Here is a 112,290-nt window from a genome sequence, read left to right as displayed (position 1 = left end):
CGGCATCGTCATGCTCAACACCCAGCTGGGGGCCTGCGCCGGCATCCTCGGCTGGATGTTCACCGAGTGGTTCAAGGTCGGTAAACCCAGTGCCCTGGGCCTGGCCAGTGGTGCCTTGGCCGGCCTGGTCGGCATCACCCCGGCCTGTGCCTATGTCGGTGTCGGCGGTGCGTTGGCGATCGGCCTGCTGTGCGGGGTGTTCTGCTACCTGAGCGTCACCGTGCTGAAGAAGCGCCTCGGTTACGACGACAGCCTGGACGTATTCGGCCTGCACGGCATCGGCGGCATGATCGGCGCGGTGCTCACCGGGGTGTTCTGCGTGCCGTCGCTGGGTGGCCTGGTCGAGGGCGTGACCCTCGGCGGGCAGGTGGTCGCGCAGATCAAGGGCGTGCTGTTCACCACGGCGTACTGCTTCGTCGTCAGCTGGGTGATTCTCAAGGGCGTCAAGCTGCTGGTCGGCTTGCGCGCCGACGAGCACGTCGAGGAGATGGGCCTGGACCTGGCCGAGCACAACGAGCGGGCCTACAACCACTGAGGGCGGGCGGCAGGAACACCCTGCCGCCATGGACACCTCAGGCCTTGAAGGTCTGGATCAGGTCCTGTTGCTGCGTGGCCAGGGTGTTGAGTTGCTGGCTGATACCGGCCGCGTGCCCGGCCTGTTCGGACAGCGAGGCGGTGACATCGCGCACGGCCTCGACGTTGCGATTGATCTCGTCGGCGACGCTGCTCTGCTCTTCGGCCGCGCAGGCGATCTGGACGTTCATGTCGGTGATGACGCCGACCGCCTGGCGGATCTGCTCCAGTGCCTGCAACGCCTGCCGGGCCTGCTCGGCGTTGCCTTGCGCCTGCCCGTGGCTGCGCTGCATGGCCTGGGTCACGTCCAGGGTACCCTGGCGCAGGTTGTCGATGACCACGCCGATTTCCTCGACGGAGGCCTGGGTACGTTGCGCCAGGCCCCTGACTTCATCGGCGACCACGGCAAAACCGCGCCCGGCATCACCGGCCCGCGCGGCCTCGATGGCGGCGTTCAGGGCGAGCAGGTTGGTCTGCCGGGCGATCGACAGGATCACGTCCATCACCGAGCCGATCTGGTCGCTGCTGCTGGCCAGTGCCTGCAGCCTGCGCATGCCGTCGCTCATGCCGCCGGCCAGGTCCTCGATACCCTGGCTGGCGCGCTCGATCACCCGCCATCCCTCGGCCGTCGACTGGTCGGCATGCCGCGCTGCCTCCGCCGCCTGGGCCGCGCTCTGCGCCGCGGTCTGCGCGGTGGCGGACATCTCGTGCAGCGCGGTCGCCATCTGTTCGATTTCACGGAGCTGCTGCTGCATGCCGGCGCTGGTCTGGCTGGCGATCTGCGCCGACTGGTCGGCGGTATGGCGGGTGTTGCCGACGGTCTGCTGGACCTGGGCGATCACCGGTTGCAGCTTGTCGAGGAAGCGGTCGAACGCCTGGCTCAGCCGGCCCAATTCATCCCGGCCGGGGTAGGACAGGCGGCGGGTGAGGTCGCCGTCGCCCTGGGCGATGTCCTCCAGCAGACCAGCGACCCGCAGGATCGGACGGACCACGCTGCGGGCGGTCAGCCACATCATCACGATCCCCAGCACGGCGACCACCAGGCCCAGTGAAAGCTCCATCACCAGGCCCCTCAGGCGCTGTACCTGCATGTGCTGCTGCATCACCTGCACCGGCGCGCCCAGCACGTCCCGCGGGACACGCACCAGCACGCCCCAGGGGCGAGCCGTGTCGATGGGTTGGAAGGGCACCAGGACGTTGATCTGCCCGGCGTCCTCGAGGGTCTGGATGCGAGCGCTGCGTTGCGCTTCGAGCAGGGCGGTGGCCTGTTGCGGATAGCCGGCCTGCAACGGCTTGCCCAGCCGATCGGGATGGCCGCTGTCGGCGGACAGCACGCCGGCGGCACTGATGATGGAAAGCGTTCCCTGGCCCTGATACAGCGTCGAACTGGCGGCTTCGGCGTCGTGTTGCAGGGCGTTGAGGCTGGTGTCCAGGCCCAGTACCGCGACCACCCGGCCGTTGTCGATCAGCGGCACGGCGATGGTCGTGACCAGGTGCGACGTGCCGCTGGAGTCGTCGAGGTAGGGATCGAGCACGCAGGGCTTGGCGCTGTCCCGGGCACAGGTCAGGAAGGCATTGAACGGCGCGCCGCTGGGGCCGGGGGAGGTGTCGGCCAGTATCTTTTCCTCCCCTGAAACCAGCTGCAGCTGGCCCGGTTCCGGCTGCAGCCAGTTGAGCGTGAAGCGGCCGCTGTCGTTGCTGCCCAGCGTCTGCTGGCCGACGAAGTCGCGATCATGCCCATCCAGTGCGTTCGGTTCGAAGACCACGAACAGCCCCAGCACCTGCGAACGCCCGGCCGTGGCATCGCCCAGCAGCCGGGTCAGGTCCTGGCGCAAGGCCTGGGGCGACATCAGCCCCGCGCCGGCCTGGGCCCGCAGGTGCATGACCTGGCGGGCCACGCCCTGGACGAACTCGTACTCGCGGCTGAAGCCCTGCTGGATTTTCAGCGCCTGGGCCCGGCCCTCGGCGCGCAGGTTGTCGCGGGCCGTGTCGAGCAGCATGCCGGTGGCGGTGGTGGCGATGGCTGCCTCGCTGGCGCGACGTTGTTCGAGGGACAGCCCGGCGAGCAGGCCAACGACGGTCACCAGGCAGGCACTGGCGAGGAGCGTGATCTTGTTCTTGATATTCAACGCTGGGTTCATCGGTAGTTTCCACGGCGATGTTCTGGACTGCCGCAGGCTACCGGGCCGGGAACGGAAACTGTACGAAAGCGCCTTCGTTGGCAGGCCGGTGCAAGAGTCTGGCAGGCGCGGACAAGGAATGCGCCGGTTCTCGTTCATCGAGGACCGGGATCTGTTTGGCCCAAGGGTGTGACCGGAACCTGCGCTGCGTTCATCACACCCTTGGACCCCGCTGTCCCTGCCCTTGAAACCGTATGGATACCCGCACACCCATGCATCCCTTGCGAATCAAGCTGCACAATGGCCGGATGCACAGGCCCTGGCCGAGGAACTGAAGCGCTTCGAGAAGACGCTCTCGGGGCTGACCGAGCGCACCGCCAGGCTGGAGCGTGGCGAAACGCGCAGCCTGCTGGACGACATTGCCGCCTTGTCGACCCACGTGACGCGCCGGATGGTGGGGCACCAGCGACGCCTGGCGGCCAGTCCGGCACCGGGGCATGAGGTGGGCGGCTTGCCTTGAGCGCCTGCCGATCGCCGCCGGTTTGCGTCCGAACGGCTCTTGCCAACCGTGGCGACTGAACGGCATCATACGCTCCTGTATAGGGTAGGGGGGTATGCTATGGGTCACGTCAGGTCCAACAAGGACGATCTGCTCAAGCGGGTCAAGCGCATCGCCGGCCAGGTCCAGGCCATCGAGCGGGCATTGGAAGGGGAGGCGGACTGCGCCAAGACCCTGCACCTGGTGGCCGCCACCCGTGGCGCCATCAACGGCCTGCTCGACGAGATCGTCGAGGACCACGCGCGCGAGCACGTCGCCAAGGCGGGGCTCTCTGACGAAGCGCGCGCGCAGGGCGTGGAAGAACTGCTCGAAGCCATTCGTCGTTATTCGAAGTGAGGTAGAGATGAGCACCACGAACCCCATGCATAGCCATGACTTCCTCGGCGCCAGCCACGATGACAACGCCAGGCGCACGCTCTGGGTGGTGCTCCTCACCGTCGTGATGATGGTGGGCGAGATTGCCGCCGGGTACATCACCGGCTCCATGGCCCTGCTGGCCGACGGCTTTCACATGGCGACCCATGCCGGGGCGCTGGGCATCGCGGCGGCGGCCTATGCCTTCGCCCGCAAGCATTCCGGCAATGCCGCCTACAGCTTCGGTACCGGCAAGGTGGGTGACCTGGGCGGCTTCGCCTCGGCGCTGATTCTCGGGCTGATCTCGCTGGGCATCGGCATCGAATCGGTCATGCGCCTGTTCGAACCGACCCAGGTCCAGTTCGGCACGGCGACCCTGATCGCGGTCATCGGCCTGGTGGTGAACATCGCCAGCGCGCTGCTGCTGGCCGGTGGCGCGGGCCATGCCCACAGCCATGCCCACAGTCACGGCCAGGGGCACGATCATCATCACCCTGGGCACGCCCACGGAGAGGACAACAACCTGCGCTCGGCCTACGTCCACGTGCTGGCCGATGCGGTCACTTCCGTCCTGGCGATTGTGGCGTTGCTGGCGGGCCAGTACCTCGGCTGGGTCTGGCTGGATCCGTTGATGGGGATCGTCGGCGCCGTGGTCATCGCGCGCTGGGCCTGGACACTGATGCAGGACACCGCCTCGGTGCTGCTGGACAGGACTGACGAGCACGTGGCCGAGGAAATCCGCGAGTTGCTCGACCCGTCCGGCCCGCTGCAAATCACCGACCTGCATGTCTGGCGGGTGGGCCCGGAGGCGCGAGCCGCGATTGTCAGCGTGCAGGGCTCCTCGCAGTGGTCTGCCGACGACGTGCGCGCGGCCTTGCAGCCGGTCCATGAAGTGACCCACCTCACGGTCGAGTACCGGGTGGCCTGATCCCCAGGCCAGCGCCTGGTTGGCAACGATAGAATCGACGGCAAGGGCCGAGTGGTAGAGATGGCAAAGGACATTGAAAATCCCTGCGTTTCGCTGTGTCAGTTGAACAGCGAGATGTGCGTGAGTTGTGGGCGCACCCGGGAGGAAATCCGCAAGTGGCGCGGCATGAAGCGCCCGGAAAAGATGGCGACGGTGCAGAAGGCCAGCGCCCGCATGAAAGCCATCACCAAGAAGAAAAACAAGGGCTAGCCTGCCTGGACCGTGGTGAGGTAGTGGAAGAGGTTGGCCGCCTCCGGTGACAGCCTGGCGGCCTCCACGACACCGACGTTCAGGGTGCGGCTGGCCCAGGCGTCGCGCAGGTGAATCGCCCGCAGTTTGCGTTGCAGCACTTCGGGCCGCACCGAGCCCAGCGGCAGGATGCCAATCCCCAGACCGGCCTCGATCATGCGGCAAATGCCGTCGAAGCTGCTGACCTGGATCCGCACCTTGAGCAGCCCGCCGGCACTGGCGGCCGCCTGGCGGATCCGCTCCAGCAGCGAACTGCCCTGGTTCAGGGCGACGAAGTCGTACTCCAGCGTTTCGACCAGGGAAACACTGCCGTGCCGGACCAGGGGGTGGTCCGCCGGCACGAGGACCACCAGTTGGTCCTGGCGATAGGGGCGTACCTCCAGGCCGTTGGTAGGCACGTTATCGGCAAAGATCCCAATGTCGGCCTTGCCGTCTTTCAGCGCTTGCACCGTCATGTCGCTCAGCGCTTCCTCCAGGCTGATGCGAATATCCGGATGGGTGCCAAGAAAGTCGGCCAGGTCCTGCGGCAGAAACTGGATCACTGCCGAGGTGTTGGCGAACAGACGCAGGTGCCCGCGTACCCCATTGGCGAAGTCGGTTGCGTCATGGGCCAGGCGTTGGGCGTTGTCCAGCATCAGCCTTGCGTGTTGCGCAAGGCCCTGGCCGGCCGGGGTGATCTGCAGGCCTCGGGGCAACCTGATGAACAGGGTACAGCCGGTCACCCGCTCGAGTTCGGCCAGCCGCTTGCTCGCCGCCGATAGCGTCAGGTGCGCCTGTTCCGCCGCCTTGGTGAGGTTTTTGCTGTCCGCCGCCAACACCAGCAGGCGCAACGAAAGCAGGTCGAGTTGCAGGAGATTGTGCACGCAGCGATATCCAGGGTTTCCAGAATGGAAACCATAGTGGAAAAAATTGAAATGTTCACTGGCCGAGATTGGCGCGATGATCGCTTTGCGGCTCAGGCAGTGAGCTGGCAGATGACCCACTGATGAACAAGAGCGTGCGTGATGATCGACCACCTGGACCATCTGGTACTGACCACCTTCGATGTCGAGGTCTGCAAGGACTTCTACCTGCGCGTGCTGGGCATGAACCTGGAAACCTTTGGCCAGGGGCGCCTGGCCTTCCGCTTTGGCAACCAGAAGATCAACGTGCATGTGCGTGGCCGGGAGTTTGAACCCAAGGCCCACCTGCCAGTACCGGGCGCATTGGATTTGTGCTTCATTGCCAGTCAAGGATTGGACGCTGTCATTGCGCACCTTCAGGCACAACGCTGGCCGATCCTCGAGGGCCCGGTGCAGCGCACCGGGGCGACCGGACCGATCCGTTCGGTGTATGTCCGGGACCCGGACCTGAACCTGATCGAAATCTCCGAACCGTTGAGTGCCTGAGAGGCGTTACAAGCGATAAAACCGATCCCGTCCGAATGTATTGACTTGTCGGAAGAGTCTCCCTAGGATCGCCAAACATTACGACCGACCGGTCGGTAGGTAAAATGGAGATCTGAAATGAGCGGTTCCAACGACCCGGCGGTGCCGGTGCGCATCGCCATGGCCTTGGGGTTGATCGGCGCACTGGGGCCGTCAGCCGTCGACATGTACCTGTCCAGCCTGCCGGAGATCGCCAGGGCGTATCAGGCCAGCTTCGCCAGCGTACAACTGACCCTGACGTTCTTCCTGCTGGCGATGGGCGCCGGGCAACTGCTGTTCGGCCCGGTGGTGGACGCCTATGGCCGGCGCAAGCCGCTGCTGGTCGGCCTGGCGATGTTTACCGTGTGCTCGCTCGGGGCCGCCTGGGCTCCCACGCTGGAAATCCTGATCGGCCTGCGCTTCGTCCAGGGGCTCGGCAGCGGGCTGACGCTGGTGGTGATCATGAGCATGGTGCGTGACCTCAGCCACGGGGTCACGGCGACCAAGCTGTTCGCCATGCTGATGACCATCGAGGGGCTGGCGCCGATCCTCGCCCCGGCGGCGGGCGGTTTCATCGATACCCACTTCGGCTGGCGGGCGGTCATGCTGGTGCTGGCGGTGCTTGGCCTGGCGGTGTTCTGCAACAGCTGGCTGGCGCTGCCGGAGACGCTGCCGGTCCACAAGCGCGAACCGCTGCGCCTGCGCGCGGCCTGCTCGACCTACCTGGCGATTGCCGGTGATCGCCGGTTCCTGCTGCCGACCCTGGCAGTTGCCGCCGTGTTCTTTTTCCTCTTCGCCTACATCGGCGGGGCGCCGCTGGTCTACCAGGAGGTCTATGGCCTGAGCGCGCAGGATTTCGGCCTGGTCTTCGGCGCCACCGGTGTGACGATCCTGCTGGGGGCGATGCTGGCGGGTAAAGGGGTCAGCCGCCTGGGGCTGGGACGCTTGTCGATGCTCGGGGTCTGTTGCATGGCGCTCGGTACCCTGATTGTCCTGGCTGCGACCTTGTTGGGCGCCGGGTTGGCCGGCGTCGTTGCCGGGATGGCGGTGGCGCTGTTCGGCCTGGGTATCGCCGAGTCGACGTTGATGTCGCTGGTGATGTCGTCGCAGGAAAAGGCCCTGGGCTCGACTGCGGCCCTGCTGGGGGCTTTCCAGCTGTCGGTTTCCTCCACCGCCACGCCGGTGGCCGGCCTGATCGTGTCGTTCGGTGCCGCGGCGTGGGCGGGCTTGCTGGTGGCCAGCACGTTGCTGGTGTGCGTGCTGACTCGAATCAGCGTGTCCAGCACCCCTGCACCGTCTTACAATCTGGCCGGACATTGAATGGAGGAGTGTATGGCTTCTAACGATCTGAGCCCGGCCGCGCGGCGCATCGCGCAACTGGCTCTCAGTCATTTTGCCGAGCAGGGTTATGACGCGGCGTCCATGAACGACATCGCGGTACTGGCCGGGCTCAAGAAAGCTTCGCTCTATGCCCACTTCACCAGCAAGGATGAGCTGTACCGGGCCGCACTGGAACTGGCACTGGCGGCCGAGGCCGAGCATGTGCGGGCCCAGTTCGCAGCGGGCGAGGGGACGGCAGGAGCATTGGGCGAAGGCTACTGGTTCCAGTTGCGGGACCGGTACACGGCGAATGACTCCCTGCGATTCCTGTTGCGGGCGGCGTTCTATCCGCCGCACTCGCTCAGGGACGCCGTGATGGGAGGCTTCAATGATTACCTGGCGTTCCTGCGCGGGCGCTTCGAAGAGGTCTTCGTGCAGGCCCACCCACGGGTCCCGGCGGATATGCGCCACTGGCTGGTCGAGGCCTACATGGCGGTGATCGACAGCCTCCACGTCGAGTTGATCTACGGCAACGACGAGGGTTATTTCCGGCGCCTGGAGGCCTTTCGCGGCCTGTATGGCGTGTTTGCCGGGCGGTTGTAGGCATTTCATGGCAGGCTAGGCCCGGGACCTTGAGGCGGGCGCGAACATGAATGACCTGAAGCTGGATCGAATGGACACGAAGATTCTCGGCGTCCTGCGCAAGAACGGCCGGATCTCCCACCAGGAGTTGTCCCTGAAAGTGGGCCTTTCACCGTCCCAATGCCTGCGCCGGGTGAAAAGGCTGGAAGCGGAGGGGGTGATCCTCGGCTATTCGGCGGTCATCGATGAAAACAAGCTCGGCAATGACATCAATGCCTGGGTGATCGTCAAATTGCAGCGCAACAGCCCCGGCGCCAGGGAGCGGGTGGCCCTGCTGCTGAAGAACCGCCCGTGGGTGCGCCTGGCTACCGGGGTCACCGGCGACGTGGATTTCATGATCCGCGTGGTGGCTCCACGGATGGCGGACTTCTCGAAGATCCTCATCGATGAGCTGAACAACCACCCGGACATCAGCAGCACGCAATCCTTCCTCTGCCTGGACGACCTGGTGGGCGGGCTGACCAGCATGGCCGGCCCGGCCGCCGTGGTGGACAGCGCCCAGGCCTGAGAGACCGGGGCGGGTCGTCAGAGCGACGCGTCCAGCGCCCTTATCAATTGCTGTATCTCTTCAGGCGCGGTGTAGTGCACGAAGGAGAGGCGCAGGACGCCTTCGTCCGGATCGAGTCCCAGCGCCTCCAGCAGGCGAACCGCGTAGAAGTGCCCGGCACCGGCGATGATGCCTTGCTGCGCCAGCCGCGTGGCAATTTCGCGCGGGTGGGTTTTCAGGGTTTGCAGCGAGACGGTGGCGGCCTTGTTCCGCGTATCGCCCGGGCCAAGCAGGCGCACGCGCGAATCCCCGGTACAGAAGTCCAGCAATGGGGCCAGCAGGGCCGCCTCGGCGTCCCTGAACAACCGGCGCACGTTGGCCGCGCGCTCGTGGCGATCGGCAGTGGGGAAGTGATGGGCATGCACCTGGTCGAAGTAGGCGGTGACCCCGCTGGCGGCGGCGACCTGGGCATGGTCGGGGCCGGCGGGAACGAACCATTTCGCCCGGTAGGCTTCGTTGAAGTAGTGCGCCTGGTTGCCGAGCCAGTCCATCAGCGGACGGCGAATGACCATGGCCCCCAGGTGCGGGCCGAAGGTCTTGTACAGCGAGAAGAGGTAGATGTCGGCGCCGAGTGCGTTGACGTCCGGAAAACCATGGCCGGCATAGGAAACCCCATCGACCACCGCCTTGGCGCCGGCTGCGTGCACGATCTCGCAGATTTCCCGAACCGGGTTGATCTCACCCAGGATGTTCGAGCAGTGCGTGAAGGCGACCACCCGGGTGCGTGGGCCCAGCAGTTTTTGCAGCGTCTGCGGATCGAGGGAACCGGTCGTGACGTCGACCTGCCATTCCCGGATGACCAGGCCGCGCTTGGCCAGGCGGCGCCAGACGCCGCTGTTGGCCTCATGGTCCTGGTTGGTGACGATGATTTCGTCTCCCGCCTCGAGCCGGTTGGCAAAGGCTTCGGCCAGTACATGGGTATTCTGCGAGGTGGAAGGGCCCAGGTGCACCTCTTCCGGCGACACCCCCAGGTAGGCGGCCAGCTCGACGAGCGAACGGTCCATCTGTTCCCCGCCCTGGCGCGAGGCCGGATGGGCACCGTAGGGCTGCATCTTGTGGCGGCGGTAGAAGTCTGCGAGGTGGTCGATCACGGCCTGGCAGGCGTAGGAGCCGCCGGCGTTGTCGAAGAACGCCTGGCCTTGCAGCGAGGGTTCGGAAAAGGCCGGGAACTGGCGGCGGATGAACGAGAGATCCAGGGCGGGCATCGGCAAGACTCCTGTTGTGCACGAGGGATTCGACAGGTCATAGCCTAAAGGCTGATGCCTGCATGAAGTCGGCAAAAGTGAGGAGAGGAACGGGCCCTGTGCAGGAATCCTGCATATTTGATTGTCAGGATGCTTGATTTGAGTCGTGTTTGTTTTCCCGGGTGCATGAGATGCTTGCGGGCGAGGAAAGTGCCTGGCCCAGCCGCTATCGGCCGGATTGGCAGGTTCGATGGCACGGCAGTGTTGGCTGAAGTAAGCTGGATTTCATTGGAAACCCGCCGGGTTGCGGGACCCGGCTCAGGAAACTATTACGTTCTGCACAGGCTTTGCCTCAAGCGACGGCCATGAATCAAGGCTGTCGGCATCAGTGCGATTCGCCACGGGGTAGGGAATGTTGGAACGCAGTGATCAGCGTAGGGTATGGATGCGGCTGCGCCTGGCAGCCTGCATGGTGTTGGGCGTGGGCCTTTCGGTCTGGCTGTCGCAGGTGCTGTGGCTGGCGGCCTCCGAAAGTCGCGTGAGTGCCTATGCCCGGGTGATCCTGCATCACTCGGAAATGGTCGCCGGCAATGTCGTCGCGGCGCTGGAGGCGATCGACCAGGATCAGCGGGTGTTGTGCGACACGGACGACGAGGCCGCCCTGAAGAAAGTGGCCTTCGAGTTTCGCTTCGTCAAGGACGCCGGCCGTCTGGTCGGGCGCGACATCCAATGCTCCGCGCTGTGGGGGCGTGCGAAAAGGTATTCGATCGAGGGCGAGCCTACCCGGGGCAAAACCCGGTCGCTGCTGTGGCGTGCCGTCGTCGAGGGCTCGGGTACCCCCGACAGGGTCGACATCACTTCCCGCGACACGGCGTTCGTGGTGACCTCGCCCGGGGCGTTTTCTCCTTTCGAGTCCCCACCTGAAGAACTGAGTGCGACCGTGACCTCGGTCGACGGCCAGTTGCTGATGCATGCCTTCGGCAAGCCGGGTCGCCTGAGCTACCTGGAGGGCAGGGCGGCGAGGTTCTGCTCGGACCGCTTCAACATCTGCGTGAGCGCCCAGGTACAGAGCAATATCTTTTCCTGGGAGCACGCCGGGCTGCTCGGCTTCGTCATGTCGCTGGGGGCGGTCTTCGGCGTGCTGGCCGGCTATGTGATCAACCAGTTGGTGGCCAACGCGCGATCCTTGCCCGTGCGCCTGAAGGCGGCAATCAGGCACTCGCGTATCGAACTGGTCTACCAGCCGATCGTTCGCGCGCAGGATGGGCGGATCTGCGGCGTGGAAGTGCTGTCGCGCTGGAACGACAGTGAGCATGGCTGGGTGGCGCCGGATGTGTTTTTCGAGCGGGCCGAGGAACTGGGGCTGGCCTTCGAGCTCAACAAGATCGTTTTTCGCAAATCCCTTGCCGAGCTTTCGGCGCTGTTGCGGGCCAATCCCGGTCTCTATGCCAGCATCAACCTGGCGGCCAAGGATGCCCTGGACCCGAGGACTTTCGAGTTCATCAAGCTTGAGGCGGCGCGGGCGAATGTCAGGCTCGAACAACTGGCGATCGAGTTGCTGGAAAGCTCCACGGCGAACATGAAGATGGTCGCGCAGCGAATCGACGAATTCCGCGCCCTGGGCGGCAAGGTCTTCGTCGACGACTTTGGTGCCGGCTATTCGAGCCTGTCCTACCTGGCGAACCTGCGGGTCGACAAGATCAAGATCGACCGCTCCTTCACCAAGGCAGTGGGCGATTGCTCGCCAGCGGCGTTCGCCCTGATCAAGGTCAACGAGATCGCCGGGGCCATGCAGGCCCAGGTGATTTTCGAGGGTGTCGAAACCGAGCAGCAACGCCAGGCGGTGCTGAGCTTCTGCCCCCAGGCCTTTGCCCAGGGCTGGTTGTTCAGCAAGGCGTTGCCGGTTCAGGCGTTGTTGGCAAGGCCCGACCTGATCCGACCGGCCGAGAACCAATAAGTATGAAAATACGCGGATTACGGTGCATCATGCCCCTGCGTCCAAGTGCAACGGGCTTCAGCTCCCGGGTTAATGGCCGCCCAGGGCGGTGATTTCAGTAACCGTCGCTGCTTCATTCCCACACAGGAGCCTATCCCGATGCTCGGCGTAACCGACTATGGCGCATTCGTGATCGCATTCATCATCGTCCTGGCCATTCCCGGGCCCGGTAACTTCGCCCTGATCACCGCCACCGGCAAGGGCGGGATCCGGGCCGGGCTGGCGGCCACGTGCGGGGTGATCCTCGGTGACCAGGTGCTGTTGTGGCTGGCGGTGGCCGGCGTGGCGACCCTGCTTACCGCCTACCCGGCGGCCTTTCACCTGGTGCAGTGGGTGGGGGCGGCCTACCTGGCCTACCTGGGGTTGCGGATGGTGATGAGCAAGCCGGGCGGGGCGCCGCGCCAGAGCCGGATGGATAACGGCCACTACCTGCGCCAGACCATGATGATCACCTTGTTCAACCCCAAGGCGATCATGTTCTACATGGCGTTCTTCCCGCTGTTCGTCGACCCGGTCAGGCACCAGGGGCTGCTGACCTTCGGCTTCCTGGCCGCCACCGTGGCGGTGGTGACCTTTCTCTACGGCCTGATCGCCGTGGTGCTGACACAACTGCTGGCCGAGCGCATGCGCGCCAATCCGCGTGTCAGCAACCTGCTGGAGCGCCTGGCCGGGGTGGCACTGCTGGGCTTTGGCATCAAGCTGGCGGCGATGCGCTAGCTTGATCCTGTTCAGGCCCTGAGCGGTATCGCCAGCGCGGTGCCGGCGGCGAGCGGGCGCAGGGTAGGCGGGTGGGTCAGCAATCGCGGCGGTTCGAACGAGCGGCGGAAATCGCGCGCCGAATGGTGGGCGATCCAGTCGAACTCGGTCAGGTCCACTCCCCGTTTGCCAGCCTGCTCCAGACGGTAGCGGGTGTCGCGTTCCTGCTTGTCGATCTGCTGCTGGATGCTGTGTTCGAAAACACTGATGTCGGGCGGTATCGGTTCTAAGGTGTCGAGCACAGGGCGGGTCGTCTCCGGCAGGCGAGCCTGGATCCCTTCGGGCAGGTAGTGCCCGAGCGCCGGCGAGGCGGCGATGGAAGCTCGCAGTGCCTCCCTGGAGTTGAACTGCTTCAGGCCCAACTTCGGTAGATAAAGCACCAGCAGCTCCGCCCCGTCTTCGCCGTTGGGCTGCACCATGACGAAGGGGCCTTGCAGCGTCAGGGGCGGGTGGCGGTTCGGGCCATCGTCGACAAGCACTGCCAGGCTGTAGAGCTTCGGGCGTGCCTGCTCGTTGGGGTAGGCCCGTGCCAGCTCGGTAGCGCAGGGATGGCTGACGACCGCGCCGACCAATGCCTGGCCCGCCTTGCCGAGGATCCTGTCGTTATCCTGCAGTCGAGCCTCGAGTGCGATCTGATCCTTGCGGATGTTTCCCAGCCTCTGGCGCGCCTGCCAGCCATCCTCACCCCGGCTGAGAAAGTCCCGAGTCTGCCGCGCGGCAAGGTTCCTGGGCTGGTTCGTGGGCAATTGGCTGATGAACTGGAGCACATCCTGCGTGCTGATGAACCCCGGTACCCATGGGCTGTCGTGATCGCTGTCCGCATCGGCGGCACGCTGGCAGGTGTTGCCTGGTTCATAGTACAGCGGGCCGGTCACGAGCGGATAACGTGCGTGCAGGTCGTGGATGTCGTGGCCGCCGTAATGCGCCGCGATCAGCTCGGCCACGCAGGGCGAGGCCACGACTTGTGGCGGCTCGCCCAACTGGCAAACCCTCAGGTGAAGTCGGTTCAGGTCCACTGGCCTGGGTTCGCCCGGGAAGCGCTTTTCAAAGGCTTGCTGCGCGTCCTGCAGCGGGCTGGGGCGTGGCAACCGGGTGAATACCGCGTTGGCCTGTTTCAGCGGCTCGATGAGGGCTTCGATCTTCTGCTCCCGTAGCTGCGCCGAGGCCAGGCTGGCGAGTGCCGGTGTCGTAAGTTGTGCCCGAAATCCTCCAGGCTCTGCCGATCTGGCGGGTGCCTGCTGCCGTTCGGTTTCCACCGGCCCCGGATCGCGTGCCGAGGGTGTCTGGCGGATCTCCTGTTCACTGCGCTGCATCAGCCAGGGGGCCGACGCGATGATGCTTCCTACATTCACATGATTGCCTGCATGAATTGATCTGAAGAACAGGCCGGATCACCTGCATGGAGGTGTCAGCCTGTTGATCGCTAGAGTAGTGATGCAGGGTGGTGCCAGCTATCGGACAGCTCCGACTCGGACTGGAGGACTGTAGGGCCTTGTGCTGTGGGGAAAGGCAGGGCGCCGGGATCAGCGCCCAGGGTTGAAGCCCTGGTAGTTGGGGTCCCTGTAGAGCTCCATGAAATACGAGGTCTGGCTCTCGTTGCTGCCCTTGCCATAGGTGACGTCGGGGTTGGGGCTCAGGTGCCAGCCCGGGCCGTTCTCGTCTCTCTCGATCAGGGTGGGATACAGGGTGCATTTGCCGACGCCGTAGCCCGATTCCATCAGGAACTGGTAGTAACGCCCGGCCTTGGGCGTGAACCGCGCCGAGACGGTGCAGGAGTCGGTGCGATCGCCGATGTAGGACATGTCCACGTGAGTTTCCAGGTCCGGCCGTACCTGTGTCTCGTAGTAATTGAACGTCAGGTCCTGGCCGGCCTTGGGCATGCCCTTGTCCTGGGTGTGGACCAGTACGAACTCGTTGCGGCGGATCAGGCCACCGGTGCGCACGCCGTTCTCGAACTGGAAGAGCTCCGAGTGCTGGGTGTAGTTGACGATCCGTACCCAGGCCGGGTTCGGCTCGTTCTCCGGTGCCTTGAAAAATTCGTGATGGGGCAGGAACTGGCAGCCTCCGAGCAGGGGCACGGCGAACAGCCAAGGTGTGCGAGATAGGCGCATGTCGGGTCGTCCTTGAACGGGGATGCCAGAACAGACCACAAAAGATCCCGGGCATTCCCGCAAGAGCGGATCACGGGTGGCAAACAATGGCAGGCGGGATGCCGCAGGTGCGCGCATCCCACTGCGTTTTAACTTTGACGGCCAGGCTCAGCTCAAGGCCGCTTGCCGAAGTCGGCGACCTGCGCGGTCCAGGCCTGGACCTGTTCGCTCAACGACAGCCCCAGGCCCGGCCGTGTGGGCACCAGCATGCGGCCGTCGCGGGTTTCCAGGCGTTCGTTGAACAGCGGTTCCAGCCATTCGAAGTGTTCGACCCACGGCTCGGTCGGGTAGGTGGCCGCCAGGTGCACGTGCAGTTCCATGGCGAAGTGCGGGGCGATCATCACGCCGGCCTGCTCGGCCATGGCCGCCACCTTCAGGTACGGGGTGATGCCGCCGACCCGTGGCGCATCCGGCATCAGGTAGTCGGCACCGCGCAGGCGGATGAATTCGGCGTGCTCGGCGACGCTGGTGAGCATCTCGCCAGTGGCGATCGGCGTGTCGAACTGCCGGGCCAGGTCCGCGTGGCCCTCGGCGTCGTAGCAGTCCAGAGGCTCCTCGATCCACACCAGGTTGAACTCCTCGAAGCGCCGGCACATGCGCTGGGCGGTCGGACGGTCCCATTGCTGGTTGGCGTCGACCATCAGCGGGAAGCTGTCTCCAAGGTGTTTACGCACGGTGCTGACCCGCTGCAGGTCGATCGCGCAATCGGGCTGGCCGACCTTGAGCTTGATCCCGCCAATGCCTTTTTCGCGGGACAGGTCGGTGTTCTTCAGCAACTGGTCGAGCGGTGTGTGCAGGAAACCGCCCGAAGTGTTGTAGCAGCGCACCGAATCGCGCTGGGCGCCGAGCAGGCGGGCCAGGGACAGGTTGGCACGCTTGGCCTTGAGGTCCCAGAGGGCGACGTCAAAGGCGCCGATCGCCTGGGTCGACAGGCCGCTGCGGCCGACCGAGGCCCCGGCCCAGCACAGCTTGGTCCACAGCTTGGCGATGTCGCTGGGGTTTTCCCCGAGCAGCGCCGGGGCGATTTCCCTGGCGTGGGCGAACTGGCCGGGGCCGCCGGCGCGCTTGGAGTAGCTGAAACCCAGACCCTTGTGACCGTCCTCGGTCTCGATCTCGGCGAACAGGATGGCGATCTCGGTCATCGGCTTCTGCCGGCCGGTCAGCACCTTGGCGTCACTGATCGGGTTGGCCAGCGGCAGGAATACCGAGGACACCTTGACGTAGGCAATGCGGTCGTTGTCGGCGCTGGAGCGTTGTTGTTCTGGAGCGTGCATGTGGCTTTCCTTCTGATAGAGAGGGTACGGATCAGCGAACCGGATGGGAGGTCGCGGACGGGGCGGTTTCGGGGGAGGCGGGCGGTTGTGTCCGGTCATCGACGTCCAGGCGCTTGAGCGGCCCGACGATGACCAGGTAGGCAAAGGCGCCGAGCAGGCCCATGGCCGCGACATAGACCATGGCTGCGTCGAACGAGGCCTGCTTGACCAGCAGGCCGATGGCGATCGGCGTGACGATGCTGGCGATGTTGCCGCAGAAGTTGAACATCGCGCCGCTGATGCCCATGGCGTGCTTGGGCGACACGTCGCCGACGATGCACCAGCCGAGGTTGCCGACGCCCTTGGCGAAGAAGGCGATCGACATGACCAGGATCACCAGCGCGGTCGATTGGGTGTAGTTGGCGATGACGATGCTGCTCGACGCCAGCAGGCCGCAGATGATCGGGGTCTTGCGGGCCGCGGTGAGGCTGAAGCCCTTCTTGAGCATCCAGTCCGACCACACGCCGCCGATCATCCCGCCCAGGCAGCCGGCCACCGGCGGAATCGCCGCGACCAGGCCGACCTTGAGTAGGGTCATGCCCTTGGCTTCGATCAGGTAGGTGGGGAACCAGGTGAGGAAGAACCAGGTGATCGAGGTCAGGCAGAACTGGCCCAGGTAGATGCCGCTCATCATCCGGTTGCCGCCGATGCTGCGCAGCGAGGCCCAGCTGAACGGGGTCTTGATCTCGCCCATGTCGGGCAGGCCGCCGCCGGACTCGATGTAGTCCAGTTCGGCCTGGTTGACCCGCTTGTCGCGCCGCGGTTCATGCACCCAGCGGAACCACAGCAGGCCGATCAGGATGCCGGCGCCACCGGTCCAGAAGAACACGTGCTGCCAGCCGAAGCTGTTGAGCAGCAGCACCATCAGCGGGGTGAACGCCGCCAGGGCGAAGTACTGCGCCGACTGGAAGATCGCCGTGGCCAGGCCCCGTTCATGACGCGGAAACCACATCACGGTCAGGCGGTTGTTGGCCGGGAACGCCGGCGATTCGGCCACGCCCATCAGGAAGCGCAGCACGAACAGTGCCAGGAACGCCGAGCTGAACAGGTCGACGAAGCCCTGCAGGAAGGTGAAGGTCGACCAGATGACCAGGCTCAGGCCCAGCACCAGGCGCGAGCCGAAGCGGTCGAGGATCACCCCGCCCGGCAGTTGCATGCCGGTGTAGGCCCAGCCGAACGCGGAGAAGGCGATGCCCATGGTCACCGCATCGAAACCCAGGTCGGTGCGCAGGATCGGGGCGGCGATCGACAGGGTGGCCCGGTCGACATAGTTGAACACGGTGACGATGAAAATCATCGCCAGGATCAGGTAGCGGACGCGGGTCCTGGCCACCTCGGAGGTTGGACTGATCACTGTTGTTTTCCTTGTCGTGATGTTCGGTACCGAGCCTCGATGCTTGAATGATTGCGCAATCATTTTGGCTCGAAAAAAACAGCCAGCCGCCAACCGGGGCGGTTGGCTGTGCGTCCGATCTTACAATGATTGCGCAATCATTCAAGCGCTCATTCGTCGCCTGCCGGGAAAATCCTCAGGTGCTCTGGCGGTCGATGAGGCTGAAACCGGTGTCGATGCGCACCGGATCGGCGCTGCCGGCGGGGTAGTTGAAGCGCTCGAGCAGGGCCTTGGCGATCTGCTCGCCGATGCGCGTACCGTCCACGCGCACGGTCGACAGGGGTGGGTGGACCTGGGCGGCGCTGCTCAGGTCGCCGAAGCCCATGACCGCCAGATCGGTGGGCACGCGCAAGCCACGGCTGGCGGCTTCGGCCAGCACGCCCTGGGCGATGGTGTCGGAGCTGCAGACCACCACGTCCGGCTGGTGCCCTTCGTCGAGCAGTTGGCACAGGCCGGTGCGGCCGACTTCCAGGGTGGCGGGCGGGGTCAGCAGCCGGGTCGGGACGTCCTGGTGGCCGTGCCGGGCCAGTTCCGCCAGCAGGCTGTCGCAGCGGCGAATACCGCGTGGGTCGCCGATGCCGACCACGGCAAAGTGCTGGTAGCCCTTGCCCAGCAGGTGGCGGGCAATCGCTTCACCCACCGCTTCATGGGAAAAGCCCACCAGCATGTCCAGCGGGTCATCGCTGAGGTCCCACGACTCGACCACCGGGATGCCCGACTGCGCCAGGCGCTGGCGGCTGGCTTCGGTGTGCAGGGTACCGGTCAGCACGATACCGTCGGGGCGCCGTCCGAGCAGGGCCTCGATGAGTTTTTCCTCCTGGTCGGCCGAGTAGCCGGTCAGGCCCAGCAGGGTCTGGTAGCCAGCGGCGGTCAGGCGGTCCATCAGCGCCTGGACGGTGTCGGCGAAGATCGAGTTGGCGATGGTCGGCAGCAGAATCGCCACCAGCCGGCTGCGGTTGCTCGCCAGACTGCCGGCGAGCATGTTCGACACGTAGCCGACCTCACGGACAGCCGCCAGCACCTTCTCGCGCGCAGCCTTGCTGACCACCTCGGGGCGGTGCAGGGCGCGCGACACCGTGATCGGCGAGACGCCAGCAACCTTGGCGACATCGATCAGGGTCGGGCTGGGGGGCCTGGGTGCCGTGCCGGGCTGTGGGGTGGAGGAAGACTCGCCAGATTTTTTCGCCATGCCGGTTCCGCGTACAGGTTTGATCAGCGGCTGTTGCCGCTGCTGGCGCGAATCTACCAAAGCGCCGGGCCCAGCGCACGGCGCAATCGTGGCATGGCCGGTTCGGCAGGGCCTTACGCCGTGGCGTTCGCCGCCAGGGCCGGGCGTGCCGCGCGCCCGGCGAGCCAGGCGAGGACGGCGGCGAGCAACAGGACCAGCGCGCTGAGTTCGAAGGTCGCCCGGTAGCCGCTCAGGTCGAAGGCCAGGCCGCCGATGATCGCGCCAGCGCTGATCGCCAGCTGCACGATCGCCACCAGCAAGCCGCCACCGGCTTCGGCATCGTGGGGCAACGTTCGCGCGAGCCAGGTCCACCAACCCACCGGTGCGGCGGTCGCGACCAGTCCCCAGAGCCCCAGCAGCAGGGCCGTCAGGCTGGGCGAGGCGCCGAACTGCACCAGCGCCACGGCGATCAGCGCCATCAGCAGGGGAATCACGGCCAGCGTACGGTACAGGTCCCGGCCGATGAAGCGCTCGATCAGGAAGGTCCCGATGAAACCGGCCGCGCCCAGGCCCAGCAGCATCAGCGAGAGCAGGGTGGCATCAACGTGAGTGACCGCCTCCAGGAATGGCCGCAGGTAGGTGAACAGCATGAACTGGCCCATGAAGAACACGCTCACCGCCACCATGCCCAGCGCGATCGGCGCCTGTTTCATCAGGCTCAGTGCGCTGCCACGCTGGCTACGCCGTTCGGCCGGCAACGAGGGCAGGCTCAGCAGCAGCCACAGCGCGGCGAGGGCGGCCACCGGCACCACGCAGAAAAACGCCCCGCGCCAACCGATCAGCGAACCGAGGAAACTGCCCAGTGGCGCTGCAATCACCGTCGCCAGGGCGTTGCCGCCGTTGACGATCGCCAGCGCCCGCGGCACCTGGGCGGGTGCCACCAGGCGCATCGCGGTCGCGGCGGACAGCGACCAGAAGCCACCGATCGCGACGCCGATCAGTGCGCGGCCGAGCATGAACGAAGGGTAGCCCGGGGCGAAGGCCACGACGCTGCCGGAAAGGATCATCAGCACGGTCAAGCCCAGCAACAGGCGCTTGCGTTCCACCCGTGCGGCAATCGCCGCGATCACCAGGCTGGTGACCAGGGCGAACGCGCCGGACACGGAAATCCCCTGGCCTGCCTGGCCTTCGCTGATGTGCAGGTCGCTGGCGATGGGCGTCAGTAGGCTGACCGGCATGAATTCGGAGGCGACCAGGGCGAAGGCGGCCAGGGACATCGCCAGCACTGCGCTCCAACGGCTCTTGTCTGTCGATCCGGAGGTCATCGTGTTGCCTGCATCGTGGGGTTGGCGGAGGGGCGAAGAGAGGGGGGAGTAGGGCGGCTGGCACCCGAACGGGCTCCATGGGCAACGGCTTGCATAGGGCTCTCCTGTCTGAGGGCCGCCCATTTTCTGGGCCGACACCTCGCCGTCGTAGCTCAATCCAATGGAATACTTGCCTAATCCTCTGGAGTTGCAGGGCCATGGATAGGAAAGCCCTCGCGCGCGGGCTAGAGTCTGGGACAAGGAGCCCGTGACCATGAATCCATCCCAGATCCAATCCCCCTCGCCCCTGGCCGCTGTCATCGATCGACATGTTGGCGAGCCGGGCGATTGTGCGACCGCCATCCCCGGCCTCGCCCTGTTTCGTCGCGACCAGGTGACGCCGCCCTCGGTGTGCATGGTCGAGCCGAGCCTGATCCTGGTCGCGCGCGGGGAGAAAAGCCTGTGGATCGGCGGCGAGGGCTATCCCTATGACCCCTCGCGCTTTCTGGTCACCTCGCTGGACCTGCCGGCCAACTCCGAAGTGGTGATAGCCAGTGCCGAGCAGCCTTGTATCGGACTGGTGCTCAAGCTCGACGTCTCGATCCTCGCCGAGCTGATTGCCAAGGTCGGCCTGCCGCCGGCCCGTGACCGCATGCAGGGCAAGGGCGCCGGTATCGGTAGCATGACCGAGCCGCTGGAAACGGCCGTCGGGCGCCTGCTGGCGCTGCTCGATGAGCCGGAGGCGATCCCGGTGCTGGCGCCGCTGGTCCTGCGCGAAATCCACTATCGTCTATTGCACAGCGACCAGTCTGCGCGGTTGCGCCAGATCACTGCGGTCGATGGCCAGGGCTACCGGATCGCCAAGGCGATCGACTGGCTCAAGTTGAACTTCAGCACGCCGCTGCGTATCGATGAACTGGCGGCCCGGGTGCAGATGAGCGCGCCGACCTTTCATCACCATTTTCGCCAGCTCACGGCCATGAGCCCGTTGCAGTACCAGAAGTGGCTGCGCCTCAACGAGGCTCGGCGGCTGATGCTCAACGAGCGGCTGGATGTGTCGCGGGCGGCGTTTGCGGTCGGCTATGAGAGTCCGTCGCAGTTCAGCCGTGAATACGGCCGGCTGTTCGGTGCCGCACCCCGGCACGACATTGCGCTATTGCGTGGCCAGGTGCCTGAAACCATGCCTTCGGGCGAGGCGGCCCAGGCCTACTGAACGACCCGGCTCCAGGCCGGGCGTTCCGACCGGTGACGCGTTTTTCGGCGCGTCACCGCCTATAACGAAGAAACATCAACCGATGATGAGCGGGTGAGCCATGGAACTACGAATCAACCAGAAGACCTATCAGGTCGATGCCGACGCCGACACGCCCCTGCTGTGGGTGATCCGCGATGACCTGGGCATGACCGGTACCAAGTACGGCTGTGGCCTGGCCCAGTGCGGCGCCTGTTCGGTGCTGGTGGACGGCAACGTGGTCCGCGCCTGTGTCACGCCGGTGGCCGGCGTGGTCGGCCGCGAGGTGACCACCATCGAGGCGATCGAGGCCGACGACGTGGGCAAGCGCGTGGTCGCCGCCTGGGTCGAGCACCAGGTCGCCCAGTGCGGCTACTGTCAGTCGGGGCAGGTCATGGCCGCCACCGCGCTGCTCAAGCACACCCCCAAACCCAGTGACGCGCAGATCGAGGCGGCGATGGTCAACCTGTGCCGCTGCGGTACCTACAACGCCATCCACGCCGCCGTGCACGAGCTGGCCGCGCAGAAGGGAGAAGCCTGATGAACAGTCGTATCGAGGGTGCTGAACAGATCCTGGCGCAACTGTCGGCCGACCCGGTCAACCTGTCCCGGCGGCGCTTCCTGATTGGCACGGCGGTCGGCTCCCTGGTGCTCGGCTTCGGCCTGCCCATGGGCTCGGCACGGGTGCAGGCCGCTGCGGCGACGGTCGAGCGCGGGACCCAGGTGCCGGCGTTCCTGGAGATTCGTCCGGACAACACCGTGCGCCTGCTGTGCCCGTTCATGGAAGGCGGGCAGGGCACCTACACTGCCATGGCGCAGATCGTTGGTGAGGAACTGGACGCCGACCCGGCCACCTTCGTGGTCGACAGCGCCCCGCCCGGCGAGGCCTATGTGGTCATGGAAAACGGTATGCGGATCACCGGCGGCAGCATGTCGGTGCGCATGAGCTACCCGACCATGCGCCGCCTGGGCGCCCTGGCCCGGGCGATGCTGTTGCAGGCCGGTGCGCAGAAGCTCGGCGTGCCGCTGAGCGAGCTGTCGACCGAACCGGGCAAGGTGGTGCATGCCGCCTCCGGTCGCTCGGTCGCCTATGGCGAACTGGCGGAGCAGGCCATGGACCTGCCCGTGCCGGATCCGAGCAGCGTCAAGCTGCGTGACCCCAGCCAGTTCCGCTGGATCGGCAAGCCGGTCAAGCGCGTCGATGCCTACGACAAGTCCACGGGGCGTGCGCTCTACAGCATCGACCTGAAGGTCGACGACATGCTCCACGCGGCGGTGCAGCACGCGCCACGCCTGGGCATGACCGTCGGCAGCCTGCGCAACGAAGCGCAGGTCAAGGCCATGAAGGGCGTGCATTCTGTGCATCAATTGCCGGGCGCGGTGGCGGTGGTCGCCGAGCGCTGGTGGCACGCCAAGCGTGCGGTGGAGGCGCTCCAGGTCGACTGGCAGGAAGCGGCGGCCGGTTCTGCGCTGCGGGTCATGCCGGCGGACTTTTCCAGCGAGGCCTACCTGCAGCGCCTGGCCGCCGAGTCGGGGCCGGCCCGGGATGCCGAGAACGAAGGTGACGTCGCCAAGGTGCTGGCCGGTGCCAAGAATACGGTCGAGGCCCGCTACCACAACCAGTACCTCAACCACGCCCAGCTGGAGCCGCCCTCGGCCCTGGCGCGGTTCAATGCCGATGGTTCGCTCGAAGTCTGGCTGCCCAACCAGGCACCGGACATGTTCCGTAACGACATCGCCAAGCTGACCGGGCTCGATGCCTCGCGCATCACCCTGCATTCGCCGCTGCTGGGCGGTTTCTTCGGCCGGCATTTCCTCTATGGTTCGGCCAACCCCTATCCGCAGGCGATTGCCCTGGCCAAGGCGGTCGGGCGTCCGGTCAAGCTGATCTGGAGCCGCGAGGAAGAGTTCCTGCGCGATGTGCTGCGGCCCGTGGCGGCAGTCAGGTTCCGTGGCGCGCTGGACGACAACGGCTTCCCTGTCGCCATCGAGGCGATCAGCGCGACCGAAGGGCCGACCGAGGCCCTGGCCGGCCAGCAGGGCGACAAGATCGATCCCACTGCCGTCGAAGGGTTGGCGGGCAAGTCCTATGCGATTGCCAACAAGCGCATTGCGCAGATCTACGTCAAGGGCCCGGCGATGCTTGGCTACTGGCGCTCGGTGGGCAACTCGCTCAACGATTTCTTCTACGAGGCGTTCCTCGACGAGCTGGCGGACAAGGGCGGCAAGGACCCCTTCGAACTGCGCCTGCATCTGCTGCGTGACAACCGGCGGCTGACCACCTTGCTCAACGCGGTGGGCGAGTTGTCCGGCGGCTGGAAGCGTGGTCCTTTCACCGCTGAGGATGGCAGCAAGCGCGCCCGTGGCGTGGCCATGGCCTCGCCGTTCGGTACCCAGACGGCGGTGATCGCCGAGGTCTCGATCGAGAACGGCCAGGTCAGGGTGCACGACATCTGGCAGGCGATCGACCCGGGCAGCATCGTCAACCCGGCGATTGTCGAAGCGCAGGTCAACGGCGCCGTGGCGCTGGGCCTGTCGCAGACATTGGTCGAGGAAGCGGTATGGCTCGAGGGCAAGCCCAAGGCGCGCAACTACGACCTGTATCCGATCCTGCCGCCGTCGCGCATGGCCAGGGTGCACGTCCGGGTGGTCGAGAGCGGGGAAAAGATGGGCGGCATTGGCGAACCGCCACTGCCCGCGGTGGCGCCGGCGGTGGCCAACGCGGTGGCGAGGTTGACGGGGCAGCGTATCCGCAGCCTGCCGTTGAGCCGCTACACCTTCACCTGACCCGCGCGGAGCCTTCATGAACAACAGTCGATTCGCAAGAACCGCTGCCTGGCTGGCTGTGCCGTGCCTGGTCGCGGCGGGCCTGCTGGCCTGGTATGTCACCCGCGAGCCCGTCTCGTCCCTGGAGCTTCAGCCGCTGGCTGTGGCCGACATCGATCCGGCGCTGGTCAGCCGTGGCGAGTATGTCGCCCGGCTCAGCGATTGCGTGGCCTGCCACAGTGTGCCGGGCGGTGCGCCCTTTGCCGGTGGCCTGGAAATGGCCACGCCACTGGGGGTGATCCATGCCACCAACGTTACCCCGGACCCCACCACCGGTATCGGCCGCTACAGCCTGGCGGACTTCGACCGCGCCGTACGCCATGGCGTCGCCCCCGGTGGCCGGCGCCTGTACCCGGCGATGCCGTATCCGTCCTACGCCAAACTCACCGATGACGACGTGCGCGCGCTGTACGCGTTCTTCATGAAAGGCGTGGCGCCGGTCCAGCAGGCCAATGCCGAGAGCACGATTCCCTGGCCGCTGAACCTGCGTTGGCCGATTGCCCTGTGGAACGCGGTGTTCACCGACGCTGATGCCTATGCCGATAAGCCGACGCAGGACCCGCTGTGGAACCGGGGGGCCTACATTGTCCAGGGGCCGGGTCACTGCGGCAGCTGCCACACGCCAAGGGGGCTGGCCTTCAACGAGAAGGCCCTGGACGAATCCGGGGCGCCGTTCCTTTCCGGTGCCTTGCTCGATGGCTGGTATGCGCCGAGCCTGCGTGGCGATCACAACACGGGCCTGGGGCGCTGGAACGAGCAGGAGATCGTCAAGTTCCTCAAGACCGGTCGCAACCAGCACGCGGTGGTCTTCGGCTCGATGACCGAGGCGTTCAACAATTCCACGCAGTTCATGAGCGATGACGACCTGGCGGCGATCGCCCGCTACCTCAAGTCGCTGCCCGGCGACCGCCAGCGCGATGGTGCGCCCTGGCAGTACCAGGCGACTTCGGCGGCGCAGTCCGCGCAGAAGCCGGGGGCCCAGACCTACGCGACCCGCTGCGCGTCCTGCCACGGCCTGGACGGCAAGGGCCAGCCCGAGTCGATGCCGCCATTGGCCGGGGCGACGTCCGCGCTGGCGGCCGAGAGCGCTTCGGCGATCAACATCACGCTCAACGGTTCGCAACGGGTGGTGGCCGCCGGCGTGCCGGACGCCTACCGCATGCCGGCGTTCCGCGAGCAACTGTCGGACCAGCAGATCGCCGATGTCCTGACGTTCGTGCGCAGCACCTGGGGCAACCAGGCCAGCGCGGTGCAGGCCGAGGCGGTCGGCAAGTTGCGCGGGCACACCGACCCGGCCAGCAGCAGCCCGATCATCCTGCAGATGCGCTGAAGGAGGCCCCATGGAAAGCATCGACTTGCTGGTCCTGCGCACCGCGCGTGACTGGCTGGCCGCCGGCGAGCGCGTGCTGCTCGCCACCGTGGCGCGAACCTGGGGTTCGTCGCCACGCCCGGTAGGCTCGATGATGGCGCTGCGCAACGACGGTCGCGTGGTGGGCAGTGTGTCCGGTGGCTGCATCGAGGACGACCTGATCCACCGCTACACCACGGCCCACGGCGGCACTGGCCTGGGCGAGGAACTGGTCGAGGTGGTGCGCTATGGCATCACTGCGGATGAGGCCCATCGTTTTGGCCTGCCCTGTGGCGGCACGCTCGAACTGATCCTCGAGTTCAGGCCGAGCCAACAGGCGCTGGACGAGCTGCTGGTGCAGCTCGATGCCGGTCGGCTGGTGCGCCGTTGCCTCACGCTGGACTCCAACGCGGTGACGCTGGCCGCCACCGCGACACCGGAAGCGTTCAGTTTCGACGGCCAGCGGATGCTCAATACCCTCGGTCCCGGCTATCGACTGCTGATGATCGGCGCCGGCGCGCTGGCCGAGTACCTGGCGACCATGGCGCTGTTCAACGGCTTCAAGGTCTCGGTCTGCGACCCGCGCCCGGAGTACATCGAGACCTGGGCGGTGGCGGGGGTGGAACGCATCGTCGGCATGCCGGACGACGTCGTGCGGGATTTTTCCGTGGACCTGCGCACCTGCATCGTCGCGCTCAGCCATGATCCCAAGCTCGACGACCTGGCGTTGCTTGAAGCGCTGCACAGCCCGGCTTTCTACATCGGTGCCATCGGTTCGCGGCGCAACAGCCAGGCGCGGCGCGAGCGCCTGATCGAGCATTTCGGCGAGACCGAAAGCTCCCTGGCGCGCCTGCACGGGCCGATTGGCCTGTACATCGGCAGCAAGACACCGGCGGAGATCGCGGTGAGCGTGATGGCGGAGATTCTTGCGGCCAAGAATGGCATCGAGCTGCCCGACACGGTCACTGTTGCGCGGGCCAAGCAGGCGGTTGAGCGATTGTCGGTCGTGCAGTCTTCCGCATAGGCTTTCGATGGAGCGGTCAGCGCAGGCGCAACTGCTCCAGCACCACCCGGAACGCCGCCGTCTGCTGGCGGCTCGGGTAGTACAGGTGGTAGCCGGGAAACGGCTCCGACCAGTCCGCCAGCACTTCGACCAGGCTGCCGTTGTCCAGGTAGGGCTGGGCCTGTAGGTCTGTCACCTGGGCCAGGCCGACACCGGTCCGGCAGGCGTCGAGGATCTGCACGGCGCTGTTGAGGATCAGCGGCCCCTTGACCCGTACGCGAAACTCGTTGCCCGCACTGGAGAACTCCCACGGGTAGAGACCGCCGTGGGTCGGCAGGCGCAGGTTGATGCAGCGATGCCCGGTCAGCTCCTCGGGCCGCTGCGGGGTGCCCTGCCGGGCGAGGTAGGCGGGTGCGGCGACCGTCACCATGCGCATCGGCGGGCCGATGGGCACGGCGACCCTGTCGCTGTCGATGATGTCGCCCAACCGTACGCCGGCATCGAAGCGCTCGGCGACGATGTCGGTCAGCCCGTAGTCGGTGACCAGTTCGATTGTCAGCTCCGGGTATTCCTCCAGCAACGGCAGCAGCCTGGGCCACAGCACCAGCTGGATGGCGATTTCATCGGCGGTGATGCGCACCGTGCCGGACGGCCGTTGGCGCAAGTCGGCAATGCGGCCCAGGTGCGTCTCGATCTGGTCGAGCAGCGGGGCGATATCGCGCAGCAACTGCTCGCCGGCTTCGGTGCGGGTCACGCTGCGTGTCGAGCGGGTCAGCAGGCGCACGCCCAGACGTGTTTCCAGGCCACGAATGGTCTGGCTGACCGCCGAGGGCGAGACGCCCAGCCGGGCCGCCGCGCGAGTGAAGTTGCCCTCGCGCGCCACGGCAATGAACACGCTCAGGTCATCCAGGCCATTGATCGACATTGTTAAGCTCTGCTTCATACCGAATTCAGTATTTTGCCTCTACAGCAATCAATCAGCCAGCTTTACAGTGGTTTATCCCTTACTGATCAGGAGCACGGCAATGACTGACACCGATGTGGCCAAGACCGACATGCAAGTCCAACGGGCCGGATCGAGCGCGGCCATCGCGGGACCGGCGGACTGGTTCACCGGACGGGTCCGCATCGACCGGATCTTCACCGCACCGGCGCCGGCGCGCATCGGCATCGCGGTGGTCAACTTCGAGCCCGGCGCCCGGACTCACTGGCACAGCCATCCCCTGGGCCAGGCGTTGCTGGTCACCGATGGCGTGGGCTGGACCCAGTGCGAGGGCGGGGCCAGGACCGAAATCCGTCCGGGCGACCTGATCTGGTGCAACTGCGGCCGTCGTCACTGGCACGGCGCGGCCCCGACCACGGCGATGCAGCATGTGGCGGTCAACGAACTGCTCGATGGCAAGGCCGTCGACTGGCAGGAACCGGTCAGCGACGAGGTGTACCTGGGCGGGCCGCTAGAAACGGCTTGAAGCCTTTGGCAGAGACTGGAGGGAGACCGTGACCGATGAAGCACGCAACGGACCGTGGACGAAACAGGGCCGGCCTGGCCCTCGGCGCCATCACCCTGGCGCTGGGCCTGGGCGAACCTTCACAGACGGCAATGGCCGAGGAGAAACCTTCGATGCGTGGCGCTGAAACAGCCTCCGTAACCTACCCATCACTCAATGCCCGGCAGCAGGCGATCATCCCGATCGCCGCATTCGCCGCCGTCGGCGACCTCGCACGCTTGAACCCGGCGTTGCACCAGGGCCTGGATGCCGGCCTGAGCATGAGCGATGTCCGGGAAATCCTGGTGCAGCTGTATGCCTATGCCGGGTTTCCGCGCAGCCTCAATGCCCTCGGCGAGTTGATGAAGGTGCAGGAGGCTCGCCGGCAGCAGGGCATCCACGACCTGCCCGGTCGCGAGCCGCAGCGGCCCATTCCCCAGGGCGATGCCTTGCTGGCGGCGGGCACCGCCAACCAGACACGGTTGTCAGGTGCGCCGGTGCAGGGCCCGCTGTTCGACTTCGCGCCGGTGGCCAACCAGTACCTGCGTACCCACCTGTTCGGCGACATCTTCGAGCGTGACAACCTCGACTGGCAGAGCCGTGAACTGGCGACGGTGGGCATGCTCTCGGCCCTGGAAGGCGTTGCCCCGCAGTTGCAGGCGCATATGCGCATCAGCCTGAACACCGGGTTGAGTGTCGAGCAGTTGCGTCAGTTGATTGAGGTTCTGGCTGAACGCGTGAACGCCGAGGCCGGTGAGCGCGCCGATGACGCATTGGCGAAGATGAGCCCGAAGCCGGGACGGGCCCCGTCCTGAGGCGGCTGCCTATCAGCGCCTCACACACGGATGGAAAAAGGATCATCCAACAAAAAAGCCGCCCGGAGGGGCGGCTTCCTGCCAACCGGCGCGACTACAGCCAGGCCTTGATCCGGGCGCTGACCGCGTCGGTGGAGATGCCGTAGCGATCATGCAGCGTCGGCAAGGCCCCAGCATCGAGGAAGGCATCCGGCAGGGCGATCTGCCGGAAGGTCGGCGTCACGCCGTTGCGCAGCAGCAGGCCGGCCACGGCTTCGCCCAGGCCACCTATGATCGAGTGGTTCTCTGCGGTTACCACCAGCCGCCCCGGCTTGCGGGCTTCGGCAAGAATGGTTTGCTCGTCGAGTGGTTTGATGGTCGGCACGTGCAATACGGCCACATCGACCCCATCGGCTTGCAGCTGTTGCGCCGCTTCCAGCGAGCGCATGGTCATCAGCCCGGTGGAAATGATCAGCACGTCGTTGCCGGTGCGCAGGGTCTTGGCCTTGCCGATTTCGAACCGGTAGCCGTATTCGTCGAGTACTAGCGGCACATTGCCGCGCAATAGGCGCATGTACACCGGGCCCTGGTGGGCGGCGATGGCCGGCACCGCCTGTTCGATCTCCAGCGCGTCGCAGGGGTCGATGATCATCAGGTTCGGCATGGCCCGGAAAATCGCCAGGTCGTCGGTCGCCTGGTGGCTCGGCCCGTAGCCGGTGGTTAGGCCCGGCAAGCCACAGACGATCTTGACGTTGAGGTTCTCCTCGGCGATCGCCATGCAGATGAAGTCATAGGCCCGGCGCGAGGCGAACACCGCATAGGTGGTCGCGAATGGCACGCAGCCCTCGCGAGCCATGCCGGCGGCGGCGCTCATCAGCAACTGTTCGGCCATGCCCATCTGGTAGAAGCGCTCCGGGTGGGCCTTGGCGAAAATGTGCAGGTCGGTGTACTTGGACAGGTCCGCCGACAGGCCGACGATCTCCGGACGCTGCTCGGCCAGGGCCGCCAGGGCGTGACCGAATGGCGCCGGGCGAGTGGCCTGGCCTTCGGCGGCGATGGAGGCGATCATGGCCGAGGTGGTCAGGCGTTTCTTGCCGGTTTGAGGGGTGTTTGCGGTGCTCATGCGGTTCTCCCGACCTGAAGGTTTTGCAGGGCCAGATCCCATTCGTTTTCGTCGACGCGGATGAAGTGGGTTTTCTCTCGGGATTCGAGGAAGTCCACGCCCTTGCCCATGCGGGTGTCGCAGATGATCACCCGGGGTTGCGCGCCCTCATGGTTGCGCGCGGCGTCGAAGGCGGCGACCAGCGCCTCGATATCGTTGCCGTCGACCCGCTGGGTGAACCAGCCGAAGGCCTGCCAGCGGTCGACGATCGGTTCGAACGCCAGCACTTCGCTGGAGTGTCCGTCGGCCTGCTGGTTGTTGACGTCGATGATCGCGATCAGGTTGTCGAGCTTCCAGTGCGAGGCCGACATCGCCGCTTCCCAGGTCGAGCCTTCGTTCAGTTCGCCATCGGAGAGCAGGTTGTAGACGAATGCCTCGGACGGCTTGCGCTTGAGCCCCAGGCAGGCGCCGACCGCGATGCCCAGGCCGTGGCCGAGGGAACCGCCGGTGATTTCCATGCCTGGCGTGTAGGCCGCCATGCCCGACATCGGCAGGCGACTGTCGTCTGCGCCGTAGGTTTCCAGCTCGTCCAGCGGAATTACCTCGGCCTCGATCAGGGCCGCGTAGAGGGCGATGGCGTAATGACCGATCGACAGATAGAAACGGTCGCGCTGTTCCCACTCCGGATCGTTCGGCCGGTAGCGCAGGGCGTGGAAGTAGGACACGGCCAGCAGGTCGGCGGCGCCGAGCGCCTGGCCGACATAACCCTGGCCCTGGACCTGACCCATGCGCAGGGCATGGCGCCGAATGTTGTAGGCGCGTTCGGCAAGCGAGGACGCCGCGTTAGAGGATGAATACACACTCATGGTGATGACTCCGGGGACTTAACGGTTGACCTGGGCGGCCGGGATGCGCAGGACCAGCGTGGCGCCGAACAGCAGCACGGCGGTGATCAGGTACATGCCAATGGCGCTGGAGCCGGTCGAGGTGGTGACCCAGCCAATCAGGTAGGGCGAGCAGAAGCCGGCGAGGTTGGCGAAGCTGTTGATGCCCGCGATACCGGCGGCCGCCGAGACACCACCCAGCAGCGTGGTGGGCAGCATCCAGAACAGCGAGGAGGCCGACAGCACGCCGGCTGCGGCTAGGCACAGGCTGAGCACCGAGAGCAGCAGGTTGCCGCCCAGTAGGGCCGCCAGGGTCAGCCCGGCGGCGCCGGCGATCATCGGCAGCACCAGGTGCCAGCGGCGCTCCTGATGCTTGTCGCCGCTGCGTCCCACCAGCAGCATCGCGACGATGGCGCACAGGTACGGCAGGCTAGTCAGCAGGCCGATGTGCAGCGGGTCGGATACTCCAGCGTTTCGCACCAGCGTCGGCAGCCAGAAGGTAATCGCGTACTGGCCCATGACCACGCAGAAGTAGATGCCCGCCAGCAGCCACAGGCGAGGATCACGAAGGAACTCGCGGGTCGAGGCGTGGGTGATCTTGCGGCTGTTGTCCTCAGCCAGCTCGCGGTTGACCAGGGCTTTTTCCTCGTCGGTAAGCCAGGTCGCCTGGTGTACGCCATCCTTGAGGTACATCAGCACCAGCAGGCCGACAATCACGGTGGGCACCGCTTCGATGACGAACATCCATTGCCATCCGGCCCAGCCGTGCACGCCGGCGAAGTGGTTCATGATCCAGCCCGACAGCGGGCCACCGATCATGCCCGAGAGGGGAATGGCGACGAACCACAGCACGGTCATCCGGGCGCGACGGTAGGACGGAAACCAGTAGGTCAGGTACAGCAGCAGGCCGGGCGCCAGGCCGGCTTCGGCGACGCCCAGGAGAAAGCGCAGGGTGTAGAACTGCCAGGCGGTTTCGACGAAGGCAAACAAGGCAGAGATGAGGCCCCAGGTGATCATGATCCGGGCGATCCAGCGGCGGGCGCCGACACGGTGCAGGATCAGGTTGCTGGGCACTTCGCAGAGAAAATAGCCGAGGAAGAAGATGCCTGCACCGAGGCCGTAGACCGTTTCGCTCAGGGCCAAGTCGTTCATCATCTGCAGCTTGGCGAAACCGACGTTGACCCGGTCGAGGTAGGCGCACAGGTAGCAGAGCATGAGAAACGGCATGAGCCGCCAGGCGGTCTTGCGATAGGCATTGGAGCGGACGGACACGCCCACTTCCAGGGAGAGGGTACTCATGATGGTCTGATCTCTTGTTGTTATGGGCAGCGCAGGGCTGCTCTCGATTCAGAACAACGCCAGCCCGCAGGCTGGCGTGAGGCTCATCAGTGAATGAGCATGCCGCCGTTCACATCCAGCGTAATACCGGTCAGATAGGACGACAGGTCGCTGACCAGGAAGAGGGCGGCATTGGCCACGTCCCCGGCTTCGCCGAGGCGGCCTAGCGGAATGCCTTCGATGATCGCGTGGCGACGTTCGTCCTGCATCAGGCCGCCGGTGATGTCGGTGTGGATCAGCCCCGGAGCGATCGAGTTGACCCGCACGTTGTGTGGCCCCAGCTCGCGCGCCATGGCCTTGGCCAGGCCCAGTACGCCGGCTTTCGCGGCGCTGTAGTGGGGGCCGCCGAAGATGCCGCCGCCACGCTGCGCCGAGACCGAGGACATGCAGACGATGCTGCCGAAACCCTGTTCGCGCATCAGCGGGATGACCGCTTGGGACATCAGCAAGGTGCCGCGCAGGCTGACATCGAGGACCTTGTCGTAGTCGCCGTGCTTGATGTCCATGATTTTCAGCGGCTGGGTGATGCCGGCGTTGTTGACCAGGCCATCGATGCGGCCGTAGTGCTCGATGACCCGGCCCACGGCCTTGTGCACCTGGACTTCGTCGGCCACGTTGGCGGCCAGGCCGAGATGGTCTTCGCCCAGCTCCGCAGCGGCTTGGCGGGCGGCGGCTTCGTCCAGGTCGAGGATGACGACACGGGCGCCGTGAGCGGCGAAGGTGCTGGCGGTGGCACGGCCGATACCGCGGGCAGAGGCGGCACCGGTGATGATGATGACTTTGTCTTGCAGCAGCATGAGGAAGACCCCTGATTGTTTTTATGGCGTCGATCGTAGGGGATCGATGGGCGCAGCTTGGTCTTCGGTCGAGGCGTGAGCAATAACGCAAAAATCATTAAGTGCTGAAAAAAATTCAGCCCTCGTCAGGTGTGCGACTTAGTGGTTGAATGAAAAACCTCATGAACCAAGCGGACTGATTGGTATGCGCTCACTGGACGATACCGCGCCCACCCTGCCACCCCTGAAGGCGATTCAGGCCTTCGAGCAAGCCGCGCGCTTCGGCAACGTCGCCCGTGCGGCCGAGGTGCTGGACCTGACGCCGTCGGCGGTCAGCCATCAACTGGCCAAGCTGGAGGCCATGATCGGCCGCCAGTTGTTCGTTCGCGGCGCGCGCGGCGTGAGCCTGACGCCGGTCGGCGAGCAGTACCTGAAGGAAGTCTCCGGGCTGCTGCACAGCTTGGCCGTGGCGACCGAGCGCGCCAGCAGCGACGTCAGCCTGGATTGCCTGCGCCTGCATTCCTCGCCGAGTTTCGGCCTGCTGTGGCTGATGCCACGGCTGGAGGCGTTTCGCGATGAGCACCCGGACATCCAGATCAACCTGTCGTGCTCCTACGAGTCCCTGCATTTCAGCCGCGACAAGATCGACGTGGACATTCGCCATGGCGAACCCAACTGGCCCAGCTACGAAGTGCGCACCGTGCGCAACGAGACCTTCGAAGTGCTGGCGGCACCGAAACTGCTGGCGCGCCACCCGGTGAGCCGTGCCATGGATCTGCTGGACCGCGAATTGATCCTCTCCGAGGCCACCTTGCTCCGATGGCCGGCCTGGTTCGCGCAGCACGGGCTCGCCCGCCCGGAGAAACCCTACGCGTTGAGTTTCGACCGCTCCTACATGACCCTGGAGGCGGCCAGCCACGGTTTGGGGTTCGCCCTGGAAAGCGCCTTGTTGGCGCGCAAGTACCTGGACTCCGGCGAGCTGGTGAAGGTGTCGCCCGAATCCCTCAGCGCGCCGGTGGCGGCACATCACCTGGTGTTCCCGAAAGCCCACTCGAGCTTTTCCCGGGTCCGTCGGTTCCTGGTGTGGATGGAGAAAGAGCTGGGGCACGGGTTCGATTTCTGATGTGGACGAGCGGTCGCCGGATGCGTTCAGGCCTCCTCGCGTCGCAGCGAGGCCGGAGACACCCCCAGGGTCCGCACGAACACCTCGCGCAGATGTCGGCGGTCCCGGAAGCCGTTTTCGCGGGCAATGACCTCCAGCGGGTGTCGGCCTCGCTCGATCATGTGGCGGGCCGACTCCACCCGCAGTTGCTCCACGGCCTTGGCTGGCGACAGGCCGGTTTCCGCCTGGAAGATACGCGCGAACTGCCGCGGGCTGAGGTGGACGGTCGTGGCCAGGGCCTCGACGGTCAGGTCTGCGGCCAGGTTGGCACGGGCAAATTCCAAGGCGGCTTGCACGCGGTCGGACTTGGGCGCCAGCGACAGCATGCGTGAGTGTTGCGATTGGCCACCGCTGCGGCGGTGGTACATGACCAGCACCCGCGCCACCTGGGTCGCCAGGTCGGAACCCAGGTCGTTTTCGACGATACCCAGTGCCAGGTCCATGGCCGCAGTCAGCCCCGCGGAGGTCCAGATGCCCTTGTCCTCGATGAAGATCCTGTCGACTTCCACCTGCGCGGCGGGGTAACGCTGGCGCAGCGTATCGGCATAGGCCCAGTGCGTGGTGACCCGCCGGCCATCGAGAAGCCCGGCTTCGGCCAGCACGAACGACCCCGTGCACAGCCCCACGGTCCGCCGGCAGCGGCTGGAGGCTTCGCGCACAAAGTGCAGTTGCGCTTCGCTGGACTCATGCGTCAGGGGGTTGACCACCCCGGACACCATCCACGTATCGGCCGCCTGCTGGTCCGCGCGTTCGGTCTCCACCACCGCACCCACCGAGGAACGCACCTGGCCACCGTCGATCGAGTAGTTGGTCAGCTGGTAGACCTGTTCCTTGGCCACCACGTTGGCGAACTCGAAAACGGTCTGGGTGCCCAGTGCCATGACCTGGAAACCTTCGCTCAGCAGATAGCCTATTCGGTGCATGTCTAAAAACGCCTGATGTCTGGAATCACGACCCTATATGTCATTTGTTTTCGGGTCAACGAACGGCACGATGAGGGCCTACGAATCAGGAGACAGACGTCATGAAGGACTCGTCGTGCAGCCTCGACGCGAACACGCAATTCATCGAAAGCGCCGGGCGCCGGTTGGCCTATCGCACCCTCGGCGAGGGCCGGCCCCTGGTATTGATGGTGCGCTATCGCGGCACCCTGGATGACTGGGACCCGCTGTTTCTCGACAGCCTGGTCAACCTCGGTTTCCAGGTGACCGTGTTCGACTACAGCGGCCTGGGGCAATCGACCGGCGAGCCCAGCTACAACCCGGCGGCGCTGGCCAAGGATGCGATCGACCTGATCCAGGCACTGGGCCTGGGCCCGGTGATACTCGGTGGCTGGTCGTTGGGCGGCATTGCCACGCAGGTGGTGCTGGCCCAGGCGCCACAGCTGGTCAGCCATGCCGTACTGCTGGCGACAACGCCACCGGGGCAGTTGGTGAAGCCGGGTGAGGCGTTGTTCTATGAACTGGCCCGCCGCGAAAACGACTTCGAGGATTTTGTCAGCCTGTTCTTCGAGCCCACCTCGGAACCGAGCCGCCGCAGCGCCGAGCTGGCGTGGAGCCGTCTGGCCGAACGCAGCCAGGAGCGCAGCCCGCAGGTGCCGGTCGCGTGGGCGGCGCAGCAACTGGGCGAAGGGCCGAAGAATCCGGTGTTCCCGGTGGAGGCGGTACTGAACGTGCTCAAGTCCACCCACATCCCGCTGCTGCACCTGGGCGCCGATCACGACATCGTCTTCCCGGTGGAGAACTGGTACGCGCTCAGCGCCCAACTGCCCACGCTGCAACTGGTGACCTTCCCCAGCGCCGGCCACGGCCCGCACATGCAGCATCCTCTGGCTGCCGCCCGGCATATCGCGGCCTTTATCGGCGATTGATTGCGTTTCGACCTTCAACCAAAAACAGGTGATACATGACTGAACAGACGACCTATCAGGCCGTGGTGGCGACCGCGCCTGGGCAACTGGAACTGGTACGCCGCCCTGTGCCGCAGCCGGGTCCCGGACAGGTCCGCATTCGTGTCGAGGCGTGCGGGGTCTGTCATTCCGACAGTGCGACCGTCGAGGGTTTCGCTCCAGGTGTGACGTACCCACGCGTGCCGGGGCATGAAGTGGTGGGACGGATCGAGGCGCTAGGCGAGGGCGTTGCCTCGTTCGAGCTTGGCCAGCGGGTGGGGGTAGGCTTCCTGGCGGGCGAGGATGGCAGTTGTCCCTCTTGCCGTGGAGGCGACCTGGTCAACTGCCACAACCCGGTGATCTCCGGCATCACCGTCGATGGCGGTTACGCCGAGGTCATGCTGGCCGAGGCGCGCGGCCTGGTGCGTATTCCGGACCAACTCGCCGCCGTGGACGCGGCGCCGCTGTTGTGTGCGGGGCTGACCACCTACAACGCCTTGCGCAAGTCCACCGCTCGCGCCGGTGACCTGGTGGCGATCCAGGGGTTGGGTGGCCTGGGTCATCTGGGCGTGCAGTTCGCCCGGCACATGGGCTTCAGGACCGTGGTGATCGCCCGGGGCGCGGAAAAGGCAACGCTGGCCAGGGAGCTGGGCGCTCACCACTACATCGATGCCAGGGGCGAGGATGTCGGTCAGGCCTTGCAGGCACTGGGAGGCGCCAAGGTGGTTCTGGGCACCGCGCCGAGCGGACAGGGCATGGCGCAGACCGTGCCGGGGCTGGCGGCACGCGGCCAACTGGTCGTCGTCGCGGTGCCGGGCGATGCGCTGACTATCAGTGCAACGGACCTGATCTTCGGTTCCCGCTCGGTCGTCGGCGCGCTCACCGGCACGGTGGTGGACAACGAGCAGACGCTGGCTTTTGCCCAGCAGCAACAGATCCGACCGATGATCGAAACCTTCCCGCTGACCGAGGCCCGCCAGGCCTACGACCGAATGATGGCCGCCGACGTGCGTTTTCGCGCGGTGCTGGTCATGAACAGCGAACCGACTGCAGGAGCACATCCATGAAAGCCATCGTCTACGATCAGGCCGGGTTGCCGCTCGACGACCCGCGCGCACTGTATGAAATCGAACTGGAGAAGCCGGTGCCAGGGCCACGGGACCTGCTGGTGAGGATCCAGGCGATTGCCGTCAACCCGGTGGACAGCAAGCTGCGTCTCGGCGTGCCGCCCGCCGCACCACGCATTCTCGGTTGGGACGCGGTGGGCGTGGTGGAAAGCGTGGGGGCCGAAGTCACCGGGTTCGTGCCGGGTGATGCGGTCTGGTATGCGGGGGACATCACCCGCCCAGGTTGCTACGCCGACTATGGGCTGGTCGACGAGCGTATCGCCGCGCGGCGTCCGCAATCGATCAGCGCGACCGAGGCGGCGGCTCTGCCATTGACCGCGATCACGGCCTGGGAACTGCTCTTCGACCGCCTTAGGGTGGCCGAAGGGGGCGGGTTGGGGCAATCCTTGCTCGTCATCGGTGCTGGCGGTGGTGTCGGCTCGATTCTCGTGCAGTTGGCGCGTCGTCTGACCCGGCTCACCGTCATCGGCACGGCATCGCGCCCACAGACCCGCGACTGGGTCAGCGAACTCGGTGCGCATCATGTGATCGACCATGGCCAGCCGTTGCAGGCGCAGTTGGCCGAGCTGGGCGTGCCCCAGGTCGACTACGTGATCAGCCTGACCCACACCGAGCACTACTACCCGCAGCTGGTCGAAGTGCTCAAGCCCCAGGGCAAGCTGGCGCTGATCGATGATCCGGCTTCGCTGGACGTGGTGCCGCTCAAGCGCAAATCGATTTCGCTGCACTGGGAGTTCATGTTCACCCGCTCCATGTACCGCACCGAAGACCAGGCCCTGCAACAGGCGCTGCTGACGCGGGTGGCGCTGCTGGTGGACGACGGCATCCTGCGCACGACGGTGGGGGAACACTTCGGTGCCTTGAACGCCGACAACCTGCGCCGCGCCCATGCGTTGATCGAGAGCGGGCGGGCCCAGGGCAAGATCGTGCTGGAGGTGAATCCGGGCTGAAGGTGAGGCTTGAGCGGGCCGTAGCGTTGCGGCCCGTCGTCGTTCTGCCGGCAGCGCAGTGCGTTGTCGGCAGACTCTGGAAGGAAGGGATTTCGGCCTCAGTGCCCGCCTTTCATCCGGCGCGCCACCAGATAGACGCCCAGGCCGATCAGCGCCGTGGCGGCACCGATGTAGCCGGTGCTGGTCCAGCCCAGGCCGGCGGTGATCGCCATGCCGCCCAGCCACGGGCCCAGCGCGTTGGCCAGGTTGAAGGCGGCGTGGTTCGACGCGGCGGCCAGGCTCGGCGCCTCATGGGCGATGTCCATCAGGCGGATCTGCAACGGCGCGGCCAGGGCGACCATGGTCCCGACCAGACCGATCGCGACCAGGATCGACCACAGCGAACTGGCGGCGAAGGTGAAGAACAGCAGCACCGCGATCGACCATCCCAGAATCAGCCCCACCGCGCGGAACTGCAGGCGATCGAACAGCTTGCCGCCGACGATATTGCCAATGATCCCGCCGACGCCGAAGGCCGCCAGGCCAAACGGAATCCACTGCGGCGAGACCTTGGTCACTTCCAGCATGGTCGGGGCCAGGTAGCTGAACACGCAGAACATCCCGGCAAAGCCGATGGACGCGATCGACAGCGCCATCCACACCTGCGGCAGGCGGAAGGCCTGCAGCTCCTTGCGCGGATCGCTGCGCGCCTCATCGTGCCGCTGCGGCACGAAGCGCCAGACCATCGCGATGGTGCACAGCGCAATCGCCCCCACCAGCACGAACGCCGAGCGCCAGCCGAAGAACTGCCCGAGGAAGGTCGCCACCGGGTTACCCAGCAGCATCGCCAGCGTCAGCCCCATCATCACCCGCGCCACGGCGCCGGCGCGCTGGTTGCTTGCCACCATGCTCGAGGCCACGACCGCGGCGATGCCGAAGTAGGCGCCATGGGGCAGGCCGCTGATGAAGCGGAAGGCCACCAGGCTGCTGAACGAGGGCGCGAACGCGGTCGCCAGGTTGCCCAGCGCATACAGTGCCATCAGCAGGAGCAGCATGTGCTTGCGCAGCAGCTTGGCGCCGAGGATCGCCAGCGTCGGCGCGCCGACCATCACGCCCAGGGCATAGGCGCTGATCGCATGGCCGACCTGGGGCTCGGTCAATTGCAGGTTGTGGGCGATGTCCGGCATCAGCCCCATGATGGCGAATTCGCCGGTGCCGATGGCGAAGCTCCCCAACGCCATGGCGGCCTCCATCTTGGCGACCGTGCTCTTTGAATAGGTGGGCGGTGGTGCTTCGTGAACAGACATCGGGATCCTTACTGAAATACGCTGAAACGTTAAAGGTCCGATCTTAGACAATGGGGGGCGGGGGCGTCGAGGATTGATGTCGGTCAATGAAAGGTGGTTTTTGCTTGGGTAAGGCAGGCGGGGTAGGGGAGGTGATGGGGCTTGTAGCAAAACCCACGCCCTCCGATCGTTCCCACGCTCCGCGTGGGAATGTCTCCCAGGACGCTCAGCGTCTACTTTTGTGACGCAGAGCGTCGCAGGCAACTATTGCACTGAGAGCTTGGGAACGATCAGCAAGCGATAGCGCCTTGCTTGACGGTGCACACCTACCGGCGAGTCGGCTTCGTTGGTTGTATTCCTGGGCTGACTGAAATCTCTCGACTCAAATATACCTTGCCGGTTGCATTGCCGTTTCTGGTGGTGCGGCACCTTTTTTCGTCGCTGCCAATTCAGCGGCCGCGCTTGGAAACTCGATTGGGTATGGGAGAAATCAGACCTCATTTGATAGGGATGTTTATTCATGCACGCTTTCAGTACACACACCAATCCCGCTTTTCTTGATTCGCTACCACTTTCTTCTGCCACGATGCCAAATGCCTTTTGGATCTATTCCCGGGTTATATTATTTTAATTCTGTCTTTTTCTCATTATTCCTGCTGAATTTTAAAAAGTGATGATTTGACATGGCCTAAGGAAGGACTAAAATTATTCCGCAACTCACGCGAATCCTGACGGCTAGTAGTAGCACCTCTCAATTTAGTGGTTTGAAGCGTCTTAGGCGTAAAGATAAGCATCCCTATCGGTTTATTCGGTGGAGCGCTATCATGAGCCAAACACTTATAATTGAAGATTACATTGCACAAACCCAAAAATATCGTGAGCAGTATTTTTCGGTGTATTCGACTGTAAAACCCACTTTGGGTGATTTTCTGGCAATGCCCTATGAACAGCAGATTCTTGCTATCAGTGAAAAACTCGAACAATCTCCTCCCAGCGATGAACTGGTGTCCGACTATTTGGCTTGGGTTCCTCGAGAACAGTTTATCATTGATAACTATAACGCAAAAAGCACGCCCTTCTCCGGTAGCTGGTGGCCGGGCGGTGGCATTCTCCAGTTTGATACGTACACGGTTGCGAGTATTGGCGAAAGCGTGAAAATAATCACGGTGGCCGTGAAAGAGGCTCTCATCAATGGCAGTCAAAGAATTTGTGGCTACATAGAGAGTGTGGATGACCAGAAAAGATGGGGTTATCTTGTAAATTGTGTCGATTACGATGATGCTGGGCAGTCGGTCTCGAACTTTTTGAAGAGTGCCGTTGCAACCATATCGGATTATCAGGTCTACTACGATGGCAAAATAAATGGCACGGCAATTTCTCAAGACTTGTCCGGTGTCTCTTTCCTGAGGCAGGGCACCTGTCGTGCTGTGCTGGTGCGTACGGCTGATTATGTAAATCCGAAGGCTTACAATATTTCGGGTTATCAGCATAACTTCAGTATTAGAGATGGCGCTGATTTCGATATGTCCCATCAGTATTAATGGGGACGGGTTGAACTTTGGCTTTCCTGAATGAGACCTGAGTGTTCAAGGTGCTCTCATGTTGGGTGAGAGCACCTGATGGAAATAGTGTTTTCCAATCGTTCAAGCGTCTCGATCATCATCGGCGTTGCCCTACAGGTACCTGGATTCGGACTCAAGGTAGCGGGCCACGGCGCGCTTCGGGCGAGATTGGCGGTCTCGATCCGTCGCTTGCGCCAAGCGATCGGGTTTCTCCACCCCCTCATCCTCCACGCGCAGTGACCGCACAGGCGGGGCGCTCGCCCGTTCGCTGATGGTGATGATGGGTCTTCATTAAATCTTCTTTTGAGAATATAGTATATGAAGTCATCTCAATAAGAGAATTGAAGTGGACCTAACCTCCCTCGAAATCTTCCAGGCCGTGGCCGCCGAATTGAGCGTGACCCGCGCGGCGGCCGTGCTGGGGCGTGCGCAGTCCAACGTCACCACGCGCATCCAGGCGCTGGAGCAGCAGTTGGGCGTCGATCTGTTCGTCCGCGAAGGCCGGCGCCTGTCGCTGACCGACCAGGGCAAGCTGTTTCTGGATTACAGCCAGCGCCTGCTGGCCTTGGCGGAGGAGGCCGTGCAGGTGCTGCATCCCGGTCAGCCGCAGGGCACCTTGCGCATCGGCAGCATGGAGAGCACGGCGGCGGCGCGTTTGCCGGGGGTGATGATCGGCTTTCAGCAGCGCTGGCCGGGTGTCCGCCTGGCGGTCAGGACCGGGACGACACAGGCGCTCCTGGACCTGCTGGGTGATGGCCTGGTCGACTGCGCCTTCGTCGCGCTGACGGTGGAGGAGGGCAGCACCGTCGAGGAGGAACTGGCCCAGCACGGTCTGGCTGGCGTTGCGGTCTTCGAGGAACAGCTTGTCGCCGTGCTGCCGGCGGGGTATGCCGAGGCGGGTACGCCGCTGACGTTGGCGGCCTTCGCAACCGGCTGCACCTATCGTCGCCTTGGTCAGCAGTGGCTGGCCGAGCAGCGCGATGTGGCGGTGTCCCTCACCCATGAGGTCGCTTCCTACCATGCCATGTTCGCCTGTGTGGTCGCCGGGCAGAGCCTGTGCATTGCGCCCACCAGCCTGTTGGCGTTGCAGCCGGCGTCGCAGGCGATTACCACCCGACCGATCGCCACGGTGGCGACCTGGCTGGTGTACCGAAAAGCCGGCCGGACGGCCGCCGTCGATGCTTTCACGGATCTCGCCCTGGCTTCTCAGAGGTAGGTGACGCCATGCTCGCTTCTCGCTTGGAAACGGCTTCTTCGTCGGATCGCACGGTCACTTCTGCCCTGGCCGCCGCTGCGGTGATCGCGGTGGGGATGGGCTTTGGGCGGTTCGCCTTCACCGGGGTCTATCCGGTCATGGTGCAGGAAGGGGTGCTGTCGGTCAGCAACGGTACGCTGGTCGCTTCGGCCAACTACCTGGGCTATCTGGTCGGGGCCTTGCTGGCGGCCCGGCTGCAGGCGCCGAGTGCCCGGCGCTGGGGGCTGGTCTCGGTGGCCGCGACGGTGGTGTCGCTGGCCTTGCTGAACGTGGTGTCCAATCCCTGGGCAATTATCCTGGTTCGCGGTGCCTCCGGGGTCTTCAGCGCCTTGTCGATGATCGCCGCTTCGCTCTGGCTGCTTCAGCATCGCGATCACCCGGAAGGTGCGCCGATCCTGTATGCCGGCGTGGGCGCCGGCATTGCCCTGTCGGCCGAGCTGTTGGCCGTCGGCGAGCGCTATGGGCTTGACGCCTACCAACTCTGGGGTCTGCTGGCGGTGGCCTGTCTGATCCTGGGCGGGGTCGGCGCGCTCCTGCTCGACAAGCGGCCAGTCGAGGTACGGCCTGGGGCGGCCACGGCGTTTCGGCCCGCCCCCCTGCCGCTGGGCGCCTGGAGCCTGGTCGCGCTCTACGGCCTGGCGGGGTTCGGCTATATCGTCACGGCGACTTACCTGCCGCTGCTGGTGAAGGATGCGCTGGGCTCAATCAACCCGGTTCACCTGTGGGCTGTCTTCGGGATCGGGGCGGCGCCGTCCTGTTATCTCTGGCACCTGGCCCATCTGCGGCTGGGCACGCGCAGGGCCTTGCGCGGCAACCTGGTGTTGCAGGGCATCGGCGTGCTGCTTCCTGCCATCAGCCAGACCCCCGTGGCCTACATCGCCAGTGCGCTGGTGGTCGGGGCGACCTTCATGGGCACGGTGACCATTGCGCTGCCGGCGGCCAAGCGGGTCTCGGCGGCCTTTCGGATGAACATCATGGCGGTGATGACCGCCGCGCATGGCATCGGCCAGATCCTCGGGCCGCTGGTCGCCGGTTTCCTGTATGCACGAACCCACTCGTTTGCCCCGTCGCTGTGGGTCGCGACGGTGGCGCTGTGGTGGGCGGCGCTGCTGACCCTTGGTCCCGTCACGCGCGAGTGAGCCGCATCACGCAGATCGACTGCGTATCAAGAAGGGGACGGCTCCGAGGGGCTGTCCCGAGTGTCCACCCAGGCTGAGGAAGTTGAAGCCATGCCGCTGTTGAAAATCGATGTGATCAAGGGCCGTACCGACGAGGAGATCAGCGTGCTCCTGGATACGGTGCACCGTGCCATGGTCGAGGCCTTCGCCGTGCCGGAGCGGGATCGTTACCAGATCCTCAACGAGCACGCGCCGAGCCGGATGATCGTCCAGGACACCGGGCTGGGCTTTGAGCGAACCGACAAGGTCGTGGTGATCACCGCGATCAGCCGGCCGCGTTCGGTGGAGATGAAGGAGAAGTTCTACGCGCTGCTGGTGGAGGGGCTGGGGCGCGAGTGCGGTATCGAGCCTCGGGATGTGATGGTCTCGATGGTCATCAACGGTGATGAGGACTGGAGCTTCGGTTTCGGCCGGGCCCAGTTCCTGACGGGCGAGCTGTAGGCCGCCGTCTGCTTGCGGCCGTGTCGGGCAGGGCGCCCGGCCACCGGCCTTGCCACTTTTTGCTACGTCGTTCAGGTGCTGCCATGTCAAACGCTCTGCTGTCCTTGCTCAATGTGCAACTTCCGATCATCCAGGCGCCGATGGCGGGTGTCGCCACGCCGCAGTTGGCCGCTGCGGTGTCCAACGCCGGGGGGCTGGGTTCCCTGGGGATCGGCGCCTCCAACGTCGACCAGGCACGGCAGATGATCCGTGACACGGCGGCGCTGACGAGCCTGCCGTTCAACGTCAATGTGTTCTGCCACCAGCCGGCGCTGCCGGATCCGGCTCGGGACCAGGCTTGGCTGGAACTGTTGGGCCCGGTGTTTGCCGAGTTTGGCGCCGAGCCACCAGCGGTGTTGCGCGAGATCTATCGCTCGTTCCTGGACGATGCGCCGATGCTGCAGATGCTGCTGGAGGAGAAGCCGGCGGTGGTCAGCTTTCATTTCGGGTTGCCGCCTCAGTCCACCCTCGCGGCCTTGAAGGACATCGGCGCCAAGCTGCTCTGCTCGGTGACGAGCTTGGCCGAAGCGCGGATGGCCGAGCAGGCGGGCGTCGATGCGCTGGTGGCGCAGGGGTATGAGGCGGGCGGTCATCGCGGGATATTCGATCCTCGCGAGGATACGAAGATGGGCACCGTGGCGCTGACGAGGTTGTTGGTGTCCCGCTGCGCGTTGCCGGTCATCGCGGCTGGCGGGATCATGGACGGTGCCGGTATCCGTGCCGCCCTGACCCTGGGGGCGTCGGCGGCCCAGTTGGGGACGGCCTTCATCCTCTGTCCGGAGTCGTCGGCCAATGCGGCTTATCGGGCGGCCTTGAAAGGGCCGGCGGCTGAACGTACCGAGGTCACCTGTGCGATTTCCGGGCGTCCGGCCCGTGGGCTGGTCAATCGCAACTTCGCGCTGCGGGAGGGCAGGGACGTGGCGATAGCCGCCTATCCCTATGCCTATGACGCGAACAAGCAGTTGAACGCGGCCGCGACGGCGAAAGGCTGCCATGACTTCGCGGCGCAATGGGCGGGGCAGGCGGCACCGCTGGCCCGGGAGCTTCCCGCTGCGGCGCTGGTGGCGTTGCTGGCGGCCGAGCTGGAGTAAAAGTGGCTTGAGCCTGGAGAGGGGCGCCTAGTGAGGTGCCTCTTGTCGTCGGGCAGGCGCCCTACATGGCGGCGATTGAAAGCCTGTCGTTCATGACGCACCTGATTCCCGAGCCGTCCTGATCCCACAGGCTGGAGAAACCGCGCCCTTCCCTGGTGCCTTTGCACCGGGGAGAGCACTCAGGTGCGTTAGAATGACGCACTCGGGACTAGCTCTTGATTGAGTTGTACGATAACGTACCTCGATGCCGAGCCAATAAATCCCCAATAAGTGCTACCGGAGCGTGTGTTTGTGAAAGTCCGCAGTATCGAGATCATCCGCCTGAGTATTCCCTTCACGGCCGGGACCACCGAGCGCCAGTCGCAGGGCCAGGCCAAGGATGATGATGCCTTCAATGCCGCCTCTCCCCGTCATCGCCGCATGGAGTGCCTGGCGATCAAGGTCACGACCGACGATGGCCGGGTAGGCTGGGGCGAGGCCTTCGGCCACGGCTCGAACCCTGCCACCTTCAAGGCGCTGACCGATGTCGTCGCGCCGCAGTTCATCGGCAGTGCGGTGGCCGACCATCGGGCCCAGATGGAAAAGGCCCGTCGTGCTCTGCATGGCTTCGGCAGCACCGGACCGATCTTCTACGCGCTCTCGGGTATCGACATCGCCCTGTGGGACCTGGCCGCCCAGGCGGCGGGCAAGCCGCTTTACGACTACCTCGGCGGCACGCCCCGGGAGCTGGAGCTGTACGCCAGCCTGGTCAGCTACGGTGGCGATCCCGATGAGGTGTACCGCCAGGTTCGCCGTGCCCGCGACCTGGGCTTTCGCAAGATCAAGCTGCACGAGACCACCTACGAGTCGATTGCGGCCGCCCGCGAGGCGCTGCCGGCTGCCGAGGGCGAGTTGATGGTCGACGTCAACTGCCCGTGGACGGTGGAGGAGGCCGGGGCGATGGCCGCCCGCCTGCACGACCTGGACCTGACCTGGCTGGAAGAGCCGGTGTGGCCGCCGGATGACGCCCATGGCCTGGCGACCGTACGCGCCAGGGGCGTGCCGCTGTCGGCGGGCGAGAACGCTGCCGGCGTCAACGGTGTGCGGGCCTTGCTCGACCAGCAGGCGATCGACGTGGTGCAGCCGAGTGTCGCCAAGATCGGCGGCATCAGCGCCATGCTCGAGGTGTTCGAGTTGGCCCGGCAGTACGGCGTGAAGGCTGTACCGCATTGTTTCTACTTCGGGCCCGGTCTGTTGGCGGTGGCCCACCTGTGCACGCTGCTGCCCGAGGACGTGGCGGTGGAAGTGCCCTTCATCGAGTTCGAACGCCTGTTGTTCCCTGCCTTGGCGTTCCAACCGCGCATGCGCCTGGGCTGCGCCGCGGGCCTGGGCTTTAACCCCGACCTCGAGGTCCTGGAGCACTACTGCATCGATAGGGCTGTCATCGACTGAGCCACCGCATCACCCGTTCGAATAACTATAAAAGGCACTACAACAATGATGGGCAATTACCGCTGGAAGATCGCCGGGCTGCTGTTTTTCGCCGGCATCCTCAACTACCTGGACCGCGCCGCACTGTCGGTGGTCGCACCGCTGCTCAAGACCGAGCTGCACATCGATGACGCGCAGATGGGCTTCATCTTCAGCAGCTTCTTCATCGGCTACTGCGCCTTCTGCTTCATTGGCGGCTGGGCGGCGGACAAGTTCGGGCCCAAGCGTGTCTTCGCGCTGGCCGCCGGGACCTGGTCGGCGTTCTGCGGGGCGACCGCGCTGATCACCGGCTACTTCCAGTTGCTGGTGTTCCGGGTGCTGTTCGGCATGGGCGAGGGGCCGATGGGCACCACCACCAACAAGGCGATTTCCAACTGGTTCCCGCGGGAAGAGGCGGGACGGGCACTGGGCCTGACCAACTGCGGCCAGCCACTGGGCGCGGCGCTGGCCGGTCCGATCGTCGGGATCGTGGCGCTGAACTTCGGCTGGCGCATCTCGTTCGTGGTGATTGCCCTGCTGGGCATGGTCTGGCTGGCGGCCTGGCTGGTGTTCTTCAAGGACACGCCGGACCAGCATCCCAAGGTCTCGGCGGCTGAGCGCGAGCTGATCCGCAGCAGCCGCGCCACCTCCGCCGTCGAAGGCGTGCAGGAAGAGCGCAGCCTGGTTTCGTGCATCTTCTCGGCACCGGTACTGGCCGTGGCCACCGCGTTCTTCTGCTTCAACTATGTCCTGTACTTCTTCCTGACCTGGCTGCCCAGCTACCTGATGGACTTCCAGCACCTGGACATCAAGAGCATGAGCATTGTCAGCGTCATTCCCTGGCTGGGCGCGGCGGTGGGCTTCCTCGGTGGTGGTGCGCTGACTGACGTGCTGAGCAAGAAACTCGGCAGCGTCATCCGGGCGCGCAAGATCATGCTGGTGGTGGGCCTGGGTGTGGCGGCGGCCTGCGTGCTGCTGACGACTCGGGTGACGTCGCTGCACATGGCGGTGGCCTGCATCACCGTGTCGAGCGTGTTTCTGTTCGTCACGCCGCAGATCTGCTGGGCGCTGATCCAGGACATCGTGCCGAGCAATCGCGTCGGTGGCACCGGTGGCTTCGTGCACCTGCTGGCGAACATTGCGGGCATCATCGCGCCGTCGTTGACCGGGTTGCTGGTGCAGTACGGTGGCGGCTACAGCGGCGCCTTTGGTGTCGCGGCGCTGGTGTGTGCGGTCGGCGGGCTGGTGGTGGTCGTGGCCGTGAAAGGCCGTGACGCCGGGGTCAGGCAACTGGCGGCGCAGCATTGATTTGAATACGCCTGGGCGGCCGCAGAGTCGCCTGGGGCAAGCATGCGTGGGTCGGGCAGCGATCACTGTTCGGCCTGGCGTATCCGGTGGGGCGTCACAAGCGCCTTGTCGGCCTCCCACGATAGAATGACTGGCTTATTGCAGTGACGGTGCACCACGAGTGCGCCGTTTTTTTTGGGTGTTGGTTGCTGTGCCCACGATGTATGTGTCCGTACCGAAGCACGTTATGCTTGCGCGCCGTTGCGATCGGTCGCGGGCTCATGTCACCCAACAAGGAGATGTCGTTGAAGGATTACAAGTGGATTACCTACTTCATGGTTGGCTCGGTGGCCGTGGGTGTGGCTGTGACCGTGGGGGTGCTGGTGGCCTATGGCATGAACCTGGGAGCGATTTCTTCGTCAGCGGCCGACTGGGGCAATTTCGGTTCGGTGTTATCCGGTGCATTCACCTTGCTGGGCTCGGTGACAACGTTCGGCACCCTGGTTTTTCTGCTGATCCAACAGCGCAGGAACGAAGAGAATCAGCGGGCGCAGGAGACTCAACGGCAGGAGGCTCAGGACAAGCATGACAAGGTGATTTCCCGGCAGCTTGAAGCGCAGACCTTCGAGCAGTACCTCAAGCACCGCGAGGTGTTTTTCGACCGGTTGGAAAGTCTCGAAGCCACCTTCAACCACACCGTGCGCTTCACCAACAAGGATGCCTTGTACCAGTCGATCTTCCCTCGTAACTGCCCCACTCATTGCAGCTATGACGTCGATCTGTCGTCCGACCAGGAGCAGGCAGCGGGATTGGGCCAGTTGCACGGGAATCTGCTTGAACTCAGGGGCCTGATGCGTACCCGGCCTTTTCAGGATGGGCAGGGGTTCTCAATCATCGACATGATGTGGCGGATTCGTCAGCAACTGCACATCGCCTATCTGCCTGATGCGGTGGATGGGGACATTTCGCTGGGGGGCGTGAATCTTGGCATCAATCTCTATGCGTTGAGGGAGTCGCTGGAGGTCATCGTCTTGACGGTGAATTCGATCCTGTTCTACTCGGGGAACAAGGAAGTGGAACCCTTCGACGGGGCGCTGAAGGACTTGGTCCTGCGGCGCGCAATGATCGCTGAGACGCTGGGTTTTCGTTTTTCTCAGAATTCCTACCGCGTGCGAAAAGACGCTCCGGGGCTTGTCGAGTTGGAACAGTTCTATCGTCACATTCTGCAACTGCCACGTGCTTTGCGCGGTGCTGCGTTTGAAAAGATTTGTGGCACTTTGGATGTGTTGTTTGGCTCGAAGCACGAGGTTGGCAAGCTGAGTAACTACAGGTTCTTCAACTCGGTGCTCAAGAGCAGTATCCGCTTGCCCATGAATGACTTCTTCGCTGAGTTGGATGGGCAGGAAGAGCCGTTGGTCCTGCTGAGAGCTTGCCAAACTTCATTGGACCTTGCTTGGCGCGTCTCTTATCGCGCCGATGAAGCGGAGCAGGAGCCCAGGCTCAGATGAGCCTGGCCCTTATGTTGACTTCTCGCTTTACCACATGAACTTCAGCTCAACCCCCAGGTAGTTGCTGTCATCCCCACCGGCATCGCGCAGCGCCTGGCCGACCTGGTAGTGCACCGCTTCGACGGCGCCGGACAGGTTGCGGTTGAATGCATAGTCCAGCCGTAGCTGGTCGTAGTACCCGGTCCAGCGTCCACCTTGTCCAGCGGTGCCGGCCACCGGCAGGTTCGGTTGGGTGTAGACGGCATCTTCGGTGGTCTGGCGCCAGAGCAGGCCGACGGCGGCCTGGACCGACAGGTCGGTGACCGGCTTGACGGTGATCGACGGTTTGACGTGGATCAGGTTGCTGTAGCCGGTGTAGCCCGCCAGGGAAAAGTAGTAGCCATTGGGGAACAGCGGGTTGAAGGTGTTCAACGTGCCGTCGCCAGGATGGCGGTCACCCGACGCTGCGTCGAGTTGCAGGCCCAGGCGCGGTTTCCACGGCGTCGATTGCCAGGTGTAGCCCAGGCGGCTGCCACCGCCCCAGGCACGAATGTCCTTGGAACCGACCGAGCCGCTCTGCACCATCGCTTCCACGTCCCAGTCGTAGGGGCCCGAAGATCCCCCCAGGCGTACGTCGAAGATATTGCGGTGCTCGTCGCCCTGGGCATCCAGGAAGCGCGCATCGCGTTCCTCATACAGGCCGTAGTACGCCGACAGCTCGTTCTTGCCGCCGATCAGTCGTTCGACCCGCAGCATGTGGAACGCCACGTCCGAGTTGGATTTGTCGTCGAAATGCCGGCCGTCCAGGTACTGCACCGGATGGCTGGCCAGGCCGATGAAACGCCAGTTCTCGGTCTCCCAGTCGCCCCACACCGCATCGAACGACTGACGCACGTTCGGGCCATCGCGCGAGGAGATGAAGCGCTGCAGGTCGAAGGCGAAATCCTGGCGGCCGATCCGGGCCTTGAGGGTGTGGTCGGTCTGCTGGTCGACGTACTCGGCGAAGGCCAGGCGCAGGTCGAGGTGGTTCTGGTCGGCACCGCCGATGGTGTCCTTGCCGAAGGCGCGGGCGTCCTCCAACTGGGTGAAGACACGCCAGTGTTCGTTCAAATGCAGGTCGGCGTGGGCTTGCAGGCGCTGGATCAGCCAGGAATCGCGGCGGCGGCCACCGACGCCGAAGCCGTTGGCGTCGTTGAGTTCGAAACGCTCGCGCAGAGTCGCCCCGAACGACAGGTAGCTGTCCGGGTTGTCCGAAGACAGCGGAATGTACTTGAGGTCGTCCAGCGGCGCGGTCTTGAGGGCCGGGTTCTGCAGCACCGACCAGTCTTCCTGCCAGCGATTGGTTTTCAGCACCGGGCGTTCGGCGGGTTCGGCGGCGTGGCCGCTGGAAACTCCCAGCGGCCACAGCACGGCCAGAGCCCAGGCATAGCGGTTATGCGAAGGGCGTCGGCTCATGGTTCACCTCTCTTCAGGTCACTTGGCCGCGATGGGCTGGTGGATCTCGGCGACATAGCCACCCGGGAACTCGACGATGGCCGACTGGCGTCCCGGCTCGGCCTTGGGCTCGACGACCAGGCGAGCACCCGAGCTCTCGGCCTTGGCGACCGTGGCGGCCAGGTCGCTCACCTCGTAGCCGGTGGTTTCCCGACCGTACGGGTAGGGCAGGTGGCCGTCGGTGACGAACACCACCATCTTGCCGAAGTCGGACTCCAGCTTGACCCGGCGAATGGCCTTGCCCGGCTCGCCGACCACCGCGCCGTCCAGGCGTTTTTCATCGGCCACGACCTTGCCGTGGGAGAAACCGACGAAGCCCTTGATGAAGGCCTCGGCACGCTGTTCGGAAAGGTACACGCGGTTCTCCGGCACGGTCTGGAACGGCGCGTAGTCCGGGGTCTTGGTGTGCCAGTAGAGCTGCATGTTCACGCCGCCCGGCCACTGCACCACGGCGTCGCGGCCGATCGGATCGGGGAAGTCGTGGACGATGACGTCGGCGCCATGCTTCTTGGCTTCGGCCAGGGCGACGTTGAGGTCCTTGACCAGGTAACCGTTACGCTCGGCGCCGAAGGGGTACGGCACCGGCGTTGTGAAGCCGAACAGCGACACGGTGCCGACCGGCGTCTGCAGCAGCTGCGAGGTGGTGCTGCTCGGCACCGGCAGGACGTTGACCACCACTTGCGGGGTGCTCTTGCCGCCGAAGGTGGCGAGGAAGCTCTTGACGAAGGCGTCCACGTCGGTCGGTGCGACATACACGTGGCTGGTGTCGTATTGCGGGGCGACGGCCACGCTGGAGGACGTCGCGGCGTGCGCCGACAGCGAGGCGGTGAGGCCCAGCGCCAGGGCCAGGGAGAGCGGTTTGAGTGAGTGTTTCATTGAATACCCTTTCATTGGAGGTTGGCGGTGAGGACGCCCACGGCGAACGTCGGGCGCCACATCGTTCCGGATGGCTTGAGAGTCAGGGCTATCGGGTTGCGGTAGTTCGGGGCGGGGAGGGAGCGCGCGGGGCTCCATCCAACGATGGGCGATCGCTTATTCGGCGGCCAGCCACGACGCCAGCCAGCGGGTCACCTTGGGCATGATCAGGTAGGTGACCAGGCCGACGATGCAGGCGGTGATGATCAGGTTGCTCGGCACGATGCCGCCCAGCACGGGGTTGGCCTGGAACACCGGGCCCCACAGTTGCGGAATGACCATCGACAGCGGCGCGATCACCACGTAGCTGAGCAGCGCCTGTTTCCACTTGGGCGGCTGCCTGGCGTCGGCGTGGTTGGGGGTGAACCAGAACTCGGCCTGGCTTTCGATCTCGGGGTGGTCTTGCTCTTCCAGCATCGGCGCGACTTCGCGGATCAGTTGCTCGCGCAGTTGCGAGTTGATCCAGGCCTGCAGGCGGGTGGAGTCGATGAAGCGCACGATGGTGGTGAAGGTGTTGTCGGCGTCGCCGGGGCGAATGACGTTGACGCCCAGGTGACCCTCCTGCGACATGGCCGCGCGTACCGAGGTCTTGAGCCAGGCTTCGTACTCGGCCAGGTACGCCGAGCGGACCCGGTGCCGAACCACCAGGGTCACGATGTCATGGGGGGCGGTCAGGGTCGGCATCGGGCAATCTCGCAGAAAAGGAACATGAGCCAGAGGATAGAGAGTGAGAACTATCCGTGATTGGACTCCTGTGCTGTTTTCCCCGAACCGGTGGTCACTCGCTCAGCGTCGGCACGAACATCCCGGTCTTGACGTTGCTCATCGACACCAGTGTCTTGAAGCGCTTGACGTTGTTGTTCTCGAAGAACAGCTGCCGGGTCAGCTCGGTGTACTGCTCCATGTTGCGCACCAGCATGATCAGCACGAAGTCGCACTCGCCGGCGACGTAGTAGCACTGCTGTACCTGGGGGCAGGCCAGGAAGCTTTTCTTCATGTCGTCGAGCAGGTCCAGGCGCTCGTTCTCCACCTCCACCTCGGTGATGACCGTGAGGGTGTAGCCCAGCACCTGGGCGTCGACCTGGGCCACCGTGCCCTTGATCACTCCCTGGGCGGAGAGTTTCTTCAGGCGCCGGTTGACGGCGGCGGAGGACAGGTTGACCTGCGCCCCCAGGTCCAGTTGCGAGGTGCCGGCGTCGCGTTGCACCGCGTCGAGCAGTGCCAGGTCGAAGTGATCGAGGTCCATGGGGAGCCTTCCGTAAAGCAGCGGCGATAGAAGCCTTGAAGGCGCAATAAAATTGCATCTAACGCCTGAAAATCAAGCTTTTCGTACGCCGGATGCGAATAAAATTCTTCCATGATCGATAGCGGGGGCTGCGCCGACCGGTGCGCGGTCCCGGAGGAACGGGCGGATGAAGGCAAGTACACAACTGCAATTGAACGGTCCGCTGCTGCTGCAGCAGATCCAGGCGCTGGGCCAGGTCGGTGTCGATGCCGAGCAGGGTGGCCGCACCCGGATCGCCTTGACCGATGCGGAAAAGGCCGGTCGCGACCTGCTGGTCGGCTGGATGCGCGAACTCGACCTCGATGTCCAGGTCGACCGCATCGGCAATATCTTCGGCACCCTGCGTTCGGCCAGCGACAGCGGCGAACAGCGGCCGCTGATGATGGGCTCGCACATCGACACCGTGACCAACGCCGGGGCGCTGGATGGCTGTTATGGCGTGCTCGCCGGCCTGGCGGTGATTCGTGCGTTTCGCGATGCCGGCGTGCGGCCGCAGCGCTCGATCACCGTCGGCGCGTTCACCAACGAGGAGGGTGTGCGCTACCAGCCGGACATGATGGGCTCGCTGGTCCATGCCGGTGGCCTGGCGCTGGACGAGGCGCTGAACAGCATCGGCACCGACGGCACGCGGCTGGGCGATGAACTGCAGCGCATCGGTTATGCCGGCTCGCTGGAGCCGGGCGCCATCGTGCCCCATGAGTACATCGAGTTGCACATCGAGCAGGGGCCGATTCTCGAAGCCGAGCACACCCTGATCGGCGTGGTCGAGAACCTGCAGGGCATTTCCTGGCAGCAGGTCGAGGTCAAGGGCAACGCCAACCACGCCGGCACCACGCCGACCCGCCTGCGTCATGATGCCGGCTTCGTCGCCAGTGCCATCGTCGCCCAACTGCGCACCATCGCCGTCGAAGCCGGCTCGACGCTGGCCACCGTCGGCTGCATGAAGTTCGAGCCCGACGTGATCAACGTTATCCCGCGCAAGGCGACCTTCACCGTCGACCTGCGCGACCCGGATGAAGCCCGGCTGGTCAGCGCCGAGCAACGCCTGCGCCGCTACCTCGACGAGATAGCCGAGCGCGAAGGGGTGAGCATCCGCACCGAGCCCCTGGTGCGCTTCCAGCCGGTGATCTTCAATGCCGAACTGGCCGACGAGATCGAGGCCAGCGCCCGGCGCTTCGGCTTCAGCCATCGGCGCATGACCTCCGGTGCCGGCCACGATGCCCAGATGATCGCGCGCATCGCGCCGGCGGCGATGATCTTCGTCCCCAGTCGTGGCGGCATCAGCCACAACCCGCGCGAGCACACCGATGACGAACAGTTGATCCAGGGCGCCGAAGTCCTGCTCGACGTCGTCAGCCGCCGCCTCGGCGCTTCCTGATTCCACCTGTTCACCCCGAGCCGCCGAAGCTTGTGTTCAGCGGTCTCGGTCCCCCTTTGCCTGTCAAAAGGAGTTCCTGATGTTGATCGCCAACCCCAAGGCCACCCGCCAACCGTACCCCGACTCGCTGAAAGCGGTCATGAGCATCGCCAAGGCCGGTGAGAGCCGCCAGTGGCTGGCGCCCTGGAACCGCTTGAATGCCGGTGCGACGCCGTTGTACGCGCTGCCCGACCTGGCCCGCGAGCTGGGTATCGCGCAGTTTTCGGTCAAGGACGAGTCGGCCCGCTCGGTGCTCGGCAGCTTCAAGGCGCTGGGTGCGCCGGTCGCACTGTTGCGGCTGATTCTGGCGACCTTCCCCGAGCAGGGCTTCGAACCGCACCAACTGCTCGAAGGCCAGTACGCCGATGCACTGGCGGACTTCACCGTGATCAGCGCCACCGACGGCAACCATGGCAAGGGCCTGGCCGCCGCGGCGCAGAGCATCGGTTGCCGCTGCGTCATCGTCCTGCATGCCAATGTCAGCATCGAGCGCGAGCAGGCGATCGCCGCCTATGGCGCGACCATCGTGCGTATCGCCGGCAACTATGACGAGTCGGTGGAGGAGGCCGCGGCGCTGGCCCTGGCCAATGACTGGATCGTGGTCTCCGACACGTCCTATGAAGGGTATGAGGTGATCCCCCGCGATGTGATGCAGGGCTACGGCACCATCGCCGCGGAAATTGTCGAGGCCACTGCGGGGGGGGCCACCCCGGCGTTCAGCCATGTGTTCCTGCAAGGCGGGGTCGGTGGCCTGGCCGCCGGTATCGTCAGCTACCTGTGGGAACAATATGGCGCGCAACGCCCGACCTTCGTCATGGTCGAGCCGGCGCAGGCCGACTGCCTGTACCAGAGTGCGCTGCAAGGTCAGCCGGCCAAGGCCACCGGTTCGGTGGACTCGGTGATGGCCGGCCTGGCCTGTGGCGAAACCTCGCCGCTGGCCTGGCGGTTCCTCGAATTGAGCGTCGATTTCTTCATGACCATCGAGGACGACGAAGCCGTGGCCGCCATGCGCCGCCTGGCGGCCGGCAGCGCCCGTGACATTCCGCTGGTGGCGGGCGAGTCCAGCGTCGCCGGCCTGGCCGGCCTCACGCGGCTGCTCCAGGACGGCGGCGCAGCGGCCGACATCGGTCTCGACGCCGACTCCCGGGTGCTGATCATCAGCACCGAAGGCGCCACCGCACCCGGGGTGTACGCCGAGCTGCTGGGCGAAACCGCCGCCTCCGTCCTGGGCCGCCAGCAGGCCTGGACCCCGACGGCCTGATCCTTCCTCGCTGTTTCCGGCGGGCCGGGTCATGCCGGTCCGCACCTCGCTCCCCACAAAAAGAATAATCGGAGATTCCATGAGCAAGATAAAACGTGACATCAGCCCCTGGTCGCTGATGCTGACCGGCCTCGGCTCGATCATCGGCTCGGGCTGGCTGTTCGGTGCCTGGCACGCCTCGGCGATTGCCGGGCCGGCGGCGATCCTGGCCTGGATCATCGGCGCGGTGGTGGTCCTGGCGATCGCGCTGACCTATGCCGAAATGGGCGCGATGTTCCCCGAGTCGGGCGGCATGGTGCGTTATGCCCGCTATTCCCATGGCTCGCTGGTCGGCTTCATGGCCGCCTGGGCCAACTGGATTTCCATCGTCTCGGTGATTCCCATCGAGGCCATCGCGTCGATCCAGTACATGGCGTCCTGGCCGTTTCCCTGGGCCCGTGCACTGGTCCTGAACGGCGAATTGACCACCAGTGGTCTGGTCGCCAGCGCCGGCCTGGTGATGGTCTACTTCGCACTCAACTACTGGGGCGTGAAGCTGTTCGTCAAGACCAATACGGCGATCACCGTGTTCAAGCTGGTGGTGCCGGCCCTGACCGCAGTGGCGCTGATCTCCACCCGTTTCAACACGGAAAACTTCGGTGACGGCAGCCTGGCGAGCTTCGCCCCCTACGGTTGGTCGGCGGTGTTCACGGCGGTGGCCGCCAGTGGCATCGTGTTCAGCTACAACGGCTTCCAGAGCCCGGTCAGCCTGGCCGGGGAAGCACGCAATCCGGGGCGCAGCATTCCCTTCGCGCTGATTGGCTCGGTGGTGATCGCGCTGGTCATCTATGTGTTGCTGCAGATCGCCTTCATCGGCGCAGTCAGCCCGGACAGCATCGTCGAGGGCTGGCACCGGCTGAACTTCGATTCGCCCCTGGCACAGCTGGCCCTGGCGTTGAACCTGAACTGGCTGGCCATGCTGCTGTACCTGGATGCCTTCGTCAGCCCGTCGGGCACCGGTTCGATCTACACCGCGACCACCGCGCGGATGATCTACGCGATGGAGAAGAACAACACCCTGCCCAGGATCTTTGGCCACCTGCACCCGCTGTACGGCGTGCCGCGCCAGGCGATGTGGCTGAACCTGGCGGTGAGCTTCCTCTTCCTGTTCTTCTTCCGTGGCTGGGGCATCCTCGCGGCGGTGATTTCCGTGGCGGTGGTCATCTCGTTCCTGACCGGGCCGATCAGCCTGATGTCGTTGCGCATTCATGCCGCCGACATCCCGCGCCCACTGCGGCTGAAGGGCATGAGCCTCATTGCGCCGTTCGCCTTCATCTGCGCCTCGCTGGTGCTGTACTGGGCGCGCTGGCCGCTGACCGGCCAGGTCATCCTGCTGGTGATCGGTGCATTGCCCCTCTACTTCTATTACCAGATGAAAAGTGGCTGGACCGGTTTTGCCCGTGAACTCAAGGCGGCGCTCTGGCTGATCGGCTACCTGCCGGCCATGGCCCTGGTGTCCTTTATCGGCAGCCAAGCCTTCGGTGGTATCGGCCTGCTGCCCGAGGGTGTGGACATGGCCGTGGTCGCCGCGGTGGCGTTTGCCTTCTACCGGCTCGGTGTCAGCAGCGGCTACCGCACGCCCTACCTGAGCGAAAGCGTGGTCTGGCAGGGCCAGGCACTCGTGGACGCCAGCGCTCCCTCTCCGTCGGCGGACCCGCATTCGCCGCTGGCCAACTGATCAAAGGAACCTGCAGATGATCGACGATCACGCGTTCGAACAGCGTTTGAAACAATGGCGGCACGGCTTTCACCGCCAGCCGGAAACCGGCTTCGAGGAGTTCACCACCTCCGACGAGGTCGCGCGGATTCTCACCGATCTGGGTCTGGAGGTGCACCGTGGCATCGGCGGCACCGGCCTGGTGGCGAGCCTCACGGTCGGCGACGGTCCGGGGGTGATCGGCCTGCGGGCCGACATGGATGCGCTGAACATCACCGAACAGGCCCACGGTCGTGAGCATGCCTCGTGCACGCCTGGCAAGATGCACGCCTGTGGGCATGACGGGCACATGGCGATGATTCTCGGCGCGGCGCAGCTGCTTTGCACCCGGCGCGACTTCAATGGCACCGTGCGCTTCATCTTCCAGCCGGCGGAGGAACATGGCCGTGGCGCCAAGGCGATGATGGCCGACGGCCTGTTCGAGCGGTTTCCGGTGGACGCCCTCTATGGGGCGCACAACATGCCGGGGATGCCGGCCGGCCACATCGCCACGCGGGTCGGCGGGATCATGGCCAGCGAGGACAACTTCGTCATCCGCATTCAGGGCAAGGGCACCCATGCCGCCCGGCCGCACATGGGCATCGACCCGCTGGTGATCGGCGCCCAGATCGTCCTGGCACTGCAGACCATCGTCTCGCGCAATGTCGACCCGAGCCTCTCGGCGGTGATCTCCTGCACCGAGTTCATCACCGACGGCATCCGCAACGCGATCCCCACCCATGTCACGATCATGGGCGATACCCGCAGCTACAGCCCCGAGGTGCAGCGCCTGCTGGAAACGCGCATGCGCGAGATCAGTGAAGGCATCTGCCAGATGCATGGAGCGCATTGCGAGTTCGAGTACACTCATGAGTTCGCCCCGACGGTGAACTGGGCGGACAACACCGCACTGGCCGTGGCGGCGGCTCGGCGGGTGGTGGGTGAGCAGGCCGTGGATGCGGAGGTGTCGCCGATGATGATCTCCGAGGACTTCGGTGCCTTCATTCAGCAGGTGCCGGGCAACTTCGTGTTCATCGGCAATGGGGCGCAAGGGGAGGAGGGGGCGACGCCGTTGCACAACGCCGCCTATGACTTCAATGACGCGATCCTGGCGACCGGTGCGCGTTACTTCGCTGAAGTGGTGCGCCTGAGCTTGCCGGCCTGAGGTTTTTCCAGGGTGTTCCTGTGGTGCGGCTGATGGCCCTGTCGCGGGCAAGCCGCGCTCCTACAGGGACGGTGTCGTACGCAGAGTTTGCGAACGCCTCATGTCTGTAGGCGCGCGGCTTGCCCGCGAAGGCGCCAGTCGCCTTCCTTATCAGCCAATCGCCTGACGCGCAGTGGCCAGCGCAGGCTGCGGCCGGCGGGTAAACACCCCCAGCGCCACGATCAGCGCCGCCAATGCCAGGGTCGCGGTCACCTCCATGCGGTGCTCCGGCATGTTGAACATCACGCCCAGGGCGAACACCACGAACGCGATCACCAGCCAGGTCAGCCACGGGAACAGCCACATGCCGAAGGCGATGGTCTCACCGCGTTTCTGCCGCTGGGCACGGCTGCGCAGTTGGCTGACGGCGATCACCAGGTACACCAGCAGGGCGATGGAGCCGGAGGTGGCGAGCAGGAAGTCGAACACCGCCTTGGGCGCGAAGAAGTTGACCACGGTGGCGAGCATGCCGATCAGGGTGCTGGCGACCACGGCGGCACGCGGGACGCCGGCGGACGAGGTACGCTGGATCAGCGATGGGGCATCGCCGCGCTTGGCCAGGGAGAAGACCATCCGTGAGGAGATGTAGATCGACGAGTTCAGGCAGCTGGCGACCGCCACCAGCACCACCATGTCCACCAGGGCCTTGGCGTAGGGGATGTTCATGATTTCCAGGGCGCGCTGGTAGGAACCCTGCACCGGCAGCAGCGGGTCGTTCCACGGCACGATGGAGATGATCATGAAGATCGACAGCAGGTAGAACACGCTGATGCGCCAGATCACCGAGCGGGTGGCGCGGGTGATGTTGCGCTCCGGGTCACGCGACTCGGCGGCGGCGATGGTCACCGCCTCGGTGCCGACGAAGCTGAACATGGTGGTCAGCAGGGCGCCGATGATCGCGGTCCAGCCGTTGGGCATGAAGCCGCCGTGGGCCTGGGTCAGCTGGCTCAGGCCGCTGACTTCCACGTTCGGCAACAGGTGGGCCAGGCCCGCCGCGCCGAGGACGATGAAGGCGACGATGGCGATGACCTTGAGCATGGCGAACCAGAACTCGAACTCACCGTACTTGCTGACGCTGAAGAAGTTGGTGGCGGTCAGCGCCACGGTGATGCCCAGCGCGTACACCCAGCTGTCGAACATCGGCAGCCAGTGGTTCAGCACGTTGCCGGCGGCGATGGCCTCGATCGGAATCACCAGCACCCAGAACCACCAGTACAGCCAGCCGATGGTGTAGCCGGCCCAGCGGCCGATGGCCTGGTCGGCGTAGGTGGAGAACGAACCGGTGTCGGGGTTGGCCACCGCCATTTCGCCGAGCATGCGCATCACCAGTACCACCAGGGCACCGGCCATGACATAGGCGAGGATCGCGGCGGGGCCGGCGGAGGCGATGGCGTGGCCGGAGCCGACGAAGAGTCCGGCGCCGATGATGCCGGCGATGGACAGCATGGTGATATGACGGGTCTTGAAGCCTTGCGCGAGGCTGTCGCCTGCGCCGGAGGTAGGCATGGTCATCGTTGAAGCCCTTCTTATTGAAATTGTTGAGGGCAACGCCTGTCATAGCCGGGGCTAGAAGGGCGATGTCGCCTATTACGCTAAGCAGGGTGGGTTCGGCGGGGATGTTCCAGATCGTCGTAAACGTGTACGTGAGCGTCGTTTATCGATTCAGTGGCGCGGCAATGAGGTGGGAAAGGGGGACGGAAGGTGCGAGATAGAGCCCCACACGCCGCGGGCGCGGCGCGTGGGGGTGAAACGTACCGCCTGGATCAGTTGGCGTCGATCCAGATGGTTTTCAGCTCGGTGTACTGGTCGTGCGCCCACTGGGACTTGTCGCGACCGCCGAAACCGGACTGCTTGTAGCCACCGAACGGCGTCGAGGCATCGCCTTCGCCGAAGGTGTTGACGGTGACGATACCGGCACGGATTTCACGCGACAGGCGCAGCGCGTTGCGCAGGCTGCCGGTGTAGGCCGAGGCGGCCAGGCCGTAGATGGTGTCGTTGGCCAGCTCGATCGCCTGGTCGAGGGTCTTGAACGAGGTCACGCTCAGCACCGGACCGAACACCTCCTCACGGAACAGGGTGTTGTCGGACGGCACGTTGTCGACCACGGTCGGCTCGACGAAGCCGTCGGCGGCCTTGCCACCGAAGATGATCGACAGCTTGTCGCCGGCGGCCTTCTCGATGTAGCTGCGGACTTTTTCGAAGTGCGACTTGCTGACCAGCGAACCCAGGCGGTTGGCCGGGTCCAGCGGGTCGCCCAGGCTCCAGTCGCGCAGTTGCACGCCGATGCGCTCGAGCAGGGCGTCCTTGATGTCCTCGTGGACGATCAGGCGCGAGGAGGCCGAGCAGTTCTCGCCCATGTTCCAGAAGGCGCCGTTGACCACGTGGCGGGCCACGCGATCCAGGTCCTCGACGTCGTCCATGACCACGGCCGGGTTCTTGCCACCCAGCTCCAGCACGATGCGCTTGAGGTTGGACTCGGCTGCGTATTGCAGGAACAGGCGACCGGTGTCGGTCGAGCCGGTGAAGCTGACCATGGTCACGTCGTCATGACGGCCCAGGGGCTCGCCGACTTCCTTGCCACCGCCAGGCACGACGTTGAACACGCCGGCCGGGATGCCGGCCTGGTGCGCCAGTTCGGCGACGCGCAGGGCGGTCAGGGTGGTTTCCTTGGCGGGCTTGACCACGATCGAGCAACCGGCGGCCAGGGACGGGCCGATTTTCCAGGCCAGCATCAGCAGCGGGAAGTTCCATGGCAGCACCAGGCCGACCACACCGATCGGCTCGCGCACGACCATGGTCAGGGCGCCCGAACCGGTCGGGGCGCTGGCGTCGTAGATCTTGTCGATCAGCTCGGCGTGCCAGCGCAGGGTGTGGATGGTTTCCGGCACGTCGGTGGCCTGGCATTCGCCAACCGGCTTGCCGCTGTCCAGGCTTTCCAGCACGGCCAGCTCGTGCGAGTTGTCTTCCAGCAGTTGGGCGAAGCGCAGCAGCACGTGCTTGCGCTCGCCCGGCGAGAGCAGGTGCCAGCGACCGTCGTCGAAGGCTTCCTTGGCCGCGGCCACGGCCACGTCGACGTCAGTGCTGTCGCAGGCGGTGATCTTCGCCAGCAACTGGCCGTTGGCCGGGTTGAAGGTGTCGAAGGTGCGACCGGTCAGGGAGTTGCGGAACTCGCCACCGATGTAGGCCTGGGTCGGGAACTTCAGGTTGGCGGCGATCGCCGCGTATTCGTCCTTGCTCAGTACGTCGGCCATCTGCTTAGGCTCCCTTGATTGCGGCGACTTTGGCCTTGAGGGTCTTGATGATTTCCTGCAGGGCGGCTTGTTCCTGCTCGTCCAGGCCGCTCAGCGGAGCGCGCACGCCACCGGTGACCAGGCCGTTGAGGGCCACGCCGTGCTTGATCGACTGGACGAACTTGCCACCTTCGAGGAAGTCCATCAGCGGCATCATGGCGGACATGATCTTGCGGCCCTTGGCGAAGTCGCCTTCCAGCACGCAGGCTTCGTACAGGGCGATGTGTTCGGCCGGGATGAAGTTGGAGCCGGCGCAAACCCAGCTGCGCGCGCCCCAGGCGAAGAATTCCAGGGCCTGGTCGTCCCAGCCGCAGGACAGGGCGATTTGTGGGTAGCGCTCGCCGAAGTGGTGGATGCGGGCGATGTCACCCGAGCTTTCCTTGATCGCGACGATGTTGCGGCTGCCGCTCACGGCGTCGAAGAACTCGGGGCCCATGTCGACGCTCATGCGGCCAGGGTAGTTGTAGAGCATGATCGGCAGGTCGGCGGCGCGGTCGACGGCCAGCACGTGGTTGGCGATTTCCTGCTGGGTTGGCAGCGCGTAGGGTGGCGAACCGACCAGGATGGCGTCGGCCTTGGCAGCCTTGGCGGCTTCGGCGTAGGCCACCGACTCTTCGGTGCGGATGGCGCCGGTGCCGATCACCAGTGGGGTGCGGCCGTTGAGCACTTCGGCGGCCAGGCGGGTCAGGTCCAGGCGTTCCTGGATGCTGTGGGCGTAGTACTCGCCGGTCGAGCCGCCGATGATGATGCCGTGGACCTTCTGCTCCACCAAGTACTCCAGGACTTGGGCGAAGGCGCCGGTGTCGATGGAGCCGTCAGCGGCCAGGGGGGTGATCGCGGGGGTAAAGATACCGTCGAAGTTCATCATTGTTCTCCAGAGAAACAAGGGTCGGGATGACGCCGCCAGCGAACGTGGTGCTGGCGGCGTCGGTGCTACTCAGTTCTTAAAGGCAGTCAGCAAAAAAACGGTCAGTTCAGCGAAGCGGCCTGCTGCAGGTTCAGCGAGCGGGTTTCCGGTGCCAGGGCCCAGGAGAAGGCCAGGCCGACGAAGGTGACGATGGCGGCGGCGTACATGGTTTGCTCGATACCGAAGTTGTCGAGCGCCGCCGGTACCAGCCAGGTGCCGACAGCGGCGCCGATACGCGACATCGAGGTGCCGACGCCCACGGCCTGGGCACGGATCTCGGTCGGGAAGATTTCGTTCGGGTACACCAGTTGCAGCACCTGGGCACCGCCGATGAACAGCGCGTAGGCGCCGAACAGGGCGAGGATGACCAGGCCCGAGGCGTTGTGCGAGGCGCCCAGGGCGAGCAGGGCCAGGCCGGACCAGAAGAAGCTGTGGATCAGCATCTTGCGCCGACCCAGGCCATTGATCAGGCGGGTGGCGACGATGCAGCCGACCACGAACAAGAGGGTGATCGCCACCGAACCGACCGACGCCAGGGTGCCGTCCAGGTTGAGCGCGCGCAGCACTTGCGGGGCGAAGGCGTACACGGCGAACACCGGGATGACCGAGCAGGTCCAGAACATGGTCACGAACAGCATGCGCTTGCCGTAGCCCGAGTGCAGCAGGCTGAGGATCGAGACTTTGCGCTCGGCCGGCTCTTCTGGCAGGTTGGCCAGCGAGTACGACGGACCGAACACCTGCTGGATGATCGCTTCGGCTTCCTGGGCGCGGCCTTTCTTGAGCAGCCAGCGGGGCGACTCGGGGGTGCCCAGGCGTACCAGGAACAGCAGGGCGCCAATCACCGCGGCACTGGCCAGAACCAGGCGCCAGGCATCGGGACCGGCGAAGTGGATCAACAGCTCGCCGACCAGGTAGGCGAAGGCGGCACCGGCGAACCAGAGGATGGTCAGGGTGGCCAGGCGTGGACCGCGATACTTGCGTGGCAGGAATTCCACCAGCAGGGCGGTGGCGACCGGGTATTCGATCCCGATGGCCACGCCCAGCAGCAGGCGGGCGATGAAGATCTCTTCACCGGATTGGGCCCAGAGCTGGGCCAGCGAGCAGAGGATGAACAGGGTCGGGCCGACGAAGAAGATGCGTTGACGACCGAAACGGTCGGTCAGCCAGCCGCCGACGAAACCGCCGAAGAAGATCCCGATCAGCGCCGAAGCGGCGATCAGGCCTTGCCAGAAGGCATTGAGGCTCAGGGCGGCGGCCATGTGCACCATGGCGACGCCGACGATGCTCAGTACATAGCCGTCAACGAAGGAGCCGCCGCCGGAACGCACGGTCAGGCGCTGGTGAAAACTGTTGAGGGGTGCGTCTTCGATCGAATGATTGTTGTTTTTCATGTGGTCTCCACGTGTTGATCGTTCGCGTGTCCGGCCGGGTGCAGGCAGGGCAGGACCGCACCGCGGCATCCGGGGATGCCACGGCAGGTGATTCAGGGGCCGTCGGGGAGGAGGGCGGCCTCAGCTTTCCGCGCCGGCGCGGTACTGGCCCCAGCGCAGGTTCATGTTCACGCCCATGGACAGGAACGGTTGTGGCGGGTTGGCACAAGGGCCCGGGGCCTTGAGCAGGTACTGGGTCAGTTCATCGTCCTGGCCGCTGAGCCAGTCGCCCAGCAGCTTGCCGGTGGCGGTGCCACGGGTGACGCCCAGGCCGTTGCAACCCAGGGCGCCGTAGACGTTCGGCGCCAGTTGGCCGAAGAAACCGTTGTGGTTGCGGGTCATCGCCAGGGCACCGCCCCAGGTGTATTCGAAGTCCACGTTCGGCAGCATCGGGAAGCGCCGGGCGTAGGAGGCGCGGTGACGCTCGATGAAGCGCTCCAGGTAGCGTTCTTTCGCACGGCCATCCGGGTTGAAGCTGAAGCTGTTGCGGATCAGCAGGCGCTGGTCCGGGGTACGGCGCACGGTGGTGCCGAACGGGTCGGCGGGGATGATGCCCCAGTACGGGTCGCCCCCCAGGCGCGCCTGCTCTTCTTCGGTGAGCGGGCGGGTGATGCTGGCGTAGGTGAAGATCGGCAGCATGCGGCCCTTGAGGAAGCCGAAGTACATGCCGAAAGCGTTGTTGGCCAGCACCAGGCGGTCGGCCTCGATGCTGCCGTTGGCATGCTTGAGCACGATGCGCGGGCTGTACTCGACTTCGAGAATCGGCGTGTGCTCGTACAGGCTGACGTTGCTCGGCAGGGTGTCGGCCAGGCCCTTGACCAGGGCCGAAGGTTGGATCAGCGCGGTGCCGGGGGTGAACAGCGCCTGGCGGTAGAAGGAGGTGCCGACCCGCTCGCGCAGGGCCTCGGCGCCGATCATCTCGCACGGCTCACCGAGTTTCTCCAGGCCGCGACGGTAGGCGTCGAGCACGGCCATGCCGCGATCTTCGACGGCCGCCTGGTACTTGCCGCAGAACTTCATCTGGCAGTCGATGCCGTAGGTGTCGACCAGTTGCTTGAGGTAGCGCTGGCCGGAGAGGTTCAGCTTGAGGACGGTCTTGGCGTTATCGATGTCGCCGATGTAGTCCTCGGCGCCGATATCGTGGGGCAGGTCGATGGCGAAACCGGCGTTACGCCCGGAGGTGCCGAAGCCGACCTCCTGCGCTTCCACCAGGATCACTTCGTCATTCGGATGACCCAATGCCAACTGACGGGCGGCGGCCAGGCCGGTGAACCCGGCCCCGACCACCACCCAGCGGGCCTTGGACTGGCCGGTATGCGCCGGGCGGGCCTGGCGCTTCTGGCTGAGGTGATACCAACCGCAGGTTTTGTCGTCGGCTGGAAGAGAACTGATCTGTACCATGGGCACCGCTCTATTGTTATTTGACATCACCCGCCGACGACACGAATCGTGGCGGAAAATCGGATGTATACATGTTGTATCCACAAATATGCGGCAGGTCGTCGCGGCTGTCGAGTGCCGTTGAGCGTGCTCGATAACAAACCGGTGTAAATGTCGTTGGCAGACGAAGGGATGTCGCAGGCAAACTGGTCGACCTGGACACAAGGCACGGAAAGCGGCGGGAGGCGGCAAGCACGTCTGGAAAAACGACGTTTATCGATTTCCGACAGATTCATGCTTAAAACCGACTATTTTTCGTGTCAGGAGTCTGAGCTAAGTGATTGATTTAAAATAGAAAAATGTGAATTCCTCTTGTGTTCACTCTGTGTACATTGTGAATTCAATGGATTGACCACGCCCGAGTTGCGTGGGAGTCTGTTCTCAACCACGGTGCCATCACTGGCATCCAGAACACCGGAGGTCCCTGGTGAAAAGTGGCAAAACTGGGCTTTACGAAGACCTGAAGCGGCAGATCCTGACGATGGAGCTCGATCCGGACCAGGTTCTGGATGAGGTCACCTTGAGTGAACGCTACGGTCTTTCTCGCACCCCGGTTCGAGAAGTGTTTCGGCGCCTGGAAGGTGAGGGCTACCTGGACATCCGCGAAAACCGTGGAACCCGGGTGATCCCGATGAACCATTCGACGCTGCGCAATTTTTTTCTGGTTGCACCGATGATCTACGCTGCAATTGGGCGCCTGGCGGTTCAGAACTTCACGCCGGCGCAATTGGAAGAGTTGAAACAGACCCAGCAGCGTTTTCGGCAGGCCTCGGTGGAAAGAAATCCCCTGGCTCTGTCGCTGGAGAACAACCGCTTTCACGAAATCATGGGTGAAATGGCTGGCAACCCGTACCTGAAGCCGAGCCTTTCACGGTTGTTGATCGATCACGCACGGATCGGCCACACGTTCTACCGGCCGCGTGATCAGGACATGGAGCAACGCCTGGACCTGTCGGTGGAACACCACGACGAGTTCATCGAGGCGATTGCCAGGCACGATGAAAACCGGGTGGTGGACCTGGTGTTCGAACACTGGGAGCTGTCGCGAGCGAACATGCAGCTGTTCATTGCCCCGCAGGCGCTGAAGGCTGACTCGCTGGTGGAGGGTCCCTTGAGTTAAACGTTGGAGTGTTGCGTGTTGAGGTTCGAAGGTATGACTGCGCCCGTGGTTATTGCGCGGTACGCGCCGATCCTCGACGGCGACGCCTGTCATTTCCCGGCCGCTTGCACAGGGCCGGTACAGAAGCGAGGGCGCGGACTCACCGAATACGGCTAGGGTCTTTTCAATTGATTTAAATATCAACGTCAAGTGTGACGTTGTACAGACTTTCTGGCAGAGACTTTTGCCAGGAACGGGCGACTGCGTGCCGTAAAAGAGGATTTAGACACTAACACCGACAATAAAAAACAAACATCCGAAGTCCAACAACAATAGCAAGTGCTTGTTCTGCCGTTTCAAAAAATAACCAATTCGGGGAACCACCATGAAGATGTTTAAGAAAGCGTTTTGTGCATTGGCTCTGGCCGCGGCAGTTGTGCTGCCGACCCACGCCGAAGAAAAGACCATCACCATGGGCACCTTGTCCTGGGAAGATTTGACACCGATCACCGGTATTACCAAGAAAGTTCTGGAAGATCAGGGCTATAGGGTAAAAGTGACCCAATTCTCCGAATGGGGCATCGCCTATGCGGCGTTGGGCAAGGGTGACGTGCAGATCCTCGCTTCCCAGGTCGACTATGCCGCCGCCGACTACTGGAACAAGAACAAGAACCGGCTCGAGAAGATCTCGCCGGTGTCCTACGGCCTCTACCAGGCCATCGCCGTTCCGAACTACGTCACCATCAATTCCCTGGAAGAGCTCAACGCCAATGCCGACAAGTTCGGTGGCAAGATCGTCGGTATCGAACCCGGTTCGGGCCTGATGAACGACGCCGCCAATGCGGTCAAGGCCTATGGCCTCAAGCTCAACCTGCTCGAAGGCAGTACCGCGGCGATGACCGCCGCCCTCAAGGCCGCCGTGGACCGCAAGGAATGGGTCGCCGTGGCCATCTGGGACCCGTCCTGGATGACCCAGAAGTTCGACGTCAAGTTCCTCGCCGACCCGAAAGGTATCTTCCCGCCACCGCAAGGCTACTACTGGATCGGCCAGAAGGGCTTCAGCGCGGCCAATTCCCATGCGCGTGAAGTGATCGCCAGCGTCTATGTGCCACTGGCCGACATCAAGGCGATCAACGGTGAAGTCAAGGATGGCAAGAGCATGGACGCGGCAATCAAGGACTGGACCGACAGTCACGCCGAGTTGCTCAAACGCTGGGAAAACATCAAGAAAGACTGATTGTTTTCAACATTGCCAGCTGCCGAACTTGAATGCATTACAGGCCTGAACTACAGGGCCGGACGGGATTGATATGAGTACGCAAACAGTAGACGCCCAAGAAGTACTGGTCAGTTGCCAGTCTGTCTGGAAAGTATTTGGCGAGCGCTCCGAAGAGGCGATGCGCGCGGTCATTGAAAAGGGGCTCTCGAAGAAGCAGATCCTTCATGATTACAGTTGTGTCGTGGGGGTATCCGACGTCAATCTGGAAGTGCGCCGTGGTGAGATCTTCTGCATCATGGGCCTGTCCGGCAGCGGCAAGTCGACATTGATCCGCCTGTTGAACAAACTCATCACGCCCAGTGCCGGCAAGGTGTTGGTCAAGGGGCGTGAACTCAATTCGCTCAACCCCCAGCAACTGCGCGACATGCGTGCCAAGCACATTGGCATGGTGTTCCAGAGCGTGGCCTTGCTGCCACACCGCACGGTGCTGGAAAACACCGCCTTTGGCCTTGAGGTACAGGGTGTACCCAAGGCCGAACGGCTGAAAGTGGCCGAACGGGCGTTGGCCAAGGTCAGTCTCAGCGACTGGGCCAACCGCTACCCGAACGAACTCTCCGGCGGCATGCAGCAGCGTGTCGGCCTGGCCCGCGCCATCACCGCGGACCCTGAAGTGATCCTGATGGACGAACCGTTCAGTGCGCTCGACCCGCTGATCCGTCGCCAGCTGCAGGACGAATTCCGCCAGTTGACCAAGGAGCTGGGCAAGTCGGCGGTGTTCATCACCCACGACCTGGAAGAGGCGATCCGCATCGGCGACCGCATCGCCATCATGAAGGACGGCATGATCATCCAGGTCGGTACGGCCGAGGACATCGTGCTCAACCCGGCCGACGACTACGTGGCCGAGTTCGTGGCGGGCATCTCGCGCCTGCACCTGGTCAAGGCGCACTCGATCATGGCCCCGCTGGCCGTGTTCCAGCAGGCCCATCCGGGTGTCGACGTGTCGCGCCTGGCCCAGGTGGCTTCGGACGCCGACCTGGATCACATCATCGGCCTGGCGACCCAGTCCGATCGTGATTCGGTGGCCGTGGTCCAGGCCGGCGTGGTGGTCGGGGTGATTACCATCCGCGACCTGCTGCGCGGCGTGCAGGGCATCGCCAACGAACACGCCGAAGTCGCCGGCGAACAGCGGGAGAGGGCGTGATCATGGCCTTCGAAAGCTTTCCCGAACAATTCGACAGCACCGTCGATGCGATGCTCGAATGGCTGCAGGACCACGCGTCCTCGCTGTTCGACGGCATCAACGCCGGGCTGCAGGGCATGTACCAGGGCCTGTACTGGCTGCTGCAACTGCCACCGTTCTACGTGACCGCGCTGCTGCTGGCCGCCCTCGGCTGGCGCCTGGCGGGCCTGCGCTTTGCCATCGGCACGCTGGTGGCCATGCTGTTCTGCGCGTTCATCGGCCTGTGGGCGGAAACCATGAGCACCCTGGCGCTGGTGGTCGCGGCCACCGTGCTGGCGTTGCTCGTCGCCATCCCATTGGGCGTGGTGGCCGGCCTGCTGCCGGCCCTGGACCGGGTGGTGGAGCCGGCACTGGACCTGATCCAGACGCTGCCGCCGTACATCTACCTGCTGCCGGCCATCGCCTTGCTTGGCTACGGCCCGGGCACCGCGCTAATCGCGACGTTCATCGTGGCCTTCGCCCCGGCGTTTCGCCTCACCGCGCTGGGCATCCGCATGACGCCCACCGCGTTCGTCGAACTGGGTAACGCCAGTGGTGTGACCCACTGGCAGATGTTCAGCAAGATCCGCCTGCCGTTCGCCCTGCCGAGCATCATGGCCGGGGTCAACCAGAGCCTGATGATGGCCTTCGGCATGGTGGTGATCGCCGGTATCGTCGGTTCCGGCGGCCTGGGCCAGGTGATCTACAACGCCATCCGCACCCTCGACATCGCCACCTCGATCAACGCGGCCATCGCCATCGTGATCCTGACCATGGTGATCGACCGCATGGCCCAGAGCGCCACGCCCAAAGCCCGGGAGAATCGCGAATGAACCTCGCCGACCTGCAGTTTTCTCCAGGGCGCTTCATCGCGCCGGTGGTCGATTGGCTGAACACCAACATGCACGGCTTCTTCGCGGCCGTGAGCAACCTGATCTCGCTGGTGCTCGGCGCCGTGGAGTCGGCGTTCCTGGCCTTGCCACCGCTGGCGGTGATCGCGATCGTGTTCATCGGCACGTGGCTGGCCGCGCGCCTGCGCGTGGCGATACTGGCGGCGGTGATGCTCGGCTTCTGCCTGATCGCCGGCTTGTGGACCGCTTCGATGCAGACCATCGCCCTGGTCTCGGTGTCGGTGCTGCTGTCGGTGAGCATCGCCTTCCCGCTGGGCATCCTGGCCTCGCGGATCAAGCGGGTCGACGCCATGCTGAGCCCGCTGCTGAACGTGATGCAGACCGTGCCGCCCTGGGTCTATCTGATCCCGGCGGTGATGATCTTCAGCCTCGGTCGCGTGCCGGCGATCATTGCCACGGTGATCTACGGCATCCCGCCGATGCTGCGCCTGACCACCCTGGCGTTCAACCAGATCCCCAAGCACATGCTGGAGCTGGGCAATGCCATGGGCGCCTCGCCGCGCACCATCCTGTTCAAGATCGAAATCCCGCTGGCCATGCCGACCCTGCTGGTCGGTCTGAACCAGTGCATCCTGCTGTCGCTGGCGATGGTGGTCCTGGCCGGCCTGGTCGGTGCCGGTGGCCTGGGCGCCGAGGTGACCCGTGGGCTGACGCGCATGGAAATGGGCCTGGGCCTGCGGGCGGGGCTGGCGATCGTCGCCGTTGCCTTGCTGCTCGACCGCGTCTCGCGCGGTGCACTGGAACGTAATCAGAAGCCACGCCACGGGAAATGATCGCCATGAAGAACAGCTTTTTCTGCATCGACGCGCACACCTGCGGCAACCCGGTACGACTGGTGGCCGGTGGCGCACCGATGCTGCCACACCTGCCCATTGCCGAGCGTCGCGAGCTGTTCGTCGAGCGCCATGACTGGGTCCGCCAGGCGCTGATGTTCGAGCCGCGCGGCCATGACGTGATGTCCGGCGCCATTCTTTACCCGCCGTATCGCGATGACTGCGACGTGGCCGTGCTGTTCATCGAGGTCAGCGGCTGCCTGCCGATGTGCGGCGCCGGGACCATCGGCCTGGTCACCAGCGCCCTGCAGGAAGGGCTGGTGACGCCACGGGTGCCGGGCAAGCTGGCGCTGGAAACGCCGGCCGGCCGGGTCGATGTCGAGTACCGCATGGAGGACGGCCGGGTCAGTAGCGTGAAGATGCTCAACGTCACCAGCTACCTGCATGCCACCGACGTGGCGGTGGAGATCGAGGGCGTCGGGCGCCTTACCGTGGACATCGCCTACGGCGGCAACTACTACGCCGTCGTCGAACCCCAGCAGAACTGGCCGGGGCTGGAAGGCGCCAAGGCCTCCACGCTGATTAGCCTGAGCCAGAAGCTGCGCAGCGCACTGGCCTCGGTGATCGACCCGGTGCATCCGCTCGATGAGCGCATCCGTGGCGTGCACCACGTGATCTGGTGCGACCAGCCGGACAACCCGCAGATCGACGGGCGCTGCGCGGTGTTCTATGGCGAACAGGCCATCGACCGCTCCCCGGGCGGCACGGGCACCAGTGCCCGCATGGCACAACTTCACGGCCGTGGCCGGCTCGCGGTGGGCCAGGACTTCCGCCACCAGAGCCTGATCGGCACCACCTTCACCGGGCGGGTCGAGTCACAGACCACGCTCGGTACCTATACCGCTATCCAGCCCAGCGTAACGGGTTGGGCCAGGGTCATCGGATACAACACCCTCATCGTCGATGACGAGGATCCGTTGGCTCATGGCTTTCAGATCACTTGATATGAGCAATAAATGGTAGATAGAAGAGTTTTCAGCGGTGGTCTTCAGGTCAAAAACTATCGCTATCTGCAAAAGAAGGACGAGTCATCCCCTGCAGGGCAGGCCGGCGTCGGGTTCATCCTGATGGAGCATTTCTCGATGCCGGCATTCACCCAGGCCCTCGATACCCTCGTGACTGCCAACCTGTTGCAGCCTTCGCTGTTCGCCACGCGGACCGTGACGCTCAATGGACAGGACGTGGTCAGTGACCTGGGTATCGTCATTCGCCCCGACACCGACCTCGCCAGTTGCAGCCCGGACGACTTCGATCTGCTGGTGGTCTGCGGCGGCCTGCGCACGCCCCTGCACGAACAGCCGGAGCTGCGCGCGTTCCTGAAGAAAGCGGCGGAGAAGGGCGTTGCCCTGGGCGGATTGTGGAACGGCGCCTGGTTTCTCGGTCAGGCCAACCTGCTCGACGGCTACCGCTGCGCGATCCATCCCGAACACCGGCCGGCGCTGGCCGAAGCGTCGCGCGAGAGCCAGGTCACCAGCGAAAGCTACATGGTCGACCGTGATCGCTATACCGCTGCCAGCCCGACCGGGGCGTTCTACATGGTGCTGGAATGGATCGGCAAGATGCGCAACGGCGCGCTGGTCGACGGCATCATCGACATCCTGGCCTTCGAGGCCTCGCGCTATCGCCGGGTCAATCCCAAGTTGCACGTGAAGATGGCCGAGCCGCTGCGCGAAGTGGTCAAGCTGATGGAATCGAACCTGGAGGAACCGCTGGACCTGATGCAGCTGTCGAGCTACGTCAACCGCTCCCGGCGGCAGATCGAACGGCTGTTCAAGGAGCAACTCGACACCACGCCACGGCGTTACTACCTCGAACTGCGGGTGACCGAAGGCCGTCGGCTGCTGCAGCACTCGGGGCTGACCATCGTGCAGGTCGCCGTGGCCTGCGGTTTCGTGTCGCCCAGCCATTTCAGCAAGTGCTACACCGCCTATTTCGGCTATCCACCTTCGCGGGAAAAACGCTTCGAGTAAACCGCCACCGGCTGCCCTGGGCCCTGGCCTTCCTTACGTTCTGGATCGACCACAATGAAAATAAGAGACAAACTGACGTGCGTGTTTGCGGGGATTGCCGGTGTGCCGCTGCTGCTGGTGGCGGCCGTGGTGGTGGTCAACCTGCGCGACGAGGCCCGGGACGGCTTCGTCGACAGCAGCACCCGCGAGATCCTGCAGATCGACAACGGCATGCAGCAGTTCTTCGACGGCATTTCCCAGAACGTCCAGTACCTGTCCCAGGACCCGCGGCTGTCCTCGCTCAGCGGGCTCAAGCGCTACATGGCCGCTGACGCCGCGACCGTCGCGCCGCCGGCGATCGCCAAGACCACCCTGGATATCTTCGACACCTTTGCCAAGGCGCACCCAAACACGGCCTATGTGTCGTTGGCCACGGATGACGGTGGTTACGTCGCCTGGCCGGATGTGCCGGACCTGGCCGGCTACGACCCGCGCACGCGGCCTTGGTACCGCCTGGCGATGGCGGCCCCGGGGACCATCGTCCGTACGCCGGCCTACTACTGGGCGGCCAGCGATTCGGTGCTGATCTGCACCATGCGCACCGTCAACGACGCCCAGGGCAACCCTCGCGGCGTGGTGGGCCTGGACGTTTCGCTCAAGCAACTGACCGAGCTGGTGCGCAAGATCAAGCTGGGACAGAGCGGTTACCTGATGCTGACCGAAGCCGACGGCAACGTGCTGGTCGACGCCGCCGACCCGGCGCATTCGTTCAAGCGTCTCGCCGACCTGGGCAATGACTACGCGCCGTTGGCGGCGCTGCGTGAAGGCTCAACCGAGGTGACGCTCAAGGGCGTGACCTACATGGCCAACGTCTACACCTCCAAGGCCCTGGGCTGGCACCTGATCGGGCTGATCGAGAAGCAGGAGGTGATGGCCAAGGCCGATCGCCTGAGCTGGATCATTCTCTGGGCCGCGGTGGCCATGGCGGTGCTGTTCGCCCTGGTCGGCGCGCGGTTTGCCGGGATCATCGTCCGGCCGATCCGGGGCGTGGCCAGCGGCTTGCAGGACATTGCCCAGGGCGAGGGCGACCTGACCCGCAACCTGGCCGTGCGTGGCAATGACGAGACGGCGGTGTTGGCCGGCTGGTTCAACGAGTTCCTCGGCGCCATCGCCCAACTGGTGCGCAACATCGGCCACACGTCGGGCCGGCTGCAGCATACCAGTGGCGATAGCCGCAAGGTCGCCCATGCGGTGAACGATGCCGCGTTGCGCCAGCGCGAAGCGGTCGAGCTGGTCAGTACCGCGTTCAACGAGATGGTCGCCACCGCCAACGAGGTGGCCCGTTCCTGCACCGAGGCGGCGGCCTCGGCCGATGCTGGCCAGCGTGATGTACAGAGCGGGCAGCGGCAGATCGACGAGGCCACCGACAACGTCGGGCAACTGTCGAGCAACCTGGAGCAGGCCACCGAGGCCATGCAGGCGCTGGAAGCGGACAGCCGCAACATCAACGGCATCCTCGACACCATCCGTTCGATTGCCGAGCAGACCAACCTGCTGGCCCTCAACGCGGCCATCGAGGCCGCCCGTGCGGGCGACCAGGGCCGTGGTTTTGCCGTGGTGGCCGACGAGGTCCGTGCGTTGGCGCGGCGCACCGCCGACAGCACCGGCGAGATCGACGGCCTGCTGGGCAACCTGGTGCGGGGTACCGAGAACGTCACCCGGCAGATGCAGGCCAGCGTCGACATGTCGCGCCAGAGTGTCGACCGTATCCAGCAGGCGCGCGAAAGCTTCAACAAGATCCGTGATCAGGTGGACAACATCCGCGACCAGAACAGCCAGATCGCCACGGCCGCCGAAGAGCAGCACCAGGTGGCCGAGGACATCAACCGGCACATCACGCAGATCCATACCGATGCGCGCGAGGTCGAGGACCTGGCCCGCGCCGCACGCACCGATGCCGAGCAACTGGCGGATATTTCCAGCGAGCTCAATACGCTGGTGGGGAGGTTCAAGTACTGAGGTCATGCCGACTGCTGTCGGTCATGTGAGAGTGTTTCCGACAGCGGTTTTTGTTGTAAGGCGACAGCGCCAGACTTTGCGGATGTTTATGGCGTTCCACTAAGGGGCGCTGTAACATCCGCCTTTTTTTGGAAGCCCTGACGTTATGGACGCCTTCACAGGACGGGTGGCTAAAAAGCCCTGCCTGAGTATTTTTCTACTCGCGCTTATTGTCTTCATGGGCTTGCAGTACAAGCCAGCCATTCTCAATTACACCACTCGTTTCGTCGATTTCGCCGAGTACATGCTGTATCACGGCGTGACGCTGTTTCCGATTGCCGACGACTTGAAGCCTTATCCCGACTATACGGTCGCCAATACGGTGTTGATGTATCTGGTGTCCTTGCCTTTTGGTCAGGTTTCAGTTCTTTCGATGGGTTTGCCTTATTGCATAACCGCGTCGTTGATATTGGTGTTCATCTATAAACTGGGGGCACTGCACGATCGGAAGTGGGGCTTGTATGGCGTACTGTTCTCGCTGTTGACCTGGTCATTCCTCGATAGCGTCAACTCACTGGCCCTGGATGTCTATCCCGCGCTCTTTACGGTGATCTGCTTTTACCTGGTGTATCGCGCGGACATGAAGCAGGACCGTTCGCGCCAGCCGCTGGTGTACCTCGCGCTGGCGCTGGGCTTTGCGTTTCGCGGGCCTATCGGCCTGATCGGGCCATCGATCGTCGTCGGTTGCTACTACTTGCTGAGCCGCCAGTGGCGGGCGCTGATCGTGTTCTCGCTGCTGTCCGGGCTGATTTTCGCCGCCGGGGTCGCGCTGCTGTCCTGGGCGGCCTATGTGCAGGGCGGCATGGACTTTCTGCGGGAGGTCTTGATGATGCAGGGGCTGGATCGCTTCGCCAGCGACCATGCACCCCGTTACTACTTCTACTTCACCGGTGGTCTGTTGACCTATGGCATCACGGTGTTCTTTGCCCTGCAGGTCATTGCACGTCGATACAAGCAGTTTTTCCGTGCGCCGCAAAAGACGGACATCGCCCTGTTGTTCTACCTCTCGGCCTGGTTTATTGGCCTGATCGTATTCTTTACCCTTCCAAACTCTAAAAAGGCCCGCTATATCCTGTCGATCACCCCGGCGATTTCCTTGTTGGCGGCGTATATCTTCGTCGATAAAAGCGGCCTGTTCGAAGGTGCGAAGAACGGGTTGCTGCGTTTCTGTCTCAGGCTGCCGTTGATTGGCCTGGGGCTGGTCGCGTTTGTTTTCATCTATAACTTCTTCGCGGCACATCCCTTGCTACCGAACTATGTTGGAGTGCTCGCTAGCCTGATGTTGTTAGTTATCGCTCGTCATATGATTGGAAAACACTGTGCTGATCATCGTCATCGTGAACTGATCATTCTGTTGTTCGGTGTCACGACGTTCCTGGCGCTGGATGCATTCTTCTTCAACTCCATCACCTATCACCTGGAGTTGGCGAACGAGCCGACGCCGAAGTTCCTGCCGTACTGGTTCTGGTGAGGAGGCTGTGGATGGGGTTGGGCTCTGGATCGTGACAGCGGGTGGTCACGGGAAGGTACACATGGCAGCAGCAGGGGCCTGTTCGATCGGGTACCACGACGAGGTCGGGCACTGCCGAGGTGGGCAAAAATGAGGCAATTATCCTGATCCGCACTACATTGATTGCAGACAGACGAATAGTTGAGCGCCCCTGGCAGGAGCCACCCATGACGATGATCGACTCGGAACTCTTGACGCCCTACCTGGCGGCCAGGGATAGCGCCCGCGCAGCCTGGCGGTTGACCGTGGCCTCCCTGAGCAAGACGCCCCCGCAAGCACTGGAGGAGGGTTTCAAGGCGGTCAAGATCGCCGAGCGTGCCTACTTCCGTTGTTGTGAAGACCTGTGTGAAGTGGTGCGCAGTGAGATCGACCGGGCAGAGGAGGTGGCTGCCCGGGGGGCTTCACACAATGGCGTCACGCAGGACAACGTGTAGCCGGCAGGTATCAGTACTGCCAGTGCCCCGGCACCCAGATCCACTGGCCATGGCCCCAGCGGTAGTGGCCGGCCACCCAGTGGTAGCCGGGGGCGGGGGCCACGGGGACGACTTCGACGAGCGGTGGCGGGCGACGTGGATGAACCGGCTCGACGACGCAACCGGTCAGGGTGGCCGCCATCAGGGCGGCGGCGAGGGTGGCCTTGAGTATTCGGGACATGGCATGGATTCCTGAGTGACGATGGGGCCGACGCCTGGCTGGCGGGCTTGTGTCTGTTAAACGCCGTAGCCCGCCAGATCCGTCGCTGTGGTCACTCCTTTCTGGCGATTTTCGCCTTGCCCTGCCCACGCGGGTACAAGGCCTTGCCCAGTTCCTGGCGTTCATCCTGCGGCAGGCTGCTGGCGAAGTCCGCCAGGGTGTTGTCGACCAGTACCCGTAGCGAGTTGTCCGCCTCACGGGCGCGGCTGAGGTCGGCCAGCAGCGCGTTGCGGTCGAGGGTCGGCGCCTCCAGTTGCTGAATCACGTCCAGGCGGGCCTCACGCCCGGCCATGACCAGCGGCTGGCTGTTGGCCTGGTTCTGCCTGAGCAACTGGCGCAATTGCTTGCGTCGGGGCTCGGGCAACTGCTGCAGCGCCAGGCGCAAACCGTGCTGGTTGATCGCGACCTGTGCGGGCTTGGCGTTGGCCAGCCAGTGATACAGGCCGCCGGCGACGCCGCCGACCAGGAACACGTTGAGCAGCAATGACACGACCAGCAGCGGTTTCAGGTACTTGGGTGGGGTCATTGCTCGCTTTCCTCGGCGTTGACGGTGAAGACGATGTCGGCATCGCCGTGATCGAAGACGCTGGGCAGCACTTCGGCTGAGTGCAGCGGCAGCGGCAGGCTCAGCGAGGCCACCAGGATGCCGGCGGCGATGCCGGCCACGCCGACCCCGACAATACCGGCAGGCGACAGCCAGCCGGCATAGCGCTGCCAGAACGACGGTTGGCGGGGTGTGTTGGCCGAGAGACGGATCTGTCGCACCAGCGCCGGGTCCGGCGCCGGCAGGCGGTAGCCGTCCAGCAGGCTGTCGAGCGCGCGGGCCTGATCCAAGGCGGCGAGGGCGGTGCTGTCGCGGTGTTCGAGCAATACCTCGGCGCCGGCCTGTTCCGTAGCCGGCCAGCGCCGCAGGTCCGCACCATAGGCCTCGGCCAGTTGGGCAAATCGTTCGGGCGTCATCGTTTTTCCCTCCCTAGTCCGGCATCGCCGAGCGTTTCGGCGAGGTAGCCGCGCAGGTTGCGCCGGGCCCGCGACAGCAGGCTCTCCAGTGCCTCGACGCTGATGTTCATCAGTGCCGCGGCTTCGATGTTCGACAGCTCCTGGTAATACTGCAGCACGATGGCCTCGCGCTGCCGATCGGGCAACGCCGCCAACGCCGCGGCCATCTGCTCGCTGCGGGCGGTCGCTTCCAGTTGTTCATCGGGTGCCGGCGTACTGTCGGGCACCTCGAGCGGTTCCTCGTCCTCGGCCAACGGGCGCTCCTTGCGCCGACGCAGGCGGTCGTGACAGAGGTTCAGCGCGACCCGGTGCAGCCAGGTATCGAAGCGGGCACCGCCGCTGCGCCAGTTCGCCGCCTGCCGCCAGATGCGCAGGAAACTCTCCTGCGCGACATCCTTGGCCTCATCGGCATCGCCGAGGATCCGACCGGCGAGCGCCAGCAAACGGGGCAGCTTGCGCGACACCATCTCGTTGACGGCCGCCGGTTCGTTGTTGCCGATGCGGGCCAGCAACTCAACGTCCGGATCAGTTTCTTTCAATATGGCAAATCCCGGTCCGGTGGCTGAGCCTCGGTAAGCGGATGTCCCGGCGGCGGGTTACGCCGCCGGGGGTGTGTACTCAGCGAATCCAGTGGCCTTCGACCCAGACCCAGTTCGGTCCGCGCGGCGCCCAGTGACCCGGCTCCCAGCGGGCGTTGTGGCGCATCCGCTGCCAGTGGCCGGGCTCCCAGACGTAGCCACGGCCTTCCCAGCGCCAGTGCCCGCGGTCCCAGGCGTAGCCGGGACGTTCGATCGGGACGGCTTCCACGCGCATGGGCGGCGGCGCTTCGCGAATGATGATTTCGGGCTGGGCAAAGGTCGGGGTGCTGGTCAGGGCCGCGAAGGCCAGGGGGATCAGCAGGGCAAGGCGAAATTTGGCCAGAGGTCGTGCAGGTCTCATGACAACTCCTTCATGCGGCGGACGAAAATGAACGCTGCTGATGGGTTGAACGCAAGACGCCGGAAAAATCCGTCGCGGCAAACGCAAAAATTTTCGCGGGGCGTTTCGGGCTGTCGCTGGCAAGTATTGTCCAGGCTGGGCAGGGCGTTGATGAAATCGTGCGACGGTCGCGACGGATTCCGTCAGGTGGATGCGTTTAACCGGTAACCGCTGGCAATGGGCTGGCGCTGTGCGTCACCCATTGACCGGTCTTACCCCCACCGCACCATGAGGAAAATCACCATGTCACGTCGTCTCTCGCTGCTCGTTGCCGCTGTCCTGCTGCTGAGCCTCAGCGGCTGTGTGATTCTGCCGGGGCACAGGGACCATTGCTGCTGGCGCTACTACGGCGCTGTCGCGCACTCGACGCAGGATGCGGCGGTCTGACCGCTTGTCCCGGGCCCGTGCAATGACGGGCCCGGGATCGGCCTCATGGCGCCGCCGGCGCCGCCAGGGCCTGGCGCAGCAGGTCGTTGATGAGGCTCTGACTACCGGTGGTGTCGCTTTGCGCACGGGTCCGTGCGGCCGTCACCACGGCGTCGTCGAGCAGAAGGGTGATGCGGGTCTTGCCGTCAATGGCGGCCACCGCGCCGCGCTGGGCCCGGGCGAAATCGTATTGTGCCTTCATCGATCAGTTCTCCAGATATTGGCGGGTTTCATGGCTCGAGGCGATTCGGGCCGCCAGGAGCTGCACGCTGCCGGGCGCTGACTGGGTGTAGGAGGCCACGAGCAGGCGTCGGGTCGCATCCAGTCCCATGATGATCCAGGGTGTGCCCTCAGCCTCCCGGTCCTGGAGCCTGAGGGCCCCTTCGTCGTAGAACACCGCCTCGGCATCGGCCAGGCTGATTCCCGCATGTTCCTGTTTGTTGGTGGTGTTGGCGGTTTCGTCGTATCGAATCTGGAAGGTACTCATCATGGGCCCTGTCTGGGTGAATCGGGGTTCGAGGGCATGAGAACAGCTTCTTGGACCGGCAATCCTGATGCTCGGTGTTAAGCGGGCCCATCCAGGGCGTGGGGTGTTTCGCAAGGGTTCGAGCGAGGGTTCAGCGCACTGCGGCGCGAGGATCGTTGCGGCTTTGTCATAAATAGAATTAGTTTACTGCTTGCCTTTTTGCTTTTGTTTTAACTGGAAATTCGCTGGAAACCGGCCCATCATTCGCCGCACTGTGTCTACGCTTCAAGGCTCTGCTGCGCGTCTGTGCGAAGACCGTGAACCCTTTGCCCTTTTTCAGGAACTCATTTTGTCTAACGTCTGCTCCAGCGGCCTCGATATCGGCTTCGCTTCGCTGAATTACCTCCAGATCGGCATCCTCGGGATCATCCAGGGCATCACCGAGTTGCTGCCGATTTCCTCCACCGCGCACATGCGCATCGTCCCGGCGGTGCTCGGCTGGCAGGACCCGGGTTCGGCGTTCTCGGCGGCCATGCAACTGGCGGCCCTGGCGGCGGTGGTCAGCTACTTCTGGCGCGACGTGCGCGATGTGGTCGGCGGCAGTGTCACGGCCGTGCGCCAGCGTGACTTCGACAGCCAGTGGTTCAAGCTGGCGGTGGCGATCATCCTGGCGACCATCCCGATCGGCATTGCCGGCCTGGCCTTGTCCTCCCTGCTGAACACCTGCGACTCGCCCCTGCGCGGCCTGACCGTGATCGGCGTGTCCTGCCTGGTGATGGCGCTATTGCTGGCCGTCTCGGAGTTCACCTGTCGACACCAGCGGGTGGTCGGCGAGATGCGCCTGCGTGATGCGCTGATCGTCGGCATCGCCCAGGTTGGCGCGCTGATCCCGGGTGTCTCGCGTTCCGGGTCGACCCTGACCGCGGCGCTGTTCCTCAACTTCAAGCGCGAAGAGGCGGCCCGCTTCTCGTTCCTGCTCGGCCTGCCGGCGATTGCCCTGGCTGGCCTGAAGGAACTGTGGGTCTTGCACCATGCGCAGATTCCGGCCGAGGCCTGGAGCCACCTGCTGTTCGGCATCGTGGTCGCCAGCGTTTCGGCCTTCGTCGCGATCTGGGGCCTGATGCGTTTCCTCGAGCGTTTCTCCACCTGGCCATTCGTGATCTACCGCGCGGTCCTCGGCATCTTCCTGATCGTTGCCGTGCAGCAAGGCTTCCTCTCCTGACTCAAGGGCCAGGCGCGGCCTCGCGGCTGCGCCTGGTCACTGGTCCGACCGCAGCGCGTAGCGCCGGCAATGCTCCAGATACCCCTGTTCGTGATTGCCCACCAACTGCACCACGCTGGTCCATAGCCAGGAGGGCGCATCGAGGGTCCTGGAGCGATTCAGCTGCAGTTCCGCCAGCCAGCTCTTGCGGGTCGCCTCATCCATCTGCCGGGCGTGCGCCAGGCCGACCACCCGCGCCAGGTAGCCGGCGGCGTGCTTGGCGTCGGTCTTGTCGAGGCTGTCCAGATCGAGCTTGAGGTCCTGGGGCAGCAGCTCGCGGATGAACACCCCGTGATCGAGGAAACGCGTCGCCATCATCCGTTCGCCCAGGCTCGGTGACAGCTGGCGTGCGCCTTCGAGTACGCGCCGGGCATTGTCGCGGGGCATGTGCACGTGGGCCCCGCGGGGGGCCAGGGCGGCCACCGCTTCCTTGATGTCGAGCAGGCAGTAGTCCTGCTCATCCTTCTCGCCGACCCCGAGCAGCACGGCATAGCGCATCAGCCCCAGGGAGCTGCAGCCCTTGACCCAGTAGGCGCTGTCGAGCAGTTGCACCTGGGCATCGCGTGGCCGGCCCTTGAGGGCGGTGACCAGGTCGTGGATTTCCGGTCCCTCGCAGAGCGCCTTGATCGCGGCTTTCTCGCTACGCGAGGTGGGCCAGAAATGGCGGCCGATCGGTAGGGTCGGCTTGGTGTGCGCCATGCGCTCGCGGGCGAGGTTTTTCCAGGTGCGCTTGACCGCATCGCGCAGGCCGGCCTTGACCTGGGATGGGCGATGCGGCACCAGGTCGGTGTCGTCCAGCAGGGCCTGCTCGTAGCCGACCATCATTTCCTCGAGCATGCGCGCGGTGGTCACGCCGGGCAGGTCCGAGCCACGGGCGGCGGTCGCCAGCGACAGGGCCAGGCGCACCAGGTCGTGCACCGGGTTGCCGATCACGGTCTGGTCGAGGTCGCGGATGTGAATGTCGATATCGCCGTTGACGTCCCCGGTCGGCCCGAGGTTGCCGACATGGCAATCACCGCAGATCCACACGTTCGGGCCATGGGGCAGGCGACGGCCGCGCTGGCTGTGCAGCCACTCGTAGAACTGGGCGGTGTTGCCACGAACGTAGGCATGGGCGGAGCGGGCCATTTTCTCGTTGCGCAGGTTGGACAGGATGGCAGCGCGTTGGCTGGGGCGAGGTGGTTTCAAGGCGTACGCTCTCTGGCTGGTCGATGTGCAGGCATGAGCCTTTGAGCGTAGGGCGTGTGGATTGGTTTCGCCTGGGTGGCAATCCGGAACAGGTGGGGGCTGCGCTGGCGTCTTCGTGGGCAAGCCACGCGCCTACAGGGGCGTGCCGTGCACAGAATTCGCATACGACCTATTCCTGTAGGCGCGTGGCTTGCCCGCGAAAGGGCCGTTCGTCTCGGCAAAAAATCCCCAGGCTGCCAGCAACCACAGGGCAAAAAAAGAGCCCGCATGCGGGCGGGCTCAACGGGAGGTTCATCAAAGGAGCGGGTTCAATATAAACAGCCCGGCCGCCCGTCACAGTGAAAGATGTTTTATCTCAAAGCCACGTCCGGCAAGGCTTCAGAGCGGTTTCTCGATGCGGTCATAACGCTGTTTCAGCTGCCCCAGGCGCTTCTGGTACTGGCGCTCGATGCAGGCATTGTCGCTGCCGCAGGCGTTACGTTCGGCCAGCCAGGTGAGCTGCTCATCCTGCATGGCGCCCCGGTTTCCCATGGCGAACAGGCCGCGCAGCAGTCGGTAGGTGGTGGCCATCTCGACGTCGAGGTCGTTCAGTTGGCGGTCGCCGCAGATGGCGATTTCGGTCGGCTGCTTGGCTCGCCCGCAGTCGAAACTGGCGGCCTGTGCGCCATGACAAAACAGCGGGAGGGCGGCCAGTGCCCATAAAGATTTTTTCATGCGTTGCCTGATCGTCGTTTTTGCCTGGACGTCCATCAGACCAGGCCGGGCGCGATTTGCTCCCCAGCTCAGTTACGCAGCAGGCGTGCCTGCAGGTGGTCGCGCACTTGCGGCCATTCCTCGTCGATGATGCTGAAGCGCACCGAGTTGCGCTTGCGGCCGTCGGGCATGATCCGTTCGTTGCGCACGATGCCTTCCTGCTGGGCGCCCAGGCGCAGGATGGCGGCACGTGAACGGCTGTTGATTTCGTCGGTGGTGAACTGCACCCGCACACACTCCAGGTCTTCGAAGGCATGGCGCAGCATCAGGTACTTGGCCTCGGTGTTGACGAAGCTCTTCTGCCAGCGTGTCGCGATCCAGCTGCTGCCGATTTCCAGCTTGCGGTAGTGGCGGTCGATCTTCCAGAACCGGGTGGAGCCGATGACTTCGCCGGTGTCCTTGAGCACGATGACGAAGGGCATCACGGTGCCGGCGTCGCGGCCGGCGAGGGCGTTGCCGATGTAGCCCTCGACGGTGGCCTGCGACGGCACCACGGTGAACGGCAGGTTCCACAGCTCGCCCTCTTCGGCGGCCCGGACCAGGGCGTCGGCATCATCGAGCTGAAGCGGGCGCAGCAGCAGGCGCTGGCCTTCGAGGGCGCGGGTAAGCAGGAGGTTTTTCACGGTGTCGACTCAGGCGGTGGTTCCCTGCGCATTACAGTCAGGCCGCCGTGCCTTGGCAAGGGCCATTTGCAGGGAAAACACCGGTGCCAATCCGCTCTGTTGCGCACGCCTCAGGCCTGGCTGATGTCGATCAGGCGTGGCTGGGTGATCGCCAGGTAGTCGTGGCTCGCCAGGATCATCGAGGCATCCAGTCGCCCGGCATTGAAGGCGATCTCTTCATAACGTCGGGTCAGGCTCGGGTCGACGATCAGCTCGATCCGCTCGTCGAACACGAACGGCGGAATCGCACCGATCCGGCAGCCGGTCAGCGCCATGGCGGTTTCGGCCTTCACCAGTTCGGCCTTTTTTCCGCCCAGTGCCGCACCGAGCTTTTTCATGTCGAGCTTGTGGTCCCCCGGCAGAATCGCCAGGGCGTAGCGCTCGGCCTGGCCCTTGAGGGCGCAGAGCATGGCCTTGGCGCCCTGGCCCGGTTCAGTGCCGCGGATGTCGGCGACCCGAAACGACTGCCCTTCGGCATCGTGCTGCAGGACCCGGTAGCGGGCACCGTGGCTGTCGAGCAGGCTGACCAATCGATCGAAGACGGGGTACATGGGCTTTCCTCAGAGTGGCTTGATCAGGTCGTAGGAGAGCTTGCTGATCAGAATCACCAGCAGGACCAGGAACAGCGCGCGGACGAAGGGCACGCCCCGGCGTACCGCGAGCCAGGTGCCGGTCAGGGCCCCCAGGATGTTGAACACGGCCATTGGCAGCGCGATCAGGTACATGACGTTGCCGGTCGGGATGAAGAACACGAGGGCGGCGACGTTGGTGGCGATGTTCACCAGTTTTGCCGAGGCCGAGGCGTGCAGGAAGTCGAAGGCGAAGCAGCGGATGAACAGGAAGATCAGGAAGCTGCCGGTACCGGGGCCGAACAGGCCGTCATAGAAACCGATGGCGCCACCGATCAGCACGGCCAGCAGTTTTTCCCGGGTGCCGATCTGCATCGGCTTGTGCAGGGCGCCGAAGTCCTTCTTCCAGAAGGTGTAGAGCGCCATCAGCACGATCATCACCAGTACCGCCGGGCGCACCACCGACTGCGGCACGGCCGAGACCGTGGCCGCGCCGAAGAACGACATCACGAAGGCCGCACCGGCCGCCGGAATCACCAGGCCCCAGTTGATCACCACCTTGCGCACGAACGAGCGTGCCGCGAAGGTCGTGCCGGCGGCCGCCGCGACCTTGTTGGTGCCCAGCAGGGCAGCCGGCGGGGCCGAGGGCAGCACGTTGAACAGCGCGGGAATCTGGATCAGTCCGCCGCCGCCGACCGCCGCGTCGATGAGACCGGCGGCGAAGGCGAAGCAGCAAAGGATGACGATATCAAACATGTAATCAGGCTCTGACGATAAAGGGTTGGGTCGGATTCACCGGCACTACCCGCGCCGGGTCGTCCACCCCGAACACCCGGATCATCCAGCGGTCACGCCCGTCATAGCGCGGGGTGAAACCGTCGCGGGCATGCAGGGTCTGCTGGTTCTTGAAGATCAGCAGGTCACCGGGCTGGAGCAGGATGTGGCGGATGACATCGGGGTGGTTGGCGGTGGCGGAGAACAGTTGCATGGCGAAGCTGGCGTTGGCGGTGTTAGCGGTGACGGCCGCCTTGTTGTAGCGGCAGTGCAGCCCGCCGGTGGCGGGTGTGTAGAGCAGCGGGACGTTTTCCAGCACGTTGCCTTGCTTGCCGAAGGACTCCGGCCGGCGAATGCTGAAGTTCGGCCGCTGCAGTTCCTGCTCGACGAAGTCGGGCAGGATGTCCAGCACGTCACGAATGGCGACGATGCGGGTGGGGACATCCATTTCACAGCGCAGGCCGGTCAGGCTCAGGTATTCGGGGCAGGCCGAGAGCCCGTCGACCGGCTCGCAGGTCAGCGGCAGGTGCGGGTTGTCGACATGCATGCCCAGGCTCACCCGCGAGCCGAACGAGCTGGCCTCGCTCTCGCGCTCCTGTTTGGGCGAAACGTGGCGGAACACCGTCTTGTCGCTTTCGCCCTGATAACCGACCGGCCGGGTGCCGAGGGCGGCCAGCACGCCGAGGATCGCGCCGCTCAGCACCGGCAGGTCCTCGATCCCGGGTTCGTCGTCGTAGGGCGTGGCCGGCAACTGCGCGTCGATCGGCAGGCCGCGGACGATCAACGCCACCGCCTCGGACTTCGGAAAGTCGCGCAGCACCTGCTGCTTGTCGGCACTCAAGACACGTTCCAGCAACTGCGCAAGGGCCGGCATCCTGTCGATGCCCGAGGCGCTGTCACGGATGGCCAGGGGGGAAAGTGCTGCGTGCAATTGTCGCTGCTCGGTAAACGAAAGGTGGATTTCAGGCAGGGCCTGCAGGGTCGGTGACGACACATTGCGCACCAGCCAGTGCGGGCTGTGCTCGCGGATTTGGCTGGCTGAATTCCTGACCGTCTCTTCCAGTTTTGACACGTCCTTGACTCCTCTATTCCTACATCCCTGTGGGTTAAGCGCGAAGGCTAACGGAAGGGACTTTTTTGTGTTGCAATACCACATTGCGAAAAGTGCAATGAGGTGAGTGATGGCACTGGATATGTTGGGCGAGCTCGAGGCCTTCGCCACGGTGGCGCGCAAGCGCAGCTTCATCGTCGCCGCGCGCACCCTGGGCCGTTCGCCAAGCGCTGTGACCCGCGCCGTTCAGGCGCTCGAGGAGAGCGCCGGGGTCAAGCTGTTCAACCGTTCGGCCAACGCGGTGAGCCTCACCGAGGCTGGCGAGCGCCTGTTGCCGCATGCCTACAAAATGCTGGATCTGCAACGTGAAGCCGATGAGGACCTGGCCGGCATCAGCGGCCTGGCCAACGGCTGGATTCGCTTCTCGGCGCCGGAGTCTCTCGCCCATGGTGTGATCCCCCGGCTGATTGCCCAGTACTGCGAGCGCTACCCGCAGGTGAACATCGACGTGGTCTTCACCGACGAAACCATCGACCCGGCCCGCAGCAAGCTGGATTTCTCGATTCGGGGTGCCTTCCCGCAATCGAGCGACCTGATCGGTTTTCCGCTGTGGAGCTATGCCCGCTACCTGTATGCCAGTCCCGCCTATCTGGAGCGTTGTGGCATGCCCGACTCAATCGAGGCATTGGACCGTCATTCGCTGATCCTGCACACCGCCCCACGGATTCTTAAGGAGTGGAATTTTCGTAATGATCAGCAGGCCATCGGCTTCCGGGTGCATCCGAAATTTCGTTTCAGCTCCGGCGCGGCGGTGTTTCAGGCAGCACTGGCCGGGGTCGGGATTGCCCGCCTGGCGGACTGGCTGGCGGAGCCGGAAGTGGAGCAGGGGCGGCTGGTGCGGGTCTTTCCGGCGTATCGGCTGACCTCCAGCAGTGGCGAGAACCCGCAGATGCATGCGGTGTACCCCGCTGGCAACCTGCCGCAGCGGGTGAAGATGCTACTGGAACTGATCCGGACCTTCGGCGACAACGTCAGCCGACTCTGAGCGGGCCTCTGCGGCAAGGGCGAAACGCTCGCGGACCAGCGCACTGAAGCGCGCCGCCGCCGGGCCCAGGGTCTGGCCGGCACGGGTGATCAGGCCGATCTCGCGGCTGACCCCGGCATGTGCCACCGGCAGGCGCCGCAGACCGCTGAGCGAGTCGTCCGCCGACTCTGGCAGCAGGGTCATGCCCAGCCCCTGGCGAACCAGGGCCAGCACCGTGGACATGTAATTGGCTTCCAGCCCCGGGACCAGGGTCAGGCGCTGCTCGTCGAACAACTGTTCGACCCGTTCGCGCACGCTGCTGTCGCGTCCGGTGAGGATCATCGGCTGGCCGCTCAGGTCCGCCAGTCGCACGCGCGGCTGGCGTGCCAGCGGGTGCTGTTCGGGCACGAACAGGCAGAGCCGGTCGACCATCACCACCTCGAAGTCCAGGCCATGGCTGAGCCGCGCGCGCACGCCAAGGCCGAAGTCGACCTCGTTCTCGCGCACCAGCGCGTCGATGCGCTGGGCCACCACGTCGCGCAGGCGCACTTCCACTCCTGGATAGGCTTCACGAAAGGCCCGCAGCACCGGTGGCAGGGCGCCGGAGCAGATCGACGGCAAGGCGGCGATGGTCACCACGCCACGCTGCAGGCTGGCCAGGTCGCGGGAACCGCTGACGATGTTATCCAGGTCCAGCAGCAGCTTTTCCATGGGGTCGCGGGCCTGCTGCCCGGCGCTGGTCAGGCTGACCTGGCGCGGGCTGCGTTCGAGCAGGGCGACGCCGAGCCAGTCTTCCAACTGCTGCACTTGCACGGTCAGGGCCGAGGGCGACAGGTGCAACTCATCCGCCGCCCGGGTGAAGCTGCCGGTGCGGGCGACCGTGAGGAAGGCGCGAATATGCTGGAGGGCGTTCTTCATTCTGTTTTTCCGAATGCAAGGCGGTGAACATTCCAATTTACAAAGCTTAACCGCATTCCAATACTCCAGGGAAAACAATAACCGTCCGCTCTCGGGTTCCTGACCTGACGAGGCGGCTCACTGGAGTCTTCCCATGCTTGCCACGCTGGGTGTCGTCACCATTCTCTGTCTGCTTGCGGCTGTCATGAGCAAGCGCCTCTCGCCCCTGGTCGCCCTGATCGCCTTGCCGATCATCGCCGCGCTGCTCGGCGGCTTCGGCCTGCAGACCAGCACCTTCATCATTACCGGGATCAAGAACGTCGCCCCCGTGGTCGGCATGTTCGTCTTTGCCATTTTGTTCTTCGGCGTGATGACCGATGCCGGCATGCTCGACCCGATCATCGACCGTATCCTGCGCACCGTCGGCACCCGGCCGAGCCGGATCGTCGTTGGCACCGCGCTGCTCGCGTTGCTGGTGCACCTGGACGGCTCCGGGGCGGTGACCTTCCTGGTCACGGTGCCGGCGATGCTGCCGCTGTACACGCGGCTGGGTATCGACCGGCGGATCCTGGCCTGTGTCGCGGCCATGGCCGCCGGGGTCAACTTCCTGCCGTGGACCGGGCCGGTACTGCGTTCGTCAGCGGCCTTGCACGTGCCGGTGGCGGACCTGTTCCAGCCGCTGATCCCGGTGCAGATCGTCGGGCTGCTGTTCGTGTTCGCCAGTGCCTGGTGGCTGGGCCGGCGCGAGGAGCGCCGCCTGGGCCTAGGCGCCGGAGCCGCGGTCGGCAGCGCGCCGACCCGGGTGATCAGCGCCGAGCAAGAGCGCCTGCGCCGTCCTCGGCTGTTCTGGGCCAACCTGCTGCTGACCGTGCTGGTGATGGTGGTGATGATCGCCGGCTGGGTCGACCCGGTGGTGATGTTCATGCTCGGCACCGTGGTTGCCCTGTGCCTGAACTACCCGAATGTCGATGCCCAGCGCGAGCGTATCGACGCCCACGCCAAGACCGCGCTGACCATGGCCAGCATCCTCCTGGCAGCCGGGGTGTTCACCGGCATCATGCAGGGCACCGGCATGCTCAAGGCCATGGCCGAGGTGGCGGTGGCGCAGATTCCCGCCGGGCACGGCAAGCTGATCCCGACGGTGGTCGGGCTGCTGTCGATGCCGCTGAGCCTGCTGTTCGACCCGGACTCGTTCTACTTCGGGGTGATGCCGGTGATTGCCGAGGTCGGCAAGGCCCTGGGCGTCGAACCGCTGCAAGTGGCCCAGGCCTCCCTGCTCGGGGTGCACACCACCGGCTTCCCGGTCAGCCCGCTGACCCCGGCGACCTTCCTGCTGGTGGGGCTGTGCAAGATCGAGTTGGCCGATCACCAGCGTTTCACCATTCCATTCCTGTTTGCCGCCTCGGTGCTGATGACCTTGACGGCGTTGCTTCTGGGCGTCTTTTGAAATGAAGGGCTTTGCAATGAAAACCTTGCGTATCGGTTCCGGCGCCGGCTACTCCGGCGACCGTATCGAACCGGCCGTGGAACTGGCGGCCAAGGGCGAGCTGGACTACCTGGTGTTCGAATGCCTGGCCGAGCGCACCATCGCCCTGGCCCAGCAGGCGCGGCTGAGCGATCCCGAGGCGGGTTTCGATCCGTTGCTGCGTGAGCGCATGCAGCGGGTGCTGCCCTTCGTCGCCGGCAATGCGCGGCGGTTGCGGATCATCACCAACATGGGCGCGGCCAACCCGCTGGCCGCGGCCCGGGAGGTGCGGCGGATCGCCGTCGAGCTGGGCCTGCCGGCGCTGAAGGTGGCGGCGGTCACCGGTGACGACGTGTTGGCGGCGCTGCAGGCCGAGCCCGAGCGCCTGCTCGATAATGGCCTGCGGGTGGCGCAGTTGGGCGAGCGGCTGGTGTCGGCCAACGCCTACATGGGCGCCGAGGGTATCGTCCAGGCGCTGGCGGCGGATGCCGATGTGGTGATCACCGGCCGGGTCGCCGACCCGTCGTTGTTCCTCGCCCCGCAGCTGTTCGCGTTCGGCTGGGCGGCGGATGACTGGCAGCGCCTGGGGCGCGGCACCCTGGTCGGCCATCTTCTGGAGTGCGCCGGACAGATCACCGGCGGCTACTTTGCCGATCCCGGGGTCAAGGACGTGCCGAATCTGGCGTACCTGGGCTTTCCGCTGGCCGAGGTCAACGAGCAGGGCGAGGCGATCATCACCAAGGTCGCCGGCAGCGGTGGGCGGGTGGACCGGGCGACCTGCGCCGAACAACTGATCTATGAGGTGCATGACCCGGCGGCCTACCTGACCCCGGATGTCACCGCGGATTTTTCCCAGGTGAGCTTTGCCGACCAGGGCCCGGACCGGGTGCAGGTACAGGGCGCCACCGGGCTGCCGCGGCCGGCGTCGCTGAAGGTCTCGGTCGGTTACCTGGACGGCTGGATCGGCGAGGGGCAGATGTCCTATGGCGGTCCGGGGGCCTTGGCTCGGGCGCGGTTGGCGCGTGAGGTGGTGCTGGAGCGCCTGCGGATCATCGGCGTCGAGATGGACGAGGTGCGGGCCGAACTGATGGGGGTCGACTCGTTGCATGGCGAACGCCTGGGCGAGCGGGCCGCGAGCGAGCCGTGGGAGGTTCGCCTGCGCGTGGCCGCCCGTTGTGCCCGGCGCGTCGATGCGGTGCGGGTCGGCAATGAAGTGGAAACGCTGTACACCAATGGCCCCTCGGGCGGCGGCGGTGCCAGCAAGAGCTTGCGGCAGGTGGTGGCGGTGGCGTCGTTGCTGTTGCCACGCGAGAGCCTGGTGGCCCGGGTGCATCTGGAGGATCGGCAATGAGTGGCTTGAATGTGCGGGCCCTGGCCCATTCGCGTACCGGCGACAAGGGCGACACCTCGAACATCTCGGTGATCGCCTACCGTGCCGAAGACTATCCACGGCTGCGCCAGTGGCTGACGGCGGAGCGGGTCGCGGCCTGGTTCGCCGAGCTGCGCGACCCGGACGCCGCGCCGGTGCGGCGCTACGAGTTGCCCGGCGTGCAGGCGCTGAACTTCGTGCTGCCGGGCATCCTGCGTGGCGGCGTGACCCGTTCGCTGGCGCTGGATGCCCATGGCAAGAGCCTGGGCTCGGCCCTGCTGGACATGCCGCTGGACGACTGATCCAGCGGTGTCATGATCTAGCGTGGCCCCAGAAGCCGCTCGGCGATCATCTCGCCGATCGGCATCGCCGAGGTGGCGGCTGGCGAGGGCGCGTTGCAGACATGCACCATGCGCGCCGTTTCGGCGAACAGGAAATCATGCACCAGGCTGCCGTCGCGCCTGACCGCCTGGGCGCGGATACCGGCCTCGCAGGGCAGCAGGTCCTCGACCGCCAGCGACGGGCAGTACTTGCGGCACAGTTCCAGGTAGCCGCGTTTGCTCAGTGAGTTCTTCAGCTCCTGGGTGCCGGAGCGCAGGTTCTGCCCAAGGGTTCTCCAGAACCCTGGGAAGCGCGCGTACTGCGCGACATCGCGCCAGTTCACCGAGAACTTGCGGTAGTTTTCCCGGCCCAGCCCCAGCACCGCGTTAGGACCGACGGTGACGCTGCCGTCGATCATGCGCGTCAGGTGCACGCCGAGGAATGGCAAATCCGGATCCGGGATCGGGTAGATCAGGTGGTTGACGATGGCGTTCTTCGACGCCGGCAGACGGAAGTACTCGCCACGAAACGGAATGATCTGGTGGTCGATGGCCACCCCGGCCAGGGTCGCCAGGCGATCGGACTGCAGGCCGGCGCAGGCCACCAGTCGGCGGGCCTGCCAGACGCTGTCGCCGGTGCTGACGGTGACGCTGTCGGTGTTTTCCCGGATGGCGGTGACGCTCTGCTGCAGGCGGATTTCCCCGCCGTTGCCGGTGATCACCCGGGCCATCGCTTCACAAACCTGGCGATAGTCGACGATGCCGGTGGCATCCAGAAACAGCGCGCCGAGGCCGACGATGTTCGGTTCTCGCCGGCGCAGTTCATCGGCGTCCAGCCGCTCGACCTTCAGTCCGTTGAGTTGCGAGCGCTCGTACAGCGCCTGCATCCGTTGCATTTCCAGTGGCGTGGAGGCCACCAGCAGCTTGCCGCAGACCTCGTGACGGATGCCGTGTTCGCGACAAAAGTCCTTGGTGGCCTGGGCGCCACGCTTGCACAGGTCAGCCTTGAGACTGCCCGGCGCGTAGTAGATGCCGGCGTGGATCACTCCGCTGTTGTGTCCGGTCTGGTGGCGGGCCAGGCTGGCCTCTTTTTCCAGGATCACCAGGCTGGCGCCAGGTTGGCGCTGGAGCAGTGCCATGGCGGTGGCGAGGCCGACGATGCCGCCGCCGATGATGCAGAAGTCGTAGATCATGGTTCGCGTATTCCCTGGCGCTGGGGTGTGCCTGGTCGGCAGGTTGCCAGAGAAAGGGCGCTTGTGGGAGGGCTTGGGGCCGTCTTCGCCGCACTGTCGCGAAGAGGCCCTCAAGCCTGAGCGGGCCGAAGAGCTCAGTGCAGGCCGAGGCGCTCGGCTGCGCGGGCGGTGATTTCACCCCGCAGGCGGCGCGATTCCACCACGCGCTGGCGGGCGGCATCGAGCACCGACTGGGGTGCGGTCTCCGGGCTGCCGGCGTTGAATGGCGGGGCCGGGGCGTATTCCAGTTGCAGCTGGATCAGTTGGGCTTCATCGGCACCGACCAGCTCGCTGGCCAGGGTCAGGGCGAAGTCGATCCCGGCGGTGATGCCGCCACCGGTCAGCAGGTTGCCGTCGCGCACCACACGGTCATGCACGGCAATCGCGCCGAGGGTGGTCAGCATGTCGTGGTAGGCCCAGTGGGTAGTGGCCTTGCGTCCGCGCAGCAGGCCGGCGGCGCCCAGTACCAGCGAGCCGGTGCAGACCGACGTCACATAGCGCGCTTGTGCCGCCTGCTGCTGAATGAAGCCCAGGGTTTCGGGATCTTCCATCAGCGCCCCGACCCCGGCACCACCCGGCACGCAGATGACGTCCAGCGGCGGGCAGTCGTCGAAACGGGTGGTGGGACTCAAGACCAGGCCGGTACTCGACTTCACCGGTTCCAGATCCTTCCAGACCAGGTGCAGCTTGGCCCCCGGCAGCGACGCGAGCACGTCGTAGGGGCCGGTCAGGTCCAGTTGCTGGACGTTGGGAAACAGCAGGAAACCGATGTGCAGCGTCATGGCGAAAGCTCCTTGCAGAGAAAAGGTCAGGTGTACGTAGACGCTTTCACTCTAGTTTCGTAGGATTTGGCGAGTACGCCATACAGCCCACTTTTTACGCCAATCGCCATGAACACACCGCGCAGCATCGAGATACTGGCTTTTCCCAACGTGCAGGTGCTCGACGTCACTGGGCCGTTGCAGGTCTTTGCCTCGGCCAATGACCTGGCCCGCTCCCAGGGCCTGCCGCAGCCCTACGCGCCGCGGGTGATCGCGGCCCAGGCCGAGCCAATCATGAGTTCGGCGGGCCTGGCGCTGGTCGCGGCGCCATTGCCCGCGCCGGGCACGCCCTGCGACAGCCTGATCATTGCCGGTGGCTGGGGCACCTATGCGGCCGCCGAGGACCCGGAACTGGTGGCCTGGGTACGCCAGCAGGCGGCCTGCGCGCGGCGGGTGGCGTCGGTGTGTACCGGGGCATTCCTGCTGGCGGCCAGCGGCTGGCTGGATGGGCGGCGGGTGGCGACCCACTGGACCCGCTGTGAGCAGTTGGCCGAGCGCTTCCCGCAATTGCAGGTCGAGCCCAACCCGATCTTCATCAATGACGGGCCGGTCTGGACCTCCGCCGGGGTGACCGCCGGCATCGACCTGTCCCTGGCGCTGGTGGAACAGGACCTCGGGCGGCCGATGGCCCTGGAGGTCGCCCGGCACCTGGTGGTGTTTCTCAAGCGCCCGGGCGGGCAGTCGCAGTTCAGTGCCACGTTGTCGCTGCAGAAGACCACCAGCCGTTTTGGCGATCTGCATGCGTGGATTGCCGAGCACCTGGCGCTGGACCTGTCGATCCCGGTGCTGGCGCAGCAGGTGGGCATGAGTGAACGCAGCTTCGTCCGGCATTACCGCCAGGAGACGGGCCAGACGCCGGCTCGCGCCGTCGAGAATATCCGGGTGGAAGGCGCGCGTCGGCTGCTCAGCGATACCGCCACGCCGATCAAGCGGATCGCCGCGCGGTGCGGGTTCGGCAGTGAGGAGACGTTGCGCCGCAGTTTCCTGCGGGCCATGGGCGTGACGCCACAGGCCTATCGCGAGCGCTTTTCGGTACGGGTGCAACCGGCCTGATGAGCGTTCCCGCGCAGGGCGGGAACGCTCGGGCGCGTCAGCGGTTCGATGACGGCGCGAGGGCCATGTGAATCAGGGGAAACGGTTGCCCCTGGCCGTCCGTTTCCGAGCGACCGGTATCGTGGAAACCATAGTGTCGATAGAAACCATGGGCCTCGGGGTTTTGCTCGTTGACGTCAACGCTCAACGGACCGCAACGCTGGCGTACGAAATCGAGCAGGCGGGTGCCAATACCCTGGCCGCGTTGCTCGGGCTCGATGAACAGCATTTCGACTTTGTCCTGGTCGATGCCGATAAATCCGGCAGGACGGCCGTCCGGGTTTTCTTCGACCCAGACTTGCACGGCGGGCAAGTACAGGTCGCGCACTTGTGGATACAACGCCTGTATATCGGCTTCGCCGAGAAAAGTGTGGGTGGCCCGTACGGAGCGTAACCAGAGTTCGCTCAGGGCGAGGTTGTCGGAGGGGATTCTTTGTCGAATAGTCATGGTCTTTCAATCGAGGACTGTGGACGGAGTGTCGGCGCGCCAGCCTTGGGCGGCGACGACGGGTCGAGTGGGCGCTACCGGGCCGGACGCCGCGCGAATCAACGCCTGGGCGACACGACAACAGGGCTTGCCAGATTGAAGGAGGGCGGATTTGAGCAGTTTTTCCAGCGCCCGGCAAGTCCGGGAGGTGCTGTCGCGTGACAGGCCGTTACTTGAAAAGCCCGGGTAATTGTTAAAAAGTTTGAAGATTGTAAAAGTTTGTATAGTGATAATTGGCGTGAATAATTTATTTGTTGCGGAACTGGAATTTGTTCGCAATGGCGCGCTTATAATGCGCGCACTTTATATATCTACAGATTGTCACTTATGGAAAGTTCGCCATTGAGTAGAGTCTTGCTGGTTGAAGACGACCTCAAGCTTGCCGCGTTGGTTTCGCAGTTCCTCTCCCAGCATGGTTTCGAGGTGCGTACGGTGCATCGCGGCGATGTCGCCCTGGCCGCTTTCCAGGAATTCCGGCCGCGGATCGTCGTGCTCGACCTGATGCTGCCGGGGCAGAGCGGCCTGCAGGTCTGCCGTGACATCCGCGCGATCGCCGACACGCCGATCGTGATCCTGACGGCGCGCGAGGATGACCTTGACCACATCCTCGGCCTGGAGTCGGGCGCCGACGACTATGTGATCAAGCCGATCATGCCACCAGTGCTGCTGGCCCGGCTGCGTGCGTTGCTGCGTCGCCAGGCACCGGATGCCATGGCGCGCGGAACGCTGGAGTTCGGTCGGCTGAGTATCGATCGCAGCTGTCGCGAGGTGCGCCTGTCGGGCGAGGTGATCGAGCTGACCACCATGGAGTTCGAACTGCTCTGGCTGCTGGCCAACGCGGCCGGTGAAACGCTCTCGCGCGACGACATTCTCAACCAGTTGCGCGGGATCGCCTTCGACGGCCTTAACCGCAGCGTCGACGTCTATGTCAGCAAGCTGCGCAGCAAACTGCATGACAATCCTCGGGAACCGGCGTGCATCAAGACCATCTGGGGCAAGGGGTACCTGTTCAATCCGTTTGGCTGGGAGCTTTAGATGCTGCGTCTGTTCCTGCGTCTGTATTTCCTGTTGGCGCTGGGGTTCGGGGGGGCGATCTATTCGGTCGACTATGTCTTCACCGAGTTGCTCAACGGCCCGACCGAGGCCCTCAATCGCGAGTCGGTGCGGGGCCAGGCCTATGCGCTGGTCAAGGACCTGCGCCCGCTGGACCGGGCCGGGCGCGAGCAGCAGTTGCTGGAATGGAAGCCACACTACGGCCTGACCCTGGCCCTGGTGGAAACCGATACGCTCAACCTCAATGCCCGGGAACAGGCGCTGTTGGCCTCCAATCAACTGGTGGTGCGCGACGAGTTCACTCAGTTCATCTCGCGGATCGACGACGGCTCGCAACTGCTGATGATCAAGCTGCCACCCGAGCCGAGCCTGACCGTGCCGTACACCATCGCCGCCTACATCATGCTTGGCCTGATGGTCGGGATTGCCCTGTTTTTCTGGGTGCGCCCGCACTGGCGTGACCTGGAGCAACTGCGCCTGGCGGCCCAGCGTTTCGGCAACAACGACCTGGGGGCCCGGGCGCATCTGCCCAGGCGTTCGAACATCCATGAGCTGGCCGAGCACTTCAACCAGATGGCGGCGCGTATCGAGGGGCTGATCGCCAACCAGCGAGAGTTGACCAATGCGGTGTCGCACGAGCTGCGCACGCCGATTGCGCGGCTGTCGTTCGAGCTGGACCAGTTGCGCCAGCATATCGACCCGCAGTTGGGGGGCGAGCTGATCGGTGACATGTACGCCGACCTCGGCGAGTTGGAAGACATGGTCTCCGAACTGCTGACCTACGCCAGCCTCGAGCATGGTGCCGGGGAGAGCCGGCGCCAGCTCATCCAGGCGCAGAGCTGGCTCGACAGCGTGGTGGCCAGCGTGGCGCTGGAGGCCGAGGCGGCCGGCGTGCAGTTGACGATCGCCGCCTGCGACGTCGAGACCGTCTGCATCGAGCCGCGGTTCATGGCTCGGGCGGTGATCAACCTGCTGCGCAATGCCATTCGTTATGCGCAGGGACGGGTGCGGGTGTCGTTGACGCGCCAGGGTGATGAATACCAGGTGGTGGTCTGTGACGATGGCCCGGGGGTGCCGCCGGAAGGGCGCCTGAAGATTTTCGAACCGTTCCTGCGCCTGGATGCCAGTCGGGATCGCCGCACGGGCGGTTTCGGCTTGGGCCTGGCGCTGGTGCGGCGGGTGTCCCAGTGGCACGGCGGGCACGTCGAGGTCCGCGATTCGCAATGGGGCGGGGCGTCGTTTCGCATGACCTGGGCGCATACCGAAGCCTCTTCATAGCCCACCCTAGAAGATCAAGGTCGGGGTGGTGTTGCTGGCACGCTTGAAGCGATAGCCCAGGGCACTGATGCCCAGCACCTGGCGGCTGATCGTGTCGCCCAGGCCAAGGCCGTTGCCCGCTACCGTCGCATGCGCGTTGTCGATCGGCAGGAGGATGAACTCGGTCAGTTCCTCCTGTTCGATTCGTCCGCGAATCAACAGGAAACCATCTTCGACCCGAATGCTCACGCCGCTCAGGGCCGCCTCGGGCTCGTCGGAGTTGATCACCTGGTAGTCGCCCACGGTGTTCAGCCAGCCCTTGGGCAACGGCACCGGGTCGACCCGCTCGCCGAGCGGGATCAGCTGCCCGTGGCTGCGCGCCAGCAGGATCTGCCGGCCCTGTACCGTCGTCAGGTCCAGTTGCAGCCGGCCCAGTTCGCCGAGGTCCACTGGCCAGAGCCCCAGGCGTTTTTTCTCGGCACGCAGCCAACCCTGTTCATCGCGCAGCAGTTCGAAGCGTTCCCCTCCGAGGTCGGCGTAGAGCCGCTGGTTTTCATCCCGGATGCGCAACACGCCGGAGTAGGTGGCGTAGAACCCGGCCAGGCGCTGCCGGTCGACGGCGCTGGGCACCGTGCGGTGGCTGCCGAGAACGGCCTGGTCTTCTTCACATTCTTCGGTACAGGCGGCGTCCCCGGCGCTGGCCTGGAGCATCATGCGCAACGAGCGGGTGGTCAGCGAGGCGACCAGGTCGGCGCTGGTGTCGGAGTTGGCCATGATGATCACCGCCAGTTTCTGGTCCGGCAGCAGGCTGATCTGCGAAACGAAGTCGCCACTGAAACCGCTGTGCTGGAAGGTCCGTATACCCGGGCTGACCGTCTCGTCGCCGCAGGGCGAGAGGAACCAGCCCAGGCCCATCGGACAGTCGAAGTCCAGGGCGTTGCCGACGTTCTGCTGGCGGAACATCTCCCGGATCGACTGCGTGGCCATGATGCGCTTGTCCTTGTAGATGCCGTCGGCGAACAGCATCTGCACGTAGTGGCTGAGGTCCCGCGGGCTGGTCCACAGGCCGCCGGCGGAAAGGTCGCGAATGGCGCTGTCCGGCTGGGGCGAACCGTTGCGATAGCCTTGGGCCCGGAAGGGCAGCATGTCGCCGTCGCCGATGAAGCTGGACTGGCTCATGCCCAGCGGCTGCAACAGGGTCTTCTGCAACTGGTTCTCGAAGGTCTGGCCGCTGCTGCGTTCGATGGCGGCACCGACCAGGGCATAGCCCAGGTTGGAGTAGGCCACCTGCCGGCCGGGCGGGTTGCTCAGCCACAGGCCGGAGACCCGTTGCGGCAGCTGGTCGAGGGCCGAGGGCGTGCGCAGGTCGCGCAGGTACTCGCCGGGCAGGCCGGATTGATGGCTGAGCAGGCGGCGCAGGGTCACGGCCTGGTCGGCATCTTCCTGGCGCTCGTGAAAGCGCGAACGGACGTGGAATTCCTTGAGCGTGTCCTGTACTGGAGCATCGAGCTTGAGCTTCTGTTGCTCGACCAGTTGCAGTGCAGCGCTGGCGGTCAGCAGCTTGGATAGGGCGCCAGCGCGAAACGCCGTGTGGTTGGTGACCCGCACGCCGCCTTCCTTGTCGGCGTAACCGAAGCCCCGAGCCCAGATCACTTCCTGTCCGGACACCAGGGCAATCGACAGCCCCGGCACCTTCTGCTCGGCCATTTCCTCGGGGATCCGCTCCTGGAGATAGCGGATGATCCCGCTGTAGTCGCCTTTTCCCAGGGTCGGCGGTGCCGCCGGAGGCTGGCCGTTGCACCCCGTGCTGCCCAGCAGGAAGCCGATCAGGAGGAGCGTGCAGAACGAGCGGAACATGGAGCACCAGGGACAGGGAGAAGGGGTCACCTATCCTAGGCAGCAAGGCCTTGTGGGTCTGTGAGTGGTTTGTCGAAAAAGTGTCAAAGAGTGTTAAGGCGCGACGTTTTTGTCCGGTTGATGGTGGGTGTCGAAGTTTTGATCTAGGGCATTCCCTGAGTCCTCTGCCAGCGATACCCTGACAAATTATTCGACGTGGTTCTCATTAATCCCTCGATGATCCGTGTTTTATGTCAATTTCATGGCATCATGCCACTAATGTTTTCCCTGATCCCTAATAAGAAGAGCGCCGGTCTGTGCCAGTGATTCCCTTACTTGTGTGTGATGACTCCAGCATGGCGCGCAAGCAGGTCCTGCGCGCGCTGCCGGCGAACTGGCCGGTCTCGATCACCGAGGCCAGTGACGGACGCCAGGGGCTCGAGGCGATACGCAAGGGGTTGGGCCAGGTGGTGCTGCTCGACCTGACCATGCCGGAGATGGATGGCTACCAGGTCTTGACGGCCATGCGTGCCGAGGGGCTTGAGGCCCAGGTCATCGTGATTTCCGGTGACGTCCAGGAAGAGGCGGTGCGCCGGGTCCGCGCGCTGGGGGCCCTGGCGTTCCTGCAAAAGCCTTTCGAACAGGAGGCGCTGCGTCGCACCCTGGCTGAACTGGGGTTGCTCGACGCGCCGGATGAGGCGCCACTGCGCCCGGCCTCGGATGCGCCCATCAGCTTTCGCGATGCCTTTCGCGAGACGGTCAACGTCGCCATCGGCCGGGCGGCCGCGCTGATTGCCAAGGTGCTCGGGGTGTTCGTGCAACTGCCGGTGCCTAACGTGAACATCCTCGAAGTCGGTGAGCTGCACATGGCGCTGGCCGATGCCGGCAGTTGCCAACGGCTCACCGCCATCTGCCAGGGGTTTGTCGGCAGTGGTATCGCCGGTGAGGCGCTGCTGATGTTCCATGACTCGGAAATCGCCGACATGGCCCAGCTGATGCGGCGCCAGGGCCCCGAGTACTCGGACCTGGAGATGCTGCTGGACCTGTCGAGCGTGCTGATCGGCGCCTGCCTGAGCAGCATTGCCGAGCAGATCGACGTGGTGTTCTCCCAGGGCCACCCGCAGATTCTCGGGCAACACGCGGCCATCGAGGACCTGATCCGGATCAACAGCCAGCGCTGGAAAAAGACCCTGGCGGTGGAGATCAGCTACAGCCTGGAAGGGCACGATATCCATTTCGACCTGCTGTTGCTGTTCACCGAGGACTCGATCGAGCGCCTGACCCATAAACTCGCCTACCTGATGAGCTGAGCCATGAGCGATCACATCGATCTGAACGAGTTTCACTGGCTGCTGGCGATCGTGCAGAGCATTGACGTCGGCGTGGTGGTGCTCGATCGCGACTACTGTGTGCAGGTGTGGAACACCTTCATGGAGAACCGCTCCGGGGTGCAGCCAGGGGAGGCGCACAACCGTTCGTTCTTCGAGCTGTTTCCCGAGGTCGACCGCGAGTGGTTCAGCCGCAAGGTCGAGAGCGTCGCCACCCTCGGCACGCCGGCGTTCACCATCTGGGAGCAGCGGCCCTACCTGGTGCGGTTCAAGAACTACCAGCCGGTCACCGGCCAGGAAGACTTCATGTACCAGAACACCACCTTCCTGGCGCTGCGTTCCACCGACAGCGAGATCCGCCACATCTGCCTGGTGATCTACGACGTGACCGACGTGGCCACCAACCGCAACCAGTTGCAGGCGGTCAACGCGCAATTGAAGAAACTCTCCAGCACCGACCGGCTGACCGGGTTGTACAACCGCGGCCACTGGGAGGAGAGCCTGAAGGTGGCCTATGCGCGCAACCAGCGTCATGCCAACCCGACCAGCCTGGTGATGTTCGATATCGATCACTTCAAGAAGGTCAACGACACCTACGGCCACCAGGCGGGCGACAAGGTCATCGAGCGGGTGGCCCAGGTGCTGCGCGAGCATGTGCGCGACAGTGACGTGGCCGGGCGCTATGGCGGTGAAGAGTTCGGCGTGGTGCTGTCGGACACCGACAAGGCCAGCGCGCGGTTCTTCGCCGAGCGACTGCGCAAGGCGGTCGAGGCACAGGAAGTGGTGCACGAAGGGGTGAGCATCCGCTTCACCATCAGCCTGGGCGTGGCCGACCTCAGTCGCCCCTCGGTCACCCACGCCGATCTGATCGCCTGGGCGGACCAGGCGCTGTATCAGTCGAAGAAGGCCGGGCGTAACTGTGTGACGGTGTACGAGTAGGCGCGGCCAGGCGACCGATGTTCTCGCACCCTTCAGGTTCGAAGCGCACGTTATCGATCACTTCCAGGCGTTTTAGGCCTGATCGAGCTCGTCGCGCACCTGCATGAGCGCGAAGCCCAGCAGGTTCAGCCCTTGCCAGGTGTTGGGGTCGTTCACCTGCGGGGCGTCCTGGGCGAGGCCGATGCCCCAGATGTTGTCGACCGGGCTGGCCTCGACGAGGATGCGCGAGCCGGTGCCGCGGAGAAAGTCGCCCAGCTCCGGGTTCTGCGAGAACTTGGCCTGGTTGGCTTTCACGACGATCTCGTAGCGGTGCTGTAGCCATTGCTGGTTGTCGAAGCCCCGTACCTGACGGCCAAGGGCCTTGGCGGCGCCGGGTGTCGGGGCGTGCAGTACCTGGGTACGAATGTCCTGGTCGTCGAACAGGGCCGCTTTCTCGGCCATCATGAAATGCTCGGCAGTCAGGTAGCGTTGCCCGTCGACGACGAACTCGGCGTTGTACCACTGGCTGAAGCAACTGGCGGTGATGGTGTCCTTGTTGCGCTGGTGGCCCCAGAAGAACACGTATTTCAGGGCTTCGCCGGCGTTGAAGCGCGAGCGCAGGTTGTCCAGGTGGATGGAGTCGGACACGTGTGCCTCCTTGGCGGCGGAATAGGGGCGCAAAGCTTACCACGATGGTCTGAGGGGGATCGGAGAGGCAAGGGGTGGCTCAATCCGGGTGTGGTTTTGCTATGGTTGGCGTTTTGTCTGCGAGCCCGAGATTCCCATGCCAGCCATCCGCCCCGCACGTCCTGACGATATTCCCGCCCTGGCGGCAGTCGAGCGTTCTGCAGCGTCCATCTTCCGCGAAGTCGGGTTGGCCTGGGTGGCCGAGGGCGAGCCGCTGCCGGCGGACTATCTGGAACAGCTTTGTCGTCACCACACGCTGTGGGTGGCCACCAATGCCAACGACCAGCCGGTGGGTTTCCTCGCGGCAGAAACAATGGATCGTTCGTTCTTCATCGTCGAGTTGTCGGTGCACGCCGGGCACCAGAAGCTGGGGCTGGGGGCCGGCCTGATGGCGGCGGCCATTGCCCATGCGCGGGCCGAACTGTTCGCGACGGCGAGCCTGACCACCTACCGGCATTTGCCCTGGAACGCGCCGTTCTATACCCGGCTGGGGTTTGTCGAGGTCGAGGCGGCGAGCTTGGGAGAAGAGCATGTGGCGCAGTTGCAGCATGAGGTGGACGCGGGGCATGAGGCAGGGTTGCGGTGTGCGATGGTGTTGCGGTTGAAGGGGTAGGGGGCGAGGAGGCAAGCCAGCATCGAGCGTTGACCGCTGGAGAACGGAGTGATCTGAAGGCAGTGGTTACTGTTGGGTGATGAATGAAGTCGGGACGTGGTCCGTCAACCAGACACCGTTGTCGGCCTGGAAGAACTTGAAACCCTGCTGATGCATGGTCAACGCATCGATTTCCAGTACCACCGGCTTTCCATATCGCTGTCCGACCGCAACGGCGGTGTTCACTTCCTGCGAGAGGTGCACATGGTGGCGGGAGCCCGGGATCAATCCCTTCTGCTGGATCGATTCCAGGAAGCGGGTGGCCGTGCCGTGATACAGAACCTCGGGAGGCTGTTTCTCGATGTGCTGGATGCTGACCGTTTCGGTGGAGTGGCCCTGCACGGCTCGAATACGGCGTGCGTCGTCGGAAAGGGCAAAGCGCTTCTTGTCGTTGCTGCTGACAACCGCCTGGATCAGCTCGCGGTCCAGGGTGCGGCCTGAATGGGCTGCGCCGGCGATCAGGGCGTCGATGTCTGCCCAGCCTTCGGTGTCCAGTTGGAGGCCGATGGACTGCGGTTCGTGTCGTAGAACGTAGCTGAGGAACTTGCTGGTTTCGGTGAGTTTTTTAGTGTTCATTTTTTCCTTTTTTGTTTTTTCCGGAGTGAAGCATGTTTGTTCTTTTTAAAAATTATCATATCGAGTCAGGCGAGCACAAAGCATCGGGAACTGACTGGGATCGGCTAGCCAAGCAGGCTGATCAGGACATCGATACCCGTGACATGCCGGAGCTGGGCGAAGACTTCTTTCGTCGCGCCGAACTGCGTGAGCCAGTCAAACCCGTTGTGACTATCTGTCCGGGGGCCAATGAAGAAGATGCGTGAGTGGCAGCCTTCTTTCAGTGAAAACGGGAAGTGACGCTTCCCGTTCTGTTGAGCCCCAGGCTTGTCAGCTATCAACGCTGGCCGCTGGTTTATCCAATACCGAGTCCATCCACATCTGCGCCATTTCGATCAGGTGCACCACGCCCATGGCGACCTTGCGGTTCGAGCCGGTCTGGCTGTCCGCATTTTCATAGGCGGTGGCGGCTGCCGATTGCAGGATGGAGTAGACGATGACCAGTGCGTCTTCCTGGCTCTTGGGTTCAGGCAGACGGTTGCGCAGTGGCCCGAGGTCGTAGTGAGACAAGGCTCGATCGGCGACATGAGGGGCGACGGTTTCTGTATGGGATGAGACCGGGGGATTGGGGGTTATCTTGAACATTGATGCGCTCCTGGAGTGTGGGGCCATCACTTATCGCTACCAAACGATTGGGTGGCGGCTGTACGCAGGTTGGTAGACCGGAACTCCAGGAACCCGGCGCGTCCGAGGACGCCCTACGCACAGCCGCCATGACGCATGCAGGCGGACACACGACGGCGTCCAGTTGCATGGAGATGAGCGCTTTATGCGCCTGGAGATAACGCGGGCTACCAAACCCGATCACTGATGAGCAGTGATGAGTCGAAGCCTAGCCACGGGATCAGGCGCAAACAAGCGCTGGGGATTTTCTAGGAAATTTCACTCAGGGGAAAGGGAGTTGTCCCGCTTTGGCTCGTCTGGGCGTGTCTGCTTTCTGTTTCAAACCGTGATTCTCGGCAGTTGCCAACCCCAAGTCACCGAGGCCAGGCGCAAAGCGATGCAGGCTGCCGCTGCCAGCAGCGCTGCTGTGACCGGTGGTACGCCCAGGCGGCGGGCGATGATCAGCACGGCGGCGCCGCTGAAGGCGGAGCTGGCATACAGGTCCGCCTGCAGCACCATTGGAATCCGCGCCAGCACGATGTCGCGAATGACCCCGCCACCCACCCCCGTGATGGTCCCCATCAACATCGACACGAAGGGCGAGATGCCGAAGTTCAGCGCCTTCTGCGCGCCGGCGATGGCGAACAGGGCCAGGCCTGCCGTGTCCAGCAGGGTCAGCAATGACTCCGAGAGGTTGAGCACTTGGGTGTGGAAGACAAAGGCCAGCAGCCCCATGGCAAAGGCCAGCACCGGGTAGCGCCAGTCGCGGATCGCGTTGGGGGGCGTGGCGCCGATCAGCAGGTCACGGGTGACGCCACCGCCCAGGGCGACGATGAAGGCAATCACCATCACGCCCAATAGATCCAGCCCCGCGCGCATGGCGCTGACGGCACCTTCGATGGCAAATACAGCGGTGCCGGCCAGGTCTGCTAGCAGCACCACGTGTTCGACTCGGGTTTTCATGAGGCGCAGTTCCATTCATGGCCTGGAGCAGTGATATGAGAACGCTGTACGTAAGCATAGAGCGGCCGGCCAAGTCGAAGGTCGATTTTGGCTGATATTCATTCTTTGATCGGTGTGGGGCGAGGTGTGATTGACGCCAAAATAGTGGAAATTTAGTATCGCTGCATCACTTGGATATCATTATAGTTGAAATGCCTCAGTTGTTTTTTTTGTGGGGAGCGCAGGAGATCTGCATTTTATTTGTGTCGTTGAGGTTTTTGATAATTTGAGGAAAGGTGGCTGAGAGAAGGTGGCGAATTTATTTCTATTTATGCTGTAAATAAATCCGTCACCTTTTGCTGTCACCTTTTGCTGGATGCGAGTTAGGTTTATGGGGCTCTTAATTAAGGTCTGCGGGGGTTATCTGTTTGATGAGCCAAATGCCAAGATCAGATATTGAGTAAGTCACAGGTGCTTTCGTGGGGGAGAGCTCAATATCTGTCTCAAGTGAGTTATTGCTGATGAACGAATCGTTGAGAAGTCCTTTGGCAATAAGGTCTGACACGCAAGAGTCAATCAACATGGGGTCTAGATCGCTCGGTAGTACGTCTTCAATTGCACATGTGGCGAGCGAGAGTTTTCCACCCACAGAAAAAATACCTCTGCCAGTCTCTGCATTGTGAAGCTTGTGTGCTTCTGAAAGCACGAGGAAATGGATGTCTTCCAGATCGCGTACGAGGCGTAGGGTTTGAGATGTTGCATCCCAGTTACTTGTCTTTTGGTTCCAGAGATTGGCCAGAATAGATGCGAAAACTCGGACTTTCTCTTTGCTTAGTGACTCATTAATGGCGTTAATAGATATCCGAAGTGCAGGGATGAGATCTGGCGAGTCCGAGGGGGTGGAGGTTAGCGAGTATTTTTTAAGCTCGGAAATGAGTAGTCGGATTTGCCGTAGCTCGAAGTCAATTGCCTTTTTAGATAGGAAGCGGTCAACAAACCCAAGGCCGCTTGAATTTAGGACCAAGCACAGTGGAGCCCATAGCGGATGATCATTCTCATAAATGTAGCCAATTTTTTCACTTAGCGTTGCATTATCCAGCTTGGATATATCCACCCTTTTCTCCTTGGTTGAAACGTCAAAACCGATTGCATGTACCCTAAATAGATACTGCTTGGATTATACCGAATCATGAAATAAGCCGCTGCTTCAAAATTTGATGAGGGCGGTGTCGCCAGAGCTCAAAGCCGGTGAGTATCCAGTTGGGCCCTTAGGCTAGCGCTTCGTCCGTAGTGCAAGGCGATGTGTTGAATCGTCCAGATTCGGGGATCCGTCTTGATACTTTGTGCGACGAAAAGGTGACGACTGAAAAGTAAATACGTCACCTTTATCGGGGATGAGGCCAGGGCATACATGGTGACTCTTTTCTGGAAAAGAGTTTTCCCATATGAGCTTGCTCCGTAGCCATGGGACCAGGTGATCTTCATCGCATTCATCCCAGCCCCCTGCACGCCCATCTTGCGCTCCAGCCGTCGCGTTGACCGAGAGCGTGCTGAGAACCTACACCGTCAATATCTCCCGAATACGATTCTCCAGACTATCCAGTACAAACGGCTTGGTCATGACCTGCATGCCGCAGGGCAGTTCGCCATCGCTGATTGCCGAGTTCTCGGCATAGCCGGTGATGAACAGAACCTTGAGCTGGGGACGTAGGTCCATGCCGGCCTCGGCCATTTGCCGGCCATTCATTCCACCGGGCAGGCCCACATCCGTCAGCAGCAGGTCGATGTGTGCACCGGACCTCAGCAACCTCAGCCCTTCCAGACTGTCGGCGGCCTGGATGACGGTGTAGCCCAGCTCCCCCAGGTAATCGGCGAGCAGCATGCGCACCGTTGACTCATCGTCCACCAGCAGGATGGTTTCACAGTGCTGCGCCGTGGATTGGGTCGACAGGTCAGGCATGGCTTCGGCATTGAGCGGGATGCCCTGGTAGCGCGGAAGGTAGATCGAGACGCAGGTGCCTTCACCCAGCGCCGACCGGATGTGAATTTGCCCACCCGATTGCTGGACGAAGCCATAGATCATGGACAGGCCCAGGCCCGTTCCCTGGCCGAGCGGCTTGGTGGTGAAGAACGGCTCGAATACCCGGCCCATCACTTCCGGGGACATCCCGGTACCGGTGTCGGTGACGGACAGGCACAAATAAGGCCCTTCCGGGACGTTGTGGGCGCGGGCCGCGGTGCGGTCCAGCCACTGGTTGCTCGTTTCCAGGGTGATGCGTCCACCATCGGGCATGGCGTCCCGGGAGTTGATGCACAGGTTGAGCAGGGTGTTTTCCAGCTGGCTGGCGTCGACGTGGATCGGCCAGGCCTCTTCGGCGGCCCTGGTTTCGAGAATGACAGTCGGCCCCGCCGTGCGCTGGATGAGTTCGGCCATGCCGTACATCAGCGCGTTGACGTTGGTGGCGCGTGGCTCGAGGGTCTGCCGGCGGGAGAAGGCCAGCAGGCGATGGGTCAGGGACGCTGCCCGGCTTGCCGCACCTTGCGCCGCGGCCATGTACTTGCCCACTTCCGTCACGCGGCCTTGCTCGATGCGCCGGTTCATCAGTTCCAGGGCGCTGGAAATACCCGCCAGCAGGTTGTTGAAATCGTGGGCAAGGCCACCGGTCAGTTGCCCGACCGCTTCCATCTTCTGTGACTGGCGCAGTTGCTCTTCCGACTGCATCAGCAGGGCGGTGCGTTCAGCGATGCGTTGTTCGAGGGTCTCGTTGAGGTTGAGCAGCTCGGCCTGAACCCTGGCCTGCTGTTCTTCGGCTTCACGCAACAGATTGACGGTGCGCGCCAGCTCCTGTTCGCGGGCGCGCAACGCATCTTCCGCGATCGTGCGCTCCAGCAGGTCGGCGGCCTGTCGCGCAAGAATGTCCAGCAGCCGCAGGTCACGGGCAGAGGGTTGGTGAGGGTGCGTCCAGTGAGTGGAGATCATGCCCAGCAACTGGCCCGTGCGAGACCGCAGGGGCGTGGTCTGCGCCGAACGGATGCCGGCTCGCCGAAAGGCCATCAGGTCCTCGGTGCCCGAAATGTCGGTCCACTGTTCGAAGTCGGGAATGATGGCCCGCTCGCCGAGCTTGAGCGCCATGGTGCAACTGCTGTAGGCCGCGGGGCTTACCCATTGCCAGAAGCCGACCGCGTCTGCCGGCAAACCGTGCGAGCAGAGCAGTTGCAGTTCGCCGCCGTGTCCCGAGACATGCCCCTCGGGGCAGAGCTGCTGCATGGTCCCGAACTGCGAGCCGGTGATGGCGACCGCCGCATCGACTATTTTCCGGTGGAGGGCATTGAGGTCCTGTTCACCGATGAGCGCAAGGCTGATGCCATGCAGAAAGTCGATGTCGCAGCGGGATTGCTCGACTGTGGAGGCGTTACTTGCCGGAGCAACGGATGGGACGAGATGGAGAACGGACATGGCTGCTCCTATGGAGCCGGGCTTGAGCGGTGCGCAGGGTATCAGCAAACGTGCCAAGGCACGATGAGAGAGGGCTCTGCGGTCAGTAAACTTGATGATTGCTACACGTTACGCTGAAAAGAAGGGCGCGTGATGAGTTGAACTACAGCCCTGTGCTTGTGGGACTGTAGGCCATGTGCAAAAGTTTCCTCCCGGCTTTGCGCAGAGACAGCCGCCGGCCACGCTGCTGGAGCGCGGCTCGGCGAGCAAATGCCAGAGCACTTAGGAGAGCGCAATGCCGAGGCGGCCGGTCAGTTCGGACATCCGTGGGTCGTTCCTGATGCCTTCGAGGAATTCCTGATGAAGCCTTTCGTTCGTTGAGCGGGAGTTGAAGGCAGCGTAGGTCGATTCGTCGTCGATCAGGCCGTTTCGCTCGTACAGGGCATTCGTGTGAGATTGCAGCAGTGAGAAGTACTCGTCAGCTTCTGCGGACGAAAGATTTGAGAACCGTGGATCCAACTCCAGGCTGCCTGCGCGCCCCTGGGCCGCTCGCTCCGATGGAAATGTAACCTTTGTCGCGAATTCGCCCAGCCAGCTTGGTATGGCGCCCACTGGCAGAGGTGGGTCCATCAGGTCGGACATTTCAACGCCAGCCACGCTGAGGCTGACTTTGTCTGAGGTGTTTTTTGTATCGCTGGAAGGTTCTATCGAAAAACGCTCCTGGCTTTGTATTTGCTGAGCTGTGGTCTTGGGAGTAGACGGGTTGTATGTGTATGACGAGAGGGTGTTATTGACGTTCATGTGCTTGCCTTTTGGGAATTTGACTAGTTGCGCAACTACCAGGAAAACGTAGAGATGGGTCGATTCCAGGTGGTTTCCCTCCAGCCGAAGTTGAGGGGTGCGCCGTTCTTGTCCAGGGCTTGATAGTGGGAATCCACTTCCACAGCGTGACTGGCGCTCCAGTGCCCACCGGGGGCATCTGACTTGTCTGCAAGCCAGCGATCGCCGGCAACGTGATAGGTTTTTCCGGTTTCTGCGTCTGTGTACGTTTGTTTTTTGTGTGGGCTCCAGTCCCTGCCGATCGAGTAATAGGACCGGTATTCGTGCTCGTTGCCAAAGCGCTTCAACCGAATTTTGTAGGTCTTCAAACCCTGCGTGACGCTGGGGTAGGGATGCCCGGTGATCCTTGCGGTGCCTCGGATCTTGCTGAGGCTGTCATCATCGAGGGCCGTGACTTGAATGCCTTTGGCCTGAAGCGAAGACAGCAGAGGTATTTGGGCAAAGCTGATGGCCGGCAGCAACGAGGCGCCTAACAACAGGTGGCCGATTTTCATGTGTGACTCCAGATTGAACTTTGGTTTTGGTGCCCAAAAGAAGGCGATGCCGCCCTCTGTCTGCGAGGGAAGTGGTCGCCACTTAATTGGTTGAAAGAGCGTGGGTGCTGCTCTTTTGTAAGTGGATATTTGATATTGTTTGGCGGGGTTTAATAACTGGCTGAACGGATAGGTTTTTTATTATTTGGAAATAATAAAAACTGCCATGAAGTGATGCGCGAATATGTGTGGGAAGTGGCTGTAGCCGTAGTACTACAAAAAGAAGTCTCTACACGCTTGCGTGTTGAGCGGGGAGGGGCGACCCCCTCACCTTGGCATGAAGTCCTTTTGCCACTGATGCGGAATCCGCAGCGCCAGCAGCCCCAGCACGGCGGCGATCGCGGCACTGACCACCAGCGCCTGCACGCCCATGCGACGCTCCAGCAGCGCGCCAAACACTGCCCCCAGCAGCATGCCGCTCCAAGGCACCAGTTGCACCCGCCAGCCATCGCGTTTTTCGCCAAGCAGCCTGCGTCCCAGGCCACGGCCGAAGCGTGACAGGGCGCCAGTGACGTAGGTCAGGCCGATCGGCAGGCCGTTGACCTGTTCGACCGCTGCATTGAGCATGCCCATGGCAATGATCGCGGTCAGCAGTGCCGGTACGCGCGTATTGAACGGCAGTATCGCGGCGATGCACAGCAGGGTGGCGACGCACAGCAGCAAGGGCAGTGAACGCCGGCCACCGACACGTCCGGCCAGCACGCCCAGTACGTTGCCGGCGATGAACGCGGCCACCGCCGCGACCAGGCGCAGCGCCATCGACAGGTCCCCCTCGCCGATCGCTACCGCCAGGCGCGTGGTGTTGCCGCTCATGAACGAGACAAAGTCACCGGTGGCGAGGAAACCGATGGCGTCGGTCATGCCAGCCAGGAAGGACAGGCACGCCACCAGTGCCAATCCCACCCGGCCGCGCAAACGGCGCAGGTGCAGGCGGTTTCCGGAAAGAAGAGGGGCTGATGGCAGCATCCGTTGGGCTCCTGGCTGGCTGGTGGGCGGCTGCGGCAGATCGGGTCGAGGAGGCCGCAGGTCCGGGTAGCGGAATCATCGCAGATTTCATAAACAAATTTTCATGTTTTTTAATGGAATAAATTACGATTTATAAAATCGAGTTATTAACTTTCTTTTAACTGATTTATAACGGTTTGTTTAACTTTATTCATAACTTTCTTAATCCTCGGATAACACTCGATTGCGAGTCTGCACTCAACGCCTTCTACCGGGTTTGCCGGGTCGGTTTTTGTTTTCCCTATTGAGGAAGTTGCCATGAATATCTATGTGAAATGCTTGACCGTTGCCGCCGTTCTGTTCAGTGCCCAGGCGTTTGCCCTGGACAAGAAAGATGTCGCTGAAGTGATCCGCGTAGACTCCAATCCCTATGCCTGCGGGATTACCAACGCGAAGATGACCTACAAGACGCCCGATGGGCAGACCAAGGTGTACGACTACAAGACCTGGGGCAACGGCTGTGCCGGGGATTGAGATGAAGCGCGGGGTGGGAGCCCTCAATGGCTGAGCCCCCTGAAGCCTGTAACGCCCAACGCGGCGTCACCCGGTAAACACGGGGTGACGCCGCGAGGTTTTTGGGGATCAGCCCAGGCAGGCCAGTTCCGGGCCCAGCAGTTCGTCGAAGGTCTGCCGGCGGCGAATCAGGCGTGAAGCTTCGCCATCGAGCAGGTACTCCGGCACCAGGGGCCGCGAGTTGTAGTTCGAGGACATGCTTGAGCCATAGGCCCCGGCGTTGTGGAACAGGATGAGGTCGCCGATGCTGGGCTGGCTCATGGTTTCGAAGCGCAGGGCACCGTCGCCGGCGAGGGTGAAGACGTCACCGGATTCGCACAGCGGGCCGGCGATGAGGGTGTTGATCGGGGCGCGCTCCGGTGCCTGGGCCACCAGCGACACGCGATGGTAGCTGCCGTAGAGCGTTGGGCGGATCAGTTCGTTGAAGCCGGCGTCGACCAGCGTGAAGGGGTTGGCGCCCTGTTGCTTGACCGCACGGACTTCGCAGACCAGCGTGCCCGATTCGGCCACCAGGAAGCGGCCAGGCTCCAGCTCCAGGCGGATCGGGCAGCCGTAGCGGGTTTGGGCGTGGCGGCGCACCGCGTCCCACAGCGAGAAGTAGTGCTGCACATCGATCGGTTCCTCGCCTTCGCGGTAAGGCACCGACAGTCCGCCCCCGGCCGACAGCGCCTCGATCGGCTGGTCGATCTGTTCCAGCAGTTGGCTGACGGCCTCGCAGACTTGGCCCAGATGGCCGTAGTCGACGCCGGAGCCGATGTGCACGTGCACGCCGACCAGGTGCAAGTCGTATCTGTTCAGCAGTTCGAGCGCCTGCTGAAGCTGCTCGTGCCAGATGCCGTGCTTGCTGTTGGGGCCGCCGGTGTTGGTCTTGGGGCTGTGGCCGTGGCCGAAGCCCGGGTTGATGCGCAGCCACACGCGGTGCCCGGGCGACAGCTCGCCCAGTTGCTGGATCATGTCCAGTGAGCCGAGGTTGGCCTCGACACCCAGCTCGACGATGCGCGCCAGGGTCTGGCGATCAAATACGTCCGAGGTGTAGACCAGGTCCGACGGGCCGTCGACGTTGCTGCGTGGGTTGAAGCCGGCCTTGATCGCCCGCTCGATTTCGCCGAGGGACACGGCGTCGAGTTTCACGCCTTCCTCGCGCATCAGGCCGAGGATCGACAGGTTCGACAGGGCTTTCTGGGCGAAGCGCACGGTGTCGAAGGTCTTCAGCGTGCGGATGCGATCGCGGATGACGGCGGCGTCATAGATCCAGACGGGGGTGCCATGGGTTTTGGCAACGTGTGCGGCGTGCTGTTCGAGGGTCATGGGGCAAGCTCGGGCTGAAAGGCATTTTCCCTGGGGTTCACCAGGTGGGCTGAAGCCAGGTCGGTGCGGTCGAGCGCTGTCCTGACG

109 protein-coding genes and 4 pseudogenes (1 of these 113 only partly in view) are annotated in these 112,290 nt (G+C 64.2%); 59 read left to right on the top strand and 54 right to left on the bottom strand.

Going from position 1 to position 112,290, the window contains the following annotated elements; all coding sequences use genetic code 11:
* On the top strand, nt 1-535 hold the 3' end of the coding sequence (locus HU752_RS21835; RefSeq protein ID WP_186675417.1) for an ammonium transporter. Its footprint begins 791 nt before the window's first position; only the last 535 of its 1,326 coding nucleotides appear in the window; its start codon lies off the left edge, out of view; its stop codon occupies nt 533-535.
* Between the two features lie 37 nt (nt 536-572).
* Here the strand turns inward: HU752_RS21835 and HU752_RS32265 are convergent, their stop codons facing one another.
* Nucleotides 573-1,298, bottom strand: a complete 726-nt coding sequence (locus HU752_RS32265) for a methyl-accepting chemotaxis protein (RefSeq protein ID WP_437182382.1) — start codon at nt 1,296-1,298, stop codon at nt 573-575.
* Nucleotides 1,299-1,430: 132 nt separating this feature from the next.
* Nucleotides 1,431-1,586, bottom strand: a pseudogene (locus HU752_RS32260) (HAMP domain-containing protein); the annotation flags it as partial.
* A gap of 1,351 nt (nt 1,587-2,937) precedes the next feature.
* Between HU752_RS32260 and HU752_RS21825 the strand changes: the two are divergent.
* The 4 genes from HU752_RS21825 to HU752_RS21810 all read left to right on the top strand — a co-directional run bounded on the left by HU752_RS21825 (nt 2,938) and on the right by HU752_RS21810 (nt 4,783).
* The gene (locus HU752_RS21825; protein WP_186675422.1) at nt 2,938-3,213 is read left to right on the top strand and encodes a DUF3422 family protein; all 276 of its coding nucleotides are present in this window, start codon (nt 2,938-2,940) and stop codon (nt 3,211-3,213) included.
* Nucleotides 3,214-3,312: 99 nt separating this feature from the next.
* Nucleotides 3,313-3,588 carry a metal/formaldehyde-sensitive transcriptional repressor gene (locus HU752_RS21820; protein ID WP_186675424.1) on the top strand — a complete coding sequence of 92 codons (276 nt, stop codon included), beginning with the start codon at nt 3,313-3,315 and terminating at the stop codon, nt 3,586-3,588.
* Between the two features lie 7 nt (nt 3,589-3,595).
* A complete protein-coding gene (gene dmeF / locus HU752_RS21815; protein ID WP_186675431.1) occupies nt 3,596-4,534 on the top strand; it encodes a CDF family Co(II)/Ni(II) efflux transporter DmeF in 939 nt (312 codons plus the stop codon).
* A 60-nt stretch (nt 4,535-4,594) separates the two neighbouring features.
* Entirely contained in the window at nt 4,595-4,783 is a 189-nt protein-coding gene (locus HU752_RS21810; protein WP_186675432.1) for a DUF1289 domain-containing protein, read from the top strand.
* On the opposite strand, the gene HU752_RS21805 is transcribed toward HU752_RS21810, so the two are convergent.
* Nucleotides 4,780-5,685, bottom strand: coding sequence for a LysR family transcriptional regulator (locus tag HU752_RS21805; protein ID WP_225920053.1), 906 nt, complete (start codon nt 5,683-5,685; stop codon nt 4,780-4,782). The genes HU752_RS21810 and HU752_RS21805 overlap by 4 nt on opposite strands.
* Before the next feature lie 141 nt (nt 5,686-5,826).
* Here HU752_RS21805 and HU752_RS21800 point away from each other — a divergent pair, with 141 nt between their 5' ends.
* From HU752_RS21800 to HU752_RS21785, 4 genes are all read left to right on the top strand, one after another.
* The gene (locus HU752_RS21800; RefSeq protein WP_186675434.1) at nt 5,827-6,210 is read left to right on the top strand and encodes a VOC family protein; all 384 of its coding nucleotides are present in this window, start codon (nt 5,827-5,829) and stop codon (nt 6,208-6,210) included.
* Between the two features lie 117 nt (nt 6,211-6,327).
* Nucleotides 6,328-7,548: a multidrug effflux MFS transporter gene (locus tag HU752_RS21795; RefSeq protein ID WP_186675435.1), complete on the top strand. Its 1,221-nt coding sequence runs from the start codon at nt 6,328-6,330 to the stop codon at nt 7,546-7,548.
* A gap of 12 nt (nt 7,549-7,560) precedes the next feature.
* The gene (locus HU752_RS21790) at nt 7,561-8,151 is read left to right on the top strand and encodes a TetR/AcrR family transcriptional regulator (protein WP_186675436.1); all 591 of its coding nucleotides are present in this window, start codon (nt 7,561-7,563) and stop codon (nt 8,149-8,151) included.
* A 46-nt stretch (nt 8,152-8,197) separates the two neighbouring features.
* A complete protein-coding gene (locus tag HU752_RS21785; protein ID WP_186675438.1) occupies nt 8,198-8,698 on the top strand; it encodes an Lrp/AsnC family transcriptional regulator in 501 nt (166 codons plus the stop codon).
* 17 nt (nt 8,699-8,715) lie between these two features.
* Here the strand turns inward: HU752_RS21785 and HU752_RS21780 are convergent, their stop codons facing one another.
* A complete protein-coding gene (locus HU752_RS21780) occupies nt 8,716-9,942 on the bottom strand; it encodes an aminotransferase class V-fold PLP-dependent enzyme (RefSeq protein WP_186675440.1) in 1,227 nt (408 codons plus the stop codon).
* Between the two features lie 391 nt (nt 9,943-10,333).
* Between HU752_RS21780 and HU752_RS21775 the strand changes: the two genes are divergently transcribed.
* Together HU752_RS21775 and HU752_RS21770 are read left to right on the top strand one after the other, a co-directional pair.
* Nucleotides 10,334-11,878, top strand: coding sequence for an EAL domain-containing protein (locus HU752_RS21775; protein WP_186675442.1), 1,545 nt, complete (start codon nt 10,334-10,336; stop codon nt 11,876-11,878).
* A 138-nt stretch (nt 11,879-12,016) separates the two neighbouring features.
* On the top strand, nt 12,017-12,634 hold the full coding sequence (locus HU752_RS21770; protein ID WP_186675444.1) for a LysE family transporter: 618 nt from the start codon (nt 12,017-12,019) through the stop codon (nt 12,632-12,634).
* 11 nt (nt 12,635-12,645) lie between these two features.
* Here the strand turns inward: HU752_RS21770 and HU752_RS21765 are convergent, their stop codons facing one another.
* The 6 genes from HU752_RS21765 to HU752_RS21740 all read right to left on the bottom strand — a co-directional run bounded on the left by HU752_RS21765 (nt 12,646) and on the right by HU752_RS21740 (nt 20,022).
* Nucleotides 12,646-14,025: a hypothetical protein gene (locus tag HU752_RS21765; protein WP_186675446.1), complete on the bottom strand. Its 1,380-nt coding sequence runs from the start codon at nt 14,023-14,025 to the stop codon at nt 12,646-12,648.
* Between the two features lie 171 nt (nt 14,026-14,196).
* Nucleotides 14,197-14,784: a hypothetical protein gene (locus tag HU752_RS21760; protein WP_186675448.1), complete on the bottom strand. Its 588-nt coding sequence runs from the start codon at nt 14,782-14,784 to the stop codon at nt 14,197-14,199.
* A gap of 152 nt (nt 14,785-14,936) precedes the next feature.
* On the bottom strand, nt 14,937-16,097 hold the full coding sequence (locus HU752_RS21755) for an L-talarate/galactarate dehydratase (protein ID WP_186675450.1): 1,161 nt from the start codon (nt 16,095-16,097) through the stop codon (nt 14,937-14,939).
* A 31-nt stretch (nt 16,098-16,128) separates the two neighbouring features.
* On the bottom strand, nt 16,129-17,490 hold the full coding sequence (locus HU752_RS21750; RefSeq protein WP_186675451.1) for an MFS transporter: 1,362 nt from the start codon (nt 17,488-17,490) through the stop codon (nt 16,129-16,131).
* 175 nt (nt 17,491-17,665) lie between these two features.
* Nucleotides 17,666-18,718 (bottom strand): LacI family DNA-binding transcriptional regulator, encoded by a 1,053-nt coding sequence (locus tag HU752_RS21745; protein ID WP_186675452.1) that lies wholly within the window; start codon nt 18,716-18,718, stop codon nt 17,666-17,668.
* 113 nt (nt 18,719-18,831) lie between these two features.
* Nucleotides 18,832-20,022, bottom strand: a complete 1,191-nt coding sequence (locus HU752_RS21740; protein ID WP_186675453.1) for an MFS transporter — start codon at nt 20,020-20,022, stop codon at nt 18,832-18,834.
* A gap of 253 nt (nt 20,023-20,275) precedes the next feature.
* Between HU752_RS21740 and HU752_RS21735 the strand changes: the two genes are divergently transcribed.
* The 5 genes from HU752_RS21735 to HU752_RS21715 all read left to right on the top strand — a co-directional run bounded on the left by HU752_RS21735 (nt 20,276) and on the right by HU752_RS21715 (nt 26,430).
* Nucleotides 20,276-21,214 carry an AraC family transcriptional regulator gene (locus HU752_RS21735; protein ID WP_186675454.1) on the top strand — a complete coding sequence of 313 codons (939 nt, stop codon included), beginning with the start codon at nt 20,276-20,278 and terminating at the stop codon, nt 21,212-21,214.
* Nucleotides 21,215-21,314: 100 nt separating this feature from the next.
* Nucleotides 21,315-21,773, top strand: coding sequence for a (2Fe-2S)-binding protein (locus HU752_RS21730; protein WP_186675455.1), 459 nt, complete (start codon nt 21,315-21,317; stop codon nt 21,771-21,773).
* Nucleotides 21,773-24,019, top strand: a complete 2,247-nt coding sequence (locus HU752_RS21725) for a xanthine dehydrogenase family protein molybdopterin-binding subunit (RefSeq protein ID WP_186675456.1) — start codon at nt 21,773-21,775, stop codon at nt 24,017-24,019. Before HU752_RS21730 ends, HU752_RS21725 begins: the two co-directional genes overlap by 1 nt.
* Nucleotides 24,020-24,035: 16 nt before the next feature.
* Nucleotides 24,036-25,388 (top strand): c-type cytochrome, encoded by a 1,353-nt coding sequence (locus HU752_RS21720; protein ID WP_186675457.1) that lies wholly within the window; start codon nt 24,036-24,038, stop codon nt 25,386-25,388.
* Nucleotides 25,389-25,398: 10 nt separating this feature from the next.
* The gene (locus HU752_RS21715; protein WP_186675459.1) at nt 25,399-26,430 is read left to right on the top strand and encodes an XdhC family protein; all 1,032 of its coding nucleotides are present in this window, start codon (nt 25,399-25,401) and stop codon (nt 26,428-26,430) included.
* A gap of 16 nt (nt 26,431-26,446) precedes the next feature.
* Here the strand turns inward: HU752_RS21715 and HU752_RS21710 are convergent, their stop codons facing one another.
* A complete protein-coding gene (locus HU752_RS21710) occupies nt 26,447-27,334 on the bottom strand; it encodes a LysR family transcriptional regulator (RefSeq protein WP_186676074.1) in 888 nt (295 codons plus the stop codon).
* A 100-nt stretch (nt 27,335-27,434) separates the two neighbouring features.
* On the opposite strand from HU752_RS21710, the gene HU752_RS21705 reads away from it, so the two are divergent.
* Both HU752_RS21705 and HU752_RS21700 read left to right on the top strand, forming a co-directional pair.
* Complete coding sequence (locus HU752_RS21705; protein WP_186675461.1) at nt 27,435-27,878, top strand: (R)-mandelonitrile lyase; 444 nt, start codon at nt 27,435-27,437, stop codon at nt 27,876-27,878.
* A gap of 35 nt (nt 27,879-27,913) precedes the next feature.
* Nucleotides 27,914-28,711, top strand: a complete 798-nt coding sequence (locus HU752_RS21700) for a carboxymuconolactone decarboxylase family protein (RefSeq protein WP_202894666.1) — start codon at nt 27,914-27,916, stop codon at nt 28,709-28,711.
* Nucleotides 28,712-28,805: 94 nt separating this feature from the next.
* Here the strand turns inward: HU752_RS21700 and HU752_RS21695 are convergent, their stop codons facing one another.
* The 4 genes from HU752_RS21695 to HU752_RS21680 form a co-directional block, all read right to left on the bottom strand.
* Nucleotides 28,806-29,813 carry a transketolase family protein gene (locus HU752_RS21695; RefSeq protein ID WP_186675463.1) on the bottom strand — a complete coding sequence of 336 codons (1,008 nt, stop codon included), beginning with the start codon at nt 29,811-29,813 and terminating at the stop codon, nt 28,806-28,808.
* Nucleotides 29,810-30,658: a transketolase gene (locus HU752_RS21690; protein ID WP_186675465.1), complete on the bottom strand. Its 849-nt coding sequence runs from the start codon at nt 30,656-30,658 to the stop codon at nt 29,810-29,812. The genes HU752_RS21695 and HU752_RS21690 overlap by 4 nt, the downstream gene beginning before the upstream one ends.
* Before the next feature lie 18 nt (nt 30,659-30,676).
* A complete protein-coding gene (locus HU752_RS21685; protein ID WP_186675467.1) occupies nt 30,677-31,975 on the bottom strand; it encodes an MFS transporter in 1,299 nt (432 codons plus the stop codon).
* An 86-nt stretch (nt 31,976-32,061) separates the two neighbouring features.
* The gene (locus tag HU752_RS21680; protein WP_186675469.1) at nt 32,062-32,811 is read right to left on the bottom strand and encodes an SDR family NAD(P)-dependent oxidoreductase; all 750 of its coding nucleotides are present in this window, start codon (nt 32,809-32,811) and stop codon (nt 32,062-32,064) included.
* Between the two features lie 184 nt (nt 32,812-32,995).
* On the opposite strand from HU752_RS21680, the gene HU752_RS21675 reads away from it, so the two are divergent.
* Nucleotides 32,996-33,913, top strand: a complete 918-nt coding sequence (locus HU752_RS21675) for a LysR substrate-binding domain-containing protein (RefSeq protein WP_186675471.1) — start codon at nt 32,996-32,998, stop codon at nt 33,911-33,913.
* Between the two features lie 26 nt (nt 33,914-33,939).
* On the opposite strand, the gene HU752_RS21670 is transcribed toward HU752_RS21675, so the two are convergent.
* Nucleotides 33,940-34,875, bottom strand: coding sequence for a GlxA family transcriptional regulator (locus HU752_RS21670; RefSeq protein WP_186675473.1), 936 nt, complete (start codon nt 34,873-34,875; stop codon nt 33,940-33,942).
* 101 nt (nt 34,876-34,976) lie between these two features.
* Here HU752_RS21670 and HU752_RS21665 point away from each other — a divergent pair, with 101 nt between their 5' ends.
* The 3 genes from HU752_RS21665 to HU752_RS21655 are packed head-to-tail and all read left to right on the top strand — an operon-like array spanning nt 34,977 to nt 37,917.
* A complete protein-coding gene (locus tag HU752_RS21665; RefSeq protein WP_186675476.1) occupies nt 34,977-35,822 on the top strand; it encodes an alpha/beta fold hydrolase in 846 nt (281 codons plus the stop codon).
* Nucleotides 35,823-35,857: 35 nt separating this feature from the next.
* Nucleotides 35,858-36,907 carry an alcohol dehydrogenase catalytic domain-containing protein gene (locus HU752_RS21660; RefSeq protein WP_186675478.1) on the top strand — a complete coding sequence of 350 codons (1,050 nt, stop codon included), beginning with the start codon at nt 35,858-35,860 and terminating at the stop codon, nt 36,905-36,907.
* A complete protein-coding gene (locus HU752_RS21655) occupies nt 36,904-37,917 on the top strand; it encodes a zinc-binding alcohol dehydrogenase family protein (RefSeq protein ID WP_186675481.1) in 1,014 nt (337 codons plus the stop codon). Before HU752_RS21660 ends, HU752_RS21655 begins: the two co-directional genes overlap by 4 nt.
* 98 nt (nt 37,918-38,015) lie before the next feature.
* Here HU752_RS21655 and HU752_RS21650 read toward each other — a convergent pair whose 3' ends face one another.
* Nucleotides 38,016-39,203, bottom strand: a complete 1,188-nt coding sequence (locus HU752_RS21650; protein ID WP_186675483.1) for an MFS transporter — start codon at nt 39,201-39,203, stop codon at nt 38,016-38,018.
* A gap of 803 nt (nt 39,204-40,006) precedes the next feature.
* Here HU752_RS21650 and HU752_RS21645 point away from each other — a divergent pair.
* From HU752_RS21645 to HU752_RS21610, 8 genes are all read left to right on the top strand, one after another.
* Nucleotides 40,007-40,723: a hypothetical protein gene (locus tag HU752_RS21645; protein WP_186675485.1), complete on the top strand. Its 717-nt coding sequence runs from the start codon at nt 40,007-40,009 to the stop codon at nt 40,721-40,723.
* A gap of 367 nt (nt 40,724-41,090) precedes the next feature.
* The gene (locus HU752_RS21640) at nt 41,091-41,960 is read left to right on the top strand and encodes a LysR family transcriptional regulator (RefSeq protein WP_186675487.1); all 870 of its coding nucleotides are present in this window, start codon (nt 41,091-41,093) and stop codon (nt 41,958-41,960) included.
* A gap of 8 nt (nt 41,961-41,968) precedes the next feature.
* Complete coding sequence (locus HU752_RS21635; RefSeq protein WP_186675489.1) at nt 41,969-43,138, top strand: YbfB/YjiJ family MFS transporter; 1,170 nt, start codon at nt 41,969-41,971, stop codon at nt 43,136-43,138.
* Between the two features lie 90 nt (nt 43,139-43,228).
* The gene (locus HU752_RS21630; RefSeq protein ID WP_186675490.1) at nt 43,229-43,618 is read left to right on the top strand and encodes a tautomerase family protein; all 390 of its coding nucleotides are present in this window, start codon (nt 43,229-43,231) and stop codon (nt 43,616-43,618) included.
* An 83-nt stretch (nt 43,619-43,701) separates the two neighbouring features.
* The gene (locus tag HU752_RS21625) at nt 43,702-44,748 is read left to right on the top strand and encodes an NAD(P)H-dependent flavin oxidoreductase (RefSeq protein WP_186675491.1); all 1,047 of its coding nucleotides are present in this window, start codon (nt 43,702-43,704) and stop codon (nt 44,746-44,748) included.
* A 291-nt stretch (nt 44,749-45,039) separates the two neighbouring features.
* Nucleotides 45,040-46,179: a mandelate racemase/muconate lactonizing enzyme family protein gene (locus HU752_RS21620; protein WP_186675492.1), complete on the top strand. Its 1,140-nt coding sequence runs from the start codon at nt 45,040-45,042 to the stop codon at nt 46,177-46,179.
* A 45-nt stretch (nt 46,180-46,224) separates the two neighbouring features.
* Nucleotides 46,225-47,505 (top strand): MFS transporter, encoded by a 1,281-nt coding sequence (locus HU752_RS21615; protein WP_186675493.1) that lies wholly within the window; start codon nt 46,225-46,227, stop codon nt 47,503-47,505.
* A 284-nt stretch (nt 47,506-47,789) separates the two neighbouring features.
* Nucleotides 47,790-48,992: a hypothetical protein gene (locus HU752_RS21610; protein ID WP_186675495.1), complete on the top strand. Its 1,203-nt coding sequence runs from the start codon at nt 47,790-47,792 to the stop codon at nt 48,990-48,992.
* Nucleotides 48,993-49,019: 27 nt separating this feature from the next.
* Here the strand turns inward: HU752_RS21610 and HU752_RS21605 are convergent, their stop codons facing one another.
* The 4 genes from HU752_RS21605 to HU752_RS21590 all read right to left on the bottom strand — a co-directional run bounded on the left by HU752_RS21605 (nt 49,020) and on the right by HU752_RS21590 (nt 52,626).
* Nucleotides 49,020-50,426: an alginate export family protein gene (locus tag HU752_RS21605; RefSeq protein ID WP_186675497.1), complete on the bottom strand. Its 1,407-nt coding sequence runs from the start codon at nt 50,424-50,426 to the stop codon at nt 49,020-49,022.
* 18 nt (nt 50,427-50,444) lie between these two features.
* A complete protein-coding gene (locus HU752_RS21600; RefSeq protein ID WP_186675499.1) occupies nt 50,445-51,341 on the bottom strand; it encodes a VOC family protein in 897 nt (298 codons plus the stop codon).
* A 156-nt stretch (nt 51,342-51,497) separates the two neighbouring features.
* A complete protein-coding gene (locus HU752_RS21595; RefSeq protein WP_186675502.1) occupies nt 51,498-52,064 on the bottom strand; it encodes an antibiotic biosynthesis monooxygenase in 567 nt (188 codons plus the stop codon).
* A 94-nt stretch (nt 52,065-52,158) separates the two neighbouring features.
* On the bottom strand, nt 52,159-52,626 hold the full coding sequence (locus tag HU752_RS21590) for an Lrp/AsnC family transcriptional regulator (RefSeq protein WP_186675505.1): 468 nt from the start codon (nt 52,624-52,626) through the stop codon (nt 52,159-52,161).
* A 166-nt stretch (nt 52,627-52,792) separates the two neighbouring features.
* Between HU752_RS21590 and HU752_RS21585 the strand changes: the two genes are divergently transcribed.
* From HU752_RS21585 to HU752_RS21570, 4 genes are all read left to right on the top strand, one after another.
* Nucleotides 52,793-54,043, top strand: coding sequence for a Zn-dependent hydrolase (locus tag HU752_RS21585; RefSeq protein WP_186675508.1), 1,251 nt, complete (start codon nt 52,793-52,795; stop codon nt 54,041-54,043).
* Between the two features lie 79 nt (nt 54,044-54,122).
* Entirely contained in the window at nt 54,123-55,343 is a 1,221-nt protein-coding gene (locus HU752_RS21580; RefSeq protein WP_186675511.1) for a diaminopropionate ammonia-lyase, read from the top strand.
* Between the two features lie 79 nt (nt 55,344-55,422).
* The gene (locus HU752_RS21575; protein ID WP_186675514.1) at nt 55,423-57,060 is read left to right on the top strand and encodes an APC family permease; all 1,638 of its coding nucleotides are present in this window, start codon (nt 55,423-55,425) and stop codon (nt 57,058-57,060) included.
* Between the two features lie 16 nt (nt 57,061-57,076).
* Entirely contained in the window at nt 57,077-58,243 is a 1,167-nt protein-coding gene (locus tag HU752_RS21570) for a M20 aminoacylase family protein (RefSeq protein ID WP_186675517.1), read from the top strand.
* Between the two features lie 150 nt (nt 58,244-58,393).
* Here HU752_RS21570 and gabP read toward each other — a convergent pair whose 3' ends face one another.
* The 5 genes from gabP to HU752_RS21545 form a co-directional block, all read right to left on the bottom strand.
* Nucleotides 58,394-59,794 carry a GABA permease gene (gene gabP / locus HU752_RS21565; protein WP_186675524.1) on the bottom strand — a complete coding sequence of 467 codons (1,401 nt, stop codon included), beginning with the start codon at nt 59,792-59,794 and terminating at the stop codon, nt 58,394-58,396.
* Nucleotides 59,795-60,045: 251 nt separating this feature from the next.
* Nucleotides 60,046-61,533: an aldehyde dehydrogenase gene (locus HU752_RS21560; RefSeq protein ID WP_186675525.1), complete on the bottom strand. Its 1,488-nt coding sequence runs from the start codon at nt 61,531-61,533 to the stop codon at nt 60,046-60,048.
* Nucleotides 61,534-61,537: 4 nt separating this feature from the next.
* Nucleotides 61,538-62,437: a dihydrodipicolinate synthase family protein gene (locus HU752_RS21555; RefSeq protein ID WP_186675528.1), complete on the bottom strand. Its 900-nt coding sequence runs from the start codon at nt 62,435-62,437 to the stop codon at nt 61,538-61,540.
* Nucleotides 62,438-62,541: 104 nt separating this feature from the next.
* Nucleotides 62,542-63,870 carry an MFS transporter gene (locus HU752_RS21550; RefSeq protein WP_186675531.1) on the bottom strand — a complete coding sequence of 443 codons (1,329 nt, stop codon included), beginning with the start codon at nt 63,868-63,870 and terminating at the stop codon, nt 62,542-62,544.
* Between the two features lie 120 nt (nt 63,871-63,990).
* A complete protein-coding gene (locus tag HU752_RS21545; RefSeq protein WP_186675534.1) occupies nt 63,991-65,310 on the bottom strand; it encodes an NAD(P)/FAD-dependent oxidoreductase in 1,320 nt (439 codons plus the stop codon).
* A 466-nt stretch (nt 65,311-65,776) separates the two neighbouring features.
* Here HU752_RS21545 and HU752_RS21540 point away from each other — a divergent pair, with 466 nt between their 5' ends.
* The 11 genes and pseudogenes from HU752_RS21540 to HU752_RS21495 all read left to right on the top strand — a co-directional run bounded on the left by HU752_RS21540 (nt 65,777) and on the right by HU752_RS21495 (nt 76,584).
* Complete coding sequence (locus tag HU752_RS21540) at nt 65,777-66,469, top strand: GntR family transcriptional regulator (RefSeq protein ID WP_217838496.1); 693 nt, start codon at nt 65,777-65,779, stop codon at nt 66,467-66,469.
* Nucleotides 66,470-66,833: 364 nt separating this feature from the next.
* Complete coding sequence (locus HU752_RS21535; RefSeq protein ID WP_186675537.1) at nt 66,834-67,685, top strand: glycine betaine ABC transporter substrate-binding protein; 852 nt, start codon at nt 66,834-66,836, stop codon at nt 67,683-67,685.
* Between the two features lie 73 nt (nt 67,686-67,758).
* The gene (locus HU752_RS21530; protein WP_186675540.1) at nt 67,759-68,871 is read left to right on the top strand and encodes a quaternary amine ABC transporter ATP-binding protein; all 1,113 of its coding nucleotides are present in this window, start codon (nt 67,759-67,761) and stop codon (nt 68,869-68,871) included.
* A gap of 2 nt (nt 68,872-68,873) precedes the next feature.
* Nucleotides 68,874-69,722 (top strand): ABC transporter permease, encoded by an 849-nt coding sequence (locus tag HU752_RS21525; RefSeq protein WP_186675543.1) that lies wholly within the window; start codon nt 68,874-68,876, stop codon nt 69,720-69,722.
* Nucleotides 69,719-70,573, top strand: coding sequence for an ABC transporter permease (locus HU752_RS21520; protein ID WP_186675554.1), 855 nt, complete (start codon nt 69,719-69,721; stop codon nt 70,571-70,573). The genes HU752_RS21525 and HU752_RS21520 overlap by 4 nt, the downstream gene beginning before the upstream one ends.
* Before the next feature lie 5 nt (nt 70,574-70,578).
* A complete protein-coding gene (locus HU752_RS21515; protein ID WP_186675556.1) occupies nt 70,579-71,577 on the top strand; it encodes a 4-hydroxyproline epimerase in 999 nt (332 codons plus the stop codon).
* Nucleotides 71,578-71,589: 12 nt separating this feature from the next.
* On the top strand, nt 71,590-72,603 hold the full coding sequence (locus HU752_RS21510) for a GlxA family transcriptional regulator (RefSeq protein WP_186675558.1): 1,014 nt from the start codon (nt 71,590-71,592) through the stop codon (nt 72,601-72,603).
* A 54-nt stretch (nt 72,604-72,657) separates the two neighbouring features.
* Nucleotides 72,658-73,740: pseudogene (locus tag HU752_RS32255) on the top strand (cache domain-containing protein); the annotation flags it as partial.
* A gap of 324 nt (nt 73,741-74,064) precedes the next feature.
* Nucleotides 74,065-74,601: pseudogene (locus HU752_RS32250) on the top strand (methyl-accepting chemotaxis protein); the annotation flags it as partial.
* A 145-nt stretch (nt 74,602-74,746) separates the two neighbouring features.
* Complete coding sequence (locus tag HU752_RS21500; protein WP_225920052.1) at nt 74,747-76,111, top strand: ArnT family glycosyltransferase; 1,365 nt, start codon at nt 74,747-74,749, stop codon at nt 76,109-76,111.
* Between the two features lie 206 nt (nt 76,112-76,317).
* Nucleotides 76,318-76,584 carry a hypothetical protein gene (locus HU752_RS21495; RefSeq protein ID WP_186675563.1) on the top strand — a complete coding sequence of 89 codons (267 nt, stop codon included), beginning with the start codon at nt 76,318-76,320 and terminating at the stop codon, nt 76,582-76,584.
* 10 nt (nt 76,585-76,594) lie between these two features.
* Here HU752_RS21495 and HU752_RS21490 read toward each other — a convergent pair whose 3' ends face one another.
* The 5 genes from HU752_RS21490 to HU752_RS21470 all read right to left on the bottom strand — a co-directional run bounded on the left by HU752_RS21490 (nt 76,595) and on the right by HU752_RS21470 (nt 78,781).
* Nucleotides 76,595-76,804, bottom strand: coding sequence for a YXWGXW repeat-containing protein (locus HU752_RS21490; protein ID WP_186675566.1), 210 nt, complete (start codon nt 76,802-76,804; stop codon nt 76,595-76,597).
* A 91-nt stretch (nt 76,805-76,895) separates the two neighbouring features.
* Nucleotides 76,896-77,369, bottom strand: a complete 474-nt coding sequence (locus HU752_RS21485) for a periplasmic heavy metal sensor (protein ID WP_186675569.1) — start codon at nt 77,367-77,369, stop codon at nt 76,896-76,898.
* A complete protein-coding gene (locus HU752_RS21480) occupies nt 77,366-77,803 on the bottom strand; it encodes a hypothetical protein (protein ID WP_186675572.1) in 438 nt (145 codons plus the stop codon). Before HU752_RS21480 ends, HU752_RS21485 begins: the two co-directional genes overlap by 4 nt.
* Entirely contained in the window at nt 77,800-78,381 is a 582-nt protein-coding gene (locus HU752_RS21475) for an RNA polymerase sigma factor (protein WP_186675576.1), read from the bottom strand. Before HU752_RS21475 ends, HU752_RS21480 begins: the two co-directional genes overlap by 4 nt.
* Before the next feature lie 79 nt (nt 78,382-78,460).
* The gene (locus HU752_RS21470; protein WP_186675579.1) at nt 78,461-78,781 is read right to left on the bottom strand and encodes a YXWGXW repeat-containing protein; all 321 of its coding nucleotides are present in this window, start codon (nt 78,779-78,781) and stop codon (nt 78,461-78,463) included.
* 282 nt (nt 78,782-79,063) lie between these two features.
* On the opposite strand from HU752_RS21470, the gene HU752_RS21465 reads away from it, so the two are divergent.
* The gene (locus tag HU752_RS21465) at nt 79,064-79,207 is read left to right on the top strand and encodes a hypothetical protein (protein ID WP_186675582.1); all 144 of its coding nucleotides are present in this window, start codon (nt 79,064-79,066) and stop codon (nt 79,205-79,207) included.
* A 43-nt stretch (nt 79,208-79,250) separates the two neighbouring features.
* On the opposite strand, the gene HU752_RS21460 is transcribed toward HU752_RS21465, so the two are convergent.
* Both HU752_RS21460 and HU752_RS21455 read right to left on the bottom strand, forming a co-directional pair.
* Nucleotides 79,251-79,448 (bottom strand): hypothetical protein, encoded by a 198-nt coding sequence (locus HU752_RS21460; RefSeq protein ID WP_186675586.1) that lies wholly within the window; start codon nt 79,446-79,448, stop codon nt 79,251-79,253.
* 3 nt (nt 79,449-79,451) lie between these two features.
* Complete coding sequence (locus tag HU752_RS21455) at nt 79,452-79,736, bottom strand: BrnT family toxin (RefSeq protein WP_437182270.1); 285 nt, start codon at nt 79,734-79,736, stop codon at nt 79,452-79,454.
* Between the two features lie 325 nt (nt 79,737-80,061).
* Between HU752_RS21455 and HU752_RS21450 the strand changes: the two genes are divergently transcribed.
* The gene (locus HU752_RS21450; protein WP_186675588.1) at nt 80,062-80,934 is read left to right on the top strand and encodes an undecaprenyl-diphosphate phosphatase; all 873 of its coding nucleotides are present in this window, start codon (nt 80,062-80,064) and stop codon (nt 80,932-80,934) included.
* Nucleotides 80,935-80,970: 36 nt separating this feature from the next.
* Here the strand turns inward: HU752_RS21450 and HU752_RS21445 are convergent, their stop codons facing one another.
* The 6 genes from HU752_RS21445 to HU752_RS21420 all read right to left on the bottom strand — a co-directional run bounded on the left by HU752_RS21445 (nt 80,971) and on the right by HU752_RS21420 (nt 85,991).
* Complete coding sequence (locus HU752_RS21445; protein WP_186675590.1) at nt 80,971-82,161, bottom strand: DUF2252 family protein; 1,191 nt, start codon at nt 82,159-82,161, stop codon at nt 80,971-80,973.
* Between the two features lie 378 nt (nt 82,162-82,539).
* The gene (locus tag HU752_RS21440) at nt 82,540-82,875 is read right to left on the bottom strand and encodes a lysozyme inhibitor LprI family protein (RefSeq protein ID WP_186675593.1); all 336 of its coding nucleotides are present in this window, start codon (nt 82,873-82,875) and stop codon (nt 82,540-82,542) included.
* A 68-nt stretch (nt 82,876-82,943) separates the two neighbouring features.
* On the bottom strand, nt 82,944-83,537 hold the full coding sequence (locus tag HU752_RS21435) for a GNAT family N-acetyltransferase (RefSeq protein ID WP_225920051.1): 594 nt from the start codon (nt 83,535-83,537) through the stop codon (nt 82,944-82,946).
* A 110-nt stretch (nt 83,538-83,647) separates the two neighbouring features.
* Entirely contained in the window at nt 83,648-84,127 is a 480-nt protein-coding gene (locus HU752_RS21430; RefSeq protein ID WP_186675595.1) for a YbaK/prolyl-tRNA synthetase associated domain-containing protein, read from the bottom strand.
* Nucleotides 84,128-84,136: 9 nt separating this feature from the next.
* Nucleotides 84,137-84,901 (bottom strand): sulfite exporter TauE/SafE family protein, encoded by a 765-nt coding sequence (locus tag HU752_RS21425; RefSeq protein ID WP_186675597.1) that lies wholly within the window; start codon nt 84,899-84,901, stop codon nt 84,137-84,139.
* A 4-nt stretch (nt 84,902-84,905) separates the two neighbouring features.
* Nucleotides 84,906-85,991, bottom strand: a complete 1,086-nt coding sequence (locus HU752_RS21420; protein WP_225920050.1) for a TauD/TfdA family dioxygenase — start codon at nt 85,989-85,991, stop codon at nt 84,906-84,908.
* Nucleotides 85,992-86,100: 109 nt separating this feature from the next.
* Here HU752_RS21420 and HU752_RS21415 point away from each other — a divergent pair, with 109 nt between their 5' ends.
* Nucleotides 86,101-87,015: a LysR family transcriptional regulator gene (locus HU752_RS21415; RefSeq protein WP_186675599.1), complete on the top strand. Its 915-nt coding sequence runs from the start codon at nt 86,101-86,103 to the stop codon at nt 87,013-87,015.
* Here the strand turns inward: HU752_RS21415 and HU752_RS21410 are convergent.
* Complete coding sequence (locus HU752_RS21410; protein WP_186675601.1) at nt 86,968-87,912, bottom strand: LysR family transcriptional regulator; 945 nt, start codon at nt 87,910-87,912, stop codon at nt 86,968-86,970. The genes HU752_RS21415 and HU752_RS21410 overlap by 48 nt on opposite strands.
* Before the next feature lie 133 nt (nt 87,913-88,045).
* On the opposite strand from HU752_RS21410, the gene HU752_RS21405 reads away from it, so the two are divergent.
* Genes HU752_RS21405 through HU752_RS21395 form a run of 3 tightly spaced genes read left to right on the top strand, consistent with a single transcriptional unit; the run spans nt 88,046 to nt 91,027 of the window.
* The gene (locus HU752_RS21405) at nt 88,046-89,338 is read left to right on the top strand and encodes a CitMHS family transporter (protein ID WP_186675603.1); all 1,293 of its coding nucleotides are present in this window, start codon (nt 88,046-88,048) and stop codon (nt 89,336-89,338) included.
* Between the two features lie 16 nt (nt 89,339-89,354).
* The gene (locus tag HU752_RS21400) at nt 89,355-90,707 is read left to right on the top strand and encodes an acyclic terpene utilization AtuA family protein (RefSeq protein ID WP_186675605.1); all 1,353 of its coding nucleotides are present in this window, start codon (nt 89,355-89,357) and stop codon (nt 90,705-90,707) included.
* Nucleotides 90,704-91,027 carry an AtuA-related protein gene (locus HU752_RS21395; RefSeq protein WP_437182269.1) on the top strand — a complete coding sequence of 108 codons (324 nt, stop codon included), beginning with the start codon at nt 90,704-90,706 and terminating at the stop codon, nt 91,025-91,027. Before HU752_RS21400 ends, HU752_RS21395 begins: the two co-directional genes overlap by 4 nt.
* A 17-nt stretch (nt 91,028-91,044) precedes the next feature.
* On the opposite strand, the gene lhgO is transcribed toward HU752_RS21395, so the two are convergent.
* Both lhgO and inhA read right to left on the bottom strand, forming a co-directional pair.
* Nucleotides 91,045-92,238, bottom strand: a complete 1,194-nt coding sequence (gene lhgO, locus HU752_RS21390) for an L-2-hydroxyglutarate oxidase (RefSeq protein WP_186675608.1) — start codon at nt 92,236-92,238, stop codon at nt 91,045-91,047.
* Between the two features lie 134 nt (nt 92,239-92,372).
* Nucleotides 92,373-93,059, bottom strand: a complete 687-nt coding sequence (gene inhA, locus HU752_RS21385) for an isonitrile hydratase (protein WP_186675609.1) — start codon at nt 93,057-93,059, stop codon at nt 92,373-92,375.
* 108 nt (nt 93,060-93,167) lie between these two features.
* On the opposite strand from inhA, the gene HU752_RS21380 reads away from it, so the two are divergent.
* Nucleotides 93,168-94,151: a GlxA family transcriptional regulator gene (locus tag HU752_RS21380; protein ID WP_186675611.1), complete on the top strand. Its 984-nt coding sequence runs from the start codon at nt 93,168-93,170 to the stop codon at nt 94,149-94,151.
* A 37-nt stretch (nt 94,152-94,188) separates the two neighbouring features.
* Here HU752_RS21380 and HU752_RS21375 read toward each other — a convergent pair whose 3' ends face one another.
* Nucleotides 94,189-94,638 (bottom strand): GNAT family N-acetyltransferase, encoded by a 450-nt coding sequence (locus HU752_RS21375; RefSeq protein ID WP_186675614.1) that lies wholly within the window; start codon nt 94,636-94,638, stop codon nt 94,189-94,191.
* Nucleotides 94,639-95,004: 366 nt separating this feature from the next.
* Between HU752_RS21375 and HU752_RS21370 the strand changes: the two genes are divergently transcribed.
* On the top strand, nt 95,005-95,712 hold the full coding sequence (locus tag HU752_RS21370) for a winged helix-turn-helix domain-containing protein (RefSeq protein WP_186675617.1): 708 nt from the start codon (nt 95,005-95,007) through the stop codon (nt 95,710-95,712).
* Nucleotides 95,713-97,008, top strand: coding sequence for an ATP-binding protein (locus HU752_RS21365; protein ID WP_186675620.1), 1,296 nt, complete (start codon nt 95,713-95,715; stop codon nt 97,006-97,008). It begins immediately after the preceding gene.
* 6 nt (nt 97,009-97,014) lie between these two features.
* On the opposite strand, the gene HU752_RS21360 is transcribed toward HU752_RS21365, so the two are convergent.
* Entirely contained in the window at nt 97,015-98,844 is a 1,830-nt protein-coding gene (locus HU752_RS21360) for a serine hydrolase domain-containing protein (RefSeq protein ID WP_186675623.1), read from the bottom strand.
* A gap of 296 nt (nt 98,845-99,140) precedes the next feature.
* Here HU752_RS21360 and HU752_RS21355 point away from each other — a divergent pair, with 296 nt between their 5' ends.
* Together HU752_RS21355 and HU752_RS21350 are read left to right on the top strand one after the other, a co-directional pair.
* The gene (locus HU752_RS21355) at nt 99,141-100,133 is read left to right on the top strand and encodes a response regulator (RefSeq protein ID WP_186675625.1); all 993 of its coding nucleotides are present in this window, start codon (nt 99,141-99,143) and stop codon (nt 100,131-100,133) included.
* Nucleotides 100,134-100,136: 3 nt separating this feature from the next.
* Nucleotides 100,137-101,090: a sensor domain-containing diguanylate cyclase gene (locus HU752_RS21350; RefSeq protein WP_186675633.1), complete on the top strand. Its 954-nt coding sequence runs from the start codon at nt 100,137-100,139 to the stop codon at nt 101,088-101,090.
* Nucleotides 101,091-101,162: 72 nt separating this feature from the next.
* On the opposite strand, the gene ybiA is transcribed toward HU752_RS21350, so the two are convergent.
* Nucleotides 101,163-101,717 (bottom strand): riboflavin biosynthesis intermediates N-glycosidase, encoded by a 555-nt coding sequence (gene ybiA, locus HU752_RS21345; RefSeq protein ID WP_186675634.1) that lies wholly within the window; start codon nt 101,715-101,717, stop codon nt 101,163-101,165.
* Between the two features lie 136 nt (nt 101,718-101,853).
* Between ybiA and HU752_RS21340 the strand changes: the two genes are divergently transcribed.
* On the top strand, nt 101,854-102,369 hold the full coding sequence (locus HU752_RS21340) for a GNAT family N-acetyltransferase (protein ID WP_186675635.1): 516 nt from the start codon (nt 101,854-101,856) through the stop codon (nt 102,367-102,369).
* Nucleotides 102,370-102,435: 66 nt separating this feature from the next.
* Here the strand turns inward: HU752_RS21340 and HU752_RS21335 are convergent, their stop codons facing one another.
* Nucleotides 102,436-102,984 carry an RNA 2'-phosphotransferase gene (locus tag HU752_RS21335; RefSeq protein WP_186675637.1) on the bottom strand — a complete coding sequence of 183 codons (549 nt, stop codon included), beginning with the start codon at nt 102,982-102,984 and terminating at the stop codon, nt 102,436-102,438.
* Nucleotides 102,985-103,016: 32 nt separating this feature from the next.
* On the opposite strand from HU752_RS21335, the pseudogene HU752_RS21330 reads away from it, so the two are divergent.
* Nucleotides 103,017-103,199 (top strand): annotated as a pseudogene (locus tag HU752_RS21330) (hypothetical protein); the annotation flags it as partial.
* 94 nt (nt 103,200-103,293) lie between these two features.
* Here the strand turns inward: HU752_RS21330 and HU752_RS21325 are convergent.
* From HU752_RS21325 to HU752_RS21295, 7 genes are all read right to left on the bottom strand, one after another.
* Complete coding sequence (locus HU752_RS21325) at nt 103,294-103,608, bottom strand: DUF6124 family protein (RefSeq protein ID WP_186675640.1); 315 nt, start codon at nt 103,606-103,608, stop codon at nt 103,294-103,296.
* A gap of 357 nt (nt 103,609-103,965) precedes the next feature.
* Nucleotides 103,966-104,589 (bottom strand): trimeric intracellular cation channel family protein, encoded by a 624-nt coding sequence (locus HU752_RS21320; protein ID WP_186675642.1) that lies wholly within the window; start codon nt 104,587-104,589, stop codon nt 103,966-103,968.
* 379 nt (nt 104,590-104,968) lie between these two features.
* A complete protein-coding gene (locus HU752_RS21315; RefSeq protein ID WP_186675643.1) occupies nt 104,969-105,682 on the bottom strand; it encodes a hypothetical protein in 714 nt (237 codons plus the stop codon).
* Nucleotides 105,683-106,126: 444 nt separating this feature from the next.
* Nucleotides 106,127-108,025, bottom strand: a complete 1,899-nt coding sequence (locus HU752_RS21310) for a GAF domain-containing hybrid sensor histidine kinase/response regulator (RefSeq protein WP_186675644.1) — start codon at nt 108,023-108,025, stop codon at nt 106,127-106,129.
* Between the two features lie 261 nt (nt 108,026-108,286).
* Nucleotides 108,287-108,805: a hypothetical protein gene (locus HU752_RS21305; RefSeq protein WP_186675645.1), complete on the bottom strand. Its 519-nt coding sequence runs from the start codon at nt 108,803-108,805 to the stop codon at nt 108,287-108,289.
* Nucleotides 108,806-108,840: 35 nt separating this feature from the next.
* Nucleotides 108,841-109,338 carry a hypothetical protein gene (locus HU752_RS21300; RefSeq protein ID WP_186675646.1) on the bottom strand — a complete coding sequence of 166 codons (498 nt, stop codon included), beginning with the start codon at nt 109,336-109,338 and terminating at the stop codon, nt 108,841-108,843.
* Nucleotides 109,339-109,644: 306 nt separating this feature from the next.
* A complete protein-coding gene (locus HU752_RS21295) occupies nt 109,645-110,343 on the bottom strand; it encodes a YoaK family protein (RefSeq protein WP_186675647.1) in 699 nt (232 codons plus the stop codon).
* Between the two features lie 297 nt (nt 110,344-110,640).
* On the opposite strand from HU752_RS21295, the gene HU752_RS21290 reads away from it, so the two are divergent.
* Nucleotides 110,641-110,856 carry a DUF2790 domain-containing protein gene (locus HU752_RS21290; protein ID WP_186675648.1) on the top strand — a complete coding sequence of 72 codons (216 nt, stop codon included), beginning with the start codon at nt 110,641-110,643 and terminating at the stop codon, nt 110,854-110,856.
* 108 nt (nt 110,857-110,964) lie between these two features.
* On the opposite strand, the gene lysA is transcribed toward HU752_RS21290, so the two are convergent.
* A complete protein-coding gene (gene lysA / locus HU752_RS21285; protein ID WP_186675650.1) occupies nt 110,965-112,203 on the bottom strand; it encodes a diaminopimelate decarboxylase in 1,239 nt (412 codons plus the stop codon).
* Nucleotides 112,204-112,290 lie beyond the last annotated feature (87 nt).

The organism is Pseudomonas vanderleydeniana (assembly GCF_014268755.2).
In the GTDB taxonomy this organism is placed as follows: Bacteria; Pseudomonadota; Gammaproteobacteria; order Pseudomonadales; family Pseudomonadaceae; genus Aquipseudomonas; species Aquipseudomonas vanderleydeniana.
Note: the sequence above shows the minus strand (reverse complement) of the source record. Positions and strands in the feature narration are given on the sequence as shown.

Coding starts and splice junctions, on each gene's coding strand:
- HU752_RS32265 (WP_437182382.1), bottom strand. CDS start 1,298: ATGGCGACCGCGCTGCACGAGATGTCCGCCACCGCGCAGACCGCGGCG.
- HU752_RS21820 (WP_186675424.1), top strand. CDS start 3,313: ATGGGTCACGTCAGGTCCAACAAGGACGATCTGCTCAAGCGGGTCAAG.
- dmeF (WP_186675431.1), top strand. CDS start 3,596: ATGAGCACCACGAACCCCATGCATAGCCATGACTTCCTCGGCGCCAGC.
- HU752_RS21810 (WP_186675432.1), top strand. CDS start 4,595: ATGGCAAAGGACATTGAAAATCCCTGCGTTTCGCTGTGTCAGTTGAAC.
- HU752_RS21800 (WP_186675434.1), top strand. CDS start 5,827: ATGATCGACCACCTGGACCATCTGGTACTGACCACCTTCGATGTCGAG.
- HU752_RS21795 (WP_186675435.1), top strand. CDS start 6,328: ATGAGCGGTTCCAACGACCCGGCGGTGCCGGTGCGCATCGCCATGGCC.
- HU752_RS21790 (WP_186675436.1), top strand. CDS start 7,561: ATGGCTTCTAACGATCTGAGCCCGGCCGCGCGGCGCATCGCGCAACTG.
- HU752_RS21785 (WP_186675438.1), top strand. CDS start 8,198: ATGAATGACCTGAAGCTGGATCGAATGGACACGAAGATTCTCGGCGTC.
- HU752_RS21780 (WP_186675440.1), bottom strand. CDS start 9,942: ATGCCCGCCCTGGATCTCTCGTTCATCCGCCGCCAGTTCCCGGCCTTT.
- HU752_RS21775 (WP_186675442.1), top strand. CDS start 10,334: ATGTTGGAACGCAGTGATCAGCGTAGGGTATGGATGCGGCTGCGCCTG.
- HU752_RS21770 (WP_186675444.1), top strand. CDS start 12,017: ATGCTCGGCGTAACCGACTATGGCGCATTCGTGATCGCATTCATCATC.
- HU752_RS21760 (WP_186675448.1), bottom strand. CDS start 14,784: ATGCGCCTATCTCGCACACCTTGGCTGTTCGCCGTGCCCCTGCTCGGA.
- HU752_RS21755 (WP_186675450.1), bottom strand. CDS start 16,097: ATGCACGCTCCAGAACAACAACGCTCCAGCGCCGACAACGACCGCATT.
- HU752_RS21745 (WP_186675452.1), bottom strand. CDS start 18,718: ATGGCGAAAAAATCTGGCGAGTCTTCCTCCACCCCACAGCCCGGCACG.
- HU752_RS21740 (WP_186675453.1), bottom strand. CDS start 20,022: ATGACCTCCGGATCGACAGACAAGAGCCGTTGGAGCGCAGTGCTGGCG.
- HU752_RS21735 (WP_186675454.1), top strand. CDS start 20,276: ATGAATCCATCCCAGATCCAATCCCCCTCGCCCCTGGCCGCTGTCATC.
- HU752_RS21730 (WP_186675455.1), top strand. CDS start 21,315: ATGGAACTACGAATCAACCAGAAGACCTATCAGGTCGATGCCGACGCC.
- HU752_RS21725 (WP_186675456.1), top strand. CDS start 21,773: ATGAACAGTCGTATCGAGGGTGCTGAACAGATCCTGGCGCAACTGTCG.
- HU752_RS21720 (WP_186675457.1), top strand. CDS start 24,036: ATGAACAACAGTCGATTCGCAAGAACCGCTGCCTGGCTGGCTGTGCCG.
- HU752_RS21715 (WP_186675459.1), top strand. CDS start 25,399: ATGGAAAGCATCGACTTGCTGGTCCTGCGCACCGCGCGTGACTGGCTG.
- HU752_RS21710 (WP_186676074.1), bottom strand. CDS start 27,334: ATGTCGATCAATGGCCTGGATGACCTGAGCGTGTTCATTGCCGTGGCG.
- HU752_RS21705 (WP_186675461.1), top strand. CDS start 27,435: ATGACTGACACCGATGTGGCCAAGACCGACATGCAAGTCCAACGGGCC.
- HU752_RS21700 (WP_202894666.1), top strand. CDS start 27,914: ATGAAGCACGCAACGGACCGTGGACGAAACAGGGCCGGCCTGGCCCTC.
- HU752_RS21695 (WP_186675463.1), bottom strand. CDS start 29,813: ATGAGCACCGCAAACACCCCTCAAACCGGCAAGAAACGCCTGACCACC.
- HU752_RS21690 (WP_186675465.1), bottom strand. CDS start 30,658: ATGAGTGTGTATTCATCCTCTAACGCGGCGTCCTCGCTTGCCGAACGC.
- HU752_RS21685 (WP_186675467.1), bottom strand. CDS start 31,975: ATGAGTACCCTCTCCCTGGAAGTGGGCGTGTCCGTCCGCTCCAATGCC.
- HU752_RS21680 (WP_186675469.1), bottom strand. CDS start 32,811: ATGCTGCTGCAAGACAAAGTCATCATCATCACCGGTGCCGCCTCTGCC.
- HU752_RS21675 (WP_186675471.1), top strand. CDS start 32,996: ATGCGCTCACTGGACGATACCGCGCCCACCCTGCCACCCCTGAAGGCG.
- HU752_RS21670 (WP_186675473.1), bottom strand. CDS start 34,875: ATGCACCGAATAGGCTATCTGCTGAGCGAAGGTTTCCAGGTCATGGCA.
- HU752_RS21665 (WP_186675476.1), top strand. CDS start 34,977: ATGAAGGACTCGTCGTGCAGCCTCGACGCGAACACGCAATTCATCGAA.
- HU752_RS21660 (WP_186675478.1), top strand. CDS start 35,858: ATGACTGAACAGACGACCTATCAGGCCGTGGTGGCGACCGCGCCTGGG.
- HU752_RS21655 (WP_186675481.1), top strand. CDS start 36,904: ATGAAAGCCATCGTCTACGATCAGGCCGGGTTGCCGCTCGACGACCCG.
- HU752_RS21650 (WP_186675483.1), bottom strand. CDS start 39,203: ATGTCTGTTCACGAAGCACCACCGCCCACCTATTCAAAGAGCACGGTC.
- HU752_RS21645 (WP_186675485.1), top strand. CDS start 40,007: ATGAGCCAAACACTTATAATTGAAGATTACATTGCACAAACCCAAAAA.
- HU752_RS21635 (WP_186675489.1), top strand. CDS start 41,969: ATGCTCGCTTCTCGCTTGGAAACGGCTTCTTCGTCGGATCGCACGGTC.
- HU752_RS21630 (WP_186675490.1), top strand. CDS start 43,229: ATGCCGCTGTTGAAAATCGATGTGATCAAGGGCCGTACCGACGAGGAG.
- HU752_RS21625 (WP_186675491.1), top strand. CDS start 43,702: ATGTCAAACGCTCTGCTGTCCTTGCTCAATGTGCAACTTCCGATCATC.
- HU752_RS21615 (WP_186675493.1), top strand. CDS start 46,225: ATGATGGGCAATTACCGCTGGAAGATCGCCGGGCTGCTGTTTTTCGCC.
- HU752_RS21605 (WP_186675497.1), bottom strand. CDS start 50,426: ATGAGCCGACGCCCTTCGCATAACCGCTATGCCTGGGCTCTGGCCGTG.
- HU752_RS21600 (WP_186675499.1), bottom strand. CDS start 51,341: ATGAAACACTCACTCAAACCGCTCTCCCTGGCCCTGGCGCTGGGCCTC.
- HU752_RS21595 (WP_186675502.1), bottom strand. CDS start 52,064: ATGCCGACCCTGACCGCCCCCCATGACATCGTGACCCTGGTGGTTCGG.
- HU752_RS21590 (WP_186675505.1), bottom strand. CDS start 52,626: ATGGACCTCGATCACTTCGACCTGGCACTGCTCGACGCGGTGCAACGC.
- HU752_RS21585 (WP_186675508.1), top strand. CDS start 52,793: ATGAAGGCAAGTACACAACTGCAATTGAACGGTCCGCTGCTGCTGCAG.
- HU752_RS21580 (WP_186675511.1), top strand. CDS start 54,123: ATGTTGATCGCCAACCCCAAGGCCACCCGCCAACCGTACCCCGACTCG.
- HU752_RS21575 (WP_186675514.1), top strand. CDS start 55,423: ATGAGCAAGATAAAACGTGACATCAGCCCCTGGTCGCTGATGCTGACC.
- HU752_RS21570 (WP_186675517.1), top strand. CDS start 57,077: ATGATCGACGATCACGCGTTCGAACAGCGTTTGAAACAATGGCGGCAC.
- gabP (WP_186675524.1), bottom strand. CDS start 59,794: ATGACCATGCCTACCTCCGGCGCAGGCGACAGCCTCGCGCAAGGCTTC.
- HU752_RS21560 (WP_186675525.1), bottom strand. CDS start 61,533: ATGGCCGACGTACTGAGCAAGGACGAATACGCGGCGATCGCCGCCAAC.
- HU752_RS21555 (WP_186675528.1), bottom strand. CDS start 62,437: ATGAACTTCGACGGTATCTTTACCCCCGCGATCACCCCCCTGGCCGCT.
- HU752_RS21550 (WP_186675531.1), bottom strand. CDS start 63,870: ATGAAAAACAACAATCATTCGATCGAAGACGCACCCCTCAACAGTTTT.
- HU752_RS21545 (WP_186675534.1), bottom strand. CDS start 65,310: ATGGTACAGATCAGTTCTCTTCCAGCCGACGACAAAACCTGCGGTTGG.
- HU752_RS21535 (WP_186675537.1), top strand. CDS start 66,834: ATGAAGATGTTTAAGAAAGCGTTTTGTGCATTGGCTCTGGCCGCGGCA.
- HU752_RS21530 (WP_186675540.1), top strand. CDS start 67,759: ATGAGTACGCAAACAGTAGACGCCCAAGAAGTACTGGTCAGTTGCCAG.
- HU752_RS21525 (WP_186675543.1), top strand. CDS start 68,874: ATGGCCTTCGAAAGCTTTCCCGAACAATTCGACAGCACCGTCGATGCG.
- HU752_RS21520 (WP_186675554.1), top strand. CDS start 69,719: ATGAACCTCGCCGACCTGCAGTTTTCTCCAGGGCGCTTCATCGCGCCG.
- HU752_RS21515 (WP_186675556.1), top strand. CDS start 70,579: ATGAAGAACAGCTTTTTCTGCATCGACGCGCACACCTGCGGCAACCCG.
- HU752_RS21510 (WP_186675558.1), top strand. CDS start 71,590: ATGGTAGATAGAAGAGTTTTCAGCGGTGGTCTTCAGGTCAAAAACTAT.
- HU752_RS21500 (WP_225920052.1), top strand. CDS start 74,747: ATGGACGCCTTCACAGGACGGGTGGCTAAAAAGCCCTGCCTGAGTATT.
- HU752_RS21495 (WP_186675563.1), top strand. CDS start 76,318: ATGACGATGATCGACTCGGAACTCTTGACGCCCTACCTGGCGGCCAGG.
- HU752_RS21490 (WP_186675566.1), bottom strand. CDS start 76,804: ATGTCCCGAATACTCAAGGCCACCCTCGCCGCCGCCCTGATGGCGGCC.
- HU752_RS21485 (WP_186675569.1), bottom strand. CDS start 77,369: ATGACCCCACCCAAGTACCTGAAACCGCTGCTGGTCGTGTCATTGCTG.
- HU752_RS21480 (WP_186675572.1), bottom strand. CDS start 77,803: ATGACGCCCGAACGATTTGCCCAACTGGCCGAGGCCTATGGTGCGGAC.
- HU752_RS21470 (WP_186675579.1), bottom strand. CDS start 78,781: ATGAGACCTGCACGACCTCTGGCCAAATTTCGCCTTGCCCTGCTGATC.
- HU752_RS21465 (WP_186675582.1), top strand. CDS start 79,064: ATGTCACGTCGTCTCTCGCTGCTCGTTGCCGCTGTCCTGCTGCTGAGC.
- HU752_RS21460 (WP_186675586.1), bottom strand. CDS start 79,448: ATGAAGGCACAATACGATTTCGCCCGGGCCCAGCGCGGCGCGGTGGCC.
- HU752_RS21455 (WP_437182270.1), bottom strand. CDS start 79,736: ATGATGAGTACCTTCCAGATTCGATACGACGAAACCGCCAACACCACC.
- HU752_RS21440 (WP_186675593.1), bottom strand. CDS start 82,875: ATGAAAAAATCTTTATGGGCACTGGCCGCCCTCCCGCTGTTTTGTCAT.
- HU752_RS21430 (WP_186675595.1), bottom strand. CDS start 84,127: ATGTACCCCGTCTTCGATCGATTGGTCAGCCTGCTCGACAGCCACGGT.
- HU752_RS21425 (WP_186675597.1), bottom strand. CDS start 84,901: ATGTTTGATATCGTCATCCTTTGCTGCTTCGCCTTCGCCGCCGGTCTC.
- HU752_RS21415 (WP_186675599.1), top strand. CDS start 86,101: ATGGCACTGGATATGTTGGGCGAGCTCGAGGCCTTCGCCACGGTGGCG.
- HU752_RS21410 (WP_186675601.1), bottom strand. CDS start 87,912: ATGAAGAACGCCCTCCAGCATATTCGCGCCTTCCTCACGGTCGCCCGC.
- HU752_RS21405 (WP_186675603.1), top strand. CDS start 88,046: ATGCTTGCCACGCTGGGTGTCGTCACCATTCTCTGTCTGCTTGCGGCT.
- HU752_RS21400 (WP_186675605.1), top strand. CDS start 89,355: ATGAAAACCTTGCGTATCGGTTCCGGCGCCGGCTACTCCGGCGACCGT.
- HU752_RS21395 (WP_437182269.1), top strand. CDS start 90,704: ATGAGTGGCTTGAATGTGCGGGCCCTGGCCCATTCGCGTACCGGCGAC.
- lhgO (WP_186675608.1), bottom strand. CDS start 92,238: ATGATCTACGACTTCTGCATCATCGGCGGCGGCATCGTCGGCCTCGCC.
- inhA (WP_186675609.1), bottom strand. CDS start 93,059: ATGACGCTGCACATCGGTTTCCTGCTGTTTCCCAACGTCCAGCAACTG.
- HU752_RS21380 (WP_186675611.1), top strand. CDS start 93,168: ATGAACACACCGCGCAGCATCGAGATACTGGCTTTTCCCAACGTGCAG.
- HU752_RS21375 (WP_186675614.1), bottom strand. CDS start 94,638: ATGACTATTCGACAAAGAATCCCCTCCGACAACCTCGCCCTGAGCGAA.
- HU752_RS21370 (WP_186675617.1), top strand. CDS start 95,005: ATGGAAAGTTCGCCATTGAGTAGAGTCTTGCTGGTTGAAGACGACCTC.
- HU752_RS21365 (WP_186675620.1), top strand. CDS start 95,713: ATGCTGCGTCTGTTCCTGCGTCTGTATTTCCTGTTGGCGCTGGGGTTC.
- HU752_RS21360 (WP_186675623.1), bottom strand. CDS start 98,844: ATGTTCCGCTCGTTCTGCACGCTCCTCCTGATCGGCTTCCTGCTGGGC.
- HU752_RS21350 (WP_186675633.1), top strand. CDS start 100,137: ATGAGCGATCACATCGATCTGAACGAGTTTCACTGGCTGCTGGCGATC.
- HU752_RS21340 (WP_186675635.1), top strand. CDS start 101,854: ATGCCAGCCATCCGCCCCGCACGTCCTGACGATATTCCCGCCCTGGCG.
- HU752_RS21335 (WP_186675637.1), bottom strand. CDS start 102,984: ATGAACACTAAAAAACTCACCGAAACCAGCAAGTTCCTCAGCTACGTT.
- HU752_RS21325 (WP_186675640.1), bottom strand. CDS start 103,608: ATGTTCAAGATAACCCCCAATCCCCCGGTCTCATCCCATACAGAAACC.
- HU752_RS21320 (WP_186675642.1), bottom strand. CDS start 104,589: ATGAAAACCCGAGTCGAACACGTGGTGCTGCTAGCAGACCTGGCCGGC.
- HU752_RS21310 (WP_186675644.1), bottom strand. CDS start 108,025: ATGTCCGTTCTCCATCTCGTCCCATCCGTTGCTCCGGCAAGTAACGCC.
- HU752_RS21305 (WP_186675645.1), bottom strand. CDS start 108,805: ATGAACGTCAATAACACCCTCTCGTCATACACATACAACCCGTCTACT.
- HU752_RS21300 (WP_186675646.1), bottom strand. CDS start 109,338: ATGAAAATCGGCCACCTGTTGTTAGGCGCCTCGTTGCTGCCGGCCATC.
- HU752_RS21295 (WP_186675647.1), bottom strand. CDS start 110,343: ATGCTGCCATCAGCCCCTCTTCTTTCCGGAAACCGCCTGCACCTGCGC.
- HU752_RS21290 (WP_186675648.1), top strand. CDS start 110,641: ATGAATATCTATGTGAAATGCTTGACCGTTGCCGCCGTTCTGTTCAGT.
- lysA (WP_186675650.1), bottom strand. CDS start 112,203: ATGACCCTCGAACAGCACGCCGCACACGTTGCCAAAACCCATGGCACC.